Annotated in this window: 91 protein-coding genes, 3 tRNA genes and 1 pseudogene (1 of these 95 running past the window's edge); 38 read left to right on the top strand and 57 right to left on the bottom strand. The window is 66.3% G+C overall.

Translation table 11 applies throughout. From position 1 onward, the window contains the following. Positions 1-856, bottom strand: partial view of a MaoC/PaaZ C-terminal domain-containing protein gene (locus J8I82_RS05660; RefSeq protein WP_209755195.1) — the 5' portion only. 38 nt of this gene lie to the left of the window's left edge; 856 of the gene's 894 nt are visible here — the first part of the coding sequence; the start codon lies at positions 854-856; its stop codon lies off the left edge, out of view. A gap of 288 nt (positions 857-1,144) precedes the next feature. Here J8I82_RS05660 and J8I82_RS05655 point away from each other — a divergent pair, with 288 nt between their 5' ends. Further along, a complete protein-coding gene (locus J8I82_RS05655) occupies positions 1,145-2,311 on the top strand; it encodes an acyl-CoA dehydrogenase family protein (protein ID WP_209755194.1) in 1,167 nt (388 codons plus the stop codon). 803 nt (positions 2,312-3,114) lie between these two features. On the opposite strand, the gene J8I82_RS05650 is transcribed toward J8I82_RS05655, so the two are convergent. Further along, positions 3,115-3,861, bottom strand: a complete 747-nt coding sequence (locus J8I82_RS05650; RefSeq protein ID WP_209755192.1) for an IclR family transcriptional regulator — start codon at positions 3,859-3,861, stop codon at positions 3,115-3,117. Positions 3,862-3,992: 131 nt separating this feature from the next. Between J8I82_RS05650 and J8I82_RS05645 the strand changes: the two genes are divergently transcribed. The 6 genes from J8I82_RS05645 to J8I82_RS05620 are packed head-to-tail and all read left to right on the top strand — an operon-like array spanning position 3,993 to position 12,607. Next, positions 3,993-5,612, top strand: coding sequence for an acyl-CoA carboxylase subunit beta (locus J8I82_RS05645; protein WP_209755191.1), 1,620 nt, complete (start codon positions 3,993-3,995; stop codon positions 5,610-5,612). 49 nt (positions 5,613-5,661) lie between these two features. Beyond that, positions 5,662-6,822, top strand: a complete 1,161-nt coding sequence (locus tag J8I82_RS05640; RefSeq protein ID WP_209755190.1) for an acyl-CoA dehydrogenase family protein — start codon at positions 5,662-5,664, stop codon at positions 6,820-6,822. 15 nt (positions 6,823-6,837) lie between these two features. Then, complete coding sequence (locus tag J8I82_RS05635; RefSeq protein WP_209755189.1) at positions 6,838-7,683, top strand: enoyl-CoA hydratase/isomerase family protein; 846 nt, start codon at positions 6,838-6,840, stop codon at positions 7,681-7,683. A 43-nt stretch (positions 7,684-7,726) separates the two neighbouring features. Beyond that, positions 7,727-9,742, top strand: coding sequence for an acetyl-CoA carboxylase biotin carboxylase subunit (locus tag J8I82_RS05630; protein ID WP_209755188.1), 2,016 nt, complete (start codon positions 7,727-7,729; stop codon positions 9,740-9,742). Next, on the top strand, positions 9,739-11,580 hold the full coding sequence (locus tag J8I82_RS05625; protein ID WP_245179463.1) for an acyclic terpene utilization AtuA family protein: 1,842 nt from the start codon (positions 9,739-9,741) through the stop codon (positions 11,578-11,580). Before J8I82_RS05630 ends, J8I82_RS05625 begins: the two co-directional genes overlap by 4 nt. A gap of 31 nt (positions 11,581-11,611) precedes the next feature. Beyond that, complete coding sequence (locus J8I82_RS05620) at positions 11,612-12,607, top strand: tripartite tricarboxylate transporter substrate binding protein (protein ID WP_209755187.1); 996 nt, start codon at positions 11,612-11,614, stop codon at positions 12,605-12,607. A 103-nt stretch (positions 12,608-12,710) separates the two neighbouring features. Here the strand turns inward: J8I82_RS05620 and J8I82_RS05615 are convergent, their stop codons facing one another. From J8I82_RS05615 to J8I82_RS05600, 4 genes are read right to left on the bottom strand one after another with little or no spacing between them, the layout of a single operon-like run. Next, a complete protein-coding gene (locus J8I82_RS05615) occupies positions 12,711-13,862 on the bottom strand; it encodes an acyl-CoA dehydrogenase family protein (RefSeq protein ID WP_209755186.1) in 1,152 nt (383 codons plus the stop codon). A gap of 9 nt (positions 13,863-13,871) precedes the next feature. Next, positions 13,872-14,756: an SDR family oxidoreductase gene (locus tag J8I82_RS05610; RefSeq protein WP_209755185.1), complete on the bottom strand. Its 885-nt coding sequence runs from the start codon at positions 14,754-14,756 to the stop codon at positions 13,872-13,874. 21 nt (positions 14,757-14,777) lie between these two features. Further along, positions 14,778-15,776: a tripartite tricarboxylate transporter substrate binding protein gene (locus J8I82_RS05605; RefSeq protein ID WP_209755183.1), complete on the bottom strand. Its 999-nt coding sequence runs from the start codon at positions 15,774-15,776 to the stop codon at positions 14,778-14,780. Next, positions 15,773-17,935 carry an acetate--CoA ligase family protein gene (locus J8I82_RS05600; RefSeq protein WP_209755181.1) on the bottom strand — a complete coding sequence of 721 codons (2,163 nt, stop codon included), beginning with the start codon at positions 17,933-17,935 and terminating at the stop codon, positions 15,773-15,775. Before J8I82_RS05600 ends, J8I82_RS05605 begins: the two co-directional genes overlap by 4 nt. Before the next feature lie 283 nt (positions 17,936-18,218). On the opposite strand from J8I82_RS05600, the gene J8I82_RS05595 reads away from it, so the two are divergent. From J8I82_RS05595 to J8I82_RS05585, 3 genes are all read left to right on the top strand, one after another. Beyond that, positions 18,219-18,294: transfer RNA gene (locus J8I82_RS05595), tRNA-Asn, on the top strand. 6 nt (positions 18,295-18,300) lie between these two features. After that, positions 18,301-18,376, top strand: a tRNA-Gly gene (locus tag J8I82_RS05590). Positions 18,377-18,403: 27 nt separating this feature from the next. Next, positions 18,404-18,478, top strand: a tRNA-Thr gene (locus J8I82_RS05585). Positions 18,479-18,531: 53 nt separating this feature from the next. On the opposite strand, the gene tolA is transcribed toward J8I82_RS05585, so the two are convergent. Continuing rightward, on the bottom strand, positions 18,532-19,287 hold the full coding sequence (gene tolA / locus J8I82_RS05580) for a cell envelope integrity protein TolA (RefSeq protein ID WP_209755179.1): 756 nt from the start codon (positions 19,285-19,287) through the stop codon (positions 18,532-18,534). A 180-nt stretch (positions 19,288-19,467) separates the two neighbouring features. Between tolA and J8I82_RS05575 the strand changes: the two genes are divergently transcribed. Continuing rightward, on the top strand, positions 19,468-20,100 hold the full coding sequence (locus J8I82_RS05575) for a TetR/AcrR family transcriptional regulator (RefSeq protein ID WP_209755176.1): 633 nt from the start codon (positions 19,468-19,470) through the stop codon (positions 20,098-20,100). Between the two features lie 7 nt (positions 20,101-20,107). After that, a complete protein-coding gene (locus J8I82_RS05570; protein WP_209755174.1) occupies positions 20,108-21,217 on the top strand; it encodes an alkene reductase in 1,110 nt (369 codons plus the stop codon). Here the strand turns inward: J8I82_RS05570 and J8I82_RS05565 are convergent. From J8I82_RS05565 to J8I82_RS05535, 7 genes are all read right to left on the bottom strand, one after another. After that, positions 21,199-21,612 carry a response regulator transcription factor gene (locus J8I82_RS05565; RefSeq protein WP_209755172.1) on the bottom strand — a complete coding sequence of 138 codons (414 nt, stop codon included), beginning with the start codon at positions 21,610-21,612 and terminating at the stop codon, positions 21,199-21,201. The genes J8I82_RS05570 and J8I82_RS05565 overlap by 19 nt on opposite strands. Before the next feature lie 35 nt (positions 21,613-21,647). Further along, the gene (locus tag J8I82_RS05560; RefSeq protein WP_209755170.1) at positions 21,648-21,926 is read right to left on the bottom strand and encodes a XapX domain-containing protein; all 279 of its coding nucleotides are present in this window, start codon (positions 21,924-21,926) and stop codon (positions 21,648-21,650) included. A gap of 30 nt (positions 21,927-21,956) precedes the next feature. After that, positions 21,957-23,588 carry an MFS transporter gene (locus J8I82_RS05555; RefSeq protein ID WP_209755167.1) on the bottom strand — a complete coding sequence of 544 codons (1,632 nt, stop codon included), beginning with the start codon at positions 23,586-23,588 and terminating at the stop codon, positions 21,957-21,959. A gap of 5 nt (positions 23,589-23,593) precedes the next feature. Beyond that, positions 23,594-24,034, bottom strand: coding sequence for a DoxX family protein (locus J8I82_RS05550; protein WP_209755165.1), 441 nt, complete (start codon positions 24,032-24,034; stop codon positions 23,594-23,596). 22 nt (positions 24,035-24,056) lie between these two features. After that, a complete protein-coding gene (locus J8I82_RS05545; protein WP_209755163.1) occupies positions 24,057-25,922 on the bottom strand; it encodes an amidohydrolase in 1,866 nt (621 codons plus the stop codon). Between the two features lie 89 nt (positions 25,923-26,011). Further along, positions 26,012-26,833 carry an alpha/beta fold hydrolase gene (locus tag J8I82_RS05540; RefSeq protein ID WP_209755162.1) on the bottom strand — a complete coding sequence of 274 codons (822 nt, stop codon included), beginning with the start codon at positions 26,831-26,833 and terminating at the stop codon, positions 26,012-26,014. 118 nt (positions 26,834-26,951) lie between these two features. Next, on the bottom strand, positions 26,952-27,638 hold the full coding sequence (locus J8I82_RS05535) for a hydrolase (protein ID WP_209755159.1): 687 nt from the start codon (positions 27,636-27,638) through the stop codon (positions 26,952-26,954). A gap of 330 nt (positions 27,639-27,968) precedes the next feature. Here J8I82_RS05535 and J8I82_RS05530 point away from each other — a divergent pair, with 330 nt between their 5' ends. The 3 genes from J8I82_RS05530 (at position 27,969) to J8I82_RS05520 (ending at position 34,338) form a co-directional block, all read left to right on the top strand. Beyond that, a complete protein-coding gene (locus J8I82_RS05530) occupies positions 27,969-28,628 on the top strand; it encodes a response regulator transcription factor (protein WP_209755157.1) in 660 nt (219 codons plus the stop codon). After that, on the top strand, positions 28,625-32,950 hold the full coding sequence (locus tag J8I82_RS05525) for a trifunctional serine/threonine-protein kinase/ATP-binding protein/sensor histidine kinase (protein WP_284182942.1): 4,326 nt from the start codon (positions 28,625-28,627) through the stop codon (positions 32,948-32,950). Before J8I82_RS05530 ends, J8I82_RS05525 begins: the two co-directional genes overlap by 4 nt. A gap of 155 nt (positions 32,951-33,105) precedes the next feature. Then, positions 33,106-34,338 (top strand): TetR/AcrR family transcriptional regulator, encoded by a 1,233-nt coding sequence (locus J8I82_RS05520; protein WP_209755155.1) that lies wholly within the window; start codon positions 33,106-33,108, stop codon positions 34,336-34,338. A gap of 24 nt (positions 34,339-34,362) precedes the next feature. On the opposite strand, the gene J8I82_RS05515 is transcribed toward J8I82_RS05520, so the two are convergent. The 7 genes from J8I82_RS05515 to J8I82_RS05485 all read right to left on the bottom strand — a co-directional run bounded on the left by J8I82_RS05515 (position 34,363) and on the right by J8I82_RS05485 (position 42,762). Then, positions 34,363-35,463, bottom strand: a complete 1,101-nt coding sequence (locus tag J8I82_RS05515; protein WP_209755153.1) for an ABC transporter ATP-binding protein — start codon at positions 35,461-35,463, stop codon at positions 34,363-34,365. Further along, positions 35,450-36,427, bottom strand: coding sequence for an ABC transporter ATP-binding protein (locus tag J8I82_RS05510; protein ID WP_209755151.1), 978 nt, complete (start codon positions 36,425-36,427; stop codon positions 35,450-35,452). Before J8I82_RS05510 ends, J8I82_RS05515 begins: the two co-directional genes overlap by 14 nt. Positions 36,428-36,481: 54 nt before the next feature. Beyond that, a complete protein-coding gene (locus J8I82_RS05505) occupies positions 36,482-38,206 on the bottom strand; it encodes an ABC transporter substrate-binding protein (RefSeq protein ID WP_209755149.1) in 1,725 nt (574 codons plus the stop codon). A 73-nt stretch (positions 38,207-38,279) separates the two neighbouring features. Continuing rightward, complete coding sequence (locus J8I82_RS05500; protein ID WP_209755147.1) at positions 38,280-39,218, bottom strand: ABC transporter permease; 939 nt, start codon at positions 39,216-39,218, stop codon at positions 38,280-38,282. Further along, positions 39,218-40,174 carry an ABC transporter permease gene (locus J8I82_RS05495; protein ID WP_209755145.1) on the bottom strand — a complete coding sequence of 319 codons (957 nt, stop codon included), beginning with the start codon at positions 40,172-40,174 and terminating at the stop codon, positions 39,218-39,220. Before J8I82_RS05495 ends, J8I82_RS05500 begins: the two co-directional genes overlap by 1 nt. Before the next feature lie 218 nt (positions 40,175-40,392). Beyond that, positions 40,393-41,532 (bottom strand): acyl-CoA dehydrogenase family protein, encoded by a 1,140-nt coding sequence (locus J8I82_RS05490; protein ID WP_209755144.1) that lies wholly within the window; start codon positions 41,530-41,532, stop codon positions 40,393-40,395. Between the two features lie 45 nt (positions 41,533-41,577). Further along, a complete protein-coding gene (locus J8I82_RS05485; protein ID WP_209755143.1) occupies positions 41,578-42,762 on the bottom strand; it encodes an acyl-CoA dehydrogenase family protein in 1,185 nt (394 codons plus the stop codon). 530 nt (positions 42,763-43,292) lie between these two features. On the opposite strand from J8I82_RS05485, the gene J8I82_RS05480 reads away from it, so the two are divergent. From J8I82_RS05480 to J8I82_RS05445, 8 genes are all read left to right on the top strand, one after another. Then, positions 43,293-44,657, top strand: a complete 1,365-nt coding sequence (locus J8I82_RS05480; RefSeq protein WP_284182932.1) for an MFS transporter — start codon at positions 43,293-43,295, stop codon at positions 44,655-44,657. A 50-nt stretch (positions 44,658-44,707) separates the two neighbouring features. Continuing rightward, positions 44,708-46,789 carry a 3-hydroxyacyl-CoA dehydrogenase NAD-binding domain-containing protein gene (locus tag J8I82_RS05475; protein WP_209755142.1) on the top strand — a complete coding sequence of 694 codons (2,082 nt, stop codon included), beginning with the start codon at positions 44,708-44,710 and terminating at the stop codon, positions 46,787-46,789. A gap of 177 nt (positions 46,790-46,966) precedes the next feature. Then, the gene (locus J8I82_RS05470; protein ID WP_209755141.1) at positions 46,967-47,818 is read left to right on the top strand and encodes an STAS domain-containing protein; all 852 of its coding nucleotides are present in this window, start codon (positions 46,967-46,969) and stop codon (positions 47,816-47,818) included. Between the two features lie 15 nt (positions 47,819-47,833). Further along, positions 47,834-48,202 carry an STAS domain-containing protein gene (locus J8I82_RS05465; RefSeq protein WP_209755140.1) on the top strand — a complete coding sequence of 123 codons (369 nt, stop codon included), beginning with the start codon at positions 47,834-47,836 and terminating at the stop codon, positions 48,200-48,202. After that, on the top strand, positions 48,199-48,612 hold the full coding sequence (locus J8I82_RS05460) for an anti-sigma regulatory factor (RefSeq protein ID WP_029047494.1): 414 nt from the start codon (positions 48,199-48,201) through the stop codon (positions 48,610-48,612). The genes J8I82_RS05465 and J8I82_RS05460 overlap by 4 nt, the downstream gene beginning before the upstream one ends. A 28-nt stretch (positions 48,613-48,640) precedes the next feature. Further along, a complete protein-coding gene (locus J8I82_RS05455) occupies positions 48,641-49,639 on the top strand; it encodes an ATP-binding SpoIIE family protein phosphatase (RefSeq protein WP_209755139.1) in 999 nt (332 codons plus the stop codon). Between the two features lie 2 nt (positions 49,640-49,641). Then, positions 49,642-50,553, top strand: coding sequence for a sensor histidine kinase (locus J8I82_RS05450; protein WP_209755569.1), 912 nt, complete (start codon positions 49,642-49,644; stop codon positions 50,551-50,553). A 2-nt stretch (positions 50,554-50,555) separates the two neighbouring features. After that, the gene (locus J8I82_RS05445; protein ID WP_209755137.1) at positions 50,556-52,541 is read left to right on the top strand and encodes a response regulator; all 1,986 of its coding nucleotides are present in this window, start codon (positions 50,556-50,558) and stop codon (positions 52,539-52,541) included. A gap of 70 nt (positions 52,542-52,611) precedes the next feature. Here J8I82_RS05445 and J8I82_RS05440 read toward each other — a convergent pair whose 3' ends face one another. Continuing rightward, complete coding sequence (locus J8I82_RS05440) at positions 52,612-52,998, bottom strand: hypothetical protein (protein WP_209755135.1); 387 nt, start codon at positions 52,996-52,998, stop codon at positions 52,612-52,614. Between the two features lie 405 nt (positions 52,999-53,403). Here J8I82_RS05440 and J8I82_RS05435 point away from each other — a divergent pair, with 405 nt between their 5' ends. The 6 genes from J8I82_RS05435 to J8I82_RS05410 all read left to right on the top strand — a co-directional run bounded on the left by J8I82_RS05435 (position 53,404) and on the right by J8I82_RS05410 (position 60,481). Then, on the top strand, positions 53,404-53,709 hold the full coding sequence (locus J8I82_RS05435; protein ID WP_209755132.1) for a DUF485 domain-containing protein: 306 nt from the start codon (positions 53,404-53,406) through the stop codon (positions 53,707-53,709). Then, positions 53,706-55,367: a cation acetate symporter gene (locus J8I82_RS05430; protein ID WP_209755130.1), complete on the top strand. Its 1,662-nt coding sequence runs from the start codon at positions 53,706-53,708 to the stop codon at positions 55,365-55,367. The genes J8I82_RS05435 and J8I82_RS05430 overlap by 4 nt, the downstream gene beginning before the upstream one ends. 302 nt (positions 55,368-55,669) lie before the next feature. Next, positions 55,670-56,917, top strand: coding sequence for a CaiB/BaiF CoA transferase family protein (locus J8I82_RS05425; protein ID WP_209755128.1), 1,248 nt, complete (start codon positions 55,670-55,672; stop codon positions 56,915-56,917). 126 nt (positions 56,918-57,043) lie between these two features. Continuing rightward, positions 57,044-58,021 carry a Bug family tripartite tricarboxylate transporter substrate binding protein gene (locus J8I82_RS05420; protein WP_209755126.1) on the top strand — a complete coding sequence of 326 codons (978 nt, stop codon included), beginning with the start codon at positions 57,044-57,046 and terminating at the stop codon, positions 58,019-58,021. Positions 58,022-58,284: 263 nt separating this feature from the next. Beyond that, positions 58,285-59,292, top strand: a complete 1,008-nt coding sequence (locus tag J8I82_RS05415; protein WP_284182921.1) for a tripartite tricarboxylate transporter substrate binding protein — start codon at positions 58,285-58,287, stop codon at positions 59,290-59,292. Between the two features lie 232 nt (positions 59,293-59,524). After that, positions 59,525-60,481: a GntR family transcriptional regulator gene (locus tag J8I82_RS05410; protein WP_209755124.1), complete on the top strand. Its 957-nt coding sequence runs from the start codon at positions 59,525-59,527 to the stop codon at positions 60,479-60,481. A 24-nt stretch (positions 60,482-60,505) separates the two neighbouring features. On the opposite strand, the gene J8I82_RS05405 is transcribed toward J8I82_RS05410, so the two are convergent. Together J8I82_RS05405 and J8I82_RS05400 are read right to left on the bottom strand one after the other, a co-directional pair. After that, positions 60,506-61,336 (bottom strand): alpha/beta fold hydrolase, encoded by an 831-nt coding sequence (locus J8I82_RS05405; RefSeq protein WP_209755122.1) that lies wholly within the window; start codon positions 61,334-61,336, stop codon positions 60,506-60,508. Positions 61,337-61,354: 18 nt separating this feature from the next. Further along, positions 61,355-62,596, bottom strand: coding sequence for an MFS transporter (locus tag J8I82_RS05400; protein ID WP_209755120.1), 1,242 nt, complete (start codon positions 62,594-62,596; stop codon positions 61,355-61,357). 93 nt (positions 62,597-62,689) lie between these two features. Between J8I82_RS05400 and J8I82_RS05395 the strand changes: the two genes are divergently transcribed. After that, positions 62,690-64,720 (top strand): transcriptional regulator, encoded by a 2,031-nt coding sequence (locus J8I82_RS05395; RefSeq protein ID WP_284182916.1) that lies wholly within the window; start codon positions 62,690-62,692, stop codon positions 64,718-64,720. Between the two features lie 10 nt (positions 64,721-64,730). Here J8I82_RS05395 and J8I82_RS05390 read toward each other — a convergent pair whose 3' ends face one another. The 18 genes from J8I82_RS05390 to J8I82_RS05305 form a co-directional block, all read right to left on the bottom strand. Continuing rightward, complete coding sequence (locus J8I82_RS05390; protein WP_209755116.1) at positions 64,731-66,824, bottom strand: putative bifunctional diguanylate cyclase/phosphodiesterase; 2,094 nt, start codon at positions 66,822-66,824, stop codon at positions 64,731-64,733. A gap of 128 nt (positions 66,825-66,952) precedes the next feature. Next, a complete protein-coding gene (locus J8I82_RS05385) occupies positions 66,953-71,233 on the bottom strand; it encodes a cellulose biosynthesis protein BcsC (protein WP_245179462.1) in 4,281 nt (1,426 codons plus the stop codon). After that, positions 71,218-72,450, bottom strand: coding sequence for a cellulose synthase complex periplasmic endoglucanase BcsZ (gene bcsZ, locus J8I82_RS05380; RefSeq protein WP_209755113.1), 1,233 nt, complete (start codon positions 72,448-72,450; stop codon positions 71,218-71,220). Before bcsZ ends, J8I82_RS05385 begins: the two co-directional genes overlap by 16 nt. Continuing rightward, complete coding sequence (gene bcsB, locus J8I82_RS05375) at positions 72,447-74,765, bottom strand: cellulose biosynthesis cyclic di-GMP-binding regulatory protein BcsB (RefSeq protein WP_245179461.1); 2,319 nt, start codon at positions 74,763-74,765, stop codon at positions 72,447-72,449. Before bcsB ends, bcsZ begins: the two co-directional genes overlap by 4 nt. A 107-nt stretch (positions 74,766-74,872) precedes the next feature. Then, complete coding sequence (bcsA, locus tag J8I82_RS05370; RefSeq protein ID WP_209755111.1) at positions 74,873-77,071, bottom strand: UDP-forming cellulose synthase catalytic subunit; 2,199 nt, start codon at positions 77,069-77,071, stop codon at positions 74,873-74,875. Next, positions 77,071-77,868, bottom strand: coding sequence for a cellulose biosynthesis protein BcsQ (gene bcsQ / locus J8I82_RS05365; RefSeq protein ID WP_209755109.1), 798 nt, complete (start codon positions 77,866-77,868; stop codon positions 77,071-77,073). The genes bcsA and bcsQ overlap by 1 nt, the downstream gene beginning before the upstream one ends. A 10-nt stretch (positions 77,869-77,878) precedes the next feature. Continuing rightward, on the bottom strand, positions 77,879-78,403 hold the full coding sequence (bcsP, locus tag J8I82_RS05360; protein WP_209755107.1) for a cellulose biosynthesis protein BcsP: 525 nt from the start codon (positions 78,401-78,403) through the stop codon (positions 77,879-77,881). Positions 78,404-78,489: 86 nt separating this feature from the next. Further along, positions 78,490-78,945: a cellulose biosynthesis protein BcsD gene (bcsD, locus tag J8I82_RS05355; protein ID WP_209755105.1), complete on the bottom strand. Its 456-nt coding sequence runs from the start codon at positions 78,943-78,945 to the stop codon at positions 78,490-78,492. A 403-nt stretch (positions 78,946-79,348) separates the two neighbouring features. Beyond that, positions 79,349-80,146 carry a GntR family transcriptional regulator gene (locus J8I82_RS05350; RefSeq protein ID WP_209755103.1) on the bottom strand — a complete coding sequence of 266 codons (798 nt, stop codon included), beginning with the start codon at positions 80,144-80,146 and terminating at the stop codon, positions 79,349-79,351. Positions 80,147-80,225: 79 nt separating this feature from the next. Beyond that, a complete protein-coding gene (locus J8I82_RS05345) occupies positions 80,226-81,425 on the bottom strand; it encodes an MFS transporter (RefSeq protein ID WP_209755101.1) in 1,200 nt (399 codons plus the stop codon). Between the two features lie 62 nt (positions 81,426-81,487). Continuing rightward, a complete protein-coding gene (locus J8I82_RS05340; RefSeq protein WP_245179477.1) occupies positions 81,488-82,333 on the bottom strand; it encodes an isocitrate lyase/PEP mutase family protein in 846 nt (281 codons plus the stop codon). Between the two features lie 38 nt (positions 82,334-82,371). Continuing rightward, a complete protein-coding gene (locus J8I82_RS05335) occupies positions 82,372-83,502 on the bottom strand; it encodes a TauD/TfdA family dioxygenase (protein ID WP_209755097.1) in 1,131 nt (376 codons plus the stop codon). An 11-nt stretch (positions 83,503-83,513) separates the two neighbouring features. Beyond that, positions 83,514-84,485 carry a tripartite tricarboxylate transporter substrate binding protein gene (locus J8I82_RS05330; protein ID WP_209755095.1) on the bottom strand — a complete coding sequence of 324 codons (972 nt, stop codon included), beginning with the start codon at positions 84,483-84,485 and terminating at the stop codon, positions 83,514-83,516. Positions 84,486-84,801: 316 nt separating this feature from the next. Continuing rightward, positions 84,802-85,569, bottom strand: a complete 768-nt coding sequence (locus J8I82_RS05325) for a ParA family protein (RefSeq protein WP_209755093.1) — start codon at positions 85,567-85,569, stop codon at positions 84,802-84,804. Between the two features lie 81 nt (positions 85,570-85,650). Then, the gene (locus J8I82_RS05320; protein ID WP_209755091.1) at positions 85,651-86,079 is read right to left on the bottom strand and encodes a GNAT family N-acetyltransferase; all 429 of its coding nucleotides are present in this window, start codon (positions 86,077-86,079) and stop codon (positions 85,651-85,653) included. Between the two features lie 146 nt (positions 86,080-86,225). After that, positions 86,226-86,597 carry a PHA-granule associated protein 4 gene (locus J8I82_RS05315; RefSeq protein ID WP_209755089.1) on the bottom strand — a complete coding sequence of 124 codons (372 nt, stop codon included), beginning with the start codon at positions 86,595-86,597 and terminating at the stop codon, positions 86,226-86,228. 148 nt (positions 86,598-86,745) lie between these two features. Further along, a complete protein-coding gene (locus J8I82_RS05310; RefSeq protein WP_209755087.1) occupies positions 86,746-86,910 on the bottom strand; it encodes a hypothetical protein in 165 nt (54 codons plus the stop codon). 147 nt (positions 86,911-87,057) lie between these two features. Then, positions 87,058-87,528: a hypothetical protein gene (locus J8I82_RS05305; protein ID WP_209755085.1), complete on the bottom strand. Its 471-nt coding sequence runs from the start codon at positions 87,526-87,528 to the stop codon at positions 87,058-87,060. A 281-nt stretch (positions 87,529-87,809) separates the two neighbouring features. Between J8I82_RS05305 and J8I82_RS05300 the strand changes: the two genes are divergently transcribed. The 3 genes from J8I82_RS05300 (at position 87,810) to J8I82_RS05290 (ending at position 89,596) form a co-directional block, all read left to right on the top strand. Beyond that, complete coding sequence (locus J8I82_RS05300) at positions 87,810-88,397, top strand: hypothetical protein (protein WP_209755084.1); 588 nt, start codon at positions 87,810-87,812, stop codon at positions 88,395-88,397. A gap of 551 nt (positions 88,398-88,948) precedes the next feature. After that, positions 88,949-89,254, top strand: coding sequence for a hypothetical protein (locus J8I82_RS05295; RefSeq protein WP_209755082.1), 306 nt, complete (start codon positions 88,949-88,951; stop codon positions 89,252-89,254). A 24-nt stretch (positions 89,255-89,278) separates the two neighbouring features. Continuing rightward, the gene (locus J8I82_RS05290; protein ID WP_209755080.1) at positions 89,279-89,596 is read left to right on the top strand and encodes a hypothetical protein; all 318 of its coding nucleotides are present in this window, start codon (positions 89,279-89,281) and stop codon (positions 89,594-89,596) included. Between the two features lie 200 nt (positions 89,597-89,796). Here the strand turns inward: J8I82_RS05290 and J8I82_RS05285 are convergent, their stop codons facing one another. From J8I82_RS05285 to J8I82_RS05230, 12 genes and pseudogenes are all read right to left on the bottom strand, one after another. After that, positions 89,797-90,069 (bottom strand): ribbon-helix-helix protein, CopG family, encoded by a 273-nt coding sequence (locus J8I82_RS05285; protein WP_336620890.1) that lies wholly within the window; start codon positions 90,067-90,069, stop codon positions 89,797-89,799. 380 nt (positions 90,070-90,449) lie between these two features. Then, positions 90,450-91,169, bottom strand: coding sequence for a DUF8453 domain-containing protein (locus tag J8I82_RS05280; RefSeq protein ID WP_209755077.1), 720 nt, complete (start codon positions 91,167-91,169; stop codon positions 90,450-90,452). A gap of 288 nt (positions 91,170-91,457) precedes the next feature. Next, a complete protein-coding gene (locus J8I82_RS05275) occupies positions 91,458-92,150 on the bottom strand; it encodes a hypothetical protein (protein ID WP_209755075.1) in 693 nt (230 codons plus the stop codon). A 94-nt stretch (positions 92,151-92,244) separates the two neighbouring features. Next, entirely contained in the window at positions 92,245-94,239 is a 1,995-nt protein-coding gene (locus J8I82_RS05270) for a UvrD-helicase domain-containing protein (protein WP_209755073.1), read from the bottom strand. After that, complete coding sequence (locus J8I82_RS05265) at positions 94,232-96,304, bottom strand: ATP-dependent nuclease (protein WP_209755071.1); 2,073 nt, start codon at positions 96,302-96,304, stop codon at positions 94,232-94,234. Before J8I82_RS05265 ends, J8I82_RS05270 begins: the two co-directional genes overlap by 8 nt. A 14-nt stretch (positions 96,305-96,318) precedes the next feature. Further along, positions 96,319-97,470: pseudogene (locus J8I82_RS39335) on the bottom strand (Shedu immune nuclease family protein). A 366-nt stretch (positions 97,471-97,836) separates the two neighbouring features. Next, positions 97,837-99,543 (bottom strand): site-specific integrase, encoded by a 1,707-nt coding sequence (locus J8I82_RS05255; RefSeq protein ID WP_209755069.1) that lies wholly within the window; start codon positions 99,541-99,543, stop codon positions 97,837-97,839. A gap of 440 nt (positions 99,544-99,983) precedes the next feature. After that, on the bottom strand, positions 99,984-101,375 hold the full coding sequence (locus J8I82_RS05250; protein ID WP_209755067.1) for an aldehyde dehydrogenase family protein: 1,392 nt from the start codon (positions 101,373-101,375) through the stop codon (positions 99,984-99,986). A 100-nt stretch (positions 101,376-101,475) separates the two neighbouring features. Continuing rightward, positions 101,476-102,447, bottom strand: a complete 972-nt coding sequence (locus tag J8I82_RS05245; RefSeq protein ID WP_240988012.1) for a Bug family tripartite tricarboxylate transporter substrate binding protein — start codon at positions 102,445-102,447, stop codon at positions 101,476-101,478. 67 nt (positions 102,448-102,514) lie between these two features. Next, complete coding sequence (locus tag J8I82_RS05240; protein WP_115690123.1) at positions 102,515-103,579, bottom strand: isocitrate/isopropylmalate dehydrogenase family protein; 1,065 nt, start codon at positions 103,577-103,579, stop codon at positions 102,515-102,517. A 14-nt stretch (positions 103,580-103,593) separates the two neighbouring features. Then, positions 103,594-104,019: a cupin domain-containing protein gene (locus J8I82_RS05235; protein WP_115690121.1), complete on the bottom strand. Its 426-nt coding sequence runs from the start codon at positions 104,017-104,019 to the stop codon at positions 103,594-103,596. Between the two features lie 31 nt (positions 104,020-104,050). Continuing rightward, positions 104,051-104,968 (bottom strand): amidohydrolase family protein, encoded by a 918-nt coding sequence (locus J8I82_RS05230; protein ID WP_209755065.1) that lies wholly within the window; start codon positions 104,966-104,968, stop codon positions 104,051-104,053. Positions 104,969-105,387: 419 nt separating this feature from the next. Here J8I82_RS05230 and J8I82_RS05225 point away from each other — a divergent pair, with 419 nt between their 5' ends. Next, positions 105,388-106,269, top strand: coding sequence for a GntR family transcriptional regulator (locus J8I82_RS05225; RefSeq protein ID WP_245179457.1), 882 nt, complete (start codon positions 105,388-105,390; stop codon positions 106,267-106,269). Between the two features lie 136 nt (positions 106,270-106,405). Here the strand turns inward: J8I82_RS05225 and J8I82_RS05220 are convergent, their stop codons facing one another. The 3 genes from J8I82_RS05220 to J8I82_RS05210 all read right to left on the bottom strand — a co-directional run bounded on the left by J8I82_RS05220 (position 106,406) and on the right by J8I82_RS05210 (position 110,044). Beyond that, complete coding sequence (locus tag J8I82_RS05220) at positions 106,406-107,485, bottom strand: porin (RefSeq protein WP_209755063.1); 1,080 nt, start codon at positions 107,483-107,485, stop codon at positions 106,406-106,408. Positions 107,486-107,606: 121 nt separating this feature from the next. Continuing rightward, complete coding sequence (locus tag J8I82_RS05215; protein ID WP_209755061.1) at positions 107,607-108,929, bottom strand: MFS transporter; 1,323 nt, start codon at positions 108,927-108,929, stop codon at positions 107,607-107,609. Positions 108,930-108,985: 56 nt separating this feature from the next. Continuing rightward, complete coding sequence (locus J8I82_RS05210; protein WP_209755059.1) at positions 108,986-110,044, bottom strand: lactonase family protein; 1,059 nt, start codon at positions 110,042-110,044, stop codon at positions 108,986-108,988. A gap of 254 nt (positions 110,045-110,298) precedes the next feature. Between J8I82_RS05210 and acnA the strand changes: the two genes are divergently transcribed. From acnA to J8I82_RS05190, 4 genes are all read left to right on the top strand, one after another. After that, positions 110,299-112,923: an aconitate hydratase AcnA gene (gene acnA, locus J8I82_RS05205; protein ID WP_209755058.1), complete on the top strand. Its 2,625-nt coding sequence runs from the start codon at positions 110,299-110,301 to the stop codon at positions 112,921-112,923. A 32-nt stretch (positions 112,924-112,955) separates the two neighbouring features. Then, the gene (locus tag J8I82_RS05200; protein WP_209755056.1) at positions 112,956-113,852 is read left to right on the top strand and encodes a GntR family transcriptional regulator; all 897 of its coding nucleotides are present in this window, start codon (positions 112,956-112,958) and stop codon (positions 113,850-113,852) included. Between the two features lie 11 nt (positions 113,853-113,863). Continuing rightward, positions 113,864-114,604 carry an ABC transporter substrate-binding protein gene (locus tag J8I82_RS05195; RefSeq protein ID WP_209755054.1) on the top strand — a complete coding sequence of 247 codons (741 nt, stop codon included), beginning with the start codon at positions 113,864-113,866 and terminating at the stop codon, positions 114,602-114,604. Between the two features lie 194 nt (positions 114,605-114,798). Beyond that, positions 114,799-115,343 (top strand): Bug family tripartite tricarboxylate transporter substrate binding protein (locus tag J8I82_RS05190; protein WP_280905976.1); only part of this gene is annotated, 545 nt, incomplete at its 3' end.

Genomic DNA, 115,343 nt, shown 5'->3' with positions numbered 1-115,343 from the left:
TGTCGCGTTCGGCGACGCGGGCGCGCACCTGGAAGTGGTTGGGATTGTCCGGCGTGCGCCAGATCTCGGTGACCAGCGTTTCACCGGGGAACACCGGCGCGGTGAAGCGGATATCCAGCGCGCGCAGGCGGGCCGGATCGCGCTCCGCGCACTGGCGCACCAGTGCATGCGCGACCAGCCCGTAGCTGGCCAGGCCGTGCAGGATCGGGCGCTCGAAGCCCGCTATTTTGGCGACCGCCGGGTCGGCGTGCAGCGGATTGAAGTCCCCCATCAGGCGATACAGCAGCGCGGCTTCGGGGCGGATTGCCTGCGTGTCGGTGAAATCCGGCGCGCGGTCTTCCGGGGTGGGACGCAGCGCGGGCAGCGGTTCGTCGCTGGGCTGGCCGCCGTCGCGCTGGCTGTAGCCGCCGTCGCCGCGCAGGAAGCTGACCTGCTGCACCGTTGCCAGCAACTCGCCGTCTGCGGTTTCGAGCCGGCGTTCGGTGACCATGATCGCGCCCTTGCCTTCACCCTTGTCGGTCAGGTGCGTGATGCGGTTGTGGCCGACGACGTCGGCGCTGGCCGGCAGCGGGCGGTGCAGGCGCATGCGTTGCTCGCCGTGCAGCAGCTTGACCCAGTCGATGCCGGTATCCGCCTCGCGCGCCCAGAAGCCGGGATAGCCCAGTACCACCGCTTGCGAGGGCAGCGTGCGCAACCCGCCCGCGGCGCCCTCGAACACGAAGGGCAGGGCGGCCGCGTCCAGCGGATCGTTGCCCAGCCCCAGGCTGAGCGCATACAGCATGGTGTCGCGCTCGGTATAGCGCTGGCGTACGGGGGCGAACGATCGCTGCTTGAGGTGCTGGTAGCTCACTGCCATGTGCGGGTCCTATGTCTTCATCAGGAGATTGCCGTGAGAATGTCGCCAAAGTGGGTTTTGCGCTATTTGACAATGCCAATGGCCGGCTTCGGCGTTTGCGAAAACGGCACCTCGGGCACGGGATATCGGCCTTAAGCGCCGTGGAAGGCGCGCTTTCGCAATGGCTGATTGCCCGGGGCGGAGATCGCAGCGACTATTGCGGCCAAGACAGCATCGGTCGCCCCAAGGACCATCCCGTGGGACCGAAGCGCCGCAATTCCGCCCGTAGAACCAAGCCAACGACGCGCCATGATCGAACAGACCCAATCGAACAACTACCAAGAAATCCGCGATGCCGTGCGCGCGCTTTGCGCCGAATTCCCGGATGAGTACTTCCGCAAGGTCGACGAGCAGCGCGCCTACCCCGAGGCCTTCGTCAACGCACTGACCGCGGCCGGCTGGCTGGCCGCGCTGATCCCGCAGGAATACGGCGGTTCCGGCCTGGGCCTGACCGAAGCCTCGGTGATCATGGAAGAGATCAACCGCAGCGGCGGCAATTCCGGCGCCTGCCACGGCCAGATGTACAACATGGGCACGCTGGTGCGCCACGGTTCCGAGGCGCAGAAGGAAAAGTACCTGCCGAAGATCGCCTCGGGCGAGTGGCGGCTGCAGTCGATGGGCGTGACCGAGCCCACCACCGGCACCGACACCACCAAGATCAAGACCTCGGCGGTCAAGAAAGACGGCCGCTACGTCGTCAACGGCCAGAAGGTGTGGATCAGCCGCGTGCAGCACAGCGACTTCATGATCCTGCTGGCGCGCACCACCGCGCTGGCCGACGTGAAGAAGAAGAGCGAAGGCATGTCCATCTTCATGGTGGACCTGCATGAAGCGCAGAAGAAGGGCCTGACCGTGCGGCCGATCCCGAACATGGTCAACCACGAGACCAACGAGCTGTTCTTCGAAGACCTGGAAATCCCCGAGGAAAACCTGATCGGCGAAGAAGGCAAGGGCTTCAAGTACATCCTCGACGGCCTCAACGCCGAGCGCACGCTGATCGCCGCCGAATGCATCGGCGACGGCTACTGGTTCATGGACCGCGTCACCAAGTACGTCAGCGAGCGCGAAGTCTTCGGCCGCCCTATCGGTCAGAACCAGGGCGTGCAGTTCCCGATCGCCGAATCCTTCATCGAGCTGGAAGCCGCCAACCTGATGCGCTGGAAGGCCTGCGAACTGTTCGACAAGCACGAGCCGATGGGCGCGCAGGCCAACATGGCCAAGTACCTCGCGGCCAAGGCCAGCTGGGAAGCCGGCAACGCCTGCCTGCAGTTCCACGGCGGCTTCGGCTTTGCCTGCGAATACGACGTCGAGCGCAAGTTCCGCGAGACGCGCCTGTACCAGGTCGCGCCGATCTCGACCAACCTGATCTACTCGTACGTCGCGGAACACATCCTGGGGCTGCCGCGCTCGTTCTGAGCGGTAGAACCGTCGATCGATACCGCTTCAGGCCGGCGCTGTCGCGCCGGCCGTTTTGCATGCGCAGTATCAGATGCCCGCGAGGCTAGCGGGTGGGCGTTGCCGGACGGGTGTCGCGCGCCGTGCCCGGCGCCGGATATACCTCGTCGCCAGCAGCGATCGGCAAGCGTGGTGGTGGCGGAGTCATGGAGGTGTCGCGCGGCGGCGCTTCACATCCCGCCACGGTCGCAGCGAGCAGGGCGATGCAAAACGCACGGCCCGACCGGCGGTGCCAGGCGCGGTGCCGGTTAAAGATGAGCATGGATGGCATGGAGCGGCCCTTTGCGCGGAATGCGTTCAGTGTAGGCAAAGGTGACAGCTGCCGCCGCCCCGAACGCCAATTTCCGGAGTGCTTCAGGAACCCCATTCCCGGGCCGTCGGCGTGCCCGTCGTCACTCTGGGACGCGCCACGAGCGCGACTTGCACGATATTCCCAGGCCGATGCCCCGGCGAAACCAAAAAAAGAAGCCACGCTCCGACGTCGGGGCGTGGCCCAGAGTGCCGACCCCTCTCTGGTCGGCGGGGGAATTTATTGTTCTGGCACCAGGACTGATTCCCGCCTTCCAGTGAAGGCGGCCTGGCCCGGCCGATGCCAGGGCGGCGGGCACGTGCTTGCATCTCTCGGTTTGCGTCACCATTGAACGCCGTAGCGCTGGTGCGTCTCTGTGCGGCCCCTGACAGAGACGCGTTTCAAAACCGAGGTGCGCGGCCGCTCAGTGCGTCAACCGGTCGTGCAACGCCTGGGCTCGCGCGTACGCGCCGCTTCACCCTTGCTGCGCGAACATCGTCACAATGATCCCGCCCATTTCGTGCCGGCGCGCCGTCGACATCCGCGACGCAGTCGAGACGATGCTGATGGCCGCATCCGCGCCCATTGCCAGCGGCAAGGCGTAGCCCACGCCCGCCACGCCTTCCGCTCCCGCCAGCGCGTAGCCCAGTTTGCGGCTGCGCTCGACGCCGCGCATCAGCCTGAGCAGGCTCAGGCCGCCCGCCTCGTACTCGGCGCGGTGGCGTTCGTAGTGCGCGCGGACCGCATCGTTGTCCATCTTGGCCAGCAGCGCCATGCTGCCGGTGCCCTGGCCCAGCAGCCGCGAGGTGCCGGTCAGCATGTGAAAGGTCTTGATGCGGTGGCTGCCTTCCTCGGTATGCAGGCAGTGCCCGTGATCGCCGATGCGCACGATCAGGAAGACCGCGTCGCCGGTCAGGCGCGCGAGTGCCTTCATCTTGCTGACGAGGGCGCTGTTGGGCGGCGGCCGGTTCATCGCGCGCAGCCCGAGCGCCATCGCCGCGGTACCCAGGTGATAGCGCTTGCCGGCCGATTCGCGCTCGATATACGCGCCGGCTTCCAGGAAGCGCGCCATGCGGTGGGCGGTGGTGCGGTCGATGCCGGCCATGGCGGCAAGGTCGGGCAGCGCCAGCCCGGCGTCATGGTGTTCGGCCAACAGCTGCAGCAGGGTGAAGGCGCGCGCCAGGCTCTGGACGCCGCCGGGGGCAGGGGATCTGGGGGGCATGGCTGGATGCGCCGGCGGCGCCTCGCTGGTTCTGAAATTTGTGCACATTATGCACAATCTGAACGATTGCGGTTGTCGCGCGGAGCGCCGTGGTTTGCAATCCATCCATCACGGAACCACAGGCACGCGCCATGATCCCCATCGAATCCCGCATTGACCCATCCTCCGACGCCTTCGCCGGCCAGCGCGCCGGCATGCAGGCACTGATCGACCGCCTGCACGGCCTGGAGCAGCGCGCCGTGGCCGCGTCCGAGCGCTCGCGGCCCGCATTTGCCAGGCGTGGCGCGCTGCTGCCGCGCGAGCGCGTCGGCCGCCTGCTCGATGCGGGCGCGCCGTTCCTGCCGCTGTCCACGCTGGCGGGCTTCTGCATGGACGATCCCGACCCCGAGACCTCGGTGCCCGGCGGCTCGCTGGTGGCCGGCATCGGCTTCGTGTGCGGGGTGCGCTGCATGGTGCTCGCCACCGATTCCGGCATCGATGCCGGCGCCATGACCGAGGCCGGCAACATGAAGCTGGTGCGCTGCCAGGAAATCGCGCTGGAGAACCGGCTGCCCTTCATCCACCTGGTGGAGTCGGCAGGCGCCAACCTGCGCAAGTACCGCGTCGACAAGTTCGTGCGCGGCGGCGCGATCTTCTACAACCTGGCGCGGCTGTCGGCGGCCGGGCTGCCGGTGATCACGGTCGTGCACGGCTCGTCCACGGCAGGCGGTGCCTACATGCCCGGCCTGTCCGACTACGTGGTGATGGTGCGCAACCGCGCGCGCGCCTTCCTGGCCGGGCCGCCGCTGCTGAAGGCGGCGACCGGCGAAATCGCCACCGACGAGGAGCTGGGCGGCGCCGACCTGCATGCCACCGCCACCGGCCTGGCTGAATACCTTGCAGAAGACGACGAGCATGCCATTGCCACCGCGCGCGATATCGTTGCCAGCCTGGACTGGCCCAGGGTCGAGCTACAGCCGGCGCAGCCGGCGCGTGCCCCGCGGCTCGACGCGTCGGAACTGGACGGCGTCATGACGCTGGACATGAAGCGCCCGGTCGACATGCGCGAGGTGATCGCGCGCATCGTCGACGCTTCGGCGTGGTTGCCGTTCAAGCCCGACTACGGCCCCGGCACGGTGTGCGGCCATGCCCGCATCGAAGGCAATGCGGTCGGCTTCATCAGCAACAACGGGCCCATCGACCCGGCCGGCGCAACCAAGGCGGCGCAGTTCATCCAGCTGTGCAACCAGTCCGGCACGCCGATCGTGTTCCTGCAGAACACCACCGGCTTTATCGTCGGGCGCGCCTCGGAAGAGGCCGGCATGATCAAGCACGGCTCCAAGATGATCCAGGCGCTGTCCAATTCCAGGGTGCCGCAGATTACGCTGTACTGTGGCGCCTCGTTCGGCGCGGGCAACTTCGGCATGTGCGGGCGGGGTTTCAAGCCGCGCTTCTGCTTCTCGTGGCCGAACGCGCGCACCGCGGTGATGGGCGGCGAGCAGGCCGCCATGACGCTGGAGATCGTGGCGCGCCAGCAGGCGGCGGGCAAGGGCAAGCCGGTCGATGAGGCGCTACTGGCCGGCCAGACCGCCGAGATCGTCGCCAACTTCGAGCGGCAGGCGAGCGCCTTCGTCACCAGCGGCCTGCTGCTGGACGACGGCGTGATCGATCCGCGCGACACGCGTGCCGTGCTCGCCTTCGTGCTGGCCACCGCGCGCGAGGCGGCGCTGCGCCAGCCGCATGCCATCCAGTTCGGCGTCGGGCGCTTCTGAGCGCCGCCGCTCCCAGACAAACAGAACGCAACGATTCCAGGAGACCAGCATGCTCTACACCGAAGACCACCGCAACATCATGGACAGCATCCGCCGCTTCGTATCGGCGGAGATCGATCCCTTCGTCGACGAATGGGAAGCCGCCGAGGTGTTTCCGGCGCACGAACTGTTCAAGAAAATGGGCAACCTCGGCTTCCTCGGCATCACCAAGCCGGTGGAGTACGGCGGCATGGGCCTCGACTTCTCCTACGCCGTTGCCGCCGCCGAGGCGCTCGGATATGCGCGCGCGCAAGGCGTCGGCATGGGCGTGGGCGTGCAGACCGACATGGCCACGCCGGCGCTGACCGCATTCGGTTCCGACGAACTGAAGCGCAACTATCTGGCGCCCGCCATCGCCGGCGACATGGTGTGCTCGATCGGCGTGTCCGAGGCGGGCGCCGGCTCCGACGTGGCCTCGCTCAAGACGCGCGCCGTGCGCGATGGCGACGACTATGTCATCACCGGCTCCAAGATGTGGATCACCAACGGCACCCAGTCGGACTGGATCTGCCTGCTGTGCAACACGTCCGACGGGCCGGTGCACAAGAACAAATCGCTGATCGTGGTGCCGATCCGGGAAGACGGCAAGCGCGTGCGCGGCGTGGAAGTGCAGAAGATCAAAAAATTCGGCATGTGGTGCTCGGACACCGCGCAGATCTTCTTTGACGAAGTGCGCGTGCCGGTACGCAACCGCATCGGCGAGGAGGGCATGGGCTTCATCTACCAGATGAAGCAGTTCCAGGAAGAGCGGCTGAACGGCGCGGCGCGCCGGCTCGCCTGCACCGCGCTGATCGAGGAGACCGCCGATTACCTGCGCCAGCGCATCGCCTTCGGCAAGCCGCTGCTGGACAACCAGTTCATCCAGTTCAAGCTGGCCGAGCTGAAGACCGAGATGGAAGCGCTGCGCGCGCTGGTCTACCTGGCCACGCAGACGTATATCGCCGGCGGCGACGTGGTCGAACTGGCGTCGATGGCCAAGCTCAAGGCCGGGCGCCTGTCGCGCGAGGTGGCCGACTGGTGCATGCAGTTCCAGGGCGGCATGGGCTACACCTGGGACAACCATGCGTCGCGCGCCTACCGTGACTTCCGCCTGGGCTCGATCGGCGGCGGCGCGGACGAAGTGATGCTGCAGGTCATCGCCAAGCAGATGGGCCTGATGTCGCGCGGCTGACAGGCAGGAAGCGCCATGACCGAGCCAACGCAAACCGAACCCGTGATCGTACGCCGCGCCGGCGGCGTGCTGTTCGCCACCCTGAACATCCCCGCCTCGCGCAATGCACTGGCGCCTGAAGTCGTGTCAGCGCTGGCGGCGGCGGTGGAACAATCCGAATCAGATACTGAGGTGCGCGCCCTGGTACTGCGCGGCGCCGGCGGCATGTTCAGCGCCGGCGGCAATGTCGGCAACTTCCAGGCGCGGCTCGATGCCGATGCCAGCCGGGAAGACCCCGTCGCCACCCGCAACCGCCAGTTCGGCGATTTCATGCAGCGGCTGAGCGCGCTGCCGGTGCCGGTCATCGCGGCCGTAGACGGCGCCGCAATGGGCGGCGGCATGGGCCTGGCGTGCGCCGCCGACATCGTGGTGGCCACGCGGGATGCGCGCTTCGCTTTGTCGGAAACGACCCTTGGCATCATCGCCGCGCAGATCGCGCCGTTCGTGGTGCAGCGCATCGGCGCCGCCGCCACGCGCCGCCTTGGTCTTACCGGCGAGCGCATCAGCGGCGAGGCCGCGGTGGCGATCGGGCTGGTCGACCAGCTGGCCGACGACAGCGCAGAGCTGGATGCGCTGCTCGCCGAATGGCTGACGCGCATCGGCCGCTGCGGGCCCCATGCCAATCGCGTGTTCAAGACGCTGGTCGGCCGCTGCGGGCAGGAGCCAGCGGGTCCGCTGCTGGACGAAGCCTCACGGCTGTTCGCCCAGTGCATGCGCAGCGAGGGCGCGGAAGGCGTGGCGGCCTTCCGCGAGAAGCGCGACGCGAGCTGGACCGTACGCTTCGATGCCGATGCCGTGCGCGCGGCGCAGTCGCCGGGCTGACGATCGCCGCCTGCCAATTTCCGGAAATTCACAGGATTCCCCCATGTCTGCAACCAGCCGACCCTTTCATACGCTGCTCGTCGCCAACCGTGGCGAGATCGCCGTGCGCATCATGCGCACCGCGCGCCGCCTCGGGCTGGCCACCGTGGCCGTCTACTCCGAGGCCGACCGCCACAGCCCGCATGTGTCGTGCGCGGACCGCGCGGTCTGCATCGGCGCCGCCGCGCCGCGCGAGTCGTACCTCAACATCCCCGCCATCATCGAGGCCGCCCGGGCCAGCGGCGCCGACGCTATCCACCCCGGCTACGGCTTCCTGGCAGAGAACGCGGGCTTTGCCGAAGCCGTCGCCGCAGCCGGACTGGTCTTCGTCGGCCCGCCTGCCGAGGCGATCCGCGCCATGGGCAACAAGGCCGAGGCCAAGCGCCTGATGCTGTCCGCCGACATGCCCTGCGTGCCTGGCTACCAGGGAGCGGCGCAGGACGATGCCACGCTGCTGGCCGAAGCCGGTGCGATCGGTTTCCCGCTGATGGTGAAGGCCGCGGCCGGCGGCGGCGGGCGCGGCATGCGGCTGGTGCGCGAGGCGGCGGCGCTGCCCATGGCACTGGCAAGCGCGCGCTCCGAGGCCGCGGCCGCGTTCGGCTGCGACGAGCTGATCCTCGAGCGCGCCGTGATCGCGCCCCGCCACGTGGAGATCCAGGTCTTTGCCGATACGCAGGGCAACGTCATCCATCTGGGCGAGCGCGACTGCTCGGTGCAGCGCCGCCACCAGAAGGTCATCGAAGAGGCGCCGTCGCCAGCGGTCGGTCCGGCGCTGCGCGCCCGCATGGGCGAGGCCGCGGTCCGCGCGGCAAGGTCGATCGGCTATGTCGGCGCCGGCACCATGGAGTTCCTGCTCGACGCCGACGGCAACTTCTACTTCATGGAGATGAACACGCGCCTGCAGGTCGAGCATGCGGTGACCGAGGCCATCACCGGTTTCGACCTGGTCGAATGGCAATTGCGCGTGGCGGCGGGAGAGCCGCTGCCGGTGACGCAAGACCAGGTGAAGCTCAACGGCCACGCCATCGAGGTCCGCCTGACTGCCGAAGACGTGCCCGCCGGCTTCCTGCCGCAGGGCGGGCCGCTGCTGCGCTGGCGCCCGCCCGCCGCCGGGCGCGACGTGCGCGTCGACCATGCGCTGGAAGAGGGCGGCGCCATCCCCACGCATTACGACTCGATGGTGGCCAAGCTGGTCGCCCATGGCGCCGACCGCGAGGAAGCGCGCCGCAAGCTGCTGCGCGCGGTGGAAAACTGCACGCTGCTGGGCGTGCCGAGCAATCAGGCGTTCCTGGCCGACTGCCTCGCGCATCCGGCTTTCACGAGCAATGACGTGCATACCGGCTTTGTCGATGCGCACATGCAGGGCGCGCTGCAGGCGCCGCTGCCGCCGCTGCACGTGATGGCCAGCGCCGCGCTGGCGGCATCCGGGCTGCTTGGCGACGACGGCAAGCCGGCGACGCTCGCGCGTGCCGCCGCCAGCGTGGTGCTGTATGCGGCCGGCACGGCGTGGGAAGCGACCTTGCGCGTTGCCGCCGAAGGCTGGCGCGTGATGCTGCGGCAGCGCGAAAGCGATCAGCAACCCGAGCAGCAGCCGGTCGCCTTTGCGCTGCGCGTGCTGCGCGCCGACGGCGATAGCGGCACTGCGCTGGTCGAGTGCGACGGCGTGGCCTATCCGCTTGTTTTCGCCGCCGACAAGCAGGTGCTGCACCTGTTCCAGTCCGGCCGCGCCTGGCAGTTCCCGCTGCATGACCCGCGCCGCCGTCGCGATGCCGGTGAAGCCGACGGGGTCCTGCAGGCACCGCTGACAGCACGCATCGTCGCGGTCCACGTGGCCGAGGGCGAGCGCGTGGAAGCCGGCCAGCCGCTGGTGGTGCTGGAGGCAATGAAGATGGAGCACACCATTGCCGCGCCGTTTGCCGGCGTGGTTGCTGAACTCCCCGCGCGCGCCGGCGGGCAGGCCAGCGCCGGTTCATTGCTGGCGCGTGTCGAAGCCGATGCGGTGGCGAAGGAGCCGGCATGAGCGATCTGGCAAATACCGCGGCACATACCGCGGCAAATAACGAGGCAAATAACGAGGCACATACCGGCAAGACCGTTCGCATCGGCGGCGCTTCCGGCTTCTGGGGCGATTCCGCGATCGCCACGCCGCAGCTGCTGGCGGTTCCCGGCCTGCAGTACCTGGTCTACGACTACCTGGCCGAGACCACGATGTCGATCCTGGCGCGCGCCCGTGCGAGGGATCCTGCGCTGGGCTACGCCACCGACTTTGTGCAGGCGGCGATGGGACCTAACCTTGCCGGGATCTTGCGGCGCGGCGTCCGCGTTGTTGCCAACGCCGGCGGCCTCAACCCGGAAGCCTGCCGCGACGCGCTGCTCAAGGTGGCCGCGCAGCAGGGGCTTAAGCCGCGCATCGCCGTGATTACCGGCGACGACGTGCAGCCCCGCTTCGCGCAATGGTGCGCCGACGGGCTGACCGGCCTTGCCGGCACGCCCGTGCCGACCACAGAGCCGTGGTCGGCCAACGCCTACACCGGCGCGCAGGGCATTGCCCGCGCGCTGGCGCTTGGCGCCGATATCGTCATCGCCGGACGCTGTGTCGACAGCGCCGTCGTGGTCGGGGTGCTGGCGCATGAGTTCGGCTGGGACTGGACCGACTGGGACCGCCTTGCCGCCGGCACGCTGGCGGGCCATGTCATCGAGTGCGGCGCGCAGGCCACCGGCGGGTTGTTTACCGACTGGGAACGCGTGCCCGGCTGGGAGCGGATGGGCTACCCGGTGATCGACTGCGCGCACGACGGCAGCTTCGTGCTGAGCAAGCCGGAGGGCACCGGCGGGCTGGTGGACCCGGCCGCGGTCGCCGAGCAGGTGCTGTACGAGGTGGGCGACCCCGCCAACTACCTGATGCCTGACGTGACGTGCGACTTCCGCATGGTCCGCACCGAGCTGGTCAAGCCGGGCCGCGTGCGCGTGGATGGCGCGCGCGGCAGGGCGCCCGGCACCCACTACAAGGGCAACGCCACCTGGCAGGACGGCTTCCAGATCAGCCTGATGATGGCGATCCGCGGCATTGACGCGCCGGGCAAGGCGCGCCGCACCGCCGACGCGCTGCTGGCGCGCACCCGCGCCATGCTGGCCGAACGCGGCATGCCCGACTACACCGGGACCGTGGTCGAGCTGCTGGGCTGCGAATCGCAATATGGCCCCCATGCGCGCCAGTTGCCAACGCGTGAGGTGGTGCTGCGCATCGGCGCACGCCATCCGCTGGCGCGGGGCCTGAGTTTCCTGCAGCGCGAATGCTCGTCGGCAGGGACATCGATGGCTGCCGGGACGCGATCTTCCTTTGCCGGGCGTGTCGATATCCAGCCGGTGGTGAAGGTGTTTTCCTTCCTCGTGCCAAAGGCCGACGTGCCGATGCGGGTGGAATTCGAGGGCGGCGTGATCACGCTGCCGACCGGCGCGGCCAGCGGCGCGCCCGCGCTGCCTGCGATGGTCGATGCCCCGGCACTGCCGCCGGTTCCCGACGAGCCGCGCGTGCAACGGCCGCTGGTCGCGCTGGCCTACGCCCGCAGCGGCGACAAGGGCGACGACGAGAACATCGGCGTGATCGCCCGCAAGCCGGAATACCTGGCATTGCTGCGCGAGCAGCTGACAGCGCAGGCCGTGCGCGCGTACTTTGCCCACCTGGTCGAGGGCGAGGTCGAGCGCTTCGACGTGCCCGGCCTGCATGCGCTCAACTTCCTGATGCATGGCGCGCTGGGCGGCGGCGGCGTGGCCAGCCTGCGGTCCGACCCGCTGGGCAAGAGCTATGCGCAGATGCTGCTCGATTTCCCGCTTTCCGTACCGCACAGCTGGGCATAGACCCGGCCTAACCCTGACAAGGAGGAGACACATGACCCGATCCAAGCGCAATGCCCGCGTCCGCCGCCTGCTGACGCTGAGCTTGCTCGGCAGCCTTGCCGGCGCCATTCCGGCCATGGCGCAAGGCGATGCGTACCCGAACCGGCCGCTCCGCGTGGTGGTGCCCTATACGCCCGGCGGGGTATCCGACGCGGTGACGCGGCTGGTCATGCAGAAGCTGTCCGAGCGCATCGGCCAGCCGGTGGTGGTGGAAAACCGTGCCGGCGCCAACGGCATGATCGGCTCGGAAAACGTCGCCAAAGCGGCGCCGGATGGCTATTCGCTGCTGGTCGTGGTCGCGGCCCACGCGATCAACCCGAGCCTGTACGGCAAGATGAGCTATGACCCGGTCAAGGACCTGACCGGCGTCAGCATGATCGGCCGGATCCCGCTGCTGCTGGTCAGCAGCGCGCAGCTGCCGCCGACCAGCGTCAAGAAGCTGGTGGGCTGGGGCAAGGCCAACCCGGACAAGATGACCTTTGCGTCGAGCGGCACCGGCTCCGGCGCGCATCTGGCAGGGGAACTGTTCGCGCAGGCGGTCGGCATGAAGATGACGCATGTGCCGTACAAAGGCATCTCGCCGGCGTTGCCCGACCTGTTTTCGGGGCAGGTCGCGGTGATCTTCGATTCGGTGCAGACCATGATGCCGCAGGTGAAGGCGGGCAAGGTGCGCGCGCTGGCGATTACCAGCCCGGCGCGCTGGCCAGCCGCTCCGGACGTGCCCACCATGGCCGAGGCCGGCTTCCCGGCGGTGACGGCGGGCAGCTGGATCGGCTTGCTGGCGCCGGCCAAGACGCCGCCGGCGGTGCTGGCGAAGCTGTCGGCAGACATGGACGCAGTGCTGCACCAGCCCGAGGTGCGCGCGCGGCTGATCGACTATGGCATCGATCCGGTCGGTGGCAAGCCCGAGCAGTTCCAGGCCTTTATCAGGGCCGAAGCGGTGCGCTGGGGCGAGGTGGTGAAGAAGAGCGGGGTGAAGCTGGAATAAGCAGGACTTGCGCAGAAAAACGCCACGCTGTTTGCTCCCCTCTCCCGCGTGCGGGAGAGGGGCTGGGGGAAACAACATTCGCAGCATTTGACTTTGTCGGCGCTCAGAGCCCCAGCTGCTTCGCCGCCAGGTCCTTCATGATTTCCTCCGCCCCGCCGCCGATCATCATCACCTTGACCTCGCGATACAGCCGCTCCACGCGGCTGCCGCGCATATAGCCCATCCCCCCGAGCAATTGCACCGCGCGGTCCGCGCAGAACTGGAAGGTCCGCGTGGCCATGTTCTTTGCCATCGCGATCTGCGCCACCGGCGCGGCGCCATCGTCCAGGCGCGCGGCGAGGTCGTCGAGCAGGGCGCGCGTGGATTCGATGCGGATGGCCATGTCGACCAGCTGGTGGCGCACGATCTGGTGGTCGGCCAGCCGCTTGCCGAAGGTATGGCGCTCGCGTGCCCACGCCAGCGCGTCGTGGAAGCAAACCTGCGCATAGCCGCAAGCAGCCGCCGCCAGCGCCAGGCGCTCGTGGTTGAAGTTGCGGGTGATGGCGCCAAAGCCCTTGCCTTCCTCGCCGACCAGGTTTTCCACCGGCACGCGGCAATCCTCGAAGAACAGCTGCGCGGTGTCGGACGCCCACCAGCCCATTTTCTTCAGCGGCGTGCGGCTCAGCCCCGGCGTATCGCCTTCGATCAGCAGCAGCGACACGCCGCCGGAGCCCGGACCGCCGGTGCGCACGGCCGCGGTGAAGTAGTCGGCGCGCATGCCGGAGGTGATATAGAGCTTGGTGCCGTTGACGACGTAGTGATCGCCTTCGCGGCGCGCGCTGGTCGACAGCCGGGCCACGTCGGAGCCGGCGTCGGGCTCGGTGATGGCCAGCGCGGAGATCTTCTCGCCCGACAGGATCCGCGGCAGCACGCGCGCCTTCAGCGCCTCGCTGCCCACCGCGGCGATCGGCGGCGCGCCGATGGTGTGCGAGAACAGTCCCGAGGCGATCCCGCCCGAGCCACCCCAGGCGCGCTCCTCGAACAGGATCATGCGGTAGAAGGCGTCGCAAGGCGCGCCGCCGTATTCCTCGGGGAAGCCGGGTTGCAGCAGGCCGGCTTCCGCGGCCTTGCGGTACAGCTCGCGCGGGAAGCTGCCGGCTTCGTCCCAGGCCTCGGCATTGGGCGCGACTTCCTTTTCAAAGAAGCGCCGCACGCTGGCGCGGAACGCTTCATGGTCCGCGCTGTAGTAGCGCGGGTTGGGCGGTTGCAGGGTCATGGTGTTCGCTTACTCGTTGGACGGCGTCAGGCATTGCGGCAGCGTGTAGAGCGGGAAGCCGTTGTACGGCTGCGAGCGCTGGTGCTGGGGCTGCGGCCAGGTGTGCTTGGCGTTGGGCACGCCGCCATCGACGCGCAGGGTCGAGCCAGTGATGAAGGCCGCCGCCGGCGACAGCAGGAACACCACCGCGGCGGAGACCTCGGCCTCGGTGCCCAGCCGCTGCAGCGGCACCTTGCGCGCCAGCTGGCGGATCTTGGCCTGGAATTCGGGCGGGTAGGTGTCAAAGCCGCTGGACGCGATCCATCCCGGCGCCACGGCGTTGACCCGGACACCCGCGGCGGCCCATTCGCACGCCGCCGTCTCGGTGAACGACAGCATGCCGGCGCGCGCCGCGCCCGAATGGCCCATGCCCGGCATGCCGTTCCACATGTCGGCGATGATGTTGACGATGGCGCCGCCGTTGGCTTCCATCCATTGCGTGAAGCATTCGCGCGCCACCAGGAAGCCGCCGGTCAGGTTGTTGCGCACCACGGCTTCCCAGCCCTTCAGGCTGATGTCGCGCAGCGGCGACGGGAACTGGCCGCCGGCGTTGTTGAAGAGGCCGTCGATGCTGCCGTGCGCCGCCAGCACCGCGGCCACGGTCTCGCGCACCTGCGCCTCGTCGCGGATATCGCAGCTGTGCAGCGTCAGCCGGCCCGCGGCTTCGGGCTCGGCGGCGATGATTTCCTCGCGGACCTGTTCCAGCTTTTCCAGCTTGCGTCCGGCGAGCGCCACGCGCGCGCCGAGGCTCGACAGTTCGTGCGCGGTGCAGCGGCCGATGCCGCTGCCGCCGCCGGTGACCAGCACGGTACGGCCGGCGAACAGGCCGGCGTGGAAGACGGATCGATATTGCATGCGGGGCTCCGGGATCAGGCGTCAGGGGTTGGCAGTCAGGCCCAGGCGCTTGACCAGCTTGCCCTGGCTTTCGTAGCGCTGGCGCGCGAAGGCGGCGTAGTCGGCGCTGTTCAGGTAGGCGTTCTCCTGGTCGAGCCGCTCCAGCAGCTTCTGCATCGCCGGCTCGTTGAGCGCCTTGCGGAACGCATCGTGCAGCACCTGCGCGGCCTGCGCGTCCATGTCGCGCGGGCCGGCGATGCCGAACGGCGACGTGGACACGATATCGACGCCGACATCGCGCAGCGTCGGCACGCGCGGCCAGCGGCGCGAATGCTCGGCGGTCCAGAGCACCAGCCAGCGCGCCTTGGCGCTGTCGACATACGGAACGATGCCGCCGGCCGTGACGCCCAGGTCGATATGCCCGCCCATCAGCGCGGCGATGATCTCGGACTCGCCCTTGTAGGGGACATGGTTGAACTGGATGCCGAGCTTCTGCCCGATCTCTTCCATGGTCACGTGCATGGTGCCGTTGGTGCCGGTGCTGCCGTAGCTGATCTTGCCCGGACGTCGCCGCGCGTCTTCCACCATCTCCTGCCACGACTTCCACGGCGCGTCCGCGCGCGTTGCCACGCCCAGCGTGTAGCCGGTCAGGTGGATCACGTAGGTGAAGTCGCGCAGCGGGTCGTATTGCGTCTTTTGCAGGTGGGGCAGCCGGAACACCGGCTCCGGAATGACCGTCAGCGTGTAGCCGTCGGGTCTGGCGCGAGCGACCACGTTGGCGCCCAGCACGCCGGCGGCGCCGGGCTTGTTCTCGACGACGACGGGCTGGCCCAGGGTCTTGCCAGCGCTGTCGGCCAGCGTGCGCACCAGCGTATCGGTGGCGCCGCCGGCCGCGAACGGCACGATCAGCGTGACCGGCCGCGCGGGGAAGTCGGCCGCTTGCGCGGCACCGGAGGCCAGCGTGGCCAGCGGCGCGAGCGCGCCCAGGCCAAGCAGCGCCAGCGTGTCGCGCCGGCGGGTGTCGATGGTGTCGTTTCTCATTGCCGGCCTCCCTTGTGGTTCGGCTGCTGCGTCAGCACCAGCGCGTCCAGCGCGACCGCACCGCGGCCCGCTTCGCGCACCAGCAGGGGATTCACTTCCATTTCAACGAGCGAGTCGCCGAGCGCCATCGCGGCGCCGGACAGCGCGGCAATCGCGTCCGCGGCCGCGTCGATATCGGCGGCGGGCTTGCCGCGGAAGCCGGTCATCAGCGGGTAGCCGCGCAGGCTGGCGAGCATCTCGCGGGCCATGGCGCGGTCCACCGGCAGCAAGCGGTGCGCCACGTCGTGGAAGACCTCGGTGAAGATTCCGCCCAGGCCGACCGTCATGGCCGGGCCGAACACCGGGTCGCGCGTCACGCCGACGATCAGCTCGCAGACCCCGCCGGCCATCTGCTGCACCAGCACGCCGCGCTGGCGTGCGTCCGGCCTGGCGCGCGTCGCGGCGGCAACCACTTCCGCGGCGGCGGCGTGCACCTGCTGTGCATCGCGCAGTCCCAGCTGCACGCCGCCAACCTCGGTCTTGTGGGCGATGTCGGGACTGAGCACCTTGACCGCCACCGGGAAGCCAAGGCTCGCGGCGGCGCGTGCGGCATCGGCGGGAGTGGCCGCGACGGCTTCCACGCCGACCGGCACCCCGAAACCGGCGAGCCAGTGCTTGGCCTGATACTCGTCCAGCGCGTCAGTGGGCAGTGCTTCGGCCCGCGGAAGACCGGAGGCCCGTGCGCGCAGCCCCATCCAGTGCGCGGTCCGGGCCTGCGTGCCCAGCCAGCCCACATAGGTGCCCAATGCCCTGGCGGCACGCGCCACGTCCGGGAACAGCGCTACGCCGGCCGCCGCCAGCCGGGCACGGCTGGCCGGCTCGCCGGTGGTCGCGACGACGATCAGCCGGCCGGTCTTGCCCGCCACGTCGATCAGCTCGTCCGCCACGCGGTCAAGCAGGTAGGCGGTGGCGTACAGGAAGATCACGTCTATGCCATCAACCACCGCGAGGTTGTCGAGCACGGCATACGCAAGGCCGCTGCGGTTGAACAGCTGGCCGGTCAGGTCGACCGGATTCGCCACCGCGCCGATCTCCGGCACGGCGGCCTGAAGGCGCTGCTGCACCGGCCCGGGCAGGCACGGCACGTCCAGGCCGGCGCCGCTGAGCAGGTCGGCAGAGAGCGCGCCCATTGCGCCCGAGACCGATGCCACCACCACGCGGCGGCCCGCGCTGCGCTGGCGGAACCCTGACAGGTAGGCCACGTCGGTCAGGTGGGTCGGGTCGCTGGCTTGCATCGCGCCGACCTGGGCGAAGGCTGCGCGGTAGATGGCCTGGTTGCCGGCCAGCACGGCGGTGTGCGACTGGGTGGCGGACGAACCGGCCTCGCTTTCGCCGGCCTTGAGCACGATCAGCGGCTTGTCCGCCGCGCGCAGCCGCGCCGCGGCGTCGATAAAGCGCGGACCGTTGCGCAGGCCCTCGACGTAGCCGACCACGGCGCCGGTCTGGGTATCGTCGGCCAGGTAGCCGAGGTAGTCGGCGTAATCCAGGCAGGCTTCGTTGCCGGTATTGATGAACTGGTGAAAGCCCACGTCCATCTGCCTGCCGGTGGCATAGACGATGGCGCAGACATTGCCGCTCTGCGTCAGCAGGCTGACGGCGCCGGGGCCGTCCTGGGGCGGACAGGCGCGGAAGGTGGTGGCAAAGGCGGTGATCGCGCGCGTGGTCAGGTTGGCCAGCCCCATGCAGTTGGGCCCGGCGATGGCCATGCCGCTTTCGCGCGCGAAGGCGGCCAGCGCGGCCTGGCGGGCGACGCCGGCTTCGCCGGACTCGGCAAAGCCAGATGCATAGAGGATGGCGGCCCGGATGCCGCGGACATGGCAGCGCTGCAGCTGCGGCAGCACTTCGTCGGCGCCGAGCGCCAGCACCGCTACGTCCGGCACGGCCGGCAGGGATTCCACATCGGGATAGCACGCCAGCCCGGCGATCTCCGCATAGCGCGGATTGATCGGAAAAACCTGCCCCTGGTAGCCCAGGCGCTGCAGGTGGTCCAGCGCCACGCCGCCGATGCGGCTGGTATCGCGCGAGGCGCCGATGATGGCGATCGAGGCGGGCTCAAGCAGCTGCGCCAGTGCGGTGCGGCCAGCGCGTACCGGTGGTCGCGCCGTGTTGGAAATAGGCATCTTTGTCTCCATCCTTCCTCTGCCGGAAGGGTGACCCGATTCAAGCGTATCGGGTGGATGGGGACAAGCGAACGGGCGCTCGCTGTGCACAATGTGCACAGATTCCGGGACGGCCGGCAGCGGTGATAAGGCAACGGCCTGTTTAAGGATGTCAGTTGCCTCGAGAGCAGCGCCGCCATCAGGCCCAACGACCGCAACGCGTTTTGCGGATTTTTGCGCTGCCCCCTTTCAAAACCCGCCAACGTTGTTGTAGAATCCGCGCTTCGCTGAAAACGCGATGAATTCCCCGATAGCTCAGTCGGTAGAGCGACGGACTGTTAATCCGCAGGTCCCTGGTTCGAGCCCAGGTCGGGGAGCCAAAGTACGCGGGAGTAGCTCAGTTGGTAGAGCGCAACCTTGCCAAGGTTGAGGTCGCGAGTTCGAGACTCGTCTCCCGCTCCATATCTTCCGGTCTTCACCGGAGCGTGCGCCCATGTGGCTCAGTGGTAGAGCACTCCCTTGGTAAGGGAGAGGTCGGCAGTTCGATCCTGCCCATGGGCACCACCCCCTCTTGTTTCCCCTTCTGTTTTTCGGTTTCGCTTCGCACGGTGCCGCAGCTAGCCGCCCTGGTCCTTTGGCCAGAACGTGATGTTGATGTTCGACGGCGCGACACCGTTCTCGTCGCGCGGCAGCGGGTCCGAGCGCGCGACCGCGCGCAGCACGGCGTTGTCCCATCCTGGGTTGCCGCTTGACTTGGCCAGGCGCGTCGACAGCACCGAGCCGTCCGGCGCCATGTGCACCGCGACCACCGCTGCCGGATTGCCGGCGACATCTTCGTTGAAGATGATGTTCGGCTTGACCCGCTGCCGGACCCGTTCGGCATAGCCCGACGAAGGCCGCGTGGAGGTGCCGGAACCGGTCCCCACGTTGGCACCGCCAGCCTGCGCCTGCAGGCGCGCCAGCTCGCCCCGGCGCCGCGTGTTGTCAGCCTGGCGCAGTTCTTCCTGCGCCTTGCGTTGTGCTTCCTTGCGGGCCGCGTCGGCGCGAGCCTGGTTTTCACGCTGCCGGGCCTGCTGCGCTTCGTCGCGGGCGGCACGTTCGGCCTTGCGCCGCTTTTCCTGCAGGGAGATATCGGCGTCCTCCTCCTCGACCGGCTTTGGCGTCGGCGCCGGTGTGACCGCCGGCGGGGGCGTGACCACTTCAGGTACGGACTCCCACAATTCGGCGGTCACACCTTCCGGCACCGCGTTGCGCCAGCGCACGCCGTAATAGAGCAGGGCGCCCAGCAACAGGTGCATCAGCAGGGCCAGCACGAAACAGCGCACGGTGCCCCGTTCCGGCACCGGCTGGTAGGGATAGGCGACGGCTTGCATGGCGGTGGCTGCGGCGGCCGGGCCGCTTGTCCAGGAAGCAACTTCATTCTATGAAGTGCGGCGTGCCGAACCAAGGTAGAGGGAACGGCATCTTCACCGGCCAAAGCAGCATTCCAGTGGCGAAATCGCGACTTATTCGCCATTTGACTTTTCAAGACGACTGGTCATATTATTCAAGCCATGGCCCGTACCGCAGACAAGACCGACATCCCGAACCGCCTGACCAAGGCAGGGCGCGAACTGTTTTCGCGCCACGGCTACAACGCCACCGGCATCCAGCAGATCACCGACCATGCCGGCGTGCCGAAGGGCTCGTTCTACAACCATTTCGACAGCAAGGAAGCGTTCGCCGCGGCGATCATCGCGCAGTACGCGGCGTACCTGCAGCGGTCGTGGGAAGCGATGATGGAAGCGGCGCCGCCGCAGCCGATGGCGGCGATCCGCTACGTCTTTGACCAGATGATTGCCCACCACGAAGCCAGGACCGAGCGGGCCGGCTGCCTGGTCGGCAATTTCGCTGCGGAAATCGCCTCGTCCAGCGAGACCTGCCGTGCGGCGCTGCAGGCGGCGCAACTGGCCTGGCGCGAGCGCCTGGCCGGGATGATCGCCGAAGCCCAGGCGGACCACGCCATCCGCACCGATATCGCAGCCGCCGAACTGTCCGGCCTGGCCTGGGATACCTGGGAAGGCGCCTTGCTGCGCATGAAGCTCGAACGCTCGGTCGACCCGCTGCGCCGCAGCGTCGACCTGATGTTCAACCACCTGTTCCAGCCGTCCGCCTCGGCGGCCGGCCAATCACCAACCTCGGAGTAAGCCATTCATGGGTGCACAGAACGAAGCCTTTCTCGTCGATGCGCTGTTCCAGCCGGTCAGGCTGGGCAAGCTTGAACTCGCCAACCGCATGGCCATGGCGCCGCTCACGCGCAGCCGCGCCGACGACGACCTGGTGCCGACCGACATGGTGGTCGAGTACTACAGCCAGCGCGCCAGCGTGGGCCTGATCATCGCCGAAGCCACGCAGGTCTCGACCACGGCCCAGGGCTACACCAATACGCCGGGCATCTACACGCCCGGGCAGATCGCTGCCTGGAAGCAGGTGACCGACGCGGTGCACGCGAAGGGCGGCAGGATCTTCCTGCAGATCTGGCACACCGGGCGCATGTCGCACACGCATTTCCAGCCGGACAACCAGGCACCGGTGGCACCGTCGGCCATCGCGGCCAACGCCAAGACTTATATCAGCGGCCAGGGCTACGTCGAATGCTCGCTGCCGCGTGCGCTGGAACTGGACGAGATTGCGGGCATCGTCGATGACTTCCGCACCGCCGCGGCGAACGCCATCCGCGCCGGCTTCGACGGTGTCGAAGTGCATGGCGCCCACGGCTACCTGCTCGATGCCTTCCTGCGCGACGGCACCAACAAGCGCACCGACGCCTACGGCGGCAGCGTCGAGAACCGCGCGCGCTTCCTGCTCGAAGTCATGGCCGCGGTGATCGCGGAGATCGGTGCCGACCGTGTCGGCGTGCGCCTGGCGCCGGTGTCGCCGGTCAACGACGCGCTGGAAAGCAATCCGAAGCCGTTGTTCGAGCATGTCGTGCGCGAACTGGAGAAGCTGCATCCGGTGTATATCCATCTCGTCGAGGGCCACACCGGCGGCCCGCGCGACAACGTGCCGTTCGACTACGAAGCGCTGCACCGCCTGTACAGCGGGGTCTGGATGGTCAATAACGGCTACTCGAAGGAAATGGCCGAGGAAGCCATCCGCAGCGGCCGCGCCGACATGGTGTCGTTCGGCCGCAAGATGATCACCAACCCGGACCTGCCGCGCCGCTTCCGCGAGAACCAGCCGCTGAACAAGCCGTTCGAGGACGCGTCGCTCTATGGCGGCAGCGGAGCGCACGGCTACGTCGACTATCCCGCGCTGGCCTGACCTGGCCCCGGGCGTGAAGATCTCCGGTGCATCGCCAGCGCACGCCCGATGCACCGGATCACTTCGGTATCGTCAAACGGCTTGCTGAGGAAGCAGGCCGCACCCGCGGCCCGCGCGCGCTGCGCAAAATCCCGCAGGTCGAACGCCGTCATGAAAATGACCGGCATGCGCAAGCCGCGCGCACGCAGCGCCTCACACAGCGCGAAGCCGTCCATGCCGGGCATCTGCACATCCGTGATCACGCAGTCGATGCCGTCGATCGACGACGACTGCAGCAGTGCCTGCGCATCCGCGTACAACTCCACCGCCAGGTCGAAGGTACGCAACAGGCCGCCGATGGCATGCCGCACGGCAGCGTCGTCGTCGACGATGGCAACAACCGGCGTGGCATTCACACGGGCTCCCTGGGCCGGGCGCGCGAGCGCGCCGCTCAGTGCGTCGCGTCCTCAGCGGGCGCCTTGCTGGCCGCGTTCAGCGTCGGACCCGGGGCGCCGGTGATCTTGGGCACGCATTCCGAATGAAACCATGCAAAGGTGACCGGCTCGCCGGCGAGCAGGCGCTTGACCGGCGGCACCACCTGCTCGCCGATCAGCATGCCGAGCAGGCCGACCAGCGCCACCACGGGCGGCGCCGGCGAACGTACCTGCATCAGCGCATAGATGATGCCGACGAGGATGCCGGCGGCGAGGGAGACGAGGTAAAGCTTCATGTAAAAGCCTCCAATAACAAAGGCACGGGATCAGTTGCGCGCGGCGGGGGCCGGCGGCAATCCGACGCCGAGCAGGTGCCGCACGCGCGGCGGCTTGTCGCCGACATGGAAGCGGGTGACCTCGCGCTGCAGATCGGCATCGGCATGAGGCACGCGCTCGTGCTGGCGCAAATGCTCGGCCCACGATTCGACCAGGAACCACTCTGTCAGCAGCTCGGGGTCGGCCGGGTCTTCCATCACGCCCCAGTTGAAGGCGCCGTCGCGCAGCCGTTCCTCGGAAAGCTGGTGGATCGCGCGCAGGAAGGCGTCGCGGTCCGGCGCGCGGACGCAGTACTCGATCAGGATCATGACCGGGCCGCGGTCATGCGCGATATCGGCGGCGCCTTCGGGTTCGGGCCAGTGCCGTGCCGGTCCCAGGTCCTCTTCGCCGCGCGGCAGGCGCAGCCGGTGCAGCAGCAGCGCTGCCGCCAGCATGCCGGCCGCCGCCACCAGCAGCCCGCCGGGCGTACCCAGCGCCTGCGCGACAAAGCCCCACAGCAGGCTGCCTGCCGCCATCGCGCCGTTGAACACCATCTGGTAGACCGCCAGCGCGCGCCCGCGCACCCAGTTGGGCAGGATGGCCTGCGCCACGCCGCCCAGCGTCGTCAGCGCGATGATCCATGCCGCGCCCAGGAACAGCAGCAGCAACAGCGCGATCCAGACCGGCGGCGCCACGCATAGCCCGGCCATCACCACCGCGGTAGTGCAGGCAGACAGCAGCATCATCCCGTCGGCGTCCAGACGCCGCTGCAGCCGCGGCATGACCAGCGCGCCCAGGATCGCCCCGAGGCCGACCGCGCCCAGCAGCACGCCATAGAGGCCGGCGCCGCCTTTCAGCAGTTGCCTGGCCACCAGCGGCAACAGCGCCCAGATGCTGCTGCCGAAGGCAAAGTACACCGCGGCCCGCGCCAGCACGACATGCAGCTTGCTGTGGGCGCGGGTAAAACGCAGCCCGGCGCGGAACGCGCCCAGGAAATGCTCGCGCAGCGGGTCGGCGCCTCGCGCCGGGCGTTTCCACCACAGCAGCGCGGCGACCACGAAGACATAGCTGAGCAGGTCCATGCCATACGTGGTGGCCGCGCCGAACGCCGCCAGCATCAGGCCGCCGGCGGCCGGCCCGATCGCGCGGGCAATATTGACACCGAGCGAGTTGAGCGCGACCGCGCGCTTGAGTTCTTGCTGCGGCACCAGCTCGGGCACGATCGACTGCCACGTCGGCCCCATCAGTGCCGCGCCGATGCCGCCCAGGAAGGCCATGCCGATCAGGATCTCGATCGTCAGCGCGTTGCGCCAGGCCAGCATCGCCAGCGTGCCGCTGACCAGCGCCAGTCCGACCTGAATCGCGATCAGGAAGCGGCGCCGGTCGAGGATGTCGGACAGCACGCCGGCCGGGATCGCCAGCAGGAATACCGGCAAGGTCGCCGCCGCCTGGATCGTGGCGACCGCGGCCGGCGACGACGACAGGTCGGTGGCCAGCCACGCGCTGGCCACGTCGCGCATGAAGCTGCCGACGTTGCCGAGTATCGTGGCCGCCCACAGCACGGCAAACGTTGCCTGCGCCAGCGGCGCGAAGGTGCCGCCGTCGGCGGGTCGGGGAGGGGAGTGCGTTGCTTGCTCTGCCATCTTGGTCAGCCGATCCGGGTTGCGCGCTCGCGCAGGTCGTGCCAGGCCACCAGCAGGAAGCCGCCGGCCAGGCCCAGGTGTTCGAAGAACGCGTTGGTCATCATGAAGCGGGCTTCGGGTGGAACTTCCCAGAAGCGGTTGGCGATGAAGGTCGCGCCGACCGTGAACGCCGCCAGCGCCAGCGCGCCCAGCCAGCGCCGCCAGCCCAGCAGGATCATGGCACAGGCGCCCAGCTCGAGCACGATGGTGGCGATTGCCATCGGCACCGGCGGGTTCAGCCCGAAGTGCCGCATCTCCGCCACCGCGCCGGGAAAATCGGCCAGCTTGAACAGGCCGCCCTGCAGGTAGGCCGCGCACAGCAGCAGCAGGGCAAGCCAGCGTATCCAGCGCGGCAGCCAGGAGGCGTCCGATGGCGCCAACGGAAGGGAAGTCATCGGTTCGGGCATGGCCGGTCTCCGTTGGCTGCGGTCAGAAGGCCCAGCATGAGCAGCCCAGCGCGCCCCAGAATGTGCTCTCGTCCGAGGCCGGCACGCCGGCGGTCCAGGCCCTGGCGTGCGCATGGCCATGGACGCCGCACGAACTCGCGCACCCGCACGCCGTGTTCAGCGCCAGCTTGCGTGCTTCCGGCCGCGGCTGGTAGCCGCCCACGTGGCGTACCGGCGACCAGTCGGGCATCGGGGGAGGCAGCGCCGGCGACAGCTTGCTGAAATCGGCGTCGCCATAGACCACCTTGCCGCCCAGGATAGTCAGCACCGAGGTGATGTCCTGGATCTCGTCGCCGGGCACGCTGAAGTAATCGGCCGACAGCACCGCCAGGTCGGCGAGCTGGCCCGCCTTGATCTGGCCCTTCTTGCCGACTTCCGAGGAAAACCACGTGTTGGCCTCGGTCCACAGCCGCAATGCGGTCTCGCGGTCGAGCAGGTTGGCCTGCGGGTACATCGCCATGCCCCCCACGGTCTTGCCAGTGGTGAGCCAGTACAGCGACACCCACGGGTTGTACGATGCCACGCGCGTGGCATCGGTGCCGGCGCCGACCTTGACGCCTTTTTCCAGCATCTTCTTGACCGGTGGCGTGGCCTCGGCGGCGCGCGCGCCGTAGCGCTCGACAAAGTATTCGCCCTGGTAGGCCATGCGGTGCTGCACGGCGATGCCGCCGCCAAGCGCGGCGATGCGGTCGATGTTGCGGTCGGAAATGGTTTCGGCGTGGTCGAAGAACCAGTTCAGGCCGTTGAATGGGATGTCCTTCGCGACCTTTTCATAGACATCCAGCGCACGGGAGATGGTCTGGTCGTAGGTGGCATGCAGCCGCCACGGCCAGCGCTTTTCCGCGAGCAGGCGGATCACCGGTTCCAGGTCGGCCTCCATCGACGGCGCCATGTCGGGGCGTTCGACGCGGAAGTCCTCGAAGTCGGCCGCGGTGTAGACCAGCATTTCGCCGGCACCGTTGTGGCGGTAGAGATCGTCGCCCTGGCCCGGCCTGACCTTGGCGGTCCAGGTCTTGAAGTCGTTCAGTTCTTCCTTGGGCTTCTGCGTGAACAGGTTGTACGCCAGCCGCACCGTCAACTGCCCGTCCTTGTGCAACTCCTCAATGATGCTGTAGTCCTCGGGATAGTTCTGGTACCCGCCGCCCGCATCGATCACGCCGGTCACGCCCAGCCGGTTGACCTCGCGCATGAAATGGCGCGTCGAGTTCTTCTGGTATTCGGGCGGCAGCTTGGGGCCCTTGGCCAGCGTGGCATAGAGGATGGTGGCATTGGGCTTGGCCAGCAGCAGACCAGTGGGATTGCCGCGCGCATCGCGCACGATCTCGCCGCCCGGCGGGTTGGGCGTGTCCTTGGTATAGCCGACCGCGCGCAGCGCGGCGCCGTTGAGGATGGCGCGGTCGTACAGGTGCAGGATGAACACCGGGGTATCGGGCGCCACCGCGTTCAGTTCGTCGATGGTCGGCAACCGCTTCTCGGCGAACTGGTGTTCGGTGAAGCCGCCGACCACGCGTACCCATTGCGGTGCCGGCGTGCGCGCGACCTGGTCCTTGAGCATGCGCATGGCATCGGCCAGCGAGCGCACGCCGTCCCAGCGCAGCTCCATGTTGTAGTTGAGGCCGCCGCGGATGATGTGCATGTGGCTGTCGATCAGCCCGGGAATGCCGCGCCGGCCGTTCAGGTCCACGACCTGCGTCTGCGCGCCGGCCAGCTTCATCACTTCCTGGCGCGTGCCGACGGCGACGAAGCGTCCGTCGCGGATGGCCACGGCGTCCGCTTGCGGATTGGCCTTGTCGAGCGTGGTGAACTTGCCGTTGACGAGGATGAGGCTGGGTGCGGTGCTGGGTTGCATGCCGAAGATCTCCGGGGAAACAGCCGCGCCGAGCGCGGCCGCGGTGCCAATGAACTGCCGGCGGGTAAAACGGCCTCGCGACATCGAACTCAGCCCTTCAGGAAAGCGAGCAGGTCGGCATTGACCTGGTCCGCGTTGACCACGCACATGCCGTGCGAGGCGCCGGGGTAGACCTTGAGCGTCGCGCCCTTGACCAGCTCGGCGGCGCGCCGGGCCGAGGCGTCGATCGGCACGATCTGGTCGTCGTCGCCATGCAGGATCAGCGTGGGCACGTCGACCTTCTTCAGGTCCTCGGTGTAGTCGACCTCCGAGAATTCGCGGATGCAGGCGTATTGCCCGACGATGCCGCCGGCCATGCCTTGCGCCCAGAAGGCATCGATCGTGCCCTGCGAGACCTTGGCGCCGGGACGGTTGAAGCCGAAGAACGGCACTGCCAGGTCCTGGTAGAACTGCGAGCGGTTGTCGGCCACGCCCTTGCGGATGCCGTCGAACACTTCCAGCGGCAGCCCACCGGGGTTGGCGTCGGTCTTCAGCATCAGCGGCGGCACCGCGCCGATCAGCACCGCCTTGGCCACGCGTTTGGTGCCGTGACGGCCGATGTAGTGCGCCACCTCGCCACCGCCGGTGGAGTGCCCGACCAGCACCGCGTCGCGCAGGTCCAGCGCTTCGATCAGCGCGGCGAGGTCGTCCGCATAGGTGTCCATGTCGTTGCCCTGCGCGGGCTGGTCCGAGCGGCCGTGGCCGCGGCGGTCATGGGCGATCACGCGAAAGCCCTGGCGCGCGAGAAAGAGCATCTGCGCGTCCCATGCATCGGCATGCAGCGGCCAGCCATGCGAGAACACGACCGGCTGGCCCGCGCCCCAGTCCTTGTAGAAGATGCGGGTACCGTCCTGGGTGGTGATGGTTTTCATCGATCAGGCCCTTCAGAGTGCAGGAAGTAAGAGAAGTCACCTTGCCGGTGCCTGTAAGCAGGCCTGCGCGCCGCCTTGCTGGCCGCGCGCAAGCGGCGCTCATTGCCGGCTGCGGGGATCAGCGCGCGGGCACCGGCGCCACCGACTCGTGCGTCGTGGCGGTGCGCTGCGGCGCCTTGTGCACCATCGTGTAAGCGTAGTCGACGCCCATGCCATAGGCGCCGGAATGTTCCTTGACCAGTTTCATCACGGCGTCATACGTGTCGCGGTGCGCCCAGTCGCGCTGCCATTCCAGCAGCACCTGTTGCCAGGTCACCGGCACCGCGCCGGCCTGGACCATGCGCTGCATGGCGTAGTCGTGGGCTTCCTTGCTGGTGCCGCCGGAGGCATCGGCCACCATGTAGATCTCGTAGTTGCCTTCCAGCATCGCGCACAGCGCGAAGGTGGTGTTGCAGACCTCGGTCCACAAGCCGGCGACGATCACCTTGTTGCGGCCATTGGCCTTGAGCGCGTCGCGGACCTTCTGGTCGTCCCACGAGTTCATCGAGGTGCGCTCCAGCGTCTTCTGCTCGGGAAATACGTCGAGCAGCTCCGGATAGGTGAAGCCGGAGAACGATTCGCTTTCGACCGTGGTGATGGTCGTCGGGATATTGAAGATCTTGGCGGCCTTGGCCAGGCCGATGACATTGTTCTTCATGGCCTGCCGGTCCATCGACTGCACGCCGAAGGCCATCTGCGGCTGGTGGTCGATGATGATCAGCTGGCTGTTCTGCGGGGTCAGGACTTCGAGCTTGGGGTTGGACATGGTGTCGATCCTCGGGACAGGGGGTTTGAGCGCGGGCTTGCGGCGGCCGCCGGGATATGGGACGGCGAGGCGGTGCGGCCCGGATAAGAAGACTAGACGGCAAGCGCAGGAATCGCCATTGCATGTTGGTATTAGCCGGCTCCGGCGGCGATCGCGCCGGAAACGTGCGAGCCGTTTGGCGCCGGCGTGCGCCTGACTAACACGATGGTATGAGCCGCGTGTGACTTGTACATCGCCCCTGTGCCGGCATGGCGGTCATTGCCGATGGCGGCCTGCTGGTTATAATCCGCTGCTCGTGCGGCCTCGCACGCATGCACCGGAGATCAGACCGTGACATCCCCAAGCCTGGAGCCTGCCGACGACAAGGCCTGCGATGACGCGACCGTGCTGGTCGTCGACGACGATGCCGGCGTGCGCCATGCGCTCGGCAACCTGTTCCGCTCGGTCGGCCTGAGCGCGGTGCTGTTCGAGTCCGCCGCCGAGCTGCTCGCCTTTCCATTGCCGGATACGCCGTGCTGCCTGGTGCTTGACGTCAGGCTGCGCGGCCCCAGCGGCCTGGACCTGCAGGGCCGGCTGGCGCGCATGGGCGTGCCGCTGCCCATCATCTTCATGACGGGCTACGGCGACATCGCGATGAGCGTGGCCGCGATGAAGGCCGGCGCCGTGGACTTCATTCCCAAGCCGTACCGCGACCAGGACCTGCTCGACGCGGTGAGCGCCGCGCTGGCCAAGGACCGCCTGCGCCGCGAAGGCGCGCGCAAGGCCGACGAATTGCGTGCCACCTACGAGACTCTCTCGCCGCGCGAGGCCGAGGTCATGGGCATGGCGGTGTCCGGCCTGCTGAACAAGCAGATCGCCGCCGAAATCGGCATCAGCGAGGTGACGGTCAAGATCCATCGCGGGCAGGCCATGCGCAAGATGAAGGCGCGCACCTTTGCCGAGCTGGTGCTGATGGCACAGCAGTTGGGCCTCTGCCAGGTCGGTCAGTGACGGATCAGCCCGCGACACCGGCCCTGCAGGTCCCGGCGCGCCTTGTGGGGCGCGATCGCGAGATGGCGCTGCTGACCGACGCGCTGGGGCGCGTGTGCCTCACCGGCAAGTCCGAGCTGGTGCTGGTCGCCGGCGGCGCCGGCACAGGCAAGTCCGCGCTGGCCAATGCCTTCTCGTGCCAGGCCGCGGCGCAGACCGGCGCCCGCACTGCCGCCGGCAAGAGCGACCAGCTCCAGCTCGACATTCCGTATGCGCCAGTGGCGCAGGCCATCCTCGCGCTCACGCTTGGCTTGCTGGATGCGCCGCCGGCCACGCTGGCGCCGCTGCGCGAGCGCTGGCTTGGCATGCTGGCGGGCCAGGGCAGGGTGGTGGCAGAACTGGTACCCGAGACCGAGCAGGTACTGGGCCGCACCGCGCCGCTGGCCAACGTGCCGGCGCAGCAGGCGCAGGCCCGTGCGCATGGCGCGCTGCTGGCCACGTTTTCCGTCTTTGCCGCGCCGGGCCTGCCGCTGGTGCTGTTCTTCGACGACCTGCAGTGGGCCGACGCATTCACCGTCGCGCTGCTGGAAGCCTTCACGGTGCAGCGTCCGGCTGGCATCCTGCTGATCGCCGCGTACCGGGACCACGGCCAGGACGTCGAGCAACGCTTCTCGTGGCTGCTGCATGCCAACCGCAGCGGCGCGCTGGCGGTCACGCGCATCCCCGTCAGGCCGCTGGCTGCCGATGATCTGGCGGAGCTGGTCGGCGCCGCGCTCGATGAGCCGCCCGCGCGTATCGCGGCACTGGCGCACGCCGTACACGACAGGACCGCGGGTAATCCGTTCTTTTCCTACCAGTTGCTGCGCACGCTGGTCGACGACGGCGTACTGACCAGGCACGCCGGCGGCACCGGCTGGGACTGGCATGCCGCCGAGGTCGACGAGCAGCACTACACCGGCAGCGTCGTCGACCTGATGCTCCGACGCTTTGCCAGGCTGCCCCGCGCCGGTACCGAACTGCTGCAGCAGCTGGCTTGCGTGGGGCTGCGCGGCGATGCCGGACTGCTGGCCCGCGTGGCCGGCGTCAGCGCCGCACAGCTGGCCAGCCAGCTGCAGCCGCTGGTTGAGGCTGGCTTGCTGGTTCAGGTGCCGTGCGGCTATGCGTTCCAGCATGACCGCGTGCTGGAATCCGCGTATTCGATGATCGAGCCGCACGCGCGTCCCGCCGAGCACGCCCGCATCGCGCAGATCATGATCGAACACTGGCGCGGCCGGCTCGCGGACCATGCGTTCGAGATCTGCAACCAGATCGAGCGCGTGGCGGTGCGGGCCGGCCAGGCGTTGCCGATGCCGCAGCGGGTGGCCTTCGTCGAGGTGCTGCTGGTGGCGGGGCGGCGTGCCTGGCGCTCGGGCGCGATCGGGCAGGCGCTGCACTACATGGACACGGCCCAGGCGCTGATGCGGCCGGACTGGTGGGAAACGCACTATGGCCTGGCGTACGCCGCCAACCTGCTGCGTTGCGAATGCCTGCTGGCCCAGGCCCGGCTCGATGCCGCGTCGGAGGGCATCGATGCGCTGCTCGCTCACGCGCTTGGCGCGCTCGACCAGGCTGCCGTGTACCGTCTGCGCGCCAGCCTGCAGACCGTGCGCTCGGACTATGAAGGCGCGATCAACGCCGCATTGTCCGGGCTCGCGCTGCTCGACGTACACCTGGAGCGCGCGCCGTCCGCGCAGCGCATGCGCGACGCCCACGATGCCGTGCGCGCCGCGCTGGGCAAGCGGCAGATCGCCAGCCTGGCGTCCTTGCCCGCCACCGCGGACCCGCGCATCCATGCCGTGATGGGGCTGCTGTCCACGCTGATTTCTTCGCTGTTCGTGCGCGATGGCATCAGCTTCCTGCATGTGGCCAAGATGGTCGAGCTGACGCTCGACCATGGCGCCACGCCGGAGTCTCCGTATGGACTGTCATGGTTTGGCGTGTTTATCGCCAGCCTGTACGAGGCTTACGAGGACGGGCTGGCGTACGGGCAGGCGGCGATGGCGCTGATCGACCACCACGGCTATGAAGCGGGACGCATCGCGACACTGGTCGCCGTGGACCAGGTCAGCGCCTGGACCCGTCCGCTGTCATATGCCCTGAGCCTCGCGCAGCAAGCCGTGACACTGGGGCGCGCCTCCGGCGACATCGGCATGGCCTGCTATGCCTGCAACCATATCGCGTCCGACCTGCTGGTCATGGGAGAGCAGCTGTGCCTGGTGGCGGAAGAGATCGCGCGCGGCCTGGCGCTGACGCGCCAGGTCCAGTACCGGGACATCGAGCTGATCCTGCATTCGCAGCTGCATTTCGTGCAGCGGCTGCGCGTGGGCGATGAACGTGGCGAGGGTGGCGAAGGTGGTGAAAGCAGCGGCTGGCAGGAAGAAGCCGCACACTGCGGCACCGCCGCGCAGCGGCTGGCACGCAGCAACTCGCTGCCGACCCGCTTCTGGATCCACCTGTACGACGGCATGGCTGCGGTGTTCCTGGGGCAATGGGCGCACGCGGTGCACAGCCTGCGCCACGCCGAGACACTGATCTGGTCAGCGCCAGCGCATATCAACGTGGCCGACTGCCGCCTGTTCCTCAGCATTGCGCTGGCGCACGCGCAGGCACCGCAGGCGGCCGCCGACATTGCGGCACACCGCGCATGCTTCGCGCGCTGGGCAGCGCTCAATCCGCCGACGTTCCGCAACAAGCTGCTGCTGGCCGATGCCGCGCTGGCGCAGGCCGAGGGCGATCCGCTGCGCGCGCTAGCCTGTTACGAGCAGTCGGCCGAAACGGCAGCGGCGGCCGGCTTCGTGCATGAGCAGGCGCTGGCCCACGAACTGGCCGGCATGCTGTGCGCGCGGCACGGCCTGCATACGGGTGCCCGGCAGCACCTGGCTGTTGCGCGCGCGTGCTACCAGCGCTGGGGCGCCGAGCACAAGGCGACACTGCTGGCCGCGCAATATCCGCAACTCGATGCGCCTGCGGCCGGCGACACGCCGCCCACGTCCCCGCTCGCCGGGTGGGAACTCGGCAAGCAGGCCGCGCGTGCCTTGTCCAGCGAGATCGTGATGGATCGCCTGGTCGAGGGCCTGCTGAGCACCGTGATCCAGCACGCAGGTGCCCGCTACGGGCTGCTGGTGCTGATGCGCGACGGCGAGCCGATGATCGAGGCCTCGGGCCGCTTGCACGACGGCAGGGTGACGGTGGCACTTGGCTCGGCGCCGCCCACCGAGCACGCGCTGCCGCTGGCGGTACTCAACAGCGTGCTGCGCACGCGCCAGACGCTGGTGCTCGCCGACGCCATGGTCGACGCGCCGTCGATACGCACCAGGGCCGCCATCGACAGCGGGGTGCGCTCGGTGCTGTGCCTGCCGCTGGTGCGCGGACACAGCCTGATCGGCGCGGTTTACCTGGAGAACAACAGCGCCCCGGGCGTGTTCGGCGCGAACCACGTCGCCGAACTCGAGATGCTGGCGCCGCAGGTTGCGATCTCGCTGGAAACGGCGCGGCTGTACGAGCAGCTGATCGGCGAGAACAACCGCCGCGTGGCCGCCGAGATCAGCCTGCGCGATGCGCGCGCCGAGCTGGCCCGCACCTCGCACCTGACCGTGATGGGAACGCTGGCGGCGTCGATCGGCCATGAAGTCAACCAGCCGCTGACGGCCATTGTCGCGACCGTCGATGCCAGCGTGCGCTGGCTGAAGCGGCCGCAGCCGGAACTTGGCGAGGCGCTGGAAGGCTTTGCCTTTATCCGCCAGCATGCGCTGCGCGCCGCCGACATCGTGCGTGCGCTGCGCGCGCTGGCGCGGCAGGCGCCGGCGGTACTCGCGCCGCTGTCCGCGGACGAGGTACTGCGCGAGGTGCTGGTAATGGTGCGGCCCGAACTGGACGCGCACAACGTCAGGGCCGTGACCCGGCTGGCCGCCGGCGCCGCGCAGGTCGAAGCGGACCGCGTGCAGCTCCAGCAAGTGGTGCTTAACCTCGTCACCAATGCACTCGACGCCATGGCCGGCACGCCGGTCGAGCAGCGCGAGCTGCTGGTGGCTTCGTACCGCGAGCAGGACGAGGTTGTCGTCAGCGTGCAGGATCACGGGAGCGGCATTGCCGAAGACGTGCTGCCGCGGGTCTTCGATGCCTTCTTCACCACCAAGGACGACGGCATGGGAATGGGGCTTGCGATCTGCCGCTCGATCGTGGAGGCACACGGCGGTACGCTGGTGGCAAGGCGCCGCCGCAGTGGCGGCAGCGAGTTCATGTTCCGGCTGCCGGTGTTCCAGCCGGCGGCACCGGCAGGGCCTGCCGCAGCGCACGAGCCCTGAACGGCCGGCGCTTGCCCTACCAGCGATTTCATCCAATACGGTACGTGCGGCAAAGCGGGAACATCCCGATATCTCTCGCGCGAACCCCGCGCCTATAATTCCTGGCACCGTATCTTCGAAAAACCGGTTCGCCCATCCGCGCAACCGGACCGCCCATGCTCACGGACCAGTCGGAAGCCAGGCAGACCCGCCGTTATGTCGAAAAGCGCGAAGGCATCCTCGATGCCGCCGCGGCGCTGTTCAATCGCAAGGGCGTGCGCGGCACGACGCTGTCCGACGTGGGCCAGCTGGTAGGGCTGAACACCAACAGCATCACGTACTACTTTCGCAAGAAAGAAGACCTGGTGCTGGCCTGCCTGATGCGCACCATCGAAGAAATGCGTGGCCTGGCCGGCTCGGCTTCGCGGCACGGCAGCGCCGGCGAGCGCGTCGCCGCGTTTATCGCGCTGTTTGTCGCGCGGCTGGCGCGCACCGCGGCAGGCGAGCGGCCGGAGCTGATGAGTTTCCGCGAGATCCGTGCGTTGCCAGCGAGCCATGCCGACGTGGCGTTCTCGGCCTACAACGACATGTTCCGGCAGATCCGCGGGCTATTGCGCGATGCCACGCCCGCCGACCCGGCACAACGCAGCGCGCTGAGCGCTCGGGCCCACCTGCTGCTGTCGCTGACCAGCGGCGCGATGAGCTGGATCGAACGCTACGAACCCGCGGACTATCCCAAGGTCGCGCAGACGCTGGCGGATATCGTGCTCAATGGCATTGCCGCGCCCGGCACCGCGTGGCAGCCGGACCTGGATGCCGAAGCGCTGCTGCCGACGCTGGGCCGGCCGGAAACGACGCAGCAGGCGTTCCTGCGCGCTGCCACCGAGCTGCTGAACGAGCAGGGCTACCGTGGCGCCTCGGCGGACCGGATCTCGGCGCGGCTGAACCTGACCAAGGGCGCGTTCTACCACCACAACGAGAACAAGGACGACCTCATCTCCGCATGCTTCGACCGCATGTCGGCAGTGATCCGCGATACCCAGACGCTGGCCGACGAGATGCCAGGCACCGGCTGGGACAAGCTGTGCGCGGTGTCGCGCGCGCTGGTGCATTACCAGTTCTCCAGCCAGGGGCCGCTGCTGCGGCTGACCATCTACGGCGCGTTGCCGGAAGAGATGCGTGTCGCCAAGATGCAGGACATGGCCCGGCTGTCGACGCGCTTTGTCCGGTTCCTGGTGCAGGGCATGCAGGACGGTTCGATCCGGCCGCTGGACCAGTCGATCGCCGCGCTGCAGGTGCACGGCATGATCAACGCCGCGGTCGAGCTGCGCCGCTGGGTCCGCGACGCGACCTCTGACAACGCCGCCGATCTGTTCGTGCGGCCCATGATGATGGGCCTGTTGCGCTGAGCCGCGTTTGTTGCGACCCTCTATTCAGCCGTACAGGTGGCATGCCACCATCTGCCCGCCACCGTGGTCGCGCAGCACCGGTTCGGCACTGCGGCACTGGGGCATTGCCGAAGGGCAGCGCGTATGGAAGCGGCAGCCCGACGGCGGATGCATCGGGCTGGGGACTTCGCCCTGCAGCACGATGCGCTGGCGCTGGCGTTCGGCGCGCACGTCGGCCACCGGCACCGCGGACAGCAGCGCGCGCGTGTACGGGTGGCGCGGCTCGGCGTAGAGCTGGTGGCGGCTGGCGATCTCGACGATGCGGCCCAGGTACATCACCGCGATGCGGTCGCTGATATGGCGCACCACCGCCAGGTCATGGGCGATGAACAGATAGGACAGGCCCAGGCTGCGCTGCAGCGCCATGAACACATTGACCACCTGCGCCTGGATCGACACGTCCAGCGCCGACACCGGCTCGTCGCACACGATCAGGCTCGGTTTCAGTGCCAGCGCGCGCGCGATGCCGATGCGCTGCCGCTGGCCGCCCGAGAATTCGTGCGGATAGCGGTCGGCCATGTAGGGCAGCAGGCCGACCATGTCGAGCAGCTCGGCCACGCGCGCCTGCAGCGCGGCACGGTCGCCGGCCAAGCCATGCACCTGCAGCGGCTCGGCAATGATGTCGCGCACCTTCATGCGCGGGTTCAGTGACGCGAACGGGTCCTGGTAGACCATCTGCACGCTGCGGCGGAAGCGTTTTTCGCGCGCGCCGCTGAAGCCGGCCAGATCCTCGCCGTCGAAGGCGATCCGTCCCGCGCTGGCGGGCAGCATCTTCATGATGGCCAGCCCGGTGGTGGACTTGCCGCAGCCGCTTTCGCCCACCAGCCCCAGCGTCTCGCCGCGGCGCAGCGTGAACGAGACGCCATCGACCGCCCTGACCGAGCCGACCTGGCGCTTGAGCAGCACACCGCGCGTCACGGGAAAATGGACCTTCAGGTCTTCAACCTTGAGGATCACGTTGTCGGGCTGGGATGCCTGGCGCGTTTGGCAACTGGCCTGCGCTTCGGCGCTTGCGCTGCCATGCGTGTGTTCCGTGCGTTCCGGCGGCGCGACGCTGCGCGCCAGGGGCGTGTCAATGTGCGTCATGGAGGAAGCAAGCCTTGAGATGTTGGTCGGAAACCGCGCGCAGCTCAGGCGGCGCCTGCCGGCACTGGTCCTGCGCCAGCCGGCAGCGCGGCAGGAAGGCGCAGCCCGGGCCCAGCGCGGTCAGGTCGGGCGGCTGGCCATCGATCGGCACCAGCGGCTGGCTGGTGTCGCCGTCCAGGCGGGGCACGCACGCCATCAGGCCGCGCGTGTAGGGATGCGCGGGATGGCGGTACAGCTCGTCCGCGGCCGCTGTCTCCACCAGCCGCCCGCCGTACATCACCGCGACGCGGTCGGCATAGCGCGCCACCACGCCGAGGTCGTGCGTGATCAGGATCAGCGCCGTGCCGGCCTTCCGTGCCAGCCCCTTCAGCAGATCCAGGATTTGCGCCTGCACGGTGACGTCGAGCGCGGTGGTCGGTTCGTCGGCGATGATCAGCTTCGGCTTGCAGGCCAGCGCCATCGCGATCATCGCGCGCTGGCGCATGCCGCCCGAGAACTGGTGCGGATAGGCATGGACCCGGCTGCGCGGCTCCGGGATCTGCACCTGCGCCAGCAGTTGCGCGGCCTCTTCGTAGGCGTCGCGCCAGGCGCGGCCCTGGTGCACGCGGATCGGCTCGGCGATCTGCTTGCCCACGGTCAGCGCCGGGTTCATCGACGACATCGGCTCCTGGAACACCATCGCGATGCGGTTGCCGCGGATGGCGCGCATGGCCGCCGGCCTGAGCTTGAGCAGATCCTGTCCTTCGAAGCGGATCTCGCCGGCCTCGATTACGCCGGGCGGCTGCGGGATCAGGCCGAGGATGGACAGCGCGGTCACGCTCTTGCCCGAGCCCGACTCGCCGACGATTGCCAGCGTTTCGCCGGCGGCCACGTCGAACGAGACCCGGTCCACCGCGGTGACCACGCCGCGGTCGGTGCGAAAGCGCGTGGTCAGGTTTCTTACCTGCAGGATTGGGGCTGCCATGGTTGCTTTCCGGTCGACAGTGCGGGTTGACGGTGCAGATTGACGCTGCGCAGGTCAGAAGCCGAGCTTCTTCTTCATCTCCTGGTCGATCCAGGCGCGGGCATAGATGGGCCCGTTGCGCACGGCACCGGCGCGCAGTTCGCCGTCGTAGTTCTTGACCCACGGCCACCACGCGGTGAACAGGTAGGGCGTCGGCAGCCAGATATACGGCGCCTCGGCCAGGATGTCGCGGGTCATGGCGCGCAGCGCTTCCTGGCGCTTGCCCAGGTCCCGCATCTGGAAGGCCTGGTTGACGCGGGCATCGAACCTGGGGTCGTTCCACTGCGAGGCGTTCCACACCTGTCCCGCGACGAAGCTCTTGCGGATCGTCGTGGTCGGGTTGGTATGGCCGTTGCTCATCATGTAGCCCGGCGCATTGGTCTTGGTGGTCATCGCCGACAGGAAGGCGCCGTACTCCATCGGCTGGATTTCGATGCGCACGCCGACCTGCTCCAGGTACGCGCCGATCAGCGGCAGCATTTCCATATGGTCCTGGCTGCAGGCGCAGACCTGCACCTTGAACTTGAAGCCCTTCGGGTAGCCAGCCTCGGCCAGCAGCTTCTTTGCCTTCTCCGGGTTGTAGGTGAACAGCTCCTTGACCGCTTCCGGCATCGCGCTCAGTGGCTCGAAATAGCCGGTGTAGTCCGGGTGCTGCGGATAGGCAAACAGCTCGGCATTGCCGCCGTAGTACTGCTTGACGATTTCCTGCTTGTTCACCGCCATGTTCAGGGCGCGGCGCACGCGGATATCGTTGAACGGCTTGGTGTCGACGCGCAGTGCCAGGTACTGCCCGGTGTAGGACAGCCAGCGCGACCACTTGAGCTGCGGCGCGCTCTTCTTCAGTTCATCGACTGCGGTCCAGCGCACCATTTCCAGCACGTCGAGCTTGCCGGTGCGCAGCATGGTGTTGCGGGTAGCCTCGTCCTTGACGGTGCGCAGCACGACCTTGTCGGCAAAGGGCAGCTTGTAGTCCTTGCCGCCGATCTTCTCGGTGTCCCAGTACTGCGCGTTCTTTGCATACGTGCTGGAATTGCCCTGCACGAACTGGCTCAGCGTGAACGGGCCGGAGCCGGTGACGTTCTTCCAGTTCGCGGCGCCCGCGGTGGCAACCTCCCTGGGCATGATGCCGGAGTAGTAGCCCCAGCCGAAGCGGTAGTCCCATTCCGCATTGAATTCCTTGAAGCGGAACACGACCGTATGCTTGTCCACGGCCTCGACCTTGCTCAGGTGGTCGAAGTAGGTGGGAATCTTCTTGGCGCTGGCGTTCTGCCGGCTGTAGCTGAACACTACGTCCTCCGCGGTCAGCTCGCGCTCTTCCATCACGCCGGGCTTGGCCGGGAAGCGTACGTTCTTGCGCAGCCTGACTTCTAGCGTGAGCGGGTCGGTCCATTTCCAGCTTTCGGCGAGTTCGCCGCGGATGGCATCCTCGGGGAGCCAGGCGTCGGCCTGGAAGGCGTACTTGCCGCCGTTGCGGCGGGCCTTGGACAGATCGGCGGCGAAGAGCTGCTCATAGACCTGGCCGGTATCGTAGTTCTGCTTCCAGTTCCAGTCGCCCAGGTCCCACGACAATGCCGAGATGGTGGGATAGACCGAGCCGACTTCGATGGTGCCGCCATACTTCGGCGCTTCCGCCTGCGCGGCCGCCGTGCCGCAGGCGAAGGCCGCGGCCATTGCCGTCGCCGCCATCGCCAGGGTTGCCCGCCTCGTCATCCTGCCGTCCGTCTTCACGCTGCGCACCATCGTCTGCTCCTTTGGGGATCATGATGTGCCGGCTCGATACCCGATACGCCGGCCGCTCGTCAATCTGCTGTTCTCAGCGGCTGCCGCGCATGCGCGGGTCGAGCAAATCGCGCAGGGCATCGCCATAGACGTTGATCGCATAGACCACGATCGTCAGGCAGGCGCCCGGCGCCAGTGCCAGCCACGGGCCCTGGAACATGAAGGTGCGGCCGTCGCCCGACAGCATCCCGCCCCAGGTAGGGGCCGGCGGCGGCACGCCAAGACCGAGGAAGGACAGCCCCGACTCGGCCAGGATCGCGGTACCGACGCGCGTGGTGAACAGCACGATCACCGGCGGCAGCACATTGGGCAGGATATGGCGCCACAGGATGCGGCCGGTCGACGCCCCCATCGACTGCGCCGCATGCACGTACATGTTCTCGCGCACCGACACCACAGCGCTGCGCACGATGCGCGAGCCGCCGATGCCAAGCAGCAGGCCCAGCGTGCAGACGATCTGCCAGCTGCCCGGGCCCAGCACCGACACCACCACGATCAGGATCACCAGGTCGGGAAAGCTCATCCACGCATCGACCATGCGCTGCACCACCAGGTCGAACTTGCCGCCCAGGTAGCCGGTCAGGATGCCCAGCACCAGCGAGATCGCCGTGGCCAGCGTCGCCGCCGACAGCCCGATCACCACCGACAACCGGGCGCCGTACAGGCAGCGCGAGAACATGTCGCGGCCAAGGTTGTCCGTGCCGAACGGATGCGCCCACGAGGGCGGCTGCAGCCGCGCCATCATGTTGATCTCGTTCATGCCATATGGCGCCAGCAGGTCGGCGAACACGCCGCAGAACAGGAACACCGCGCAGATCACCGCGCCGGCGGCGCCCAGCGGCTTGTCGCGGAACAGCCGCCGCAGCAGCGCAAAGCGGGGCTGTCGTTGCCGGGCGGCGCGGGGCGGGGCGCCAGGCAGCGTGGCGGGAAGGGTGGCGGAAGCGGCTTGCGGATCGACGGTGGGGTGTGCCATCAGCGGTGCCTCACTTTGGGGTCGAACAGGCCGTAGCTCAGGTCGACGAGCAGGTTGATCAGCATCACCGCGACGCCGACCACGAGGAAGACGCCGGTGATCAGCGGATAGTCGCGCTGGTGCACGGCATCGAGCAGCAGCAAGCCCATGCCCGGCACGACGAAGATCTGCTCGATCACCACGGCACCGCCGATCAGCAACGGCGCCTGCAGGCCGATCAGCGTCACCACCGGAATCAGCGCATTGCGCAGCGCATGCCGCAGGATCACCAGCGGCTCGTTCAGGCCCTTGGCCCACGCGGTGCGGATATAGTCCTGGCGCAACACCTCCAGCATCATGGTCCGTGTCATGCGCATGGTGATCGCAGACAGCGCCATGCCCAGCACGATGGCCGGCACCAGCATCTGCCTGACATGCTGCACCGGGTCTTCCAGGAAGGGGACATAGCGCACTTCCGGCGACCAGCCCCACCACACCGACGGGAACACCATCACCATCGTGCCCAGCCAGAAGCTGGGCACCGCCAGCATCAGGATCGAAAAGGAACGCGCCACATAGTCCGCCGCGGTGTCCTGGCGGATCGCCGACAGCACGCCGATCGGCAGGGCCACCGTCAGCGCCACGGCCAGGGCCAGCACGCCCATCGAGAAGGTCGCGGGGATGCGCGCCATCACCATCCTCAGCACCGGCTCGCCTTGCCACAGCGACTGGCCCAGGTCGCCATGCAGCACGATATTGCCTACCCAGTGCAGGTACTGCTCCCACATCGGACGATCGAGGCCGAGCGCGCGGACCAGGTCTTCGCGGGTGCGCGTGTCGGCGCTGATGTCGTTCTGGCTCAGCATCAGGTCGACCACGTCGCCCGGCACCAGCCGCACGATGGCGAACACGATGATGCTGGCGAAGACCAGCGTCGGCAGCAGCGCCAGCAGGCGGCGCAGGAGATAGGCGCTCATTGCCGGCCTCCGTGCGGATGCCGGCAATGCTGCCTGACGCCAGCCGTTGCGGTCGCAATCGGGAATACGGGTGCCCAGGGACTTGCCGACATGCTGCCTCCTTGCTGGCGGTCGGGCCGGTGCGGGCGCGTGGCGCCGCAATCCAGACGTCCGTTGCCGCCTCGGTGTTGCGTGATGTCCTGCAGGCCCCTCCGGACGGGGCCGCCTGTGTCAGTCGCTCAGTAGCCGCGCAGCGTGGCCCAGCGGTCGAGCTGCCAGTTGGCGTCGCCCAGCCATTCCTGCGCGGTGCGGGCGCGCTTCATGAAGAAGCCGATATCGAATTCGTCGGTCATGCCGATGCCGCCGTGCATCTGCACGCCTTCCTGCACCGCCAGCGTGGCGGTATCGCCGGCCTTGGCCTTGGCCACGCAGACCAGCGGCTCGGGGCCATCGGCATGGCCTTCGTCGAGCCGCTGCTGGCAACGCAGCACGGCGGCGCGGGCGAGTTCGATCTCGGCGAAGAGGTGCGCGGCGCGGTGCTGCAGTGCCTGGAATTCGCCAATGGCCTTGCCGAACTGCCTGCGCTCCTTCAGGTAGGCCAGCGTGCGCGCGAAGCTGGCATCGGCAATGCCGAGCAGCTCGGACGACAGCACCGCACGGGCGATGTCAAGCACGCGCTCCAACATTTGCGCGCCGCTTCCCGGGTTGCCCAGCAGCGCATCGTCCGGCACCCTGGTGGCGTCGAAGGTGATGCGCGCGGCGTTGGTGGCATCGGCCAGCACGCAGCGCTCCACCTGTACGCCGGCATGGTCGCGCGGGACCAGGAACAGCGAGACGCCGTCGCTCGCGCCGGCGGCGCCCGTGCGCGCGGCGACCACCAGCGTATCGGCCACATGGCCGTCGACCACGAAGACCTTGCTACCATCGAGCACATAGCCGTCCGCATCGCGCCGTGCCTGCGTGGCGATGCGCTCGGGGCGGTGCCGGGCGGTTTCATCCAGCGCCAGCGCCATCAGGTGCCGGCCCGCGGCGATCTCTGGCAGCAGCGCGCTGCGCTGGCCTTCGTTGCCATATAAGCCGACCAACGCGGCGCCGAGCACGGCGGTGGACAGGAAGGGCAGCGGCGCCAGCGTGGTGCCGATCGCTTCGGCGATCACGCCGGCCTCGACCGCGCCGAGGCCGCTGCCGCCGTAGGCCTCGTCGATCATCACCCCGGCAAAACCGAGCGCCGCGCAGTGCAGCCAGAGCTCGCGCGAGAAGCCCACGGGGTCGCGGGTGTCGCGCAGCGTGCGCAGCGCGGAGATCGGGGCGTTCTCTTGCAGGAACGTCATGGCGCTGTCGCGCAGCATCTCCTGCGTGTCGGTCAATACGATAGGCATGGCGGCGTCTGGCAGATGTGGGGTCGTGAAGGGTTGCGCGGCGGCTCAGGCGCCGGGCAGGCCGAGCAGGCGCTTGGCGACGATATTGAGCTGGACCTCGCTGGTGCCACCCTCGATCGAATTCGCCTTGGTGCGCAGCCAAGCCCGCGCCAGCGCACCTTCCTGGCTGCGCGGGCCTTCCCATTCGAGGGCATCGGTGCCGCCTGCCGACATCAGCAGCTCGTAGCGCCGCTTGTTCAGTTCCGCGCCGTAGTACTTCAGTACGGACGAGAACGCGGCCATGCCTTCGCCTTGCCGCGCCAGGTCGCGGGCGCGCTCGCCGGCCGCGGCGAAGGCGGCCTCGTCGACCTCGAAGCGGGCGATCTGCGCGCGCAGCATCGGGTCGTCGAGCCGATGGCGCTCGTCGACGCCGATCACCCTGGCGGCATGACGTCCCAGCGGCTGGCGGAAGCCGCGGCTGCCGATCGCGCTGATCATCTCGCGCTCATGCGTCAGCAGGTACTTGGCGATAGCCCAGCCGCCGTTGAGGTCGCCAACGAGCTGGTGGCGCGGCACCTTGACGTCGTCGAAGAAGGTCTCGCAGAAGGGCGACTTGCCGGAGATCAGCACGATCGGACGGGTCGAGACGCCCGGCGACGCCATGTCGAACAGCAGGAAGCTGATGCCGGTGTGCTTCTGCGCCGCGAAGTCGGTGCGCACCAGGCAGAAGATCCAGTCGGCCTTGTCGGCATACGACGTCCAGATCTTCTGGCCGTTGACCACAAAATGGTCGCCGCGCTCTTCGGCGCGCGTCTGCAGCGCGGCCAGGTCAGAGCCGGCGTTGGGCTCGGAATAGCCCTGGCACCAGCGGATCTCGCCGCGCGCAATCCTGGGCAGGTGCTCGCGCTTCTGCGCCTCGGTGCCATACTTCAGGAGTGCGGGCCCGAGCATGGAGATGCCGAAGCTCTGCAGCGGCACGCGGCAATTCAGCCGCTCCATCTCGGCGCGCAGCACCCGTGCCTCGGCCGCGCTCAATCCGGCGCCGCCATACTCGCGCGGCCATTCCGGTACGGTCCAGCCCTGCTCGGCCATCCGCTGCAACCACAGCCGCTGCGCTTCCGACTGGTAGCGGAACTTGCGGCCGCCCCAGCAGATGTCTTCCTCGTCCTGCATCGGCAGGCGCATTTCAGGGGGGCAATTGGCCTCCAGCCAGGCGTGTGCCTGCTGCCGGAACGTTTCCAGTGCGTCCAAGCTCGTCTCCTTGTTGTGCGCCTGTGGGCCCGTGTCCTGCGCTGTCGCCTGGCGGCCGGCTGGATCAGGGGCACTGCATCAGCAGTCCCGTTTTTCGAAAAACGGCGACAGCGACGCAGCGGCAGGAACTTTTATACAAGCCGCATCTGGCATCGTCAATACTCCAAAACCTAAACGGGGCGACAGCGCGGCTGCCATCCCGAACCGGAGCGGGCGGCGGAGAGCGGATCGTGGCAGCCACTGCCAAGGCGTGGGGACTAATGCAGCGCAGCAAATCTCCGGCAAATATGCGGGATTTTCATGGCATATATGATCGAAAGCGCAGGGCCTTTGCCGCATTGCCGGTTTCCCGGCCGGAGTCGCGTCCTCGCTGCCGGTGCCGGCTTGTCGCGTCGATGCCGGAAATTCGAAGCTTCGCCATATCGTCACACTCGAAAAACCAACGCGTGTGCTAGCATTTATCGCAACCATACCGAGAATACGAAAAAATATCCGGACGCCACCGATCCGGACCCACTGCGGGAGACAACGTGACAACGCAGGCCGGCATGAGCGGCGCGCTGCCGGGCGCAGCCGCGGAGGCGGAGCAACAGCGGGCCGAACAGCATTTCCGCGACCATGTCGATCGCCACCTGCCGCGCAATGCGAAGGCGTTCCTGGTCCACGGGATGCTTGGCATGACCGGCTTCCGGCTGGTGACCGCGCCCACCTTCGTGCCCGCTTACCTGTACCTGCTATCCGGCTCCAAACTCACCGTCGGTCTCGTGCTCGCGGCGCAGTATGCCGGCATGGCCGCCTCGTCGATCTGGGGCGCGACGCTGATCGAGCATCGCCAGCGGGTGATGCCGCTGATCTACCTGGTGGGCTGGCTGGTGCGCGGCCAGATCCTGGGGCTGGGGCTGTCGGCGCTGCTGCTGAGCGGGCGCGCCGCGCTGGTGGCCGCGGCAGCGTTCCTGCTGCTGTTCGGGCTGCTCAACGGCGTGCAGAACGTCAGCTTCAACTACCTGACCTCCAAGATCATCCCGCTGACGCGGCGCGGGCGCCTGACTGCGCTGCGCAATTTTTTCGGCGGCCTCACCGCGGCGGCAGTGGCTTGGATGGGCGGGCGCTACCTGGTCGGCAACGACGTGTTCGGCAACGGCTATGCCGCCACCTTCCTGGCTGCCTTCGTGCTGACCAGCCTGGGGATCTCGGCGCTGGCGGGCATGCGCGAGCCGGCCCTGCACGACGTGCGCAAGCGCGCCGGCTTCGGTCGGCGCGTGCGCGAATTGCCGGCGCTGCTGGCAGCCGACCGGCATTTCGTGCGCTTTTTCCTGGCGCGGGCACTGGTGGCGCTGGGCATGATGGCGATGCCGTTCTATGCGATCTACGCCGGGCGGCTGCTGGGGCTGGATGGTGCCACGCTCGGGTACCTGAGCATGGCCTACCTGCTGGCGCAGACGGGCAGCAACCTCGCCTGGGGCCGGGTCGCGGACAGGCATGGCTACCGGGTGGTGTTCCTGGCCAGCATCGCCGCGTGGATCGCCGCCACGGCGTGGCTGCTGGCGTGCGCCACGCTGCCGGGCTTCCTGCTTGCGTTCTGCGGACTGGGTGCGGGCTTCGGCGGGTTCTTTATCTCGGCGGACAACCTGGTGATGGAGTTCGGCGCACGCAAGGACCGGCCGATGCTGCTGGCGGTTTCCGACACGGCCACGTTCAGCATGATGGCCGTCGGGCCAGTGATCGGCGGGCTGCTGGCGCAGTCGGTGCACTTCCCGCTGGTCTTCGTCGTGGCCATCGCGGTCAAGCTGGCCGCCTTCGTGCTGGCGCTTCGCATTGCCGATCCGCGGTCGCGCCGGACCGGCCCGGACCGCGCTGTCACCGATGTCGACGCTGTAGCCGGCCTGCATGACTGAGGCATGAATGGCCGGTTGGTATTCCTTTCCCGAAAGTACAAGGAGCTTGCATGACCGCCATCAACGCAGTCACCAGCCTGGCCGTGGACGGCAATATCGCCGTGCTGACCGTCGATTCGCCCCCTGTCAATGCGCTTTCCGCCGGCGTGCGCGCCGGCATCCTGCAGGGAATCGAGCGCTGCATCGCCGATCCGGCCGTGCAGGGCATCGTGCTGGCCTGTGCCGGCAAGACCTTCATTGCCGGCGCCGACATCACCGAGTTCGGCAAGCCGCTGGTGCCGCCCGGGCTGCCCGAGGTGCAGGCGGCCATCGAGAACAGCCCCAAGCCCGTGGTCGCCGCCATCCACGGCACCGCGCTTGGCGGCGGGCTGGAGGTGGCGCTGGTGTGCCATTACCGCATTGCCGCGCGCAGTGCGAAATGCGGCCTGCCCGAAGTCCATCTCGGCTTGTTGCCGGGCGCCGGCGGCACGCAGCGGCTGCCCCGGCTGGTCGGCGCGGAAAGGGCGCTGGAAATGGTCGCCTGCGGCACCCACGTGCCCGCGCCCGAGGCGGCCGGGATGGGCCTGCTCGACGCGCTTGCCGACGATGCCACGCTGCGTGCCGAGGCCATCGCCTTCGCGCGCCGGATCGTTGCAGAGCAGCGGCCGCTGCGCAAGGTGCGCGACCTTGACGACAGGATTGCGCCCGCAGGCGGCCATGGCGACCTGTTCGCCGCCTTCCGCAAGGCCAACGCGCGCCGTTTCCGGGGCTTCGACGCACCGGAAGCCAATATCCGCTGCATCGAGGCGGCGGTCGAGCTGCCCTTTGACGAGGGCCTGCGGCGCGAGCGCGAGCTGTTCCAGGCGTTGATGGCGGGCACGCAGTCCGCTGCGCAGCGTTACGTCTTCTTTGCCTCGCGACAGGTCTGGAACGTGCCCGACATCGGCGCCGATGTGCAGCCGATCCCCGTGGCCAAAGTCGGCATCGTGGGCGCAGGCACCATGGGTGGCGGCATCGCGATGAACTTCCTCAACGCCGGCATGCCGGTCACCATCGTCGAGACCACGCAGCAGGCGCTTGACCGCGGGCTGCGCACCATCCGCGCGAACTACGACAACACCATGAAGAAGGGGCGCCTGAGCGCCGCCGATGTCGAGGCGCGCATGGCGCTGCTGACCCCCACGCTGGACCTGCAGCAACTGGCCGAAGCCGACCTGGTGATCGAAGCCGTGTACGAGAACATGGAAGTCAAGAAGGAACTGTTCGGCCGGCTCGACCGGATCGTCAGGGCGGGTGCCATCCTCGCCACCAATACCTCGGCGCTGGATGTCGACGAGATCGCCGCGGCCACGTCGCGTCCCGAGGCCGTGATCGGGCTCCATTTCTTCTCGCCGGCCAATGTGATGAAGCTGCTGGAAGTGGTGCGCGGCGAGAAAACCGCAAAGCCCGTGGTGCGGACCTCGATGGAGCTGGCCCGCAAGATCGGCAAGGTCGCGGCGCTGGTCGGCGTCTGTCCCGGCTTCGTCGGCAACCGGATGCTGGCGCAGCGGCAGCGAGAAGCGCAGAAACTGGCGCTGGAGGGGGCGCTGCCCTGGGACATCGACCGCGTGCTGCATGACTTCGGCTTCCCGATGGGCCCGTTCGCGATGAGCGACCTGGCGGGACTGGACCTGGGCTGGGTGCGCGAGCGCTCGACCGGCTCGACGCTGCGCGAGATCCTTTGCGAGATGGACCGGCGCGGCCAGAAGACCGGCGCGGGCTACTACGACTACGACGCGCAGCGCAATGCTAGGCCGTCGCCGGTGGTGGAGCAGGTGATTCGCGACTTTGCCGCGCGCCAGGGCCGCACCCGCCGCGCGGTATCCGACCAGGAAATCCTGGAGCGCTGCGTTCTGCCGATGATCAACGAGGGCGCGAAGATCCTGCAGGAGGGCAAGGCGCTGCGGGCGTCCGATATTGATGTGATTTGGAACAACGGTTATGGCTGGCCGGTGTACCGGGGCGGTCCGATGTTCTATGCCGACACCATCGGGCTCGACAAGGTAGTACGGACGCTGCGGCAGTACGAGGAAATGCTCGGCGAGGAATTCCATCCAGCGCCATTGCTGGCAGACCTGGCGGCGCGGGGCAAGCGGTTTGCCGATATGCAATAGCGATCCCGGATACAACGGGCCCGGCCGGGCGCAGCCGTGCACGGCAGTGCACATGGCTGCGCCCGACTTTGTTTTGTGGGGCGCGAAGTAACGTGGAGTGAGCTATCAATCTCTCCTAGAATGCACTGACACGGCGTACTTTGTCTCCTGTGCATCGCTTACAACTTTGCCATCCCTATGCGTTCAGAAAACCAGCGCCTTGCCGGCCTGTTGCACGCCGAAGCCGAAAAAATTGCCGAGAGCTGGGCCACCGAATACCAGTCGTTGTCCGGCGGCCGGGGCTTCACGGGCAACCTTGCCAGCGAGCAGCGCTCCATCCTGCAAGGCCTGCAGGCCGCCTTGCGCGCCAACGGCGATGCGGGGGGCTTCGAGCAGGCGCCGTTCGCCGAACTGCGCGGGGTACTCGCCCACTTGTCGGCCTCGCGCGCCGCGCAAGGCGAGACCGCGGACGTGACCAGCGGCTTCGTGCTGTCGCTCAAACGGCCCATTTTCGAGGCGCTGCAGCGCGACCGCAGCAACCTGGAAGCGCAGATCGAGGTGATCTGGGCCGCGTCCGCCATCGTCGACCGCATGGCGCAGTGGACCATGTCTACCTACCAGCGCAGCCGCGAAGACATCATCCGGCGCCAGCAGCAGGAACTGCTCGAGCTGTCGACACCGGTGATCAAGCTGTGGGAAGGGGTGCTGGCGGTACCGCTGATCGGCACGCTGGACAGCAGCCGTGCGCAACTGGTGCTGGAAACCCTGTTGCAGCGTATCGTTGAAACCGGCTCCGCACTGGCCATCATCGACATTACCGGCGTGCCGACGGTCGACACGCTGGTGGCCCAGCACCTGATGAAGACGGTGACTGCGATCCGCCTGATGGGCGCGGAGAGCATCATCAGCGGGATCCGGCCGCAGATCGCGCAGACCATCGTGCATCTGGGCATCGACCTGCAGGGCATCGTGACCAAGGCAACGCTGGCCGACGCGCTGGCCACCGCCATGCGGCTGACGGGGCACGCCGTGACCCGCCAGCCGGCCTGACCCGGAGGCAGACCCATGGAGCGAATTCCGATCCTGCGGATGGGGTCCTACCTGCTGGTCACGATCCAGATCGACATGGAAGACCAGACCGCGCTGCGGCTGCAGGAAGACCTGGCGGCAAGCATCGAGCAGAACACCGCGCGCGGGGTGCTGATCGACGTCTCGGCGCTGGAAATGGTCGATTCGTTTATCGGCCGCATGCTCGTCGGGATTTCCGATATCGCGCGCATCCTGGGCGCGGCCACGGTGGTGGTCGGCATCCGCCCGGCCGTGGCGATCACGCTGGTGGAACTCGGGCTGCCCCTGACCGGCGTCAGGACCGCGCTCAACATCGAGCGCGGCATGGCGCTGCTGGACAAGGCGCAGCGGAGTGAGGCCAGGTGACGCAATCCGCGCTTGGCACCACCGGAACGATCCCGCTGCGCGACGAACGCGATGTCGTGCAGGCCCGCTCGGTCGTGCGTGCGCTGACCGCCCAGCTGCAGTTTTCACTGGTCGAGCAGACTAAGATGATTACGGCGGCCAGCGAACTGGCCCGCAATGCGGTGGTGCACGGGCATGGCGGAGAAATGCGCTGGGAATTCATCGACGAAGGCGTACGCCGGGGCTTGCGGCTGCATTTCGAGGACAAGGGCCCTGGCATCCCCGACGTTTCCCTGGCGCTGACCGATGGCTGGACCACCGGCAATGGCCTCGGCATGGGCCTGTCCGGGAGCCGCCGGCTGGTCAACGATTTCTCCATCCGCACCCAAGTCGGGGAGGGAACCTGTGTCAGTGTCACTCGGTGGAAGTAGCGGACAGGGTCCCGTCGTCGTGCTTCCCATGGACGACGCCAGCCGGGTCGGCGAAGCCCGCCGGCTCGCGGCCGACCTGTGCGCGCGGCTGGATTTCGACAGCGTGCTGGCAGGCCGCATCGCCGTGGTCGCGAACGAGCTTTGCAGCAACCTGGTACGCCATGCGGTCGGTGGCCGGATGTACATTGGCGCCCGCGCCGTCGGCGACGGCATGTTGATCGAGCTGATCTCGCTGGACAACGGGCCCGGCATGCGCGATCTGCAGGCCTGCATGCGCGACGGCTATTCCAGCGCGGGCAGCGCCGGGGAGGGGCTGGGCGCCGTGCAGCGCATGGCCGACGACTTCGATATCGTCAGCCGCCTTGGCCAGGGCAGCGTCATCCTGGCGCGGTTCTATCGGGACCGGGAGCCGGGTGGGCGCCCGGTACGGGAGGCGCCGTTGCGCGGCTGCCTGGTCGGGGCGGTATGCCTGGCCGCACCCGGCGAGCAGGTCAGCGGCGATGGCTGGGGCGTGGCGCAGCACGAGAACGGCGCCGACGTGGTGCTGGCCGACGGCCTCGGGCATGGCCCGCTGGCCGCCGACGCAGCCAGTGCCGCGCTGGCGGCGTTTGCCGAGAAGCCCTGCGGCAGCCCGGCCCAGGTCCTCGAACGCGCCCACGCGGCACTGCGCAGCACCCGCGGCGCGGCCGTCAGCGCGGCGCGGCTGGACCTGCGCGGCAACCAGATCCATTTCGCCGGGGCCGGCAATGTGATGGGCCGCGTTATTTCGGGCACCGCGGACCGCACGCTGCTGCCGCAGCACGGCACCGCCGGGATCCAGGTGCATGCCATCCATGAGCAGGTGATGGAATGGCCGGCCCATGCGCTGGTGATCCTGTTCTCGGATGGCGTGCAGTCGCGCTGGCAACTCGACGATGCCAGCCTGTTGCGGCACGATCCCACGCTGATCGCGGCGTTTATCGTGTGGAAGTTCGGTCGGGGCCGGGATGACGCCACCGTGCTCGTGATCCGCCGCGCCCAGGGATGAACATGGTCAGCCACGACGACTCCCGCCTGCCGAGGGACACCCCGCTGAGACCGGACGAACTGCGCGAGGCACTGGACGACAAGATCCGCGAATGCGACAGCCTGCGCGCGGAACTGGAGGAGACCAACCGCGGCGTAGTGGCGCTGTACGCGGAACTGGACATCCAGGCGGAACAGCTGCGCCAGGCCACCGAGCTGAAAAGCCGTTTCCTGGCGTACATGAGCCATGAATTCCGCACGCCGATCGTGGCGATCCAGAGCATCACCCGCCTGCTGATCGATCGCGTGGACGGTCCCCTCACCACCGAGCAGGAACGGCAGGTGATGTTCGTGCGCGAGACCGCAACGGAGTTTGCCGACATGGTCAACGACCTGCTCGACCTGGCCAAGCTCGAAGCGGGCAGGGTCGACGTGTCGCCGGCATGGTTCGACATGGTCGCGCTGTTCGATACGCTGCGCGGCATGTTCAAGCCGGTGCTGACTAATCCCGAGGTGTCGCTGATCTTTGAAGAACCGCACGAGGTGCCGAACCTGTACAGCGACGACCGCAAGCTGTCGCAGATCCTGCGCAACTTCATCTCCAATGCGCTCAAGTTCACGCCGCGCGGCGAAGTCCGCGTTGCCGCGAAGCTGGTGGGCGAGGGCGAGGTCATGTTCTCGGTCAAGGACACTGGCATTGGCATCCCCGCGGCGATGCATGCCGCGGTGTTCCAGGATTTCGTGCAGATCGATTCGCCGCTGCAGCGACGCCTGCGCGGCTCAGGGCTTGGCCTTGCGCTCAGCAAGCGGCTGGCGGAGGTGCTGGGCGGGCGGGTCGGTTTCGAAAGCGAAGTCGATGTGGGCTCGCGCTTTTACGTCACGCTGCCGCTCACCTATCCCGCAGCGCCGGCGCCGGCGGGCGCGGCAAAGGCATGATCATGGACCCGCAACCCACGCAGCAGGCAGCACCGTCCGCGTCATCTCCGCTCGTACTGGTCGTCGACGATAATCCGGTCACCCGCTATTCAACCGTGCGCGTGCTCAAGAGCGCCGGGTTCCGCACGACCGAGGCCGATTGCGGGCTGGACGCCTTGCGCCTGTCAAGTACGCCGGGCATTTCCGTGATGGTGCTCGACGTCAACCTGCCTGATATCGACGGGATCCAGGTGTGCGAACGGCTGCGTGCCGACCCGGATACCGCGACGCTGCCGGTGGTCCACCTGTCGGCCACCTACGTGCAGGATTATGACAAGGCGCGCGGGCTGAATGCCGGCGCCACCGCCTACCTGATCCATCCCGCCGAACCGGAAGTGCTGATTGCCACGGTCTCGGCGCTGGCGCGTGCCGCCGCGGCCGAGCGCTCGTTGCGCGAGAGCGAGGCACGCCTGCGCGCGATCTACCAGCAAGCCACCAGCGGCATCTGCGTGCTGGACGCCCGCGGCCAGCTGATCGACGTCAATCCCGCGATGCTGACACTGCTGCACCGGCCGGCCTCGGATCTGCTCGGGCAGTCCGTCACCGCGCTGGTGCCCGGCGATTTTGCCGAGCGCGCCGCCGAAGCCACCGTGCCAGCGGACGAGGGATGGCACGGATCGTTCCCGCTGCTCGACGCGGCGGGAGAGCCGGTCCACCTCGACTGGAGAATTTCTCCTAGCACGCCATCGGGCGACCGGGTCGCGGTCGTCACGGACGCTACCGAGCGGCTCCACCTCGAGCGCCAGCAGGAACAGCTGATCGAACGCGAGCAGGCGGCGCGTGCCGGCGTTGAACGCGTGAACCGCATGAAGGACGAGTTCATCGCCATCCTGTCGCACGAGCTGCGCAACCCGCTCAATGTGATCTCGGTCTGGACCCATGTGCTGGGCCGCCACGTCAGCACCGACGAAGGGCGCCGCGGGCTGGCCGCGGTCGAACGCAATGTCGCCATCCAGCAGCGGCTGGTGGCCGACCTGGTCGACGTGTCGCTGCTCAATGTCGGCAAGATGAAGCTCGAGCGCGAGATGGCCAACCCGGCCACAGTCATCCGCGCTGCACTCGACAGCATGCAACTGATGGCCAGCGAGAAGCGGCTGTCGCTTCAGGCGGAAATCGCCCCGGACCTGGCGCAGGCTGCGTGGCTCGATCCAGCGCGCTTCCAGCAGATCCTGTGGAACCTCATCTCCAACGCGATCAAGTTCTCGCCTGAAGGCGCCACCGTCCGCGTGATCGCGAAGTCCGATACCGAGACCCTGAGCGTGTCCGTGGTCGACGCGGGCCGTGGCATCGATCCGGAATTCCTGCCGTTCCTGTTCGACCGCTTTACCCAGAGCGAAGGTGCCAACCGCCGCGCGCAGGGCGGGCTGGGCCTCGGGCTGGCGATCGTCAAGCGCCTTGCCGAAATGCATGGCGGCACGGTGCAGGCCTACAGCCAGGGTTTGAGCCATGGCGCGACCTTCGAGATCGCCATCCCGCTGCTGACCCCGAGCGCCGAGCCGGCGGAGGCGGATGCTGCCGGCGGCGCCGACCACGGCGCACCCGGCACCGCGACGCGGCTGGACGGACTCGATATCGTGCTGGTGGAAGACGACAGCGATGCGGCCGCCGCCCTGAGCGCCGTCCTGGCCGGCTTTGGCGCCCATGTCCGCAGCGCCCGCGACAGCGACGACGCACTGGCGCAGATGGCGAACGCCACGCCGGACCTGATCATCAGCGACATCGGCCTGCCTGGCCGCGACGGCAATGAACTGGTCCGCGAAGTGCGCGCGCAGGAGGTGGTCGGGTCCCGCGCGCGCGTGCCGGCCATCGCCCTGACCGCCTTCACGCGCCAGCAGGACCGGCGCCTGGCGATGGAAAGCGGCTTCGATGCGGTGTGCGCGAAGCCGCTGCGCCTGCAGGAACTGATGAGCGCGATCGAGATGGCGCTGCCGGGCGGGAAGTACGGCTAGGCCACGGCCGCAACCACGCCGCTGATTGTCATTCGAGGCGGATACTCGACGCCCTGTTCTGCGGCATTGCCTAGGCCAATGCCCCGTCGGCATACACATCGAACTTGCGCGCTGGATCCGCCGATACGCCGCTGCGGTCCAGGCCCGCCAGTGCGCCATCGGTATACACATCGAACTTGCGCGCCGGATCCGCCGATACGCCGCTGCGGTCCAGGCCCGCAATGTACTGCGCATTGGCGGCCGGAGCCTCGGTGCTGGCGCCTTCGGCAAACACGTCGAAGCGGCCGGCGCGTGCGCCTTCGCTGAACACATCGTGCATGTCGACCCGGAAGGAATAGCCGTACTTGTCGCCGGCATGCCCGCTGTCGCGAGGCGCTGCGGCATGGGCGATGCTGGCGGTGCAGGCCACTGCGATCGCAGCGGTGGCAAGGAACGTGTGGGCGAACTGTCGAATCATGGCGGTACTCCGTTGAACGGTAAGGAGAAGCAGAAAAGCGGGCGGGCAGAACGCTGCAGCGTCCGCTTGCTTTTACGCAGGAGCCATGCCACCGGATGCAGTGGAAGGGAAATGCCGCCGGCGTCCCGCCACGCGCGCAAATGCCGTTCATCAATCGGCAAGAGTGTTGGGCGCGGCCCGACTTGCGGCGCATGCGTCGCCCTTGCCAACCAACAGCCGACATCGCCGAGAGCCTCCTGTCCCGCGTCTCGACTCAGCGTTTACCCGGTGCCGATTTCGGTCCCGTGTAAGAAGCAGGTAAGGGGCGGCCATTAACTTATGCAGCACGGACTCGCGGCGTCCCGCCGCGGGTGCATCGGGCAAAACCCCGCGGGCAAGACCACGCATAGATGGCAGGAGACAGGAATGCATGAAGATCTGGTCAGGCGACTGAAGACCAATCCCAATTATCTGCAGCTGGTGCGCAGGCGTTCGCGCCTCGGCTGGATGCTGACCGCGGCGATGCTGGTGATCTACTACGGCTACGTGCTGCTGATCGCCTTCGACAAGGAGCTGCTCGCCAGGAAGGTGGGCGAGGGCGTGATGACATGGGGCATGCCGATCGGGCTGTTCGTGATCGTCTTCACGGTGCTCATCACCGGGCTGTATGTGCAGCATGCCAACCGCACCTACGACGAGCTGACCGAACGTATCAAGCGGGAGGTCGCATGAACGCGCGCCACGCAATCTTCGGCGCCGCGGCGCTGCTGCTGTCGGCGGGCGTGCTCGCCGCCGGCGGCGACATGGGGCAGGCCGTGCGCCAGCCGACCAACTGGACCGCCATCGGCATGTTCGTGGTGTTCGTCCTCGGCACGCTCTACATCACCAAGTGGGCGGCCTCCAAGACCAAGTCCGCCGCGGCGTTCTACACCGGCGGCGGTGGCATCACCGGCTTCCAGAACGGCCTGGCGATCGCCGGCGACTTCATGTCGGCAGCGTCGTTCCTGGGCATTTCCGCCGCGGTCTATGCCAACGGCTATGACGGCCTGATCTATTCGATCGGCTTCCTGGTGGGCTGGCCGGTCATCACGTTCCTGATGGCGGAGCGGCTGCGCAACCTGGGCCGCTTCACCTTCGCCGACGTCGCCGCGTACCGCTTCAAGCAGGCGCCGGTGCGCGCGTTCGCGGCATCGGGCACGCTGGTGGTGGTGGCGTTCTACCTGATCGCGCAGATGGTCGGCGCGGGCCAGCTGATCAAGCTGCTGTTCGGGCTGGAATACTGGGTCGCCGTGGTCATCGTCGGCGCGCTGATGATGGTGTACGTGCTGTTCGGCGGCATGACCGCGACCACCTGGGTGCAGATCATCAAGGCGTGCCTGCTGCTTGGCGGCGCCTCGTTCATGGCGTTCATGGTGCTGGCGCAGTATCACTTCAGCCCGGAGGCGCTGTTCGCCAAGGCGGTGGAGGTCCATGCCAAGCAGGACTCGATCATGAGCCCGGGCAACTTCATCAAGGATCCCGTCTCCGCGATCTCGTTCGGCATTGCGCTGATGTTCGGCACCGCCGGCCTGCCGCACGTGCTGATGCGCTTCTTTACCGTGCCCAATGCCAAGGAGGCGCGCAAGTCGGTGTTCTGGGCCACCACGTGGATCGGGTACTTCTACATCCTGACCTTTATCATCGGCTTCGGCGCGATCGTGCTGGTGGGCACCAACGCGAGCTTCCAGGACGGCAGCGGCAAGCTGCTGGGCGGCATCAACATGGCGGCGGTGCACCTGGCCAGCGCGGTGGGCGGCAACGTGTTCCTCGGCTTCATCTCCGCCGTGGCCTTTGCCACCATCCTCGCGGTGGTCGCGGGCCTGACGCTCGCCGGTGCCTCGGCCGTCTCGCACGATCTCTATGCCACGGTCTTCAAGAAGGGACAGGCGACGAGTTCGGTGGAACTGCGCGTCTCGCGCATCACCACGATCATCCTCGGCCTGGTCGCGGTGGTGCTCGGCATCGTGTTCGAGAAGCAGAACATCGCCTTCATGGTGTCGCTGGCGTTTGCCGTGGCGGCATCGGCCAATTTCCCGGTGCTGTTCATGTCGGTGCTGTGGAAGGGCTGCACCACGCGCGGCGCCACGGTCGGCGGCTTTATCGGATTGTTGTCGGCGGTGGTGCTGACCATCCTGTCGCAGGCGGTGTGGGTGGATGTGTTCCACTTCAGCAGCGCGCCGTTCCCCTACACGTCGCCGGCGCTGTTCTCGATGACGGCCGGTTTCCTGGGGATCTGGTTCTTCTCGGTGACGGACAAGTCGACGCGGGCCCGCGTGGACAAGGCTGGCTTCGAGGCGCAGGAGTTGCGTTCCGAGACCGGCATCGGCGCGGTGGAGGGAGCCAGCCACTGAAGCAGGCAGGTACCTTCCGGCAAATGTGAAGTCAACGTGGCGCCCGGGCATTCGACTCCAGTCGGATGCCCGGGCGCTACGCATTTGGGCCCCTGCGCGGACCGTTGTCAAATTTTATTGAACATTTTGTCAATGTTGATTGGGATTGTATAGGCTATTTATCCAAGCAAGAATGACGGGCTGACCGCGCCACACCTCAGCGCCACACCGCAGCCTAGCCTGCCATGCGTGCCGCCAGCCCGGCATGGGCTACGATTTCCCAGAGACGGCTCGTATCTCGAAACAGCCCAAGGAGACAAGACTTGCAGACGCCCGAATCATCCCAAGGCATCGACTTCCCGCTTGAGGGGGTGCGCGTACTCGATCTGTCGCGTGTGTTTGCCGGCCCGCTGTGCGGGCAGGTCCTGGCCGATTTCGGCGCAGAAGTCGTCAAGGTCGAGCACCCCGGACGCGGCGACGATACGCGCGACTGGGGCATGCGCATCGGCAAGACCGAGACCACGTACTTCAACAGCATGAACCGCAACAAGCGGTCGATCACGCTAGACCTGCAGAGCAAGGAAGGCGTGCAGATCGTCTACGACCTGCTGCCGCAGTTCGACGTGGTCATCCACAATTTCAAGACCGGCGGCGCCGAGAAGCTGGGCCTGGGCTACGAACAGCTCAAGGCCATCAAGCCCGAGCTGATCTACTGTGCGGTTTCCGGCTACAACAGCAGCGGCCCCGAGGCCAAGCGCCCTGGCTATGACCTGGTGATCCAGGGCGAGGCCGGGCTGATGGCGCTCAATGGCGAAGCCGACACGCCGCCGCTGAAGTTTGGCGTGGCCGTGGTGGACCTGATGACCGGCATGTACGCCGCGCAGGCCGTGCTGGCGGCACTGTTCCGCCGCGAACGCAAGGGCAAGGGCCAGCTGATCGAGATGGCGCTGTACGACTGCGGCCTGATGGTGACCGGCTACTACGGCCTGGATGCCATGCTGCTGGGCCGCGACCCGGCCCGCTACGGCAATGCCCATCCGTCGATCGTGCCCTACGGCATGTTCGAGGCCGCCGATGGCCCGCTGATCATCGCGGTCGGCAACAACAGCCAGTTCGACAAGTTCTGCCGCCAGGTGATCGAGCGCCCGGACATCGTCGAGGATCCGCGCTACGCCACCAATGTCGAGCGCGCCAGAAACCGCGAGACGCTGACCCCGCTGATCACGGGCCTGATCCGCACCTTTGCGCGCGACCTGCTGCTCGAACGCATGAGCGCGTGCGGCATTCCGTGCGGCAAGGTGGCTGGGCTGCACGAGGCATTGACCAGCGAACGCACCCGCCAGGGCGGCCTGCTGCGCGAGATGCCGCATCCGGTCGCAGGCACCACCCATGTGTTCGCGCCGCCTTACCGGCTCGATGGCCAGCGCCTGCCGATCCGCAGCGCGCCGCCCACGCTGGGCGAAGGCACACGTGCCGTGCTGCAAAACCTGCTGCAGATGAGCGATGAGCAGCTGCAGGCGCTGCAGGCCAGCGGCGTGCTGACGCTGCCGGACACGCCCGCGTCGGCCTGAGCATTCGCGCCGCGTCGTGCGCATGGCAGACCCATGGCGCACGCGCAGCGCGCCCGGCAAGGGGGCTGGATTGCCTTGCGCTGATTCAACTGGAACAAGAAAGTGCGTATTCGAGACATTACCCGTATGGTTCACTCCCGCCGCCGCGCGATCCTGGCGCTGGCCGCCGCACCGCTGCTGGTCAGCGGCGCCTTCGCCCAATCGTGGCCCGCCAAGCCCATCAAGCTGGTCGTGCCGTTCCCGCCGGGCGGGCCCACGGATACCGCATCGCGCATCGTCGGCCAGAAGCTGGGCGAGGCCCTCAAGCAGCCGGTGGTAGTGGAAAACCGCGCCGGTGCGTCGGGCTCCATCGCTGCCGCCCAGGTCGCCAAGAGCGCCCCGGACGGCTACACGCTGATGATGCTGGCCACGCCGACGCTGCTGGCGCCGTTCCTGTACAAGAAGGCGGGATACGACACCACCAAGGATTTCACGCCGGTGGCCACGGTCTATGACCTGCCCATCGTGGTGGTGGTCAACCCGACGCTGCTGCCTAACGTGACCGACCTGCCCAAGCTGATCGCGCAGGCCAAGGCGCAGCCGGGCAAGCTCAACTACACCAGCTCCGGCGCCGGCAGCTTCGGCCACCTGAGCATGGAGCTGCTCAAGCAGCTGGGCGGCTTCGAGATGCAGCACGTGCCGTACAAGGGCGGCGTGCCGGCGATCAGCGACACCATCGGCGGCCAGGTGCCCATCATGTACGCAGACCTGGTCGCGGCGCTGCCGCACATCCAGGCCGGCAAGCTGCGCGCCATCGCTGTCGGCTCGCCGCAGCGCGTCGCCATGCTGCCCGACGTCAAGACCATTGCCGAGCAGGGCTTCAAGGGCTATGAGGCGGTGTCCTGGGGCGGCCTGCTGGCGCCCCCGGGGACGCCCAAGGACGTGGTCGACCGCATTTCCGGCGAAGTCGGCAAGATCCTGGCCGACAAGGACGTGCAGGACAAGCTGCTGAAGGCGGGCGCCATCGCCAGCTACCAGGCGCCGGCGCAGATGGGCCAGCGCATCCGCCAGGACTACGCCAAGTGGGGCAAGGTCATCCGCGACAAGGGCATCGCGGTCGAATAACGGCCGGGCAGTACCCGCAAGCCGGGCGCGCCGTCATGGCGCGTCCGCCCTGAATCACCTCAGCGGCCAGCCTTGGCGGCCGCCATGTCCCGACCGGGCGAGCGCACCCGCGCGCGCCAGCGTGCGTGCCGACATTTTTGCCAATACGATTGGTCGAATCCGCAATTGGTCTTGCCGGCGCAACCTACTAACGTCTGTCGTAGAACACACCGCACCCGGACACCGGGGACGGCATACGAATGAAAACAGACAGGAGACGGGACGTGAGCAAGACCATCATTGGGATGCGCAGCAAGCTGCGCTCGGCCGCCGCGCGCGGTGTACTGGCACTGGCAGGGTTGGCCGCGCTGACCGTCCAGGCCCCTGCCGTCATGGCGGCTGGGGATTTTCCCGCCAAGCCGATCGAGTTCTGGATACCGTTCCCTCCGGGCGGCCCGACCGACGGCTCGCTGCGTACGCTGGCCAATGCGGCGGGCAAGGAACTGAAACACCGGGTCGTGCCGATCAACAAGCCCGGTGCGGGCGCCACGCTGGCGGCGCAGCTGATGTCCCAGACCGCGGCGCCTGACGGCTACACGCTGTCGATGGTGGCGGCCAATATCTTCCGCATGCCGCATTTGCAGAAGACGCCATACGACCCGCTCAAGGATTTCACCTACATCATCGGCCTGACCAACTACCGCTACGGGTTGGTGGTGCGGGCCGACGCGCGCTGGAAAACGCTGGAAGAATTCCTGGCCTACGCCAGGGCGAATCCGGGCAAGGTCACCTATGGCGCCGTCGGCATCGGCAGTTCGGGCCATATCTCCATGGAGAAGCTGGGCAAGGCGGCCGGGGCGAAATTCACCTTTGTGCCATACAAGGGCGGCTCCGAGGAAATGATGGCGCTGCTCAGCGGCGACATCGATGCCGTGCTGGACCCGGGCTGGGGTCAACATGCCGTCGCCGGCAAGGTTCGTCCGCTGGCGATCGTCGGCGACGCGCGCTTCCCGCGCTTCAAGGACGTGCCGACGCTGAAGGAGCGTGGCTATGACATCACGGCCAGTTCGCTGGTCGGCATCGTCGGCCCCAAGGGGATGGATCCTGCGGTGGTCAGGGCGCTGCACGATGCGTTCTACAAAGCGTCGCAGGATCCCGCCTACCTGCGCTCGCTCGAGGCGATCGACCTGGAGCAGGTGCACCTGAGCAGCGAGGCTTATGCCAGGTTTGCCGCGGAGCAGTATGAGCGGGAAAAGGCTTCCGTGAGGCAGCTGGAAATCAGCCTGCAATAGCATTGCGGCATGGCGGGGCGCCAGCCATGCGGTCGGCCCCGCCGTACTTCCACTGGCTCGGGCTGGATCGGGCTGGTGTTGCCTTCCACGCAAAGTGAATCGTACCGCTACACGACACGCCAGGTAGCAGGGCGCGATGTGCGCTTGTGACGCCTTGCAAAAACCGGTACTTGTATGACGCGCCAACTAGCGACTAGCTTGAAAGCCTTGGGCCGATTCACGATGGGGCAACATGATGGAAAGGATCCTTGCGCGCCTGGGTTCGGTGATTGCAGCAGGTGTTGCTGCGTGCCTTTTCGGCGTCGGCGGCGCATGGGCCTCCGACATCGCATGCAAGTCGCCTGCGGGCGAATCCACGGTCCGCTGCTACAACCCGGACGGTTCCGGCGTGCGCTGCACGATCGCCACTGACGAGCCGAGGCCGCGCCAGCGCCATGCGCTGATCTGCGATTCGTCGCGGCTATCCGATCGCTATGAGCGCGTCTACGCCGAGCAACAGCGGATGTTGCGCAAGGGCAGGATCGACGAGGCCGACATCGCGGCGTGGCGTGCGCGGCGCGATGCATGCGAGTCGGCGCGCTGCCTGGAAAGCCTGTTCGCCAAGTTCTGGCGGGAACGGGACTCGATGAAGAGTGCTTCGGAGCGGCTTGTCCCCACGCCGCCCAGGGCCAAGGTACCGATGGTCTCGGCCACACCAGCCACACCTGCCGCTCCGGCCACCGCAGTCATCCCGCCTGTCCTGCCTATCCCGCCTACCCCGGTGCCGGCAGCCGCGCCGGTGCCGCTGCCGGCACTGGCCGCCGATCTAGCAGAGACGGCTGCGCAGCCAGCTCCGGACGCATCGCCGGCGGCAGCATTGGCTGCTCCGCAAGCGGTCCTGGTCGCGCAGGTGATGGCACAGCCGGCTCCCGCGGCTGCGCCAACGCCGGCAGCCCCGGAAATGGAATCGCTCCCCTTCATCGAGAGCTTCAACACCACCCCCGCCGTGTCCTACCCGGCCGCGCTGACGGCGGAGAGCGTGTTTTCCGGGCTGGCGGTGCTCGGCATGGGGGCTGGTTTTCTGTGGACGCGGCGCTCTGCGGAGGCAAGGCAGCGACGGTCTCGCCGGGTCTCCGCCATGATCGCGATCCTGTTCTTCGGCTTGCTGTTGGTGAATGCGCTGTTGCTGCCGTTTACGCTGGCCTTGTAGCAGCGCTGAAGGAACGGAGGAGGCTCATCGCTGGTGGCGTCCAAGGAACTCCGCGATCACCGGGTTGACTGCGTCCGGATGCGTCAACGGGCCCATATGCCCGAGCTGCGCGAACTCCACCACTTCCACCCGCGGCAATGCCGCAGTCAGCAGCCGCGCCACGGCATGCGCCGACGGCGTCGAGCGCTTGCCGACCAGGCAGAGCACCGGCACGTCGAGTGACCGGAATGCCTGCAGCGGCGTGGGCTCCGTGAACAGCGCGTGCGCCCACCGGCGGACATTCCTCACCGAGGCGGCAATCGGTGGCTTGCGTTGCGCCGGTGTCTGACGCCACGCTCCCGCTCCCATCCAGTAGTCGATAAAGTGCTCGGCAGCGGCGTCCTCGTTGCCGGCGTCGAGCGCCGCCGCCGCGGCGGCGACGGTATGGCGAATGCCATCGGCGTCATTCGGCGCGGGCTGTTGCGCATCGACCAGCGAGAACAGCGTGGGCTCATACAGCACGAGCGCGCGCACGCGGTCGGGTTGCGCCAGCGCGGCGACCAGCGCCACCGCGGCGCCATACGAATGCCCCACCAGGGCCAGCGACGCGCCAGCCTTGCCAAGCACCGGCTCGATCAGCGCCACCTCGTCGCGTAGCGAAATGACCCGGTCCGACGGCCAGTGCGGACCCTGGCCCGCGTCATAGGAATCCGGCGCCAGGACGTGGAACCCCGGTGCGAGGTGTTCCATCAGCGCACGCCATTGTCCGGAGGTGCCGGCATTGGCATGGATGCAGACCACGCCGGGTCCGGCGCCCGCCTCGCGAAAGAAGGTGTGGGAGGGCACAGGCAGGGACGCCGAGTGGAATGAACGCATGACAGTCTCCTCAGGTTCTCAGGTGGGTTGGACCTGCCCGGCAGCGAGCGGCAGCGGGCGTGCCTCGCGGATCGGCAGGTGCAGCGTGGCGGAAAGCAGGCAAAGCGCGATGTCGGCCAGCCACATCCAGTCGTAGCTGCCCGTCATCTCGAAGGCCTTGCCACCAAGCCACGCGCCCAGGAATCCGCCAAGCTGGTGCGACAGCATGACGACGCCGAACAGCGTGGCCAGATAACGGGCGCCGTGCAGCCTCGCGACCAGGCCGATGGTCGGCGGCACGGTCGACAGGTATGTAAAGCCGAGTCCGGCAGCGAACAGGGCGATGGTCAACCGCGTCTTCGGCGCCATGAAGAACGCCAGGATCAGCAGCGCCCGAGCGAAGTAGATGGCGGTCAGCGCGTATTTCATCGACACGGTCTGGATGGCCTTGCCGATGAACAGGCTCCCCAGGATGTTGCACAGGCCGATCAGCGACAGCGACCACGCGCTCACTGTGGCGGGCATTCCACAAAGCGCGACCACGCCCGGCAGGTGCGTGGAAATGAACGCAATGTGGAAGCCACAGGCGAAGAAGCCCGCGTTGAGCAGCAGGAAGCTGGGATCGCGCATCGCGCCGCGCAATGCAGCGCCCACCGTACCGCCGCAAGGGGTGCCGGCGGGGGCACTGCCGTGCGCGGGCGCCGCGCGGGTGATGGTCCGGATTGCCGGGATCGCGGCCAGTCCTGCCGCGCCCAGCAACACCAGTGCCGGCTGCCAGCCCGCAGTGCCGATCAGCAACTGTGTCAGGGGCAGGATCGTGAACTGGCCGACCGAGCCGCCCGCGTTGACAATGCCGCTGGCAAGGGCGCGGTGTGCCTCGGGGATCAGCCGGTTCGCCGCCGACATCAGCATGGCCGGCCCGATCGCGCCGGAGCCGGCGGCGGCAGCCACTCCGATCAGCAGCATCAGCGCCATGGCACTGTCCGCGGCCGGCGTGGCCGCGACCGCGGCGGCAAACAGCGTGGCACCGGCGATCATCACCGGGCGCGGCCCCCAGCGGTCCGCGATCGCGCCCGCCACCGGTTGCGCCACGCCCCACATCAGCTGCGATACGCCAAAGGCCAGGCTGACGGTGGCATAGCCGACGCCGGTATGAGAGTTGAGTAAGCTGATGAAGAGCGGCAGCGACTGGCGCAGGCCGAGCCCCAGCGCGAAAACCGCCCCGGCCGCAAGCGCAATGGTGAGATGACCGCGGCTGCGCACATGCACGGTGGTGTCCATGATCCTGTCTCCTTTCCTGTCTCCAGGTCGTTCCGGTCCCGATCATTTGCCGCGCGCGTGGAAGGTGGCGTGGTAGCCGGCGTGGAAATTGCCGTGGAATCGAACCTGACGCCCCAGGCCGGCATCCCGCCAGTGCAGATCCAGATGCTTGGGCCGCTTCGTGTCCGGCAGCAGGGCGTTGCGCTTTCGCTGCCGGCGTCGAGGAAAGTCCGCGCGCTGCTGGCGTACCTGGCGCTCGCGCCGCGGCCGGTGCTGCGCAGCCAGCTTTGCGAACTGCTGTGGGAGGTGCCCAACGATCCACGTGGCGAATTGCGCTGGTGCCTGAGCCGGATCCGCAAGCTCGTCGATTCAGAAGAGAGGCAGCGGCTGCGCACCAGCGGGGACAGCATCTGGCTGGACCTGGCGGACGGGTTTGTCGATGCGCTGGCGGTGGCGCAAGCCATCGAGGCTGGCGTATCGGCCCTCGCCCCGGAGCGGCAGCAAGCCCTGGCGATGCTGTTCGAAGGGGATTTCCTGGAAGGCCTCGAGCTTGCCCGCTGCCCGGCGTTCAGCACGTGGCTCACCGCGCAACGGCGGCGCTTCCGCGCCTGCCACGCCGCCCTGCTCGAGCAGCTCGCGCAGGGCGCTGCCGACGAAGAGACGTTCGTCTACCTGGACAAGTGGCGCGAGCTCGCGCCATTCGACCAGCAGGTGCACGCAGCCATCCTCGCCGCGCTCGCCCGCCAGGGCCGCCTTCGCGAAGGGGAAGAACATGTCGCCGCAACCACCACGCTGTTCGAGGCCGAAGGGCTGGACAGCCGGCCGATCCGCCATGCCTGGCGCGCGGCCATGGCCGCGCCGGTGGCAGGGGCAGCGGGCCGCACCGCGGTCGTCGCAGTCGTCGCAGACGCCGCGGTCGCCAGCACTGCTGCAGCCGCCGACGCCTCACCGGCAATTGCCCGGCACGGCTCCATCGCCGTGATGCCTTTCGTCGACCCGTCCACCGCGGCGCCGGCGCGCGGCGGCGCCGCCGATGCACTGGCGCATGACATCATCACGCGGCTTGCCAAGCTGCGCAGCCTCTTTGTCATCGCGCAGGGGACCGTGTTCGCGCTGCATGAGCGCCACGTCGGCGCGGAAGCAGCAGGCCGGACACTGAATGTCGACTACGTCGTGGGCGGCACCGTCAGCACGCGCGAAGGGCGCCTGACCGTGACTGTCGAACTGGCCGAGACACGCAGCGCCCGGATCGTCTGGGCGGACACGTTCCACCACAAGCTGGACGATGCCTTCCTTGTGCTGGAAGAAGTCGGCAACCGCATCGTCGCCTCCATTGCCGGCGAGATCGAGACGCTGGAGCGCAACCGCGCCATCCTGAAGCCGCCAGGTTCGCTCGATGCATGGGAAGCCTACCACTGCGGCCTGTGGCACATGTACCGGTATCGCCGGGCCGACAACGAGATGGCCCGGCATTTCTTCCAGACGGCGCTGCGGCTCGACCCCACCTTCTCGCGCGCCTACGCCGGCCTGTCCTTCACGCATTTCCAGGACGCGTTCCAGAACTGGGAGAAGCGCGGACCGGAAATCGACAAGGCCTACGAAGCCGCGGTGCAGGGCATGATGGCGGATGACCGCGATCCCGCGGTGCACTGGGCGATGGGGCGCGCGCTGTGGCTGCGGGGCCGTCCCGAAGAGTCCGTGGGCGAGCTGGAGCAATCCATCGACCTGAGCCCCAACTTCGCGTTAGGGCACTACAACCTGTCGTTCGTCCGCTCGATCTCGGGCGACCCGCAGGCGGCCATCGATTCATCGGACCTGTCGCGCCAGTTGAGTCCGTTAGACCCAATGCTGTTCGGCATGCTGGCCACGCGGGCGATGGCACTGGTCCGGCTCGGGCAATTCGAGGAAGCCGCCGGCTGGGCCGTCAAGGCCGCCGCGCGGCCCAACGTCTTTCCGCATATCCACGCCATCGCCGCCTGCACGCTGGCGCTGGCCGACTCGCTGGAGCAGGCGCGGGCCCAGGCCGCGGCGATCTACAAGGTCGCGCCGCGCTATACGCTCGAGGACTTCCTGCTGACGTTCCCGTTCGATGCCGACGGGGAGGCGCTGTTCCGGGAAGGGGCGCGGCGCATCGGGTTCCGGTGAAGGCCCGGGGTCACGAAACGGCCCGGGCGTGTTCCCTCGATGCCATCGTCGCCGTAAAGTCCTCCGCCGAGACCGGCGCGCCGATCAGGTAGCCCTGCAGGACATCGCAGCCGAGCCTGGTCAGCGTCGCTTGCTGCGCGGCGGTCTCTATGCCCTCGGCGACGATGGTCAGGCTGAGCGTGCGGCCGAGCGCGATGATGGCAGCCACAATTGCCGCGTCCTCGCTGTCGCGCCCGAGGTCGCGCACGAAGTCGCGGTCGATCTTCAGTTCTTTGGCCGGCATGCGCTTGAGATAGAGCAGGCTGGAGTGCCCCGTGCCGAAGTCGTCGATGGCAATGCGCACGCCCATTTCGTCAAGCTGGCGCAGGATCGCCAGGCTGCTCTCCATGTCTCGCATCGCCGTCGACTCGGTGACTTCGACCGTCAGCGCGCGCGGGTCGAGCCGGTGCCGCTCGATCGCGGCGCGCACGGTGCCGATCAGCGCAGGGTGGCCGAACTGGACGCCGCTCACGTTCACCGCGATGGTCCACTGGCTGCTTCCCGCGGCGTGCCAGCGGGCCAGCTGTGCGCAGGCTTCTTCCAGCGCCCAGGCGCCGATCTGCAGGATCAGGCCGCTCTTTTCCGCCAGCCCGATGAACTGGTCGGGCGTCAGCAAGCCTTGCCTGGGATGCCGCCAGCGCAACAGCGCCTCGGCGCCCACCACGCTGCCGTCGGAGGCCGCGATCTTCGGCTGGTAGTGCAGCTCGAATTCGTTGCGCTTCAGTGCCTGGCGCAGGTCCTGTGCCAGTTCCAGCCGCGCCTGTGCGTCGTCATTCATGGCATGCGTGAAGAAGCAGCAGCTGTCGCGGCCGGATGCCTTGGCATGATGCATCGCCGCGTCGGCATTGCGCAGCAGCGTGCGCTGCGTGCTGCCGTTGTCCGGATAGATGGCGATGCCGATGCTGGCGGAGATCTGCAGGGACTTGCCGCCAGCGCCCCAGACCTGGAGCGGTTCGCGCAGGTCATCGAGGATGCGCAACGCCAGGGTATTTGCGTCTTCGGGCGCGTCGACCGCGGCCAGCAGCACGATCTCGTCGCCGCCGAGCCGGCCGGCGGTGTCGCCGGCACCGAGACTGGCGCCGATGCGGCGCGCCGCTTCGGCAAGCACGTGATCGCCGACATGGTGGCCGAAGGAATCGTTGATGCCCTTGAAGCCATCGAGGTTGATGAACAGCACCGCCATGCGCCGCCGATGCCGTGCCGCGGCCCGCAGCGCCTGCTCGAAACGGTCTTCCAGCAGCGCGCGGTTGGGCAGCCTGGTCAGCTTGTCGTGCAGCGCCAGGTAGCCGAGCTCCTGCCTCGCCGCCGCCAGCGACGTGGCCAGCGCCGCGGTGCGGGCCTCGACCCGCAGGTCTTGCATGGCCGTCACCAATGCCACGGCCAGCACGCAGACGGTGACGACCAGGATCGGCAGCGCCAGCTCGTCGCTTGCCAGGCCGTTGTCCGCGGCACCGCAGACGCTGCCGGGCGCGAAGCGCGCAGCTGCCATGCCGATGTAGTGCATCGAAGCGATAGCCAGGCCCATCACCCCCGCCGCGCCAAGGCGAAGCTGGGCGGTGTGACGGCCGTGGTGGCGAAGCTGGAACGCCATCCAGAGTGCCGCGCCGCATGCCGATACGGCCACCACGACGGACAGCGCAACCAGCAGCGGATCATGGTCGATGGCGGGATGCATGCGCATCGCCGCCATGCCGGTGTAGTGCATGCCCGCCACGGCGCCGCCCATCAGCATCGCACCGAGTGCGAGCCGTCGCCATGGCAGGGTATCCGTGCATACCAGCCGCAGTGCAAAGCCCGACGCGCCCACTGCGATCAGCAGCGAATACACCGTCAAAGGCAGGTCGTAGCCCAGCGGGATTGGCAGCCGCAATGCGAGCATGCCGACGAAATGCATCGACCAGATGCCAAGTCCCATCACCACGCTGCCCGCCGCAAGCCAGGCCTGGACGGCGTTGCCGCGCGCGTTGGCCAGCCGGCTTGCCAGGGTCAGCGCCGTATAGGATGCCATCGCCGCCACCAGCACGGAGAAGAGCACAAGAAGGTTGTCGTAGCGATGGACAAGCACGAATGGAAGTTTTGGGGGCAAAAATGCAGGGGCGACGGCAAACGACCGGAATGCCGGGCGCCATCAGCGCCGACAGGCGGCCGTGGCCGCCATCATCGCCGCCATCGTCACTGGTATCGTTCGGCGCCTCAGAAGGGCAGCGGCGCGACCGCTGACCGGGGTGGCGAAGGCGGGAAGCCGATCTGGCCTGTCTGGCGCTGCAGCGCGTAGCGCACGTACATGCCGGCGTACCACTGCCGGTAGTCGCGCGCATTGTCGATGCCGACCAGGCCCCCGACATAGAGCTGCTGTGCCGCCTGGTACTCCAGTGACCCGACCAGGTTGTAGGCCAGGCCGGTCTTCGACTGGCCGGCATAGACCGCCGAGGTCTGGCTGGTCAGGTTGCTGGCCCTGGCCAGCGCGACCGCGGCATTGGCCGCGGCCTGGGCACCGGCATCGGTCGGGAAATATGGGGCATCGTCCTCGTTGAAGGCCTGCACGCCCAGCGCGCCGCGCACATGGTAGGACAGCCGGCCGCTGCGTCCTTCCAGCGCCAGCGGTACCGTGACCGAGAAGTACGTCTGCGGGCTGAAGTAGCCGCCATGGCCGACGGTGAAATAGCGCAGGTTCTCGCTGTAGCCCATCGAGGTGAAGTTGATGCCCGAGGTGAAGCGCTGCGTATCCGAGTCGACCAGCTTCATGTAGAAGCCGCCGCCGCCTTCCCACTTGTTGTTGCGCGCGACATCGTGGCCAGTCAGCACGCTGTAGCCGCCGTAGCCGTAGATGCCGAACGAACCGTCGCTCCAACCGAGTTCGGCACGGCCTCCGGTCGCCATCACGCCGCCCCAGGTCACGCCGGTGCGCTCGTCGCGCGCGCCCGCGTAGGACAGCAGGCTGTCGGTGACCGGGCGGCGCGCCGCCGCCAGGCCGAGCGTGGTCCGCTGCGTGAGGGGCAGGTTCAGGCGCGCGCCGGCATTGACGTCGGTGTAGCGGAAGCCAAGCGGCGTGCTGCCGATGTCCACGCCGAAGCGCTCGGCCTCGTACGCCACGCCAAGCGCCATCCCAAAAGCACTTTGCGAGCCGGCCGATGTCGAGGTCAGGTTCTGCCCGAACAGGTTCTGGCCGGTGCCGGGCACCGCCCAGCCTTGCGGGCCGGCGCCAAAGCGGCTGCCATTGTTGAAGTCGGATCCGACGGTGCCCGCATCGAGCGCCACCGGCGTGACCCGCGCCACCAGCTTGCCGTCGCCGGCCGGCACCTTGCCTTCGGCCACCACCTGCAGTTCGGTCAGCTGGCTCATGCCGGAGTCGCCGCTGCGCCCGCGCAGCATCGGGCCGCCCGCGAACGAGCTGGTGCGCTGCTGCTCGATCTCGCGCAGCTCTTCCAGCGCGGTCTTCGGACCGGCAGGCGCGGCTGGCACGTCGGCATCGGCCAGCCATGGCAGGCGCGACTGCGCGCCAAGCGGAGGCTGGGCCGATACCGGGACACCGGCCGCGTACGCTTGCGTGGGCACCAGTTCGGGCTGCACGTGTGGCTGTGCATATGGCTGCACAGTCGGCTGCGCCCCGGCAGCGGGCGTGCGCCCGGCCTTGGCGGGGCGTGCCGCGGCGCTGGGGGTGCCGGTGGCAGCAGGGTAGTACGACGCCGGCCCCGTCATCGGAGCCGCCGCCATCGCCAGCGCGGTGCCGGCGGTGGCGGCGGTGGCGGCGGGCTGCGGGATATAAGGCTGTCCCGGCGCCATGCCGGCGGCCTGCCGCATTGCCATCCCCGGCACGGCCGGGTACGGCGCAGGCGATCCTGCCGGCGGCAGCGTCGACGCCTGCCGCTGGCCCGGCAGCCCGACGAAGGGATTGGCCGGCACGCGGTCGAAACCGCCGCCGGGCTGCACACCGGCGCCGGCAACGCCCGCGCGGCTGCCTTCGGCCGCGACCGCGGCACGGAAGTACTCCGCCGCCCTGGCATTCTTGCCCTGGGCCTTGTACAGGCGGCCGGCCGCGGTCAGCACCTCCGGAGACTCCGGTGCCTGCTTCAGGGCCGGCTGCAGGGCACGCTCGGCCCAGCCGTATTCCTTGGCGGCCGTGGCGGTACCGATCGCGGCCAGCCGCAGGTCGAGGTTGGCCGGCTCCCTGGCGAGCACGCTTTCATAGAGCGAGAGCGCCTTGTCGTTCTCGCCGGCCTGCGCGTACATGCGCGCCAGGCTGGCCCGCACCGACGGGTTGCCGCCGCGCTCGGAGAGTGCCGTGGCGAGGGTGTCGTAGGCGGCGACGAGATCGCCCGCCGCAGTCAGCGCGTCGGCCTGCCGGACGATATAGGCGATACGGATATCGTCGTAGCCGCGCCGCTGCTCGGGCGTCATTTCGGCGCCGGCAAGCTGGCGCAACAGGCCGGCCAGTTCCATGTCCTGCTGCGCCTTGAGCAGGACCGCGGCATATTGGAGCTGCAGGCCCGCATCGGGCACCACCGCGCGGCGCATCGCATTGCGCATCAGCGACAGTGCGCGCGCGGTGTCGCCCGCATCCGCGTAGCCCTGTGCGATCGCCCCGGTCAGTTCCGCATCCTGTCCGGCGAAGCGCTCGGCCTGTTGCAGCACGCCGATGGCGGCGGCCTGCTGGCCGGCAGCGGCCAGCTCACTGGCGCGCGCCGCTTCGGCGTGGACCCACAGGCGTCCCTGGAGCTTGCCCATGTCGGCGCTGCGCCGGTTGGCGGGCACGCGCTCGAGCAGGTCCAGGCCGCGCTGCCATTCATTCGATTCCGCGGCGGCCAGCGCGCTGGCATACAGCGCTTCGGGATCGCCCGGCACGGACAGCAGCAGGTTGTCCATGACGCCGCGGGCCTGGTCCTTCATGCCCATCGCGATATACAGGCGTGCGACCTCCAGGCGCACCCAGGCGTTGGTCGGGTCGGCAGCCATCGCATCTTCGAGCAGACGGCGCGCGCTGGCCGTGTCGCCTTGCTGCATGGCCTGGCGCGCGTGAGCGCGGGCCTGGTCGGCACGCAGCCGCCCGAGCGGGGCAAGCTGACCGCGCTGGGCCGGCGTCATGCGCTCGACCAGCGCCAGTGCCTCGGTGGCCTTGTTCTGCGCCTGCAGCACCTCCACCAGTCCGCGCGTGGCGGCAGCGTTCTCAGGGTGCGCGCGCAGCACGCGGCGGTAGCCCGCCTCGGCGGCGGCGTACTGGCGTGCGTCGGCCTGCAGGTCGGCCAGGGCCACCTGCGCGGCGGGTTCGTTCGGCTCGATGCCTTGCGCCTGCTCGAGCAGGCGGCGCGCTTCGCCGGCGTTGCCGGCCTCGCGCCGGGCGGCGGCGCGCTGCACCAGCAACCAGTAGTTGGCGCTGTTGCTGGCCTGGCGGTACCGGCTGCCGGCGCCGTGGCGCGATGCGCGCGCGAAGTAGTCCGCGGCCTCCGCGAACTGTTCCTGCCTGAGACGCAGCACGCCCATGCCGCCGAGCGCATCGGGATCGTTGGGCTGTTGCGCGAGTGCGCCCTGGAAGCGCTCGCCGGCACTTGCCAGGTCGCCGGCGTTCAGTGCCGCAAATCCCTGCTGAACGATGCCGCGCATCGCGTCGGCGGCCGCCGCGCCGGGCTGGCGGGCAGTGGCAGGCTGGCGCGTCGCGGCTTCCAGCCGGGCGCGGATGGCGGCGTCGTCGGGATGCGCTGCGAGCCAGGCCTGGTAGAGCGGGGCGTCCGCGGGGCGCTGGCCGAGCCAGCCCAGCGCGCGGCGCCAGCTTTCGGTGGCGTCCTTGCCGACATCGGCGCGGCTGGCCAGGCTTTCCAGCTGGCGGATGCCGTCCCGGCGCGTGTTGTCGCGGTACGTCAGGTGCTGCGCGAGTGCCAGTTGCGCGCGGGCATCGGCCGGATTGGCGCGCGCCAGGCGCTCCAGCCCCTGCCGTGCGGCCTCCCACCCCTGCGCGGTGCCGCCCAGCGTCTGGTAATACTCGAGCGCCAGGTCGCCCTGCGGCACGTTGCCGCCGGCGGCTTCCTCATAGCGTTTGACGGCCTGCTCGGATTGCCCGCTGCGCGCGAGCTGGCGAGCCTGTTCGACCTGCTGCCGTGCGCCGGCGCTGCCGCCGCGCGCGATCTGTTCGCCCAGCTGCCGGGCCAGCGCGGAGCCTGGTGCCGCCTTCTGCAGGCGATCCAGGTAGGTGCGCGCCGAATCCGGCCGTCCGGCCTCCAGCTCGGCGACGCCCATGCCATGCAGCGCGTCCGGTTGCGCCGGGTTCAGGCGCAGCAGCTTCTGCCACACCTCGGCCGCCCGGTCCGGCCGGCTGCGCGCCTGCCAGTACTTGCCTTGCTCGACGAGCGCCTTGACGGGATCTTCCTGCGCCGCTGCAGGTGCGGCCGGTGCGATGGCCCCGGCCAGCAGCGCCAGCACCAGCGCATGCGTACGTATGCGCCGGCGGGAGGACTCGCGAGTCCGCTTCATTGCCGTGCGCATGCCTTGTCTCCGCTCTTGCCCTGCAACCACCGCAGCTCCAGTTGTCCCGACGGGACGAAGTGATAGTGACCGTCGGCGTGCCCGAGTCCGAACAGGCCCAGAACGGTGTCGTAATAAGTGGCCCTGGACGCCGCGTCGCCCAGGCCTTGTGCGCGCGCGCGCTGCACCGCAGCCGCCGGCGAGCCGGCAGCCTGCAGGAACGGCACCAGTGCGGCCGAGAAGCCGGGCGAGCCTTCGCCTGCGAGCGCACCGGTGGCGGCGTGCATTTTTTCCGGCGGCGCCGGCCGGCCATGCATCAGTTGCGCGACCGGGGCGAGCGCCTGCATCAGCCGGCGCGACGCCGCGTCGGCCTTTGGCGTGAGGCCGGCCCACAGGTAGACGCGGATGGCGTCGTAGCTGCCGACATCGCCCTTGTCCGGATCGATGCTCCAGCGCGCCGGCTGGTTCGGTCCGGACTGGTAGGCGGACCAGTCCGGCACGATGCCGCGCGGGGCCACCGCCTGCACCATCGCGGGCACCTGGTTCGCCAGCGCGCCCCAGGGCCCGGCAGGGTCGAACGTGGCCAGCCGTCGCAGCAGCGGCACCGGCATGTAGCTGGCGTTGAGGCGCCACAGATGCGCGCCATCGGCCTTGTCATGGACAAAGCCCTGCGGACCGGGCAGGAGCATGGGTCCGAAGCCGGGCAGCGTCACCACCTCGTGCTTCGCGACCAGGCGCAGCAGCGCTCGCGCGGCCTGCGCATAGGCGGGCGCTTGCCAGGCGCGCGCGGCTTCGGCGAGCGCGTACGCGTACCAGAGGTCGGCGTCCGATGCCGGGTTGGCATCCATGACACCCCAGGAACCGTCGTCGCGCTTGCCCCAGCGCCAGGCGGGCAGCTTGTCGGCGAGATCGCCGCCGCCAAGGTTGGCCACGCTCCATTGCCATGCCTTGTCGAAGGTGGCGCGGTCGTTGGCGATCAGCGCGAACACCATGGCGTAGGACTGGCCTTCGGAGGTGCTGTGCTGCTCGCGCACGGACGTGTCGATGACACGCCCGTCGGCCTGCATGAAGCGGCTGAGGAACTGTTCGTAGAGCGGCCACGGACAGGCGGTACGCGCCGGCGTGGCGGCGGCCGCTGCCGCGACGGCCGGCCACGCGCCGGCAACGGCACCCAGCGTGCCGATGGCGCCGGCGCCGAGCAGCGCGCGGCGGCGCGCGTCGGGTCCGGTCGCGGTCATGCCTGGCCTGCCTTGCGCCGCCTGGCACGATGGCGCAGCATCAGGAACAGCACGGCGGCGAGCAACGGCGTGGCCAGCGCCAGCATCAGCACCAGCGCGTATGGCCGCTGCGACAGCCACCAGTGCGCATAGGTCCAGGGATTCAGCTTGCCGACGTAGTAGTTCTGCTGTGCCGCGAGGCTGTCGACCGAGGTGCCGCGTACCAGCACCAGGCTGCCCTGTACCAGCGGCAGGCGCTCCGCGTCCAGCAGGGTATCGGCGACGGCGTGCAGGCCGCCCGGCGTGTTGCTGGTAATGGCGACCACACTGCGGCCTGCGGCCAGCGGCGACTCGAAGCCGGCCAGTGCCGCATCGGTGCCGGGGCTGTTGATCGACAGGTTCGCTTCGACCGGGCGGTTGCGATTGCCGTCGGCACCGTTCCACCAGCCCCTGACGGTGTCGTAGACGCCGGTCAGCGCAAAGCGCTTGCCTGCGCCGGCCAGCGATACCGGCATCTGGTCCGCCCATTGCGCCAGCAGCGGCTGGCTCTGCGCGGTGCCGATCACCAGCAGGTCTCGGTCGGCCACCTGCTGCACGTCCGCCGGCGCGGCAATCCTCACGCCGGTCGCCGGATACCCGGTCGACTCGCCCATGCGGCCCATCATCGTCAGGTAGGTCGAATAGTCTTCCGCCGAAGGCGTTGCCGGCAGCACCACCGCCGTTTCCGACAGGTCGGCCAGGCGCGTGAACGGGAAGCCGCTGTTGCCGAAGGCGGCCAGGTCGGGCAGGGCGATAAAGTGCGGCAGGCCGGAGATGTCGATGGTCGAATCCGGGTCGATGGCGCCCTTCACGTTGTCGACCAGCACGTCCTTGCAGGCGCCTTGCTTGAGGTAGTCGTAGTAGTAATGGAACTGCAGCTGCGACTGCGCCGGCAGCATGAACAGCGGCAGGTGCAGCGTGTGGCGCGCCGGCACCGAGCCATCGGGCAGCACGCGCGCGACCAGTTCGGATGCCTTGCCCTCGCCGTCCTTGAGCGAGCGCAGCGTGTACGCGCGCAGGAACTGGCGGTTGACGTTGACGTTCAGCGTGGACTTGTCTGTCGTCGGGCGTGGCGTGTAGCGATAGCGCAGGTCGATCGGGATGCCGCGCGAGCGCCAGCCGAACAGGTCGGGCGGCACGCGGAAGTTCACGCGTACCAGGTCCGGCTGATAGCCGGACACGTTGAGCTGCTCCACCGGCATCAGCTCGCCGAAGCGCACCGGCCGGTCGCTGCGCAGCCAGTTCGGGGCATCGTAGGGCTGGCGCGCCGCCACGGTGTCAAGGCTCGTGATGGTGGCGCGCGGACCCGACAAGGCTTTGGCCCCCAGCACCAGCGCGCGCGCCGCAGTCTTCAGTTCGGCGCTGTCGCGGCCCAGCACCAGCAGCAGCTTGCTGCCGGGGTCATTGGGATGGGGCACGATCGACAGGGTCGGGCCATCGAGCCGCGGCAGCTCGATGCCGGCCGGGCGTTCCTGCTGCGTGGCGAACACGACGGCATTGCCGCCGGCCGGGACCTGGTTGAGCGACACCGGGAAGGTGGCCCCACGGTAGCCCGCCAGCCCGCCGAACCAGGACGACACCGCGCCCGCCGCTTCCAGCGCCGCCGGCGACGGCGAGCCGGCGAACACGAACGGCAGCTTCAGGCGGCGGACGTCGCGGCGGTCGAAGAAGGGCAGCGGCAACAGCGCCAGGTCATTGGCCAGCGCCACCGGCATGACCGTGAGTTCCAGCACGCTGCTGTTGCTGACGGTGGCCCACAGGCTCGAATGGAACGGGTCTTCGCAGTCAGTGGTGTAGTGACCGATCAGCTGCAGGTTGAGCCGGTTGAACTCGGTGATCAGCCGGGGCTCCAGCGCCAGATCCTTCTCCAGGCTGCTGCCGGCCGTGTCGCGCGGCACGGGCACGGTCTGCGCGACCTCGCCGTTGACCAGCACGTTGATGTGCGAGATCTGCGGCAGCAGCGCGGGAGAGTAGCTGTAGCGCAGCTTCAGGCGGGCACCGGTGACGACTTCGTCCGCGCGTACGGAAAAGGGCACGCCGTTGATCCCGTCCACGCCGCGCAGCTGGAACGGCAGGTCCGCACCGAGCTGCTTCAGCGTCATCGACACCACGCGGCTGCCAGGGCGCGCAGCGGGGACGCCGGAACCGGCATTGGCCGTGGCAGCGGCCGTGACAGGCAGGGCGGCAACGTCCCGCGGCGCGCGCGGCTGCGCCTGCGCCGCAGCGCACATGCAGGCCGCGAGCAGGGGAATGACGCAACGGGCGATCAGGGTGCGGACCGGAGTGGGCGGCGTCATGATTCAGGCGGATTCCTTGTGCCAGGTTGGGTATGGGATCGGATGCGGCCGGCAGGGTCGAACAGCGCCGGTGCAGGCAATCGAGCCGGGGATCGCGGAGCAGGAGTTCAGGTGCGTGCCGCCTGTCCGCGCCGCATCAGCTTGCGCAGCTCGCGGCCAAGGTGGAAGGTCACGTTGCGGAAGCCGAGCAGGCCGATCTGCATGATCTGGCGCAGCGCCAGCCGCGGCGCGTCGTGCCGCTTGGCGCCCCACGAGTCGAGCCACGCGTCGGCACGGGAGAAAGTGCACTGGATGAAAGCCATTTCCTGCGCGGGGGCCATCTGCTCCAGGCGCAGGCCGGTATGGTTCTGCCCCTGGAAGACCACGTGGGCCGGGAACACATGCTCGGCGTTCTGCAGGTAAAGCGACACCCCGACGCGCTCGCCGACACGCGCCACCACGCCCTGGGGCAGCCGGATGCCGATGCCGCGCTCGGCAAAATCGACGGTCTCGCAGGCCACGGCGCGGCCGTCGTCGAAGCGCAGCGTCGCGGGCAGCTTCATCGCGACGCGGTGCGCCTCGCGCACCTGCCGCGTCTCGCTTGCCACGGCGATGGATGCGCCGATGATGATCAGGTTGTAGGCGGTCCAGAGCAGGTTCAGGACCACCGTGATCGCTTCATCGGGCATGCCATGGTTGCCCGATGCGAGTTGCCAGACGCCCAGGCCGAAGCCCAGCAGGTTGAATACCAGCAGGACCAGGTAGGGACGCGAGATGATCCAGTCGAAGTAAGCTTCCTCGATCACGCCGCCCTTGGGCGTCACGTTGAACTTGCCCGCCGCCGGATTGATAAAGGCGACCAGCGTCGGCCGCATGATGTACCACGCGAGCACTGACTCGTAGACCTCGTTCCAGAACGAATGCCGGAAGCGTCCCTGGATGCGCGAGTTGGTCATGTTCGCGTGCAGCAGGTGCGGCAGCGCAAAGACGGCAATGCTCAGCGCCTGCGCATTGATCACGTGCGCGCCGAACAGCAGGTACGCCAGCGGTGCCGTCAGGAATACCAGCCGCGGCAGCCCGTAGAAGAAATGCAGCATCGCGTTCAGGTAGCACAGCCGCTGTGGCAGCGACAGGCCGGGCCCGAGCAGCGGATTGTCGATGCGGCAGATCTGCGCCATGCCACGCGCCCAGCGGATGCGCTGGCCAACGTGGCCGGACAGGCTTTCCGTTGCCAGCCCCGCGGCCTGCGGGATGGCCAGGTAGGCGGTGCTGTACTTCAGCCGGTGCAGCTTCAGCGCGGTGTGGGCATCCTCGGTTACCGTCTCGACCGCGATGCCGCCAACCTCCAGCAGCGGCGCACGCCGGATGATCGCGCAGGAGCCGCAGAAGAAGGTGGCGTCCCAGAAATCGTTGCCGTCCTGCACCAGCCCGTAGAACAGCTCGCCCTCGTTGGGCACGTCCTGGAACGTCCGCAGGTTCTTCTCGAACGGGTCGGGCGAGAAGAAATAGTGCGGCGTCTGCAGCATGGCCAGCTTGCGGTCCTTCAGAAACCAGCCCATGCAAAGCTGCAGGAAGGAGCGCGTCGGGATGTGGTCGCAGTCGAAGATCGCGACATACTCGCCGCTGGTCCGCGTCAGCGCCGCATTGATGTTGCCCGCCTTGGCATGGCGGTTGTTGTCGCGCGTCAGGTGCGTGACGCCGACCTTTTCGCAGAAGGCGCGGAATTCCTCGCGACGGCCATCGTCCAGCACGTAGACGTTGATCTTGTCGCGCGGCCAGTCCAGCGACATCGCCGCAAAGACCGTCGGCTTCACCACCGACAGCGGCTCGTTGTAGGTCGGGATGAAGATGTCCACGGTCGGCCACTCGGCCAGGTCCTGCGGCATCGGCAGCGGCTTGCGCTGCAGCGGCCATGCGGTCTGGAAGTAGCCGAGCACCAGCACCACGAAGGCATAGGCCTCGGCCGCGAGCAGCCCGGCACCGAAGGCCATGTCGATCCAGGACTCGAAAGCCGTGGTCTCCGTCACGCGCCAGTACATGTAGCGGCTGGTGGCGGCCAGCGACAGGATCACCATCATCAGCGTCGCGAGGTGGCCCTTGGTCCGGGAAAGGCCTGCGGCCATCAGGTAGCAGGCCGCGGCGAATCCGACCTGCTGCCAGAAATCCAGCGGCACGGTCACGACGATCGCGAACAGCAGCAGGCCGAGCAGCAGCCCGGCCGTGCGGCCGGCGGCGTTATCGAAGGGCAGGTCCAGCAGCGATTGAGCCAGGCCGCTCTTCGGCGACGCCGGCGCCCTGGCAGGCCCGGAAAGCTTCGGTGAAGTCATCAGGCGTGCTCTTGGAGAGTGGCTTGCGGGGTAGCTTCCTGGGGAGCCAGCAATCTGCCGCGCAGCCAGGTGGCGCAGCGGCGGATATCCTGCCCGGCCTGGCTGTGCGGGCTGCGCTCGACGACGGTGCTGTCGTGCGCCAGCGCTTCCGGGACGGCCTGGTCCTGGTGGATGACCCCGAGGACCCGCTCGCCCAGCTGGTTGCGCAGGACCTGGACCACGTCCTTGCCCAGCTGGCGCGCCATGTCGACCTGGTTGATGACCAGTGCGTGGCCGAGAAAGCCGGGGCGGCGCTCGCAGTAGGTACGGATCAGGTCGTCCATCAGCGGCAGGGTGGCATACGACGCTGCATCCGGCAGCGTCACCACCAGGCAGACGTGCGCGCAGGACAGTGCCTGGCGCATGTATGGCGACGGGCCGGGCGGCGTGTCGATGACGACGATGTCGTCTTCGGCCAGCCCGAGCGCGTCCAGATGGGTGCGCAGCCAGTTCGGATGCGTGGCGAGGTGCTGCTCGAAGGCGGCGCGATCGGTTTCGTTGAGGCCGCCGAACGGCATCACCAGGGCCCGTCCGCCCGGCCAGATGCTTTCCAGCCAGCGCTCGCCGGCGAGCGTGGCGCGGGCATGGCCGGCGACATCCTGCACCGGCATGCCAAAGTGCAGGCGCAGCGCATTCTGCGGGTCGAGGTCGATGGCGAGGACACGGTTGCCGGCCTGCGCCAGCGTATCGGCAAGCGTGGCAGACAAGGTGGTTTTCCCAACTCCGCCTTTGGCGGAGACAACGGCTACGATTTTCACGGACGGATGCTCAGCTGCGCTTCAGGCGATCGAGGAAGGAACGACGGGCCGGCGTATGCTCCGGCTGCGCTGCGGGCGCAGCCTGGCCTTCGAGCCGCGCGAACACCTGCGCCAGCGGCGTGGCGCCGGCGGGTCCTGGCGCGGCGGCCGCTGCCGTGGCATTCGGCCAGCCAGAGCGTTGCAAGGGCTGTGATGGCGTGGTCGCTGGCTGTGGCGCGACGGCCTGGAGGTGCGGCAGGACCGGCGCAGTGACCGCCGCGTTGGCCGGCGCGATGACCGGCGCGATGACCGGCGCGATGACCGGCGCGGTCGCCGGCGCAATAACTGGCGGCGCGGCGGTGGGCGCCACCGGCATGCCGATCCCCAGCGCCTGCACCGGCGGCACCACGGCGTTGCGATCTACCCGCAGCGCCGCGAGCAACGGCCACCGCTGCTGGGCCTCTTCGGCAGCGTCCTCGCGGACAATCTCCCGGTAGGTCTCGGGGTGGCCACCATGGCGGCTGAACAGCTTGGATAGATCGTCGGACTTGCTCATGGCAACAGGGCATCGCTCGCGCTCGGGGGAGGAACGCGGCACGGCTTGAAAAAGATGACTTGGAATGAAAGAAACTGGCGGCCGGCTCAGCGTCCGAGGCGCAAGCTCATGCTTCCGGTCGCATCGAACGGCGAGGCTTGCGTGACCTGCAGCAAGCCTGACGACCCGAGCGACTGGAACCAGTGCTGGTAGGCGCCGGTCAGGAACGCGGCCTGCCAGGGTGCTCCGTTGCCTTCATCCGTCCGGGTGCGGGGCGCGCAGTGGTGTTGCACGAGCAAGGCATCGCCGGTATCGGCAATACTGGTCCAGCCCCAGTCGATGTCGAGCCAGACCTGCGCGATGGCGCGTTCGAGATCGGCAACCGTGCCGCAGGGCCCTAGCGGGAAGCGAGCGGCGAAACGGGCGCCGGTAGCGGCCATCAGCGCGTTGACACCGGCATCGCCCAGCTGGGCAGACAGTTCCTCGACCAATGCCTCGATAAAGTCACGCCATTGTATAGAGGCATGGCGCTCGGTCAGATATTGAAGTAATGCATCGCCCACTTGAGATTCCCCGTTCTCGTTCTATTTTTGTTTGCGGGACGAATGGTGGCCGATTGTTTAGGTCCATGCAAAGGTTTTGTAACGAATACATGACGCGTGCTCGCAACAAACAGCCCTTGCGCTCAAAATTAAGTGTTCGCCTAATAATGGTGAGATGAAGCGCGTGCGCTGAGCGGCGCCTGGACACCCAGAAAAGGTTCCGGGCGCATTATGCATCCGGTTGCCATTGGCCAATGGCACCATATTTGCGCCCATGATTCCGGGCTGGCGCATTCAAGCTGGAAACGCGCGTGGTCGGCAGGTGAAGTGTGATGGCAATTAACGTAATTTTGATTTTTTTGCCATTTTCTGCCGCCCTGGAAACTTCGGATATTCCACCGCCAATGCAACCCGGCGCGAGCGCTCACCCCTGCACGCTGCGCCACGTCCGGTCCAGCACCATGCGATAGGAAAACCGGTCTGCAGGATGCACGGACAACGCCATCTCGATCAGCCTGCCGCCCGCATCCCGGTACTGCCGGTTGATCCACAGCCCCGCCGTGCCGGGCGGCACCAGCAGCAACTGCGCGATGTCAGCGGGCAGCGCGCCCGCATGGATGACCTGCTCGATGCGCGATACGGCGACATTGAACTGCTGCTCGATCAGATGGAACACCGACGCCTCGATATCCCGTTCCGTCCCGCTGACGCCACGGAAGTCGGGGTGGACCCAGACCTCGTTGTAGCAGATCGGCGCGGGTCCGGCGTCGCCGGTGCGCACGCCGCGGATCACCAGCCAGTGCTGGCCGAGGTAAGGACCGAGCACCGGATCGGCATCTTCATCGACTTCGCGCAGTCCACGCGAGACCACGCGCATGCGGGTGCTGGCCGCGTACTGCAGCAGGTCGCCGACCTGCCCGACGGCCAGTTCGTAGCCGCCTTTGGCGCGCGATGCGGTGACGACCGTGCCGATGCGCGGCGTGCGCGTGATCAGTTCGAGCCTGACCAGCCGCTCGATGGCGGCGCGCACGGTATGGCGGCTGGCGCCGAACTGCTTGCACAGTTCCATTTCCGTGGGCAGCTTGCTGCCGACCGGGTAGGTGCCGTTCTCGATTTCCGAGCGCAGCGTCCGTGCCAGCGCCATGTAGCGCGGGCCGGCACCATTGCGCACGTCCGCGTCGGGACCGACTGCGTCGTCGTCGAGACTGCCAGCTTGTTCCATGTTTCCGGTGCTTCGGTGGTGGTGAATGACGCTCGCAGCATAGCCGCGACCCGTCACACGGGCAAGCGACAGGCCCGCATCACGAGTTGAGCGGCGATTGTGGCGGGTTGTCGGCCTCTCCAGCCTGGCAGGCAGGCGCCGCCACCGCCGTCCGGCCTCGGGCACGCCCGTTCCACAGCAGCAAGGCCACGCTGAGCGCCGGCACGGCCGCCAACGCAAGATAGGCCACGCCCAGGCTGTGGCTGCGCTCGGCAAGGTAGCCGAACGCCGGCGGCCCCGACACCACGCCAAAATAAGTGAAGAACAGCGCGCCACCGGTAACCGAGGCCACGCGGCCAGGGGGCGCCAGCCGCGCGACCTCGCCGAGATAGACGCCGTTCCAGCCGATTGCCGTCGCGCCGAGCAGCGATGAAACCACGCACAGCGGTACCAGCGTCCACTGCGCCGTAAACAGGCCGGTGGCCACCGCGCTCGCGCTCATCAGCACGGACAGGAAGATCAGCACGCCGCGTGGCGATCCGGTCAGGTCGGCCAGATGGCCCCACAGGATACGTCCCACGATGCCGGCGCCTTGCGTCACCGCATAGACCATGCCGGCCTGGGCGAGGCCGATGCCGACCTCGGTCGTCAAATACACCATCAGGTAGCCGCTGACCGACAACTGGCACGCCGAGAACAGCAGCGAGACCGCCGCCATCGAGCGCAGGCGGCCATCGGCCAGCACGTCGCCGAACAGCCGCCCGAGATTGCCGCCGAACGTCATGCGGCCAGTCGCCCCGCGGTCAAACTCGCGCCGCTGGCCATTGCTGAGCGCGGCCACGAGCAGCGCCAGCAACGCGAGCGCGCCCAGTGCCGCCCGCCACGACCACAGTGCGGCCAGCAGTGGCAGCGCCGCGCCGGCCAGCAAGCCGCCCAGCGGCACGCCGGTCTGCTTCAGCGAGAACACAAAACCCATCCGGTCCGGCGTGGTGCTGCGCGCCAGGATCTGCGAACTTGCCGGCGTGATCGGCCCGTAGCCCAGGCCGCTGACCAGCGCGGCCGGCAGCCTTGCCTGTGGCTCGCCGGTGGCGAGCAGGCCCAGCGCCACGGCTTGCGCCAGCAGCCCCAGCTGGGATGCGCGTACCGGACCCACTCCTGCCACCAGCCCGGCCCCGGCCAGGCTGCCGAGCATGCCGCCGACATAGACCATGGCCAGGTAGATGCCGACGCTTGCCAGCTCGACGCCGGGGATCACCGGCGCCAGCACCGCGAATGCCAGCGTGCTGGCGGTCGCGACCATCTGTATCGCCAGCGAGCAGGAGAGGGTGACGGTAGCGCGCCACCGGCCGGGGACCTCAACGGTCATGACGCGTGGCGCTTGTCGAACTCCCACACCGACTCAAAATCCATCAGCGTGTTGAAGCGCGGGAAGTCATAGAGCCGGTCGCCGATGCCCAGGGAAGTGCGGTTGGCCTTGACGTGCTTATAGACGTCTTCCAGCGCCTTGCCCGCGGCAAGGAAGCCCACTGCGGGATAAATCGCGATGGCGAACCCCATCTGCTCGAGTGTCTCGGCCGGCAGCACCGGTGTGCGGCCGGTTTCCACCACGTTGACGAGCAGCGGCAGGTCGAAGGTCTTGCCGATGATCTCGAGCTCTTTCTCCGACTCCGGCGACTCGACGAACAGGATGTCGGCGCCGGCGCGGGCATACGCTTCGGCGCGGCGCAGCGCCTCGTCCAGGCCCAGCGAGGTCCGTGCATCGGTGCGGGCGAGGATCATGAAGTCCTTGCTTTCGCGCGCTTCCACCGCGACCTGGATCTTCTTCACCATGTCTTCGGCCGGAATCACCCGGCGGCCCGGCGTGTGGCCGCATTTCTTGGGGAATTCCTGGTCCTCGAGCTGGATCACGCTGGCGCCCGCGCGCTCGTAGCCGCGCACCGTATGCGCGACGTTGAGCAGGCCGCCGTAGCCGGTATCGCCATCACAGATCACCGGCATGGTGGCCGCGGAACAGAAGGCGCCGACACGGTTGACCATGTCGGTATAGGTCGCCAGCCCGGCATCGGGCAGGCCCAGATAGGACGCTACCGTGCCATAGCCGGTCATGTACAGGCAGTCGAAGCCCATGCGGCTGGCGATCCGTACCGAGATCATGTCGAACACGCCGGGTGCGGCGATCAGGCGCTTGCGCGCCAGCAGTTCGCGCATGGTCGGGCGCGCGTTGGCTTCAGTGTTGGTCGATGTCATCACGCAGCTTCCTTGTTTTCGGGGTAGATGCGCAGCTTCATGCCGTGCGCACTGGCGATACGGGCCTCGAACGCGCGGATCTGCGGCGTGATGCCGATGCCGCGGAAGCCGCCGCGCACGCAGGCGGCATCGACGTCCTTGTAGGCATCGAGCCAGCCGTGCGGCAGCGGCTGCGCCTGCGGCAGCGACAGCCACAGCCGGAACAGGTGGCGCTTGCGCTCGGGCTCGGGATGGTCTTCGTACTCGGTGCGCGAGTGCAGCACGATATGGTTGTTCAGCAACTGGATGTCGCCGGCTTGCAGGTCCATGTGGTAGCACAGGTCCTCGCGCGCCAGCAGGTCATCGAACAGGTCCAGCGCCTCGGTCTGTTGTGGCGTCAGCCGCGGCACGTCGGGGAAGGTTTGCTGCGCGCCCTTGATATGGTTGCGGATATGGCGGCAGGCAAAATGCCCGTCGCGGATGCCGAACACCGGCGCGGCGTAGTACGGCGCTTCTTCGGGGGCCTGCTCGCCCTGGCGGCTGAAGACCAGTGGTGCGTAGAGTTCGGCGGCGAGATCCGGGCGCAGACGCAGCATTTCATTATGCGCGGCGATCGAGCTGGAGATCAGGCTGGATCCGCCGCTCTTCGCGGTGCGCACGCAGAAGAGGCCGACCATGTCGCTGCCATCCGCATGGAAATCCAGACCCGAACGCGTGTTGTAGCCGCGGCCGGTATTGGAGCGGTACGTGCCGCCCGCGTCGCGCACGTCGGACACGAACTGGCTCAGCTTGCCCTGCGGACGCGGCACACCCAGTGCCAGGCCGATCCCCCAGAACAGCAGCCGCAGCGCATCCTCATCCCAGCGCTGCACCGGGAAACCGCGCAGCAGCTTGAAGCCGAAGCCGCCTTGGGTCTCGTCGATCAGCGCAACCAGGCGCTGGCGCACGCCTGCGTCCAGCGGGAAGTCTTCCAGCGACATGTCGAAGCGGTCCTTGCCGCTCTGTTGCGCGTGGCGCAGCGCCTGTTCCAGCGCGTCGATCTCCGCCTCGCTCAGCACATGGATCCAGCTGTTGTCCTGCTCCACGTCGCGGCGCGTCCATCCGCCCGCCACCGGGCCGATCGGTTGGGTGTTGGTCTTGGTCGTTTCCATGTTGACTCGTTTTACTCCGCTTGCAGGTTTACCTCTTTGGCCAGGCGTTGCCAGAGCGCGAAGTCCTTCTTCACCTCGGCGTTGAATTCGTCCACCGGCTGCGCTACCGGCGTGGCAGCCTGTTCGGCCAGGATTTCCTTCATGTCCGGCGACATCACCACCGCATGGACCTCTTTCTGCATGCGCTCCAGCGCCGCCTTCGGGGTCTTGGCCGGCGCATACAGGCTGTACGAGGTGTAGACCTCGAAGTCCTTCATGCCGGACTCGATCATGGTCGGCACGTTGGGCAGCGCCGGCGTGCGCTGCGCGCCGGTGACCGCGAGGGGGCGCAGCTTCCCGGAGGTGATGAACGGCTTGGCGGTCAGCACGCTGGTGACGCCTACCGTGGTGACACCGCCGACCACATCGGTCATCAGCGGCGCGCCACCCTTGTAGGCGACGTTGACCATGTCCAGGTTCTGCGCCTTGTTGTACATCGCGCCGACCAGCCGGGTCATGTTCTCGGAGCTGCCATACGAGTACTTGTCCGGCTTCGCCTTGACATGGCGTGCGAACTCGACTGCGTTGGTGGCCGGGAACTCCGTCTGCGTGACGAACACCAGCGGCGACTTGGCCACCATCGTGACCCCGATCAGGTCGTTGAAGGTGTCATAAGGCATCTTCTTGTAGAGGATCGGATTCAGCAGGTGCGTATTGACCACCAGCACATAGGTATGGCCGTCAGGGGCCGACTTGGCGACGGCGTCGGTACCGATGATGCCGTTGGCGCCGGGTCTGTTCTCGACCACCACGGTCTGTTTCAGGCGCGGCGTCAGCCGCTCCGCCAGCCGGCGCGCGACGATATCGGTGCCGCCGCCAGGCGAGTACGGCACGACGATGCGGACGGTCTTGTCCGGGAATTCCGCTTGCGCAGTGCCAGGCAAGGCCAGCACGGCAAAGGTTAGCGATAGGCTGATCGCCGCGAGTCGAAGTGGGGCAGGCATGCTTGTCTCCTCTTTCCTGTCGAGGGGTGGAAAGTCCGGTGGGCCGGATCGTGAACCATATTGTCCGTAATTATTTTTTTGTCCGGACAATTCGTGGATTCAGAATAGACAGGCGGGCGAAAACAGGCAAGAAGGGGGAGCTCGGGGGTTACCCTAGGTCTGGGGCGCGGTGTGCACCGAAACCCGCATGCTTGTCTCCCGGCGCTTTTGCCGGGGTTCGGACGGGACCGTCAGCGCTGCTCCGGAATGCGTGAAGCGTGGACCCCATGGCACGGCGGCAGCCGCGCCATTTCCGGATACAGCGGTATGACGGCCTTCAGCCTGCCAGTTCCCGGTGCAGCGCCAGGTACTCCTGCGACAGCTTGTGCCGAGGGTCAAGGTGGATCATCGGCATGGCGTGCTGGTGCGATTCCCGGATCTTCACCGAGGCAGACAGCCGCGATTCAAGCACCGGCAATCCCTCGGTGACCAGCTCTTCGACCAGCTTTGCCGGCAAGCTCGCGCGCGGCTGAAACTGGTTGATGACGATGCCCTCGACCTCCAGCGCGTCGTTGTGGTCTTGCTGGATTTCCTTCACGTTGTCGAGCAGCGTGTACAGCGCTCGCCGCGAAAAATCATCGCAGTCGAACGGGATCAGGCAGCGCTCTACGGCAATCAGTGCCGAACGGGTATAGAAATTCAGGGCTGGTGGAGTATCGATGTAAATGGCGTCGTAGCTTGCCTCCAGCTCGATCAGGGCATCGCGCAGCTTGTAGATCTTGTAGCGGGATTCAAGCTTGCCATGCAGCGCGTCGAGGTCGGCATGCGCGGGCATCACGTCGAGATTCTCAAACGGCGTCGGATGGATAAAGGACGCCAGGTCCACCGGCTTGAAGCTGTAGGTCAGGGACGCCTCGAAGAAGTTTGCCGCGCTCGGACTTGCGTCGCCGGCGCGCGCGCCCATCAGGTATTGGGTCGAATTGCCTTGGGCATCCAGGTCAACCACCAAAGTGCGCAAACCTTCGCTGGCGCTGATCGCCGCGAGATTGCATACGATTGTTGACTTGCCAACCCCGCCTTTCTGATTGAATACGACGCGCCGCATTGCTTCCCCTGCGAAGACCGTTTTGAAGGCGAAAGGATACCTTAGCGAGGGAGGGCGCGGCCACGGCGGCGGTGACGATTTTCACAGCGCGATCTGCATCAGTGTCCCGGCTTCCACCTGGTCCCGGCGCATTGCCGCAGAGGCAAGGACCGCCGGAGCGAGTTCCGCGTAGCTGATGGGCGTAAAGCCCATGCGCTCGAAGTAGCCGGACGCATTGCTGGTTTGCAGCACGATCGATTCGACGCCATCGCGACGGACGTCTGCGACGATGGCGGAAATGAGGAGTTCGCCAAGGCCGGATGAGCGGGCGCGCGGTGCAACGGCAAGGCCTCTGAGGACGCCCGTGTTTTCATAACGCTCCAGCCCCGCGCAGCCGAGCAGGCCGGCGTTATCCCGGATTACCATGTATTCGCCGATCCGGTCCTGAACCCCCGCCACGGATAATGATGAGGCGTGCAGGAGTGCTTTAATGTCCGGCCAGTCCGCCTCGGTAGCATAGTGAGGACGCATAGCGGAAACCCTCGTGTAGTTCGTCCACTTATCCTACTTTCGAGGGGGCGTGCTGCCTGTAGGGATTGATCCTTAGGTGAATCTGCCTATCACCACATCAGGCCACCACGCCGGACTGCAGAGCGCAGTTTGTTTCGTGGCTATCGCTAGCGCCAGACGAGGGTAGTTTCCCCGAGCAAGTGGCCGGGCAAGATGTAGTCGCCATGCTCGATGGCAAGGGTCTCGAGTTCGCACAGGATCGCCTCAGGCAGCGCAACCATGTCGAACCTGCAATAGAGGTATCGCTGCCGGAAGGTCAGTTTCTTTTCACGCAGTCCGCGTGTCAGGGCGTCGGCAGATTCGACGCAGATATGCTCCACCGTCCGATACTGGACATCGACCCCCAGCTTCTGGCCCATTCGCCCGAGTTCGATCGCATCCTCCCACGCTGTCTCATAGTCCAGCTCGACAGTACCTTGCGCACAGGCGTTGATGTACGCCACGGCGCTGGCCCGGCTGCGTGCAATGAAGGCGCTCATCGGCAAGTCTCCGCGATGGAGTCATCGCGGGTGACTATACCTACGAGGCGGGGCATGATGCAAGCGCCTGCGATCCGCATGACGTGGCTATCGTTTGCCGGACACCCCGCCTGGAAACGGCATGGGACCAGCCATAGCGGTGTCGGTTTCAATTGAAGAGCAGGGCGCTGCCGATTATCAATACCGTCAACAGCGCTCCCAGCCACACCGCGTCGAGCGCGCTTGCGCGCCGCGCCGCACGGCAGGCCCCGGATTCGGACTTGTGAAATTCGGCCAGGCCGCCTGAGTAGAGTTTCTCCCAACGCATTTCCATCGTCAGCCTCCCTTGGTCCATGACTGCATTCTTCAGCGCAAACCAGGACTTGGCAACGAGGAGAAGGGATCAATGCGGCTAATCCTTTTGGCCGATAGCGGGGAAAACGATTGCGAGCATCCGGTTCGCCGGGATTCTCCAATATCCTCACTCCACCCAGCGAAGCTGCAGGTCATGAACCGCCTTGTCTCCGCTTCGAGGCGCCCTGGCGCGCCTGCGGAAAGCTTCGACTGCCTCGCGTACCCGTAGTGCTTCGCGCCGCGAAACCGCACCGGACCATATCGTCTCGCCCCGGCAGAACACCTGCACCGAATACTTTGGCGCATCCCATGCGTGCACGACCGGCGCATTGCCTTGTGCTAGTCCGGCAGGCGCCAGTTTCATTTTCAAGGGTGACTCGATCTTGTAGAGAATGGATTCCGCCGGCACCACACCACTGATATCCCTGCCTTCATAGTGCCCGACCAGGGAGACCTCTCGACTTTTAGCCGGCGCTAGCACGAGTCCGTTAAGCAGGAGATAGGATTTGCAGTACAGCAGAAACCGGTTTCGCAATTGCCATACGAAACAAGCCAATGCCGCCGCCACCAGGATGGCGGGAAAGAAGGTTGGTTCCATGTCTCCTCCCTTACCGCGCGCTATGTTTGCCGCTGCTCACTAGTCTAGGTGAACAAAACAGCCTGGTAAGGTCCTGTGGCTTCGCGCCCACAAGTTCAGGTCTGCAAAACTGCCTGACGATGGCGTGCCCAGCAAGTCATCGGAACCCCGCGAAAGCGAAGGCAACGTTGGTGCATGCGCGCGCTGCTGCCACCTCCGTGATTTGCCGCGCGCCTTGTACTTTGGCGCGGATGAACTAAACCTCACGTATCCGAAAGTTTCTCAGCGCCATGGAGCCGAGCATGCATTTCGCCAAGCTACTCGTAGCCTGCGCGCTGGCCGCAGCCAGCGGTGCAGCGCCAGCCCAGCCAGAATCCAGCGTGCATGTCGCGTCCGGCGTCGGGGCGATGATGGCAACCGAGACCGTCAAGACCACCGCGACCGTTGTGGCCATCGACAGTGCCACGCGCACGGTCTCGTTAAGGAACAAGCAAGGCAAGGTTACCGACCTGCAGGTCGGCGACGACGTCCGGAATTTCGACCAGGTCCGCATTGGCGACGTGGTGGCCGTCGAGTACAAGCGAGCGCTGTCCGTGAGCATGACCCGTCAGACCGGCATGCGATCTGCCATCGAGCGGGAAACGATCGAACGCGCGCCGCCAGGAGCCAAGCCCGGCGGCAGCATCGGCCGGGAGGTGACCGTGACTGCGGATGTCGTGAACGTCAACCGCAAGAGCGGCATGGTGACGCTCAAAGGCCCCAAAGGGAAAACGATCGACGTGCATGTCAGCGATCCGCAGCAACTCAAGGCCATCCGGCGCGGCGACCAGGTGCAGGCGGTCTATACCGAAGCGTTTGCTGTGTCGATGGCGCCGAAGGCGGGCCGCTGAAGGACGGGCGCCAGGGCGCTCAAGCCACCGCGAGGCGTGTCAGGGCTGGCATTCGTTTAACATAAGATAGATTATGCGAAACCAAGTTGTTAGGCCCAAATAGTAATGTCGTACTTGAGCCAAATAGAAATGTCGTACCCCCTTGCCAAGGCTGGCATGCTGGCGGCTTTAGTCCTCTAACGTAAACCTGTCCGGTAACTCTACGTAAAAGTGTCGTGCAATGATTGATGGGACACTTTTTATCTTTTCCGCACGGCTTTACGTCAAGAGTTCACCGACTCGCGCTCGAGGCGCGGCCTTCATCCTTCCCGAGCGGGAAGATTTGGGTGAAAAAGTCTGGGTCAAGCGGGCAAAACTTCCCGCTCGGGAAGAAAAACCATGGCTTGGCGGCCCTGGACGGCTCCGCCTTGGCCATCTCACTTTCAGTGGCAGCGCTCTGGCGACCGTGCGCAGTTCCCCCTGAGGTCACTTCGGCCAACATTTGACTCGGCCACTGAAATCCGCTTTACCATCACAGATGGGAACGAAATGGGTTGTCTTGGCCATCTGCTATGTCACTGCAACAGAAAATGCGACTCTTGTCGGCCTGGCTGCCGGCAGGGCTTCCGCACTTCGAAGCTGAGGTCGGCACCTACCTGCATCTCCAGGATGTCCCGTACGAGTTGGAGAACATCCTGGCTCGCTGGCTGCTGCTCCATCCTGAGCTCACAGACAGAGAGCTACCAACCTGCGTTCTGATCGAGGGTGGCAAGGGCTTAGCCATCAGCCGAGATGGATGGGAAAACTTCGTCTGCTGGCTCGTGGAAACACTTCGAACCAAGCTTGACGATATGGAGCAAGACCAGCCCACGCAATGAACCAACCAAGCAAGGAATTGACCTATGTTGCGGGTACGCATAGAACTGGTGCCGGATGGCGATGAGGAGGCAGTTAAGCTGCTCGCTGCCGTCGACATCAGCAATGACGGTAGCGGTACCCAAGCTACCGGGCACTACAGCGCCGTCTTGAAAGAAGCTTGGCGAGGTGCAGGAGACCAGCAAGCAATCTATACCACGGAAGCCAAAATTCACGATGTGGACCGCGAGATTATCAGACCTATCCAGTTGGTTAGCATCGCACTACAAGTGCTCGCCCCGATAAAGCGAACAACCGCCACATCGCTACTTTCGTGGGGAGAAATCGTCAGGGGGCCGGAGTAGACCCTCTTAACATATAGCGCGAATCGCCCCGGCCTAATTGTTGCCCCAATGCGCGTTGCCGATGGTTATGCAAAAAACGCATAAGAACCGTTATGTTCAAAAGATCCTTCTCCGACAGCTCCCAGCTGGGCCGGTTCTGACTGTGCCGTTGCTACCGCACGCCGCGACGAAAGTGCCTTTTGATGCATATCGATCGCCATTCACCATTCCGACCGCCGGTCCTCCTGGTATGCGAGGCTGTCGAACTTCTTGTCCTTCCACAGCCCGAACACATCAGCCTCAAGCGCCAGCTTTCGCTGCAAAATGTACGTCTTGAGGGCATCGCGGACGATAGCCGCCCGTGAACGATGGTCGGCCTCCGCTATTGCCGCTAATGCCTCAATCTGCGTATCAGGTAAGTTGACAAAGATTCGGCCCACATCTGTCTCCGATTGCGCAATCTGCACCATATACCACACGACAAGCGTATTCAAACTTGGCTCTCGCCCCGCTGCCGCGACGTTACCAGAGAGCTTCTCAACTTGTACGGTTGGTGCAACACCATCACTGGCGGAAGTCTGGGGCGCCAGATTTGCCGCATTTCGTACCTGGGCGGAGTACTCGGACCCTCACTGTGCCGGCTGGCTTGTCCTTGCTCGAATACCTGACAGATCACAAGTCGGCAGACAACGACCATACTAGCGCTTCTGTCAGCTCGGTGGCCAGATCGACGGGGAGAGTCGAATTGCGTTGGCTGTCCGCGCTTTCTTTACAATTCTGGCCCTTCCCTAGTTGCGAGAGTTGCCCAACGGTGACCTGCGGGGCCGAACTTTCGGAGTGGGCCGCGTCGGAGGCAGTGACGACGGGCTAGGTGTCAGAACTGGTTATCCATGGAGCCGTTTTGTCTGGCCGGGGCTGAGTCAGCAGCACCACTCGACGCATGCAATTGCTCTTCCAGCGATTGGCGTCGCCTTTCGGCTATGGCCTCTTGCTCGCGGCGGCGATCCGATGAAGAAAATGAATCGACCTTGAAGCGCGTGTGCCCGCGCGCAAACCGAGAAAAATCTTCTCGAAAATTCCGAATATCACCGGCCGCTTGAACAAGTGGGTCGTTGCCCAGTTGGCTAATGCCAATCTTGTCAGCTAGATTCAAGATGTAACAGTTCTCCTCTCGCAAAGCATCCGTCGGTGAGCGACGCCAACTGATCTTGACCGTGTACGCCTTGTCTTTTATCGCCGCGTAATCTGCGACATGGCTGGAAAGGCCTTGACTAGGTTTGAGTACGCTGATTCGTTGTAACGGAATGTCAAGGTCCCTGCGAGCTTCTCCGTTCTCCAGCGGGGGATCGAATTCAATTTCAATATCGTAGGCCGTGGCATTACCGGTGTTGTCGACGTTGAGATCGAAATGCCGAACTGACCAACGGTTCACGTCCAGCGTGGCCACCACGTGGGGCTGCGAGGTGGCTTCCGCCATCCGTTTTGTCTCTTTTGCCAAGACTGTAGTGACGCGCCAGAGAAAAAAGGTAGCTACTGCAGTGACCACGGCCCCTAGTGCCCCTACGAATGCGTAAATATCTGTCATTACCATCATTTATTTCCTTCAAGTTTTAGCCTGACTTGGCAACGACGAATGACTGCCAAAAGCACGTTTGACCTTGGGCCGCGGCGGAGCAGTCGGCAGTTCGCCGAGCTCATAATCTGCGGGCCACAGACTCCTCATGCAACGGAATTTCAAAGATTGGCCGGTTCGCGCCGCAGCAAACTTCATTTATAAGGCCTGCCCGCACATCGGGCTCCTGGACCAATGGGTAACGGTCGCGGACCTGGTCATCACTGACCTACCATATGGCGTCGTTTACGAAGGCAAGACCGCGCAGCGTCAGCTTTCATCAGTCGCCGGCGGGAGCCGTTCCAGGAGGGCCTGCTGGTACGAACTCACCCTGGGGCCGTCCTTCTGATCCCATTGGCAAATGACTGGATGGCCGTATTGGAACGTCTTGCCGATGTGTGCGGTCTTGTTGGCAACTACCATTTCTTGGCCCGTGTTGATGTGACGCACCCGGTCGCCTACCTGCAACTCCGCGGCGATCATTGCGTCAATTCTCTGGACGACACTCTCCGAGCGCCGACGGCCGGCATCCGTCAAGGCAACCTTCGCCCCACTGAACGCCGGTATGCTGAGGATCTGCCGCGAGCATAGACGATTGGCAATCGCCAGCAGTTCCGTGTCGCTAAACGGCAGTTGTGCGGCCTCGGCCGCTAGGTAGAGGTTCACTTCCCTCGCGTTGCTCTTTGCAATGCAATACAGCACCTGCGATTCCGCCTCGTTGAGCGGAGACTCTAAATGGGCTTTCCGCGCTCGTCCATCGGTGCGCGCAGCTTTGATGGAAGCGTAGATGGGTGTAACCATCCAGACAGCGATCTGCACGCCGAGGGCCATGACCAAGATGGGAGGCACCCATGTCCATCCGGAGGGCAACGGATCTATGTCGTTTGGCCAAAAGCGCCTACCTACCAGATAGCCGATTAACGCGATGAACACCGCGAACACCGGCGAGCGGCCCAGTTTCAAATGCTTGAGCAGATCCAGTATTGGCCCCACAGTAGCCCCCCTTCCCTATTTCTTTGAACTTAGTCAACTTTGTCTTGCCACGCGCAGTAGCGGGCTAGTTTTCGGAAGCACTGCAATCGACAATATGCCAATCCCTTCCCTGAAAAGCCTCTAGATCTCCCTTGCCCAGGGCATCGCGCCGCAACGCCAAACACAGCATATGGGAAGGGCGGGTCATGGCAACGTAGTGCAATTTCAGACGTTCCTGTAGCGTCGGAGTTTCTGCCGTATTGTCGCTCTTCCCTTTTGGCTTCTTTCCGGTAAGCCACGGTAGCAGTGCCTTCAGTTGGTGCGTCTTCTGAAAGGACTCAAGGACTAGCGTGGCGGTATGCGTCTCCCCTTTCACCCCGTGGATCGATGCGAGGCGAATCGAAACTTTTGGATTCTTGTCAGGGTACTGAAATTGATTGACGGTACGCTTCACTTCAACATTCTCTGGCACAGTCGATTCTTCTGTCCACGCGAGATACTGGAGGGCCGCCCCTTTGGTGATCGCCCCTCCAATGACCCCAGCGGCTAATGCAATCAACCTTGGGCGGATCGTGTCCTGCCATTGGTCCGCAGACACATGGCCTCGCTGTACGATGAAGGTATCCAGAATCGTCAGATAGCTCCGGCGATCCACGTCGCTGCTGAGTAGCGTAAGCAGGTGCCGATGAGCGGGGCGTACAGGCGGGATGGTGTGATCTGGACTTGAGAGTTCGATGAGCTTGAGCATCGCCTCCGCGCAACATCGCGTCATTGGATGAGTGCTTCGGGTTTCCTCCAGCTCCAGCCTTGCGCGCGCGAGAAACTGGAGGAACGATGCTGGTTTGGGCAGACGACCGGCGAGTTCGGGAAGGTAGTCAGGCGCATAGTGCCCCATGAACCGTGGCAGATGGTCGTCTTTATCAGACCGATGAACTCCAGCTACCGCTGTGAACTCGCCTCTCGCGAGCGCCTCGTGATCAAAGGATTTGAGCAAATGGCGCGCATACGCGGGAAGCACATCCAATACCGACGTGTCATCGAACAGAAAGAGCGTGTTCTTGCAGGTGGCGTGCTGAACTTTCGCTGGTGTTGGTCCCAGCCCAACAAGCGCTTGGGGCCGAACCCCCAGCGGCGCAGCCACCAAGGCAACCTCGTTCCCAAACCGAAAGCTATTCGGAAGATCAGCCTTTTCGGGTCCCGGAAAGCGATCGGTTACTGCACCACTGGCATCCGATGCATGATAGATTGCTTGGTTAGAATCTCCGAAGCGTTGACGAATCACAGGATTCTCGCCGTCCACAAACAGCCGGTGCAGAAATGCTGCTTGCAATTCGCAATTATCTTGGACTTCATCAATAAAAACGAAGGGAAAGCGACGACGGATCGTGTTAATGACATACGGATGACGGTCGTGCAATTCCGATGCCCAAATGAACATTTCATCAAAGCAATAGTACCCCGCCGCAGTCGACGCCCGGCATGCATCAAGCATGGCCTTGTATGTCGGGGTTGCACTGGAGTACTCTTCCTTCGGTCCTCCCGTGTAATCTGGTCTGGTGTACGTCATGGACCACCATCCCATATACTTTTTGCCGAGACCGAGTTGAATGTTCCGTGGGATCCGGCGCCACCGATCCTGCAGTGCAATTTCCGTATCGATCGCTTTGATGGGGAATCCCTTGGAACGCAGCCAAGGCACTGCCAGGAACTCGTTCACGAACGAATGAATGGTGCCAATGAAATGTGGGTGGCGCAGCAGGCGTACGCCCGCGCTTGATGCGCTCAAGCGATCACCAATTTCAGTCCTGGCGGCATTGGTATGCGATAAAACACAGATCCCATTGCGACTCGATGTCCATCGGTTGGCGAGAATTGCCAGTTTCGCGACCAGCAAGGTTGTCTTGCCGCTACCAGGACAGGCCTCGACATCGAGCGTGTCCAGGGACCGCATGACAGCAAGCCGGGGATCCGCTCTCCCCTCCGCCGAGAAGGCGTTATCTGGCAACCCCATGATGGCACATGCCCACGCGATTTCCGTATCGCTGATAAGGCTGAGGCTTGGCGCAATCGGTTCACGCATGTTCAGTCCCCAGTGTCCTCGCTGGGCAGTTCGCGTCGTCAAGCGCGTCGTCAGCCGCAGTGGCCTCGGGCGCCGATGTAGGTGGCGGTTCAAACGGCTCAGTCACATGGGCGATAGCATCCCGGATATATTGAGGAAGGCGCCAAAGCAAACGATCCCGCGCCTTCTCGTCCCTCCGCACGCCCGACTCCAATAGTTCCGCCAAATACTGCGCGGCAATCGCCTTCGACACGCCCCCGGATCGGGCGAAGGGCTCGTACACGTGCGAGCAACGTTCCTCTTGCGACAGGCCAGCGATCTTCTTGTAGGCATGCAAAGCCGTCCACATAACCCGAAATGGCGTTGTCTTTTTCTCGTTCAGCTTGTCATCGGCGTCGGCTAGCGCAGCCGCCAACCACAGTTCCTTCTCCAAGCCGAAGTACGCAAGATCGTACTCGAGCGTCCATTCGTCCGCCACGAATGTGCGAACGTGCTGCTCATGGGCTTTATCGCGGATCTTGCGCCGCCTCGACTCCAGCCCTCCCGGCGAGAAGTCGCTCTTTACCCTCCAGCGGCGCTTCGAACCCGGCAGCGCGGGTATGATCGCGCCCGCCTCGATCTTCCCCACAATTTGCGGCGCGCAATCGGGCATCACATCCATGTCGGTAATGCATGCGACGGGAACTTTTAGCTCGCGGTTAGCCTCTGTCCTCCGACGCATGAAGATTCGACCATAACGGCTAAGTCCGACACCTCCCACATTGACGACGGAAACTCCGAATCGTTCGAAATCACGTCCCACAAGCCTTGCGAGCGTCGGAAGCAGGATGTTTTCAGCATCCCCTTCGACGATGACAACCCCACGGGCGAAGAACAGGTTTGCCTTCGTCACATCAAGGAACCGTTGCAGGAAGCGGTAATCCGTTTTCTCAAGCTTCGTCTGACCCTCGCCCATCGGATAGGCTCGACCGTCCCGTACGAGTACGAGGTTATCCAGTTTCACGTGGGAAGCCAGATTCGGACTGTGAGTGGTAAGGATGACTTGAATTTGCTGGCCATCCGGCCGCTCCCGAGATGCCTGATTCGCGAGGAAGCCCATCAGCCGCAGCTGACGTTGCGGATGCAAATGAGCCTCCGGTTCCTCAATGATTAGCAGGGGAAAGCCATCCTCCTCCGTGCCCAGAAGCAGAAGTTCACAGGCCATAAACAGGACATTGTTCGAACCTAAGCCACGAGAGTGTGCGTCTTCCGACAGGTCGCTTGAGCCCAATGCGACTTCAAGCTTCTCGAGAAGCGTTCGCAACCGGGTACTGTCGTCTCGATGTCCGTTAATGCGGACGCGGGCATTCAGAATATCTCCGGAGAAGGACAGATGCCTGAGATAGTCGTCATTTAGCCGTTGGCGCGTCACTGTCACACCGCGCGACGTTTCGATCAGGTAGTTCGTGTAGTCGCCGACGCCTAACACGCTAAGATCTTCTGGCTTCAGCGTGTTGAGCGCCTGGACGTCAAAATCGACGCCGTCCTTGATCTCCTTTGTATGCTGCAGTATCTGGGATAGGCGCGACCCACGCCCTGCCGACATCGCGCGCTCGGCGTCACGCAACGGCCGTAGATAGGTCGCCTGAAGCTGGAAGCGGGCTTCCGAGTCCAGTGAGGGGCCGTCACCAATGGCTCCCGTCCGCCATTCAATCGGCAGGTATTTGCGCAATCCAGAGCCACCCTCCGTCCGCCGAGCAATCCATGTCACAATGAGATGCGGGTCGGCAAGGCCGTCTTCGTGGTAGGTCAGATACTCGGCAAATGCGGCTCTGTCGCTTGGCGTCAACGCCGAAAACGTGAGCTGAATTCTGATGTCCTTGGCACGCTCCCCAAGGGGCGACTGATGAAAATCGGTGCTATCCAGTCTCAGCGACTCCTGGTCACGCGTGCCAATCACCAGACGCAGCGCGTCGATGATGGCCGTCTTCCCGGCGTCATTTTCCCCGACTAGGGCTGTAAGGCCGGGATTCAGCGACAGCTCAAAGGCTTCATTGCCTGCGCCAAACCGACGAAAATTCTCGATATGGATCTTGGAGATATACACGAGTTCAACCTTTCTCAGATTCCGGTGACGCAGCAATCCGGCTTAGTACCGTGATCGGTGGTGCCTGCACAGCTCGCAGGAGCCAGGTAGTGCAACAGGACTCGCAGCTTGCCTAATAGCTCGTCAAAAGTTACCACCTCGACATTTTTGCACGCATTGCGGAAAATTTCGAAGCTGCGCCGCTGCCGTTCCTGCGTTGGTGTCATGCCGGCAATAATCACGCATTTCGTCGCGTCGGGACGGGAATCACGCAGCTCCGGCCGAATCTGGTGAGAAAGCCAGTTACTGTGAAGGGCACTCTGCTGATACAGCACCTAGGTAATTGCCCCACTCAGCTCGGCACTTGGTCCATACACCTCGCTGTTCTTGTACGCGGCGTTAAGCATTAGCACGGTCGAAGGCTTCTTGATCTCAACGATTGCCAGCGATTGCCCCAGTTCACCGAGTAAGAAGTCTCCAACTTGCGCGCCAGCGCCACTCAGACTCGAGCCTTGAGCATGAAACTGGGCATGAAGCAGTCGAACAGGCCGAGCAAACAGCATCGTCAAGATGAAGATGTTGTTTTCGAAAAAGGACTGCCACCGGCCTTCAGGTAGAGACTGCGCCAGCATCCCCTCATAACGCTCGATCATGCTGACCAAGGTTACCCGCTCGATCTCAGCATGGAGCTCCATTAGCTCCTCGGGTGCTTCATTGGCAATCAGCGCAGCATTCTCTCGTACGGCCCGAACCGTAGCACGCCGCTGCGCGCGAACCGCCGCAGTCGATTGACGCGTTCGGTCCAGACGCACCTCGACGAGCTCGCCGGTGGCCCCGACTTGGACGATCGGGGGAAAGCGGTCGGGGCACAAGTGGGTCAGCAGGGTATTCCGGATGTGCGTGGCCTTCGCCAACTGGACACGACTTCGCACATGCCGATTCGCCCTTTCCAGTGCGCGCCTCAGCATGTCCAATTCTCGCTCGGGCATCACTACCGCGCTGCCTTCGAGCTTCGACTCACCGTCTTTAGTCACAATGAGCGTATCGACGCCAGGAATCTGCTGGATGCCCAAGCAGATTGCATCCAACTCCTTCGTCAGTCCGAGGCCGTAAGCGCAATCATTCGAGGCACGCCAGGGCAGCGCCGCCTCGATGAGCGATACCGCGTCCGCGGGACTATCCGGCATAGCATGGTCTTCGCCACCCTGAAGAATGAGTGTCCGAATGCGTCCATGTCGAGGCCTCAGATAACGCTGCGCATGGGGATTAGTGTGAACGGGATACGTCACGATGCTTTGCGGCAAAATCCGAGCCAGCAGATGCCACTGCTCCTCCGGCTGAGAAATCCAATCATCCGGACCATGGTTCGATCGTGCAAAGGTCTGGACGTAGAGATCCCTGCAGGCAAAATTTCCATCGGCACCTACTGCCAGCCGGAAGCTCGGGTTCATGACTTCGCTGTGATCATAGACGGCGGGTGGCTCGGCGCCACTCACTGGTTCACCTTCCATATGTTCCCCTTACGCGGTTTCTTTTTCACAATGGATAGCTCCCTAATCACGATGAACTGGGAAAGCACTCCCAATCTGTCGTGACCGCTTCACTTGGTCACCGTGTAGATAGGTTGAGGTAGTAGAAATTGATGCATGCCGAAGGTTGTCCCTGACGGTTGTCAACTCGGCACCGCGCGCGAGTGCATGGGTCGCATGCGTATGTCGCATCCAATGCGGGCTGGCACGCTGCAGTTTTTCTGCTGCAGCCGGATGGTCATGGGCGATCAGGTCGGCAGCCTGCGCGAAGAATCGCTTCACCACATGCCACAGGCGCGTGCTGGTGATACCGGCTGCCGTGTCCTTGCCAAGCCCGCCGACGAGCGGCGTCGTGGGATCCCAACGAACCGCTGTCACGGGCAGTGCGCGCGCGACTAGGTAACGATCCAGCGCCGCCCGCGCCAACGGCGGCAGCGCAACCCGACCGGCGCGGCTGCCCTTGCCTACCAGCTTGAGCCAGTGAGCGCCCTGGGCGTCAGTTTCGATGTCACCGAGGGTTGCGCCGACCAGCTCGCTGGCGCGCAGTCCGGTGGCATACCCAAAGTCCAGCACAAAGCGGAGCCGCTGCGCCGCCGGCGCGTCCCAGCCATACGACCACTCCAGGCCATCGGCAACGGTGCGGATCAGCAGCCATTCGCCTTCGGTGAAGGCATGCGAACTGTCCAACGCTGCCGTGCGTCCCCCGCCCCGCACCTTGATGCCGGCAAACGGGTTAGCCAACACATAGCGTTGCTGGATCAACCAACGGAACATCGCTCCCAGGATGGACAAGGCATGGGCAATGGAGCGAGCCGACAATGCGCCCGTAAACGGACGCCAGTCTGGCGCGCAACGCGGTCTTGCTGCCCCGACCCAGCGCGCATGAGGCACCGGCCGACGCAGGAAGCTGCGGTAGGCCGTCGCATCCTCCGTCGTCAGCGACGACAACGGCCGCTCACGTTCGATAATCGCCCACAGCATCAGCCGCTCCGCTTCCTTGCGATAGGCACGTTGCGTGGCTGGGGACTCGTGCAACGAAAGCCAGGCCTCGACCGCCGCGTAGTCGTTGTCCGCATTGAGGGTGCAGGTACCGCGTGGCGCGCGGAACTGTCCTTTCGAGCCGTCGACCTCATGCGGCAGGCGTAACTGCTCCCATGGCACCACGATTGCGTGCGGCGTCTGTGCGGCCAGCGTCCGGGCGCGTTCGGACAGCTGCGGGTGCTGGCCAAAGAAGGCTTCGACCTGCCGGGCCCCGGCCGCGCCCAGGCCCGGGATCGCGGCCCACCAGCGGCGCCGGCGCGGCACCCGGACGGTCAGTGCCGCCAGCGTGTCGATGCCCTGCGCCCGCAACGCGGCGACCGTGCGCGGCGCCAGCCACAAGCCGATGTCATCGCTGATGGCCGGTACCGGCGCCGGCAGCGCGCGCAACCATTCGATCGCCCGGTCGGCGGCCCTGCCCAGCTCCGCTCGGTCCGCCGCGGCAATCTCAAACAACCGGGCCAGGTCCTCTCGCTGGCGGCTGCGGGCACACGCTGCCAACTGGCGCCGGATCTGACCCAGAACTCCGCGCGACGATTGCCCTTGCGCCCTCGTCTCGCCCAAATACCGGAGAACGGCCTCCCGCGTCGACAGCCCGGCATGCCAGGCGCGCAGCGCGGCGAGCGCGGCGGCATCCGGGAACCCGGTTGGCGGAGTCTGTTGCGGGTCGGTCAGGGTGAGGCGCGATTTCATGCCCACCAGTTTAGCGTAAGGATACAGCTATTACGATAAGGATACTTATCGTAATAGACGCAATGCCGCGCCTTGCGAAGAGTCCCCAAGGCAAACAGCATTGGACTTTGCACCGCCACCCGCCAGTCGTGGCAACCCATCGAAAGCTCTTACCCTACAAGGGAGGTCGCTCACTTTCGCTGAGTGCCCTGCATCGCTTCCTATCTGTTCGATCCGAGTCGGCCAGGAAGTGCTAACTGGCACCTCATTCCCCGGTCGTCGTAGTTGGCGGCTAACTGCCGCGACCCGGTAGAAGCATTCGCGTGCGTTGGCGCGCGCTGCACTATCAGAAGCTGTGCCGAACATGGACACGCCTTCCAACGTGCCAACCTTTGGATCCATGAAACTCGGCAATTGCCGAGGAAACTGCCGTGGACAAGCTGAGGCACTCGTCGCGACGTTCAAGCCGACGCGATGGTCCAGTAAGTGCGCACGTTGGTGAATTCGCGGATGCCGGCGGCGGCAAGCTCTCGGCCGTAGCCGGACTTCTTGGTGCCGCCGAACGGCACGCGCGCATCGGATGCCGTAATGGCATTGATGAAGGCTGCGCCGCTGGTGATGCCCTTGGCCACGGCCAGCGCGCGCGGGGTAGACCCGGCCCAGACACTTATTGACAGACCGAACGGCGTGGCGTTGGCCAGGCGCACCGCATCGGCATCATCTTTGGCGATGGCGATCGCCGCCAACGGGCCAAAGGTCTCTTCATCAAAAGCGGCCATGCCTGGCTGCATGTTGCCGAGCACCGTCGGCGTGTAGAAATTGCCCGGCCCCTCCACGGCCTTTCCGCCAGCTAGCAGCACTGCGCCCGCTTGTACCGACCGACGGATTTGCTGATCCAGCGCATCGCGCAGGTCGGGGCGAGCCAGCGGCCCCATCTGCGTAGCGGATTCATTCGGGTTGCCGACGACGAGCGCGTGCGCGGCTTGCACGAAGCGCTCGGTGAATGCCCCGGCAATGCTCTCCAGCACGATAAAGCGCTTGGCGCAGACGCAGCTCTGTCCGGCATTGTGGAAGCGCGCCTTGACGGCTGCGGCTACGGCTTTGTCAAGGTCGGCATCATCGAGCACGATGAATGCATCGGAACCGCCCAGTTCCAGCACTGACTTCTTCGATGCGCGACCGGCCGCGGCGCCGACTGCGGCACCCGCGCGATTGGACCCCGTCAGCGTCACGGCCGCGATGCGGTCATCCTGGATCAGGCCATCGATCACCTGTGGGACTTCCGGCTCGGCAACGACCAGCGTCGTAACGAGATGCTTCGGCAGTCCGGCGTCGACGAACAGCTTCTCGAGTGCCAACGCGCAGCCCGTGACATTGGGCGAATGCTTGAGCAGCACGCCGTTGCCAGCCGTGATCGCCGGAATGGCAAAGCGCATGACCTGCCACACAGGAAAGTTCCACGGCATCACGGCGAGTACCAGGCCAATCGGCACGTAGCTTACCCAGGTGTCTGCACCCTCGATGTCAACCTTCTCGTCTGCCAGGATCCGGGCGGCGTTGTCGGCGTAGTAGGTCGCGGTAACCGCGGATTTCTCCATTTCGCCCGCGGCCTCGGCCAGCACCTTGCCCATTTCCGCGGTAATCAATTCGGCGAATGGCTTGGCCTGGCGGCGCAGTTCGTCGGCCAGTCGACGCACTGCCGCCACACGATCCTTTAGTGGCCGGGTACCCCATGCCTTCGCGGCGGCGTGGCCAGCGGTGACGGCCGTCTCGATCTGTTCTGCGGTCCAGCCTTGGTAGGTCTGCAGCGCTGCGCCGGTACTCGGGTTGTACGTCGTTATGGTTTGGGTCATGGCTAACTTTCGGGGAGACCGGTCTAGAGGAGGTTTGGAAGTGCGGAGTGGCGCCGCGTACCGGGCGATGGCTCCGGCGCGGCGAGGAATTGGCGATGGGTTAGTCGGCAGCCACGTTTGCCGTCTTCACAACGCCCGACCATCGTGCCGATTCGGTGCGCATGAAGCGCGAGAAATCCTCTGGTGAACCACCTGCAGCCTCGGCCCCAAGCTGGGCCAGCCGCTGTTTCGTCGCAGGTTCCCTGAGGATGTCATTGACCTGTGTGTTGAGGAACTGAATGGCCTGCTTCGGCGTGCCGGCCGGCGCCAGCAGCCCGTACCATGCCGGAGCGTCAAAGCCGTTCAGGCCAGCCTCGGTGAAGGTGGGCACGTCGGGCAGTTCGGGCAGGCGATGCGTACCCGTGACGGCGATGGCACGCAGCTTGCCGCCCTTGAGCTGAGGCAGCGCCGAAGCGGCGGTATCGAACATCATTTGCACCTGCCCGCCGATCAGATCGGTCACGGCCGGGCCGCTGCCCTTGTATGGAACGTGGATCATGTCCGCGTGGATCATGCTGCGGAACAGTTCCCCGGCCAAATGGACCGACGTGCCCTTCCCGCCCGACGCGAAATTGACCTTGCCCGGATTGGCCTTGATATACCGGATGACGCCCTTGAGGTCCTTCTCCGGAAAGTCCTTCGTCACGACCAGCACGGTCGGGGACGTTGCAATCTGCACCACCGGCACGAAATCTTTCTCCGTGTCGTAGCGCAGCTTCTTGTAGACGAACGGATTGATCGACAACGCGACCTGCCCGAACAGTAATGTCTGACCATCCGGCACCGCACGAGCCGCAGCCTCATTGCCGATGTTGGTGCCGGCACCGGGACGGTTGTCGATAATGAACTGCGCCTTTGTTTTCTCCGACAAACGTGTGGCGATATAGCGCGACACGTTGTCGCTACCGCCGCCCGGCGCGAACGGCACGATGATGCTGACCGGCTTCGAGGGGTAGCTGCCGTTGGCGCCGGCGCTGCCGATGAACGACACACTAGCGAGGGTCAACGCCAGCAATGACTTAAGTGGATGCATGCTGTCTCCGGATAGTTCTTGTGGTGCTTAGGCGCGATGTCTCACCGCGCCCATTGCGAGGCGGGTATCAGGCCTTGACAATGCTCACTGCGACGGCCTTGCCAAAAGCGGCGCAGCCCATGGTGCCGCCCAGGTCTGCCGTGCGCGTGGCGGGGTTCGCCAGCACCCTGTCTACGGCGGCGTCGATGGCCTGAGAGGCAGCGACAAAGTTCGGCATTGCACGACGTTCGCCAAGCCATTGCATGAGCATGGCGACGGACAGGATCATCGATGTCGGGTTGGCTTTGTCCTGCCCCTGGATATCCGGTGCCGAACCATGCTGGGCCTGCGCGCAACACAGCGAATCGCCCGCCATGACCGACCCACCGAGCCCCAGGCTGCCCGAGAGTTCGCTCGCCAGGTCCGACAGGATGTCGCCATAGAAATTCGTCGCTACGATCACGTCGAAGCGCGACGGATCGCGTACCAGATATGCGGTCGATGCGTCCACCAGCAGGTCGTCGAACTTTACTTCGGGGAACTCGGCCGCCACCTTGCGCACTTCGCGCAGGAACAGGCCGTCGGTCATGTGGAAGCTGTTGGCCTTGTGGATCGCGGTCACATGCTTCTTGCGCTTCATCGCCAGTTCGAACGAACGGCGAGCGATGCGCTCCGAGCAGTGCGCGGTGATCTTGCGGACCGAGATCGCCATGTCCTTCGACGGCATCATCTCGCCCCAACCTTCGTACATATTGCGATCGGGATAGAAACCTTCGGTCGCCTCGCGCATGATGACGAGATCCATGTTCCTGGCGCCCTTGCACAGGAACTCGCGCGAACGGGAGGGCCGCACATTGGCGTACAGGTCCAGGTCGCAACGGAAGGCTGCGGAGATATTGCGCCCGCCCTTTTCCGGCGCAGGATAGTCAGCGTGCGACTGAGTGCCAAGGATCACGCCGTCATACGATGTGGCCTTGTCCAGCACTTCCTGCCGCAGCGTCGTGCCATGCTTTTCCAGGCTGGCAAAGCCGACATCTTCATAGTCGAACTGCAGGCCCAGATCAAAGGCCTGATCGGCCTGCTTCAGGACATCGATGGAGGCAGCAACGATTTCGGGGCCGATGCCGTCGCCCGGGAGAACAAGAATACGCATGGTGGAAGTCTCAGTTAGGCCTTGGGGGTCTGGTGCTCGGCCGATACAGGCCGCGTTTCGCCGCTATCGACCAAGGTACGGGTGGCGTCGGTGGCGGCGTAGATCCAGAGGATCTTCATCGGCGCCGTCTTCGACAGGTTGCGGAAGCGGTGCGGCACGTTGGGCGGTATGAACGTGGTATCCAGCGGCTTCAGACGGTATTCGAGCCCGTCGATATCGAGCATGGCCTCGCCTTCAACCAGCACAACGCTCTCCTGGCAGTTATGGCTGTGGAACGGAATTTCCACGCCACCGGCAAAAGACGTGTAGCCGGTGATAAAGCTGTCAGACCCGACGAACTTGCCGACCAGCGGAGTCGTGCTGGCGCCGCCGCCACGGTCATAGGCAGGCAATTGATCGGGCTTGAGCAGCACGGCGCCTGAAGGGGTCTTGATCGTCATGGATAGCTCCTGCGGATTCACTGGTGCGTGGTCAGGCCGCTACAGGGTCAAAGCCGTAGAGCCGGGCCGGGTTGTCAACGAGAATGCGTTGCAGCAGCACGGGCGTGCTGGCCCAGCTCGCCAACTGGTTCAGTGCGCGCCCTGCATCCGTCTTGCGGAAGGGCTCGACCTGATCGAGATTGCCGGTGCGGCTGGCCGAGCTGCCGGTATGCGGCCAGTCCGACGCCCACACCAGGCGGTCTGGCCTGGCCTGGATCAGCGCCATGGCAAATTCGGCAACGTCGTCAAAATCGGGAGCGCTATGCGATGCGCGATACGGCGCCGACAGCTTTACGTACGCGTTGCCGCGCTTCACCAGCTCGACCACGCTGGCGAATGCCGTCTTCTGTTCGTCCTTCTTGTGGGACTTGATGCCGGCGAAGTGGTCGAGCACCACGGGCACTTTCAGCGCCGCGATATCGACAGCCAGTTCGGCAATCACATCGACATCTGCATAGACCTGTACCGCCCAGCCGAGGGGTCCAACCAATCCCTCCGCGCGCTTCAGCTGCTTCAGCGCAAAGCCATGGTTGCGCTGGCCGCTCACCTCCAGGTTCAGGCGGATGCCTCGCACGCCTTGAGCATGCATGGCCTGCAGCACCGCGGGCGCGACCGTCTCCAGGTCGATCACGGCCACACCGCGTGCCCTTTCGCCAAGCCGGCCCAACGCGTCGAGCAGTGCCGCGTTGTCAAAGCCGTAGACGCTCGGCTGTACCAGCACGACGCGATCGATACCGATGCGCTGCTCAAACGCGACCAGGTCGACCACACGGGCATCACCGGGCGTGTACGAGCGCCTGGCCGCGAATGGAAAACGCGCGCCGTCGAAGACGTGGACGTGACAATCACAACTGCCGGGCGGCGGCCGGGAAGATGGCGCGCTGACGTGGGCAACGAGATCCTGGTTCACGGAAGTTCCTTGTAGGGACATGCCAGTTGCATTAGCTGCCATGGCTTCAACGAGGGAAATTCCGCCAATGGCCGCAAGGCCTGCCTGAAGCACTTGTCTGCGATGCACTACGTCTCCTGTTGTGGTCGGTGCGCCGCCGGGAGGGCGCGATGGATGGAATTTTATAGGCTCAAAGAACCATGTAAAGGGTTTTTTGTTTTTACAAAGAACCGTAATCGACCGACGGAGACCACCAGCCCTTGCAGGACAAGGCGGAGCGGGGAAATGGTATCGTTTACCCGATGCCATTTTGCTTGCGTGCCGAACATGACGCGATCCCGGTGCCTTGGCGCAACTGACGATCATTGGGCTTTTGATAATCCAAAAGACCATTCAGAGATGTGATAGCATCTGACAACCGGTTTGGAACCCGCCCCCTCATGGCCCGCCAGCTCGCCGATGTCCTTGCGGCAAACATTCATCAGTACATCTCTGCTACCGGCATGGCGCCGGGCACGCGCCTGCCCGAGCGTGCATTGGCCGAGCAGTTCCGGGTGTCGCGCTCGCCCGTGCGCGAGGCCCTGCGGCGCCTGGCGTCGCAGTCAGTGGTCGCAGCACATCCCGAGGGCGGCTATGCGGTGGCCGAAGGCAGCCGCGCGGTACCGGTCAATGGACAGGAGCCAGATGGCAGCGAAGGCAACAACGCAGAGGCGGTGTACTTCAGGATTGCTGAGGAACGGCTCAATGGGGTACTGCCCGACCGCTTCACCGAAAACGAAATGATGCGCAGATATGGCATCACGCGTGCGCAGCTTGGCGCGATCCTGCGCCGTATGGCGCAGGAAGGATGGGTTGAACGACTGCCCGGCCACGGTTGGATGTTCTTGCCCGTACTCACGTCCGCCGAGACTTACAAGCAGGGCTACCGCTATCGCCTGCTGATCGAAGCGGCCGGCATACTGGAACCGACCTTCGAACTCGACCGCGAAGCGCTGCTGCGGTGCCGCGCCGAGCAGGAAGCGCTGGCGAACGGCGGCGCCCGCACCGCGTCAGCGGCTGCGCTGTTTGACGCAAACAGCCGCTTGCACGAAACCATTGCGGCTTGTTCGGGCAATGCGTTCATTCTCGAAGGTCTGCGACGGCTCGACCGCTTGCGCCGGCTCATGGAATACCGCAAGGCCGTGGACCGGGACCAGGCCGAACGACGCTGTCGCGAGCACCTGACGCTGATCGACATGCTGCTCGAAGGACAGCAGGAGGCAGCAGCGGATTTCATGCGCCTGCATCTGCGCAACGCAGTACGCGAGAAATCCGATAGCTAGTGACATTAGCGGTTCGGCGGAACCCAGCAGCATCTTGATTGCAACCGCATGAGCTCACAGGCTGCTTCTTTGCTCCGGATTCAAGCTCTCGGGACTCGGCCAGCACAACGTTCACGATGAGGCTGGCCGATAACGGTTAGAACTTGTGTCTCATGCCCACCAGAGCCCCGACTTGGCTACGCCCCGCTACAACCGTATTCCCGGATCCGACTGCCAGGTCCGAACCATTGCGATTCATCGCATAGGCGGACGTCAGATACACGTCGGTACGCTTTGACAGCGCGTAGTCTAACGTCGCAATGAACAGCCAGGGGTCCTGATTGTTGTCGTGGTTGTTCGTGTAGTAAGCCGAACCAGTCAGCTGCAGCGACTTTGTAAGGCTGTAGGACGCACCCAGCCAGTACATGTCCGAACGCGTGGACTCTGGCAGCGCCGTGCTGCCGTTGGCATATTGCAGCCGGTTCCAACGGTAGCCGGCATACGCCTTGATGGGCCCGAATGTCGACACCGCACCGACGGCGAGATTCTTGTTCGCCAGCCCTTGCGCAGCGGCTGACGAACCCTGGGTCTGGTCATAAGCTACCGCCACGCTGGTGCTGCCGAAAGAGTAACCCAATTGTCCGCCCATCTGGCGGCCGGCGCGCGCGGCACCGGGGATTTCCCCACCAAGTCCCGCGTCCCAGCCCGTGCTGTAGGTTGCCTCGACCAGCAGCCCGCCGAACTTACCGAGATACTTGGCCGAGTTGTCGATACGTTGCGAGAACACCGGATCCATCGACGTGATGGAATAACGCGCACTAACCCCGCTGGGATCGTAAACCTTGGCAAAGTCATAGATGGGGGCGTCCTGGCGACCCAGCGTCAACGTGCCCCAGGCGTGCTGCACGCCGACATATGCGCTCCGGCCGAACAATCGAGAAGTTGCCCCCGTACCATTGGCCAGCGTGCCGGTATCCAGATTTGTGCCGTTCTCGAGCAAGAACAACGCCTTCAGACCGCCGCCAAGATCCTCGATGCCGCGCAGCCCGAAGCGCGATCCGGACTGGTTACCGGGCTGCATGCGGAACTGACTGGCGCTCCCGCCCTGTGCCGTTGGTCTGTTGTTGACAAACTCGATGCCGATATCGGCCACGCCGTAGAGCGTCACGCTGGATTGGGCGTGCGCGGCACCGGTACAGGCGAGCCACATCAGTACGGCGCATTGCGTACGGTTCATTTTTACTCCTCGGTTTTGGAATGGCACTTTCGGAATCCGCGGCTCGGTTGGCTTGGCGGGAGTGCCTGTGGATATCGCGGCGGCAGAGGAGCCACCGCGCGGTGAAACAGCCAGGACAGGTCTACATATTGCGCGCCGCCAGTTTGCCTTCGGCGCCCTGCCCGCCTTCATCGATGCGAATGACCAACGTCATCAGGAAGGCAATCACCAGCAGCCCCGCCAGTAACAGCAGTCCAGTGGTCGGCTGGTGCGTGCGGGCTTTGATATAGCCGATCGCATACGGGCCGACAAAGCCGCCGAGGTTGCCGATTGCATTGATTACGGCAATCGACACGGCCGCGGTCGAGCGCGTCAGGAACAGCGTCGGCAGCGCCCAGAACGGCGACTTGAACGCGTACAGGCCGGCCATGCTCAGGCTGATCAGCGCGATCGCGACATAGGGCCCGGTGAACACACCGGCGCCTAGCAGCGCCAGTCCGGCGATCGCCAGCGGCACGGCGGAATGGATGCGGCGCTCGTTATTGCGGTCCGAACTGCGCGACCACAGGATCATCGCGGCGGTGGCGAAGGCGTAGGGGAACATCGCGATCAGCCCGACCTGCGTGTGCGTCAGGCTGGACGAAAACCCCTGGATGATCTGCGGCATCCAGTACCCTACGCCCAGGCTGCCGCACTGGTAGACGAAGTAGATAAAGGCAAGGTACAGCACCTTGGGATTTCGCATCACCTTCCATGTGCCCAGGTGCGCGGCCGCTGGGCGGGCGAGCCGGTCGCGCTCCAGTTCGTCCGTGATCCACTGCTTCTCGGCCGGGCTCAGCCAGTTCGCGTCCGCGGGCCGGTCGGTCAGGCAGAAGTAGCACAGCACGCCGCCGACAATGGCGGGCGCACCTTCGAGCAACAGCATCCAGCGCCAGCCGCTCCATTGCAGCCAGTGGATGTTGTCCATGATCCAGGTGCTGAGCGGCGCGCCGATGATGTAGGACACCGGGATCGCCGCGGTGAACAGCGCCACCGTGGTGGCCAGCTCCTTCGCGCGAAACCACGCTGTCAGGTAGACGATGATGCCCGGGAAGAAGCCCGCTTCGGCCACGCCTAGCAGGAAGCGCAGCACATAGAGCTGTGTGGCGTTCTGCACGAAGGCCGACATCACCGCCACCGCGCCCCAGGTCAGGAGGATGCGCGCGATCCAGCGCCGCGCGCCGAACTTGTTCAGCATCACGTTGCTCGGGACCTCGAACAGGAAGTAGCCGATGAAGAAGATGCCGGACACGAAGCCGAAAGCCTCGCTCGTCAGCGCCAGTTCCTTGTTCATCTGCAGGGCCGCGTAGCCGATATTGGCGCGGTCCAGGTACGAGATGATGTACAGGACAAAGACAAAGGGAATGATGCGCCAGGTGATCTTGCGCACGATGGCGCGCTCGTCTTGCGGATGCTTGGATTGCATGCAGTCTGCCAGGCGTTGGCGACGCCAGGTCCTTTAGTGGTTTGTGGAAAAACAGGTCAGCTCTGCGGCGAGAAGACCATGCACACCGGACTGCCGGTGCGCGCGCTAAAGCCGGTGGGATAGAGCCGGCCCGAGTCCGGGTTGATGTGGAAGGCGACGATGGTGTCGCTGTCTTCGTTGAGCGCGTACAGGAAGCGCCCGCTCGGATCGGTGGTGAAAAAGCGCGGCGTGCGCCCGAGCGACAGGTCGGCGCCGGCAAAACGCAACAAGCTAGTGCGCGAGTCCACGGCAAACACAGCGATGCTGTCGTGACCACGGTTCGACGCATAGACAAAGCGCCCTGCGCGGTCCACCTCGATCTCGGCAGCACGGCTGTTGCCGGTGAAGGTTTGCGGCAGCGTCGACAGGATCTGCAGCGGTGTCAGTTGCGCGGAGTCGCGCTTGTAAGCGTACGTCGTCACCGTCGAGTCCAGTTCGTTGACGACATACGCGTAGCGGCCGTTGGGATGGAAGGCCACATGGCGCGGTCCTGACGCCTCGCGCGACTCCACAAAGCTGGGCGATGCCGGTGCCAGCCTGCCGTCGGCGAAGTGGAACGCGAACGTGCGGTCCAGGCCCTTGTCCGGCACGATGACAAAGTTGCCGGACGGATCGAATGGGTTGAAGTGCGGCTTGGCCTGCTTCTGCTCGGTACGGTGCGGACCGATGGGGCCGTCCAGCTTGACCAGCTGCGTCATCTCGCCAAGCGCGCCCTCCCCTTCCAGCGGCAATACCGCGAGGCTGGCGCCGATATGGTTGGACACGACGATAAAGCGCTCACTGGGGTCCAGCGCGAGGTGAACGGGGTTCTTGCCGTGGGTGCTCTGGCGGTTGATGAATTCCAGTTGCCCGCTGGCATGGTCGACGGCAAAGGCGCTGACGTCGCTCATGTCGCCATGCACGCTGTAGAGGCGGTCGCCCCGGCGGTTCAGGGCCAGGAACGACGGGTTGACCAGGTCGCCCACGACCTGCACCGGCTCCAGCGCGCCGCTAGCTGCCTCCACGCGAAACACACTGATGCCGTCACCGCGGGCATTGCGTTCACGGGTGGTGCGGGAGCCGACATAGGCGTACATGAACTTTCCTTTCGATCTGGGGGTGTGAGGCCTGACGTTGCGCTTAGCGTGCGCGGGATCAACCGTCGCGCCGAAACCAGCGAGCGCTGCGGCAGCGACGCCTTTCAGCCATTGCCGGCGGCCGCGTCGTGTGGAATCCATGGCAGTTGCGGAGCCGTCAGGAGAAGAATTCGGCGCTTGCTGGGATTTCATTTGGGCGTCTTCGGGTTTTCACTTGATTGCATTTTGACGCAGATACATGCAAAACTACAGTCATGGAAAACACTAACCCCACCCAAACGGTGTCGCTGAGCGTCGGTAGGATCACTTACCGCATCGTCGACCTTCCCGCCATCGCCGGCGACAAGCTCTGGCGCCTGCCCGTCGTCCTGCGCCTGCTGCTGGAGAACGTCATCCGCAATGCCAAAGGCGTCGAGCGTGAGGTCGCCGTTGCCGCCATCCTCGCCTGGCTGGAGCACGGCACCAGCGAAGCCGAGATCGCCTACCAGCCCGGCCGCGTGCTGATGCACGACACCACCAGCACGCCCGCGCTGGTCGACGTGGCCGCGATGCGCGATGCCGTGGCCGAGGCCGGCCGCGACCCCGACCTGCTCAACCCAGTGCTGCCGGTGGATTCGTCGGTGGACCATTCGCTGGCAGTCGAGTACTACGCACGCCCCGACGCCGTGCCGCGCAACCTGGAAACGGAGACGCGCCGGAACGCCGAGCGCTACGGCTTCCTGCGCTGGGCCTCGAAAGCGCTGCACGGCGTGCGCATCCATCCACCAGGCACCGGCATCATGCACACCATCAACCTCGAGCAGCTCGCCACCGTGGTCACGCTCGAACAGCGCGGCGGCGAAGCCTGGGCCGTGCCGGACATGATGATCGGCACCGACAGCCACACCCCGATGATCAACGGCATCGGCGTGCTGGGCTGGGGCGTGGGCGGGCTGGAAGCGCAGACCGTGATGTTCGGCATGCCGGTGATGCAGCGCATTCCCGATGTCATCGGCGTGCGGCTGACCGGCGCGCTGCAGCCCGGTGTGCTGGCCACCGACCTGGCGCTGACCGTGACCAAACGGCTGCGCGACCTTGGTGTTTCCGGCGAATTCGTCGAGTTCTTCGGTCCTGGCGTGTCGACGCTGTCCGCCGGCGACCGCGCGGTGGTCGCCAACATGGCGCCCGAATATGGCGCTACTACCGGCTTTTTCCCGGTCGACGAGCACACGCTCCAATACCTGCGCGGCACCGGCCGCGACGAGGCCGCGATCGCGCTGGTCGAGGCGTACACGCGCCGCGTCGGCCTGTGGTTCGACGCCGCCGCGCAGCCGCGCTACACCACCGTGCTGGAGCTGGATCTGAGCACCATCGGCATGCACGTGGCGGGCCCGCGCCGGCCGCAGGATTTGCTCGGCTATGCCGACACGGCGCGCGCGCTGGCGCCATTCGGCTTCACGCCGGCGCATGCCGGTTCCGGCATGCCGCGGTACCCGGTCGCGATTGCCGCGATCACCAGTTGCACCAACACCACGGACCCCGCGCTGCTGGTCGCCGCCGCGCTGGTGGCGCGCAAGGCGCGCGCGCTCGGCCTGCGGGTGCCGGAGTGGATCAAGACTTCCATGGCGCCGGGCTCGCCGGCCGCGGCGCGCTACCTGGAACGCGCCGGGCTGATCGACGACCTGGCTGCAGTCGGCTTTGACATCGTCGGCTACGGCTGCACCACCTGCATCGGCAACTCGGGCCCATTGACGCAACCGATCGCCGACGCAATTGCCGACGGCAGCGCGCACCCGGTAGCGATCCTGTCGGGCAACCGCAATTTCCCGGGGCGTGTCCACCCTGACCTGAGCCTGGGCTTTATCATGTCGCCGCCGCTGGTGGTGGCATTCGCGCTGGCTGGCAACGCCGCGGCCGACCTGAGCCGAGACCCGGTGCAGACCGTCGCCGACGGCACCCCGGTCTACCTCAAAGATCTGTGGCCGACGCGCGAGGAAATTGATGCACTGGTGGCGCGCGGCACCGCGCCCGGCGACTACCGCGAGGCCTTCCGCGTCGCCAGCGCCAATCCGCTATGGGACGCCCTGCCCGCGCCAGACACGCCGCGCTACCCGTGGAACGCGGCCTCGACCGCGCTGCGCCGGCCGCCCTTTGCCTCTGCCGACCAAGGCAGCCAGCTTGGCAGTTTCGAAGCCTTTCCGCTGCTGGTGCTGGGCGACGACATCACGACCGACCATATCTCTCCGGCCAGTGCGATTCCGAAAGACAGCTTTATTGCCGACTTTCTGGTTGCGCGCGGCGAGGATCGCAACGACCTGAACGTGTTCGCCTCCCGCCGTGGCAATTGGGAAGTGATGATGCGTGCCGCTTTCTACAACAAGACGCTGGCAAACCTGCTGTATCCCCCCGCACCTACCGGCCACACTCTGCATGTGCCCAGCAACAGGGTGGAGCCGATCTTCGAGGTCGCCGCACGCTACCGGGCCGACGGCGATAGTGTGGTGCTGGTCGCAGGGGAACGCTACGGGACCGGATCATCACGCGACTGGGCTGCGAAAGGGCAGCGGCTGCTTGGTATCCGCGCCGTTATCGCGTTGAGCTTCGAGCGCATCCACCGCTCCAATCTGATCGGCATGGGTATCTTGCCGATTCGGTTGCCGCGCGGCATGGGCCCGGATGCGCTGAACATCCGCCCCGGCGATAAAATCCATGTCGATGCCCCCGCGCATTCGATGGCACCTCGCTGCCGCATTCCGATGCGCATCGTGCGGGCCTGCGGCAGTGTCGACGAGATCGAGGCCACAGCTGCGGTCGAGACGCAACTTGAAGCAGATCTGCTTCGGCACGGCGGTGTCATCCCTCTCATCTTGCATAAGACGCTGTCCCAAGAATTCGGCTAAGCGGCGTCCGACAGCTTAACGGATCTCAATCCATGCAATACGATAAGTCCATCGCCACGCGTATCGTCGAGCTGATCCAGACGGAAGGCATGCCCGTGGGTGCGCACCTGCCTGCCCAGATGCTGGCTGATCGCCTGCGCGTCTCGCGCACGCCGGTCAACGAGGCACTGGGGCAGTTGCATGAGAAAGGCGTGCTGGCTCGCGAGCGCAATCGTGGTTTCTTCCTGGCGCGGCCGCTCGACTTGCCCGCCGCGGAAATGGCGGCGCAGCTTGGCCTGACAGAAGTGGACATAGTGTCGCAGGCTTACTTCCAGATTGCCGAGGACCTGCTCAAGGGCCACCTGCCCCAGCAGATTCCGGAGCAGACGCTGCGCAACCGCTACGGCCTGACCGCAACGCAGCTGAGCGCCGTGCTCAAACGGATCGCGCAGGAAGGCTGGGCGGAGCGCAAGCCGGGCTACGGCTGGGAGTTCTCTACCATGCTGACCACGCCGGACAGCCTGCTGCAGTCGTACCGGATGCGCCTGGCGCTCGAGCCGGCCGCTCTGCTGGAGCCTGGCTACCGGCTGGACGCAAAGGTGCTGGAGCGCTTGCGCGCCGCGGAACTGCACCTGCTCGACGGCGGCATTCAGACCGACACCGCGGCCCAGTTACATGACCGTGGCGTGCGATTCCACGAATCGCTGGTGGAAACCTCGGGGAACGCATTCTTCACCGATGCTATCCGCCGCGTCAACCGCGTGCGGCGCCTGCTGTCCTATCGCTCCATGCGCAACCGCGAGCGCTATCCCGAGCATGCGCGCCAACATCTGCACATTCTTGCATTGCTGGAGCGCGACAAGAACGAAGACGCTGCGGCATTCATGCGCGAGCACCTGCGCCACACGCTCGATGCGCTGGCCAGCATCTCTAACCTCCTCGAACCCTGACCGGCCTCTCCATGCAGACTGACTCCAACCTGATTGGCGCCTTTGCCCCCACTGGCATCCTGCGTGCCTCCATTAACCTCGGCAATCCCATCCTGGCTAACCGCGGCGAGGACGGGCGGCCGTTCGGCGTCTCCGTTGACCTGGCGGGGGCGCTGGCCGAGCGGCTGGGGCTGGAACTGAAGCTGGTCGTAGTCGACACCGCCGGCAAGTCGGTGGAAGTTGTCTCAAGCGAAGACGCCGATGTGGGCTTCTTCGCGGTCGATCCAAAGCGGGCCGCGACGATCCATTTCACCGCTCCCTATGTGCTGATCGAAGGCTGGTACCTGGTGCGCGACGATTCGCCGGTCCGCTCCAACACGCAGGTCGATGTCGCCGGCAACCGCGTCGCGGTCGGCAAGGGCAGTGCCTATGACCTGTTTCTGACGCGCGAACTGCAGGCGGCGCAGATTGTGCACGCACCGACGTCGCCGACGGTAGTGCAGACCTTCCTGGCGCAAGGACTGGAAGTGGCGGCCGGCGTGCGCCAGCAACTGGAAGCCGACGCGGCGAAGCATCCTGGCCTGCGCCTGCTGGACGAGCGTTTCATGGTGATCCGCCAGGCCATGGGGTTGCCACAAGGCCGGGGCCAGCGTGCTTCTGCTTACCTGCACGCGTTCGTTGAAGAGATGAAGGCCTGCGGCTTCGTTGCAGAGGCACTGGCCCGACACCGGATCGCGGGGGCTTCGGTCGCACCCGCGGAAGACGCTGGCTGAATTCAATTGAATAACGGCGCGGCAGAAAACCAGAAGCGCTTCCCGCCGTTGCCTCCGAAACAGTAATGCTGGCCTGGTGGTGCCGCCGCTCAATGCGCGCGGTTGGCATCGTTCGTCCTGAAACTGGCGGTTCAAGTTCCACTCGGCCCTCTAGCGGCCATTTTCATAAACATCGATAAACGGGAGACCACCCCATGTTTGCCATCCTTCACCGGTTCGCCGCTACCACTGCGCTGGCCTTGCTCGGCGCAACGCTTCCTCTGCACCACGTCCACGCGCAGACCGCCCCCCTGGAACTGAAGATCACTGCTCCCGCCGCGCCCGGCGGCGGCTGGGACGGCGCTTCGCGCTCGCTGCAGCAGGCCATGGTCGCCAGCGGCGCGGCCAAGAGCGTCCAGGTCAACAACATCCCCGGCGCCGGCGGCACGGTGGGCCTGGCGCAGTTCGTCAACAACGCCAAGGGCGACGGCAACCAGCTGATGACCATGGGCATCACCATGCTCGGCGCGGTCGTCACCAACAAGGCGCCGGTCAGCACCGACAAGGTCACGCCGATCGCGCGCCTGACCGCCGACGCGCTGGTGGTGGTAGTACCGGCCAACTCGCCGCACAAGACCATGCAGGACCTCGCCGTGGCGATCAAGGCCGATGCCGGCAAGGTAGTGTGGGCCGGCGGCTCGGCCGGCGGCGCCGACCACATGCTGGCGGCGCTGGTGGTCAAGGCCGCCGGCGGCAATAC

The organism is Cupriavidus consociatus (assembly GCF_017814975.1).
In the GTDB taxonomy this organism is placed as follows: domain Bacteria; phylum Pseudomonadota; class Gammaproteobacteria; order Burkholderiales; family Burkholderiaceae; genus Cupriavidus; species Cupriavidus consociatus.
The sequence above is the reverse complement of the archived record's forward strand: the minus strand, read 5'-3'. Positions and strand labels throughout refer to the sequence as shown.

What these genes read in the sequence shown, in the direction of transcription:
- J8I82_RS05635 (WP_209755189.1), top strand. Translation starts at nt 6,838, where the DNA reads ATGACCGAGCCAACGCAAACCGAACCCGTGATCGTACGCCGCGCCGGC.
- J8I82_RS05505 (WP_209755149.1), bottom strand. Translation starts at nt 38,206, where the DNA reads ATGGTGCGCAGCGTGAAGACGGACGGCAGGATGACGAGGCGGGCAACC.
- J8I82_RS05520 (WP_209755155.1), top strand. Translation starts at nt 33,106, where the DNA reads ATGCTCACGGACCAGTCGGAAGCCAGGCAGACCCGCCGTTATGTCGAA.
- J8I82_RS05605 (WP_209755183.1), bottom strand. Translation starts at nt 15,776, where the DNA reads ATGAGAAACGACACCATCGACACCCGCCGGCGCGACACGCTGGCGCTG.
- J8I82_RS05300 (WP_209755084.1), top strand. Translation starts at nt 87,810, where the DNA reads ATGCATTTCGCCAAGCTACTCGTAGCCTGCGCGCTGGCCGCAGCCAGC.
- J8I82_RS05245 (WP_240988012.1), bottom strand. Translation starts at nt 102,447, where the DNA reads ATGCATCCACTTAAGTCATTGCTGGCGTTGACCCTCGCTAGTGTGTCG.
- J8I82_RS05535 (WP_209755159.1), bottom strand. Translation starts at nt 27,638, where the DNA reads ATGTCCAACCCCAAGCTCGAAGTCCTGACCCCGCAGAACAGCCAGCTG.
- J8I82_RS05555 (WP_209755167.1), bottom strand. Translation starts at nt 23,588, where the DNA reads ATGGCAGAGCAAGCAACGCACTCCCCTCCCCGACCCGCCGACGGCGGC.
- J8I82_RS05625 (WP_245179463.1), top strand. Translation starts at nt 9,739, where the DNA reads ATGAGCGATCTGGCAAATACCGCGGCACATACCGCGGCAAATAACGAG.
- J8I82_RS05340 (WP_245179477.1), bottom strand. Translation starts at nt 82,333, where the DNA reads ATGCGCGAACTGCTGGCGCGCAAGCGCCTGATCGCCGCACCCGGCGTG.
- J8I82_RS05615 (WP_209755186.1), bottom strand. Translation starts at nt 13,862, where the DNA reads ATGACCCTGCAACCGCCCAACCCGCGCTACTACAGCGCGGACCATGAA.
- J8I82_RS05455 (WP_209755139.1), top strand. Translation starts at nt 48,641, where the DNA reads ATGGACGACGCCAGCCGGGTCGGCGAAGCCCGCCGGCTCGCGGCCGAC.
- J8I82_RS05235 (WP_115690121.1), bottom strand. Translation starts at nt 104,019, where the DNA reads ATGACGATCAAGACCCCTTCAGGCGCCGTGCTGCTCAAGCCCGATCAA.
- J8I82_RS05655 (WP_209755194.1), top strand. Translation starts at nt 1,145, where the DNA reads ATGATCGAACAGACCCAATCGAACAACTACCAAGAAATCCGCGATGCC.
- J8I82_RS05430 (WP_209755130.1), top strand. Translation starts at nt 53,706, where the DNA reads ATGAACGCGCGCCACGCAATCTTCGGCGCCGCGGCGCTGCTGCTGTCG.
- J8I82_RS05490 (WP_209755144.1), bottom strand. Translation starts at nt 41,532, where the DNA reads ATGCCTATCGTATTGACCGACACGCAGGAGATGCTGCGCGACAGCGCC.
- J8I82_RS05495 (WP_209755145.1), bottom strand. Translation starts at nt 40,174, where the DNA reads ATGAGCGCCTATCTCCTGCGCCGCCTGCTGGCGCTGCTGCCGACGCTG.
- bcsZ (WP_209755113.1), bottom strand. Translation starts at nt 72,450, where the DNA reads ATGACCGCGACCGGACCCGACGCGCGCCGCCGCGCGCTGCTCGGCGCC.
- J8I82_RS05640 (WP_209755190.1), top strand. Translation starts at nt 5,662, where the DNA reads ATGCTCTACACCGAAGACCACCGCAACATCATGGACAGCATCCGCCGC.
- J8I82_RS05470 (WP_209755141.1), top strand. Translation starts at nt 46,967, where the DNA reads ATGCGTTCAGAAAACCAGCGCCTTGCCGGCCTGTTGCACGCCGAAGCC.
- J8I82_RS05540 (WP_209755162.1), bottom strand. Translation starts at nt 26,833, where the DNA reads ATGAAAACCATCACCACCCAGGACGGTACCCGCATCTTCTACAAGGAC.
- J8I82_RS05200 (WP_209755056.1), top strand. Translation starts at nt 112,956, where the DNA reads ATGCAATACGATAAGTCCATCGCCACGCGTATCGTCGAGCTGATCCAG.
- J8I82_RS05195 (WP_209755054.1), top strand. Translation starts at nt 113,864, where the DNA reads ATGCAGACTGACTCCAACCTGATTGGCGCCTTTGCCCCCACTGGCATC.
- J8I82_RS05330 (WP_209755095.1), bottom strand. Translation starts at nt 84,485, where the DNA reads ATGCCTGCCCCACTTCGACTCGCGGCGATCAGCCTATCGCTAACCTTT.
- J8I82_RS05510 (WP_209755151.1), bottom strand. Translation starts at nt 36,427, where the DNA reads ATGGCAGCCCCAATCCTGCAGGTAAGAAACCTGACCACGCGCTTTCGC.
- J8I82_RS05305 (WP_209755085.1), bottom strand. Translation starts at nt 87,528, where the DNA reads ATGGAACCAACCTTCTTTCCCGCCATCCTGGTGGCGGCGGCATTGGCT.
- J8I82_RS05500 (WP_209755147.1), bottom strand. Translation starts at nt 39,218, where the DNA reads ATGGCACACCCCACCGTCGATCCGCAAGCCGCTTCCGCCACCCTTCCC.
- J8I82_RS05315 (WP_209755089.1), bottom strand. Translation starts at nt 86,597, where the DNA reads ATGAGCGCCTTCATTGCACGCAGCCGGGCCAGCGCCGTGGCGTACATC.
- J8I82_RS05405 (WP_209755122.1), bottom strand. Translation starts at nt 61,336, where the DNA reads ATGCGTTCATTCCACTCGGCGTCCCTGCCTGTGCCCTCCCACACCTTC.
- bcsB (WP_245179461.1), bottom strand. Translation starts at nt 74,765, where the DNA reads ATGACGCCGCCCACTCCGGTCCGCACCCTGATCGCCCGTTGCGTCATT.
- acnA (WP_209755058.1), top strand. Translation starts at nt 110,299, where the DNA reads ATGGAAAACACTAACCCCACCCAAACGGTGTCGCTGAGCGTCGGTAGG.
- J8I82_RS05280 (WP_209755077.1), bottom strand. Translation starts at nt 91,169, where the DNA reads ATGATGGTAATGACAGATATTTACGCATTCGTAGGGGCACTAGGGGCC.
- tolA (WP_209755179.1), bottom strand. Translation starts at nt 19,287, where the DNA reads ATGCAAGCCGTCGCCTATCCCTACCAGCCGGTGCCGGAACGGGGCACC.
- J8I82_RS05650 (WP_209755192.1), bottom strand. Translation starts at nt 3,861, where the DNA reads ATGCCCCCCAGATCCCCTGCCCCCGGCGGCGTCCAGAGCCTGGCGCGC.
- J8I82_RS05350 (WP_209755103.1), bottom strand. Translation starts at nt 80,146, where the DNA reads ATGGAACAAGCTGGCAGTCTCGACGACGACGCAGTCGGTCCCGACGCG.
- J8I82_RS05325 (WP_209755093.1), bottom strand. Translation starts at nt 85,569, where the DNA reads ATGCGGCGCGTCGTATTCAATCAGAAAGGCGGGGTTGGCAAGTCAACA.
- J8I82_RS05385 (WP_245179462.1), bottom strand. Translation starts at nt 71,233, where the DNA reads ATGCGCACGGCAATGAAGCGGACTCGCGAGTCCTCCCGCCGGCGCATA.
- J8I82_RS05475 (WP_209755142.1), top strand. Translation starts at nt 44,708, where the DNA reads ATGACCGCCATCAACGCAGTCACCAGCCTGGCCGTGGACGGCAATATC.
- J8I82_RS05240 (WP_115690123.1), bottom strand. Translation starts at nt 103,579, where the DNA reads ATGCGTATTCTTGTTCTCCCGGGCGACGGCATCGGCCCCGAAATCGTT.
- J8I82_RS05440 (WP_209755135.1), bottom strand. Translation starts at nt 52,998, where the DNA reads ATGATTCGACAGTTCGCCCACACGTTCCTTGCCACCGCTGCGATCGCA.
- J8I82_RS05610 (WP_209755185.1), bottom strand. Translation starts at nt 14,756, where the DNA reads ATGCAATATCGATCCGTCTTCCACGCCGGCCTGTTCGCCGGCCGTACC.
- J8I82_RS05570 (WP_209755174.1), top strand. Translation starts at nt 20,108, where the DNA reads ATGGGTGCACAGAACGAAGCCTTTCTCGTCGATGCGCTGTTCCAGCCG.
- J8I82_RS05420 (WP_209755126.1), top strand. Translation starts at nt 57,044, where the DNA reads ATGGTTCACTCCCGCCGCCGCGCGATCCTGGCGCTGGCCGCCGCACCG.
- J8I82_RS05545 (WP_209755163.1), bottom strand. Translation starts at nt 25,922, where the DNA reads ATGCAACCCAGCACCGCACCCAGCCTCATCCTCGTCAACGGCAAGTTC.
- J8I82_RS05270 (WP_209755073.1), bottom strand. Translation starts at nt 94,239, where the DNA reads ATGCGTGAACCGATTGCGCCAAGCCTCAGCCTTATCAGCGATACGGAA.
- J8I82_RS05220 (WP_209755063.1), bottom strand. Translation starts at nt 107,485, where the DNA reads ATGAACCGTACGCAATGCGCCGTACTGATGTGGCTCGCCTGTACCGGT.
- J8I82_RS05310 (WP_209755087.1), bottom strand. Translation starts at nt 86,910, where the DNA reads ATGGAAATGCGTTGGGAGAAACTCTACTCAGGCGGCCTGGCCGAATTT.
- J8I82_RS05335 (WP_209755097.1), bottom strand. Translation starts at nt 83,502, where the DNA reads ATGGAAACGACCAAGACCAACACCCAACCGATCGGCCCGGTGGCGGGC.
- J8I82_RS05450 (WP_209755569.1), top strand. Translation starts at nt 49,642, where the DNA reads ATGGTCAGCCACGACGACTCCCGCCTGCCGAGGGACACCCCGCTGAGA.
- J8I82_RS05445 (WP_209755137.1), top strand. Translation starts at nt 50,556, where the DNA reads ATGGACCCGCAACCCACGCAGCAGGCAGCACCGTCCGCGTCATCTCCG.
- J8I82_RS05515 (WP_209755153.1), bottom strand. Translation starts at nt 35,463, where the DNA reads ATGACGCACATTGACACGCCCCTGGCGCGCAGCGTCGCGCCGCCGGAA.
- J8I82_RS05550 (WP_209755165.1), bottom strand. Translation starts at nt 24,034, where the DNA reads ATGCCCGAACCGATGACTTCCCTTCCGTTGGCGCCATCGGACGCCTCC.
- J8I82_RS05295 (WP_209755082.1), top strand. Translation starts at nt 88,949, where the DNA reads ATGTCACTGCAACAGAAAATGCGACTCTTGTCGGCCTGGCTGCCGGCA.
- J8I82_RS05560 (WP_209755170.1), bottom strand. Translation starts at nt 21,926, where the DNA reads ATGAAGCTTTACCTCGTCTCCCTCGCCGCCGGCATCCTCGTCGGCATC.
- J8I82_RS05645 (WP_209755191.1), top strand. Translation starts at nt 3,993, where the DNA reads ATGATCCCCATCGAATCCCGCATTGACCCATCCTCCGACGCCTTCGCC.
- J8I82_RS05600 (WP_209755181.1), bottom strand. Translation starts at nt 17,935, where the DNA reads ATGCCTATTTCCAACACGGCGCGACCACCGGTACGCGCTGGCCGCACC.
- J8I82_RS05410 (WP_209755124.1), top strand. Translation starts at nt 59,525, where the DNA reads ATGATGGAAAGGATCCTTGCGCGCCTGGGTTCGGTGATTGCAGCAGGT.
- J8I82_RS05290 (WP_209755080.1), top strand. Translation starts at nt 89,279, where the DNA reads ATGTTGCGGGTACGCATAGAACTGGTGCCGGATGGCGATGAGGAGGCA.
- bcsA (WP_209755111.1), bottom strand. Translation starts at nt 77,071, where the DNA reads ATGACTTCACCGAAGCTTTCCGGGCCTGCCAGGGCGCCGGCGTCGCCG.
- J8I82_RS05630 (WP_209755188.1), top strand. Translation starts at nt 7,727, where the DNA reads ATGTCTGCAACCAGCCGACCCTTTCATACGCTGCTCGTCGCCAACCGT.
- J8I82_RS05255 (WP_209755069.1), bottom strand. Translation starts at nt 99,543, where the DNA reads ATGAAATCGCGCCTCACCCTGACCGACCCGCAACAGACTCCGCCAACC.
- J8I82_RS05320 (WP_209755091.1), bottom strand. Translation starts at nt 86,079, where the DNA reads ATGCGTCCTCACTATGCTACCGAGGCGGACTGGCCGGACATTAAAGCA.
- J8I82_RS05345 (WP_209755101.1), bottom strand. Translation starts at nt 81,425, where the DNA reads ATGGTCGCGACCGCCAGCACGCTGGCATTCGCGGTGCTGGCGCCGGTG.
- J8I82_RS05250 (WP_209755067.1), bottom strand. Translation starts at nt 101,375, where the DNA reads ATGACCCAAACCATAACGACGTACAACCCGAGTACCGGCGCAGCGCTG.
- J8I82_RS05435 (WP_209755132.1), top strand. Translation starts at nt 53,404, where the DNA reads ATGCATGAAGATCTGGTCAGGCGACTGAAGACCAATCCCAATTATCTG.
- J8I82_RS05620 (WP_209755187.1), top strand. Translation starts at nt 11,612, where the DNA reads ATGACCCGATCCAAGCGCAATGCCCGCGTCCGCCGCCTGCTGACGCTG.
- J8I82_RS05465 (WP_209755140.1), top strand. Translation starts at nt 47,834, where the DNA reads ATGGAGCGAATTCCGATCCTGCGGATGGGGTCCTACCTGCTGGTCACG.
- J8I82_RS05575 (WP_209755176.1), top strand. Translation starts at nt 19,468, where the DNA reads ATGGCCCGTACCGCAGACAAGACCGACATCCCGAACCGCCTGACCAAG.
- J8I82_RS05400 (WP_209755120.1), bottom strand. Translation starts at nt 62,596, where the DNA reads ATGGACACCACCGTGCATGTGCGCAGCCGCGGTCATCTCACCATTGCG.
- J8I82_RS05215 (WP_209755061.1), bottom strand. Translation starts at nt 108,929, where the DNA reads ATGCAATCCAAGCATCCGCAAGACGAGCGCGCCATCGTGCGCAAGATC.
- J8I82_RS05210 (WP_209755059.1), bottom strand. Translation starts at nt 110,044, where the DNA reads ATGTACGCCTATGTCGGCTCCCGCACCACCCGTGAACGCAATGCCCGC.
- bcsP (WP_209755107.1), bottom strand. Translation starts at nt 78,403, where the DNA reads ATGAGCAAGTCCGACGATCTATCCAAGCTGTTCAGCCGCCATGGTGGC.
- J8I82_RS05225 (WP_245179457.1), top strand. Translation starts at nt 105,388, where the DNA reads ATGGCCCGCCAGCTCGCCGATGTCCTTGCGGCAAACATTCATCAGTAC.